The 115,343-nt window shown below is 63.4% G+C and carries 82 protein-coding genes and 5 pseudogenes (2 of these 87 cut by a window edge); 44 read left to right on the top strand and 43 right to left on the bottom strand.

The window, feature by feature from the left end; genetic code table 11:
• From METLW3_RS0123615 to METLW3_RS0123600, 4 genes are all read right to left on the bottom strand, one after another.
• Nucleotides 1–9,355 carry the 5' portion of a type I polyketide synthase gene (locus METLW3_RS0123615; RefSeq protein WP_024882191.1) on the bottom strand. It extends 1,721 nt beyond the left edge of the window, so only the first 9,355 of its 11,076 coding nucleotides appear in the window; the start codon lies at nucleotides 9,353–9,355; the stop codon falls past the left edge of the window.
• Complete coding sequence (locus tag METLW3_RS0123610) at nucleotides 9,352–11,496, bottom strand: AMP-binding protein (protein ID WP_198022889.1); 2,145 nt, start codon at nucleotides 11,494–11,496, stop codon at nucleotides 9,352–9,354. The genes METLW3_RS0123615 and METLW3_RS0123610 overlap by 4 nt, the downstream gene beginning before the upstream one ends.
• A 146-nt stretch (nucleotides 11,497–11,642) precedes the next feature.
• Nucleotides 11,643–11,969 carry an SCP2 sterol-binding domain-containing protein gene (locus tag METLW3_RS27215; protein WP_198022887.1) on the bottom strand — a complete coding sequence of 109 codons (327 nt, stop codon included), beginning with the start codon at nucleotides 11,967–11,969 and terminating at the stop codon, nucleotides 11,643–11,645.
• A gap of 99 nt (nucleotides 11,970–12,068) precedes the next feature.
• Nucleotides 12,069–13,223 (bottom strand): Rieske 2Fe-2S domain-containing protein, encoded by a 1,155-nt coding sequence (locus METLW3_RS0123600; protein WP_024882188.1) that lies wholly within the window; start codon nucleotides 13,221–13,223, stop codon nucleotides 12,069–12,071.
• Nucleotides 13,224–13,627: 404 nt separating this feature from the next.
• Between METLW3_RS0123600 and METLW3_RS0123595 the strand changes: the two genes are divergently transcribed.
• On the top strand, nucleotides 13,628–14,416 hold the full coding sequence (locus tag METLW3_RS0123595; RefSeq protein ID WP_024882187.1) for an alpha/beta fold hydrolase: 789 nt from the start codon (nucleotides 13,628–13,630) through the stop codon (nucleotides 14,414–14,416).
• 16 nt (nucleotides 14,417–14,432) lie between these two features.
• Nucleotides 14,433–21,962 carry a hybrid non-ribosomal peptide synthetase/type I polyketide synthase gene (locus METLW3_RS27935; protein ID WP_024882186.1) on the top strand — a complete coding sequence of 2,510 codons (7,530 nt, stop codon included), beginning with the start codon at nucleotides 14,433–14,435 and terminating at the stop codon, nucleotides 21,960–21,962.
• Nucleotides 21,963–22,023: 61 nt separating this feature from the next.
• On the opposite strand, the gene tssH is transcribed toward METLW3_RS27935, so the two are convergent.
• The 9 genes from tssH to METLW3_RS0123545 form a co-directional block, all read right to left on the bottom strand.
• On the bottom strand, nucleotides 22,024–24,648 hold the full coding sequence (gene tssH, locus METLW3_RS0123585; RefSeq protein WP_024882185.1) for a type VI secretion system ATPase TssH: 2,625 nt from the start codon (nucleotides 24,646–24,648) through the stop codon (nucleotides 22,024–22,026).
• A 19-nt stretch (nucleotides 24,649–24,667) separates the two neighbouring features.
• On the bottom strand, nucleotides 24,668–25,765 hold the full coding sequence (gene tssG / locus METLW3_RS0123580; protein WP_134188161.1) for a type VI secretion system baseplate subunit TssG: 1,098 nt from the start codon (nucleotides 25,763–25,765) through the stop codon (nucleotides 24,668–24,670).
• The gene (gene tssF, locus METLW3_RS0123575) at nucleotides 25,762–27,705 is read right to left on the bottom strand and encodes a type VI secretion system baseplate subunit TssF (protein ID WP_024882183.1); all 1,944 of its coding nucleotides are present in this window, start codon (nucleotides 27,703–27,705) and stop codon (nucleotides 25,762–25,764) included. Before tssF ends, tssG begins: the two co-directional genes overlap by 4 nt.
• Nucleotides 27,706–27,709: 4 nt before the next feature.
• On the bottom strand, nucleotides 27,710–28,249 hold the full coding sequence (locus tag METLW3_RS0123570; RefSeq protein ID WP_024882182.1) for a GPW/gp25 family protein: 540 nt from the start codon (nucleotides 28,247–28,249) through the stop codon (nucleotides 27,710–27,712).
• An 11-nt stretch (nucleotides 28,250–28,260) separates the two neighbouring features.
• A complete protein-coding gene (locus METLW3_RS0123565; protein WP_024882181.1) occupies nucleotides 28,261–28,743 on the bottom strand; it encodes a type VI secretion system tube protein Hcp in 483 nt (160 codons plus the stop codon).
• Between the two features lie 84 nt (nucleotides 28,744–28,827).
• Nucleotides 28,828–29,334: a type VI secretion system tube protein Hcp gene (locus METLW3_RS0123560; RefSeq protein WP_024882180.1), complete on the bottom strand. Its 507-nt coding sequence runs from the start codon at nucleotides 29,332–29,334 to the stop codon at nucleotides 28,828–28,830.
• 114 nt (nucleotides 29,335–29,448) lie between these two features.
• Nucleotides 29,449–30,942 carry a type VI secretion system contractile sheath large subunit gene (tssC, locus tag METLW3_RS0123555; protein ID WP_024882179.1) on the bottom strand — a complete coding sequence of 498 codons (1,494 nt, stop codon included), beginning with the start codon at nucleotides 30,940–30,942 and terminating at the stop codon, nucleotides 29,449–29,451.
• A gap of 55 nt (nucleotides 30,943–30,997) precedes the next feature.
• Nucleotides 30,998–31,501: a type VI secretion system contractile sheath small subunit gene (gene tssB / locus METLW3_RS0123550; protein ID WP_024882178.1), complete on the bottom strand. Its 504-nt coding sequence runs from the start codon at nucleotides 31,499–31,501 to the stop codon at nucleotides 30,998–31,000.
• Nucleotides 31,502–31,723: 222 nt separating this feature from the next.
• Nucleotides 31,724–33,142, bottom strand: coding sequence for a type VI secretion system ImpA family N-terminal domain-containing protein (locus METLW3_RS0123545; RefSeq protein WP_064033510.1), 1,419 nt, complete (start codon nucleotides 33,140–33,142; stop codon nucleotides 31,724–31,726).
• Between the two features lie 161 nt (nucleotides 33,143–33,303).
• Here METLW3_RS0123545 and tssI point away from each other — a divergent pair, with 161 nt between their 5' ends.
• From tssI to METLW3_RS0123510, 6 genes are all read left to right on the top strand, one after another.
• Nucleotides 33,304–35,292, top strand: coding sequence for a type VI secretion system tip protein TssI/VgrG (gene tssI / locus METLW3_RS0123540; RefSeq protein WP_024882176.1), 1,989 nt, complete (start codon nucleotides 33,304–33,306; stop codon nucleotides 35,290–35,292).
• A gap of 12 nt (nucleotides 35,293–35,304) precedes the next feature.
• Nucleotides 35,305–35,868 carry a hypothetical protein gene (locus METLW3_RS26505; protein ID WP_024882175.1) on the top strand — a complete coding sequence of 188 codons (564 nt, stop codon included), beginning with the start codon at nucleotides 35,305–35,307 and terminating at the stop codon, nucleotides 35,866–35,868.
• 196 nt (nucleotides 35,869–36,064) lie between these two features.
• Nucleotides 36,065–37,402, top strand: a complete 1,338-nt coding sequence (gene tssK / locus METLW3_RS0123530; RefSeq protein WP_024882174.1) for a type VI secretion system baseplate subunit TssK — start codon at nucleotides 36,065–36,067, stop codon at nucleotides 37,400–37,402.
• Between the two features lie 881 nt (nucleotides 37,403–38,283).
• A complete protein-coding gene (locus tag METLW3_RS0123520) occupies nucleotides 38,284–39,216 on the top strand; it encodes an acyl-CoA desaturase (protein ID WP_245267496.1) in 933 nt (310 codons plus the stop codon).
• 161 nt (nucleotides 39,217–39,377) lie between these two features.
• Nucleotides 39,378–39,905 (top strand): hypothetical protein, encoded by a 528-nt coding sequence (locus tag METLW3_RS0123515; protein ID WP_245267495.1) that lies wholly within the window; start codon nucleotides 39,378–39,380, stop codon nucleotides 39,903–39,905.
• 166 nt (nucleotides 39,906–40,071) lie between these two features.
• The gene (locus METLW3_RS0123510; protein ID WP_024882170.1) at nucleotides 40,072–40,377 is read left to right on the top strand and encodes a hypothetical protein; all 306 of its coding nucleotides are present in this window, start codon (nucleotides 40,072–40,074) and stop codon (nucleotides 40,375–40,377) included.
• 146 nt (nucleotides 40,378–40,523) lie between these two features.
• Here the strand turns inward: METLW3_RS0123510 and METLW3_RS0123505 are convergent, their stop codons facing one another.
• From METLW3_RS0123505 to METLW3_RS0123485, 5 genes are all read right to left on the bottom strand, one after another.
• The gene (locus METLW3_RS0123505) at nucleotides 40,524–41,600 is read right to left on the bottom strand and encodes a hypothetical protein (protein ID WP_024882169.1); all 1,077 of its coding nucleotides are present in this window, start codon (nucleotides 41,598–41,600) and stop codon (nucleotides 40,524–40,526) included.
• A 315-nt stretch (nucleotides 41,601–41,915) separates the two neighbouring features.
• The gene (locus METLW3_RS0123500) at nucleotides 41,916–45,068 is read right to left on the bottom strand and encodes a CusA/CzcA family heavy metal efflux RND transporter (RefSeq protein WP_024882168.1); all 3,153 of its coding nucleotides are present in this window, start codon (nucleotides 45,066–45,068) and stop codon (nucleotides 41,916–41,918) included.
• Complete coding sequence (locus METLW3_RS0123495) at nucleotides 45,065–46,663, bottom strand: efflux RND transporter periplasmic adaptor subunit (protein ID WP_245267494.1); 1,599 nt, start codon at nucleotides 46,661–46,663, stop codon at nucleotides 45,065–45,067. Before METLW3_RS0123495 ends, METLW3_RS0123500 begins: the two co-directional genes overlap by 4 nt.
• Nucleotides 46,664–46,705: 42 nt before the next feature.
• Complete coding sequence (locus tag METLW3_RS0123490; protein ID WP_024882166.1) at nucleotides 46,706–47,035, bottom strand: hypothetical protein; 330 nt, start codon at nucleotides 47,033–47,035, stop codon at nucleotides 46,706–46,708.
• A 214-nt stretch (nucleotides 47,036–47,249) separates the two neighbouring features.
• Complete coding sequence (locus METLW3_RS0123485; protein ID WP_198022886.1) at nucleotides 47,250–49,553, bottom strand: GLUG motif-containing protein; 2,304 nt, start codon at nucleotides 49,551–49,553, stop codon at nucleotides 47,250–47,252.
• 619 nt (nucleotides 49,554–50,172) lie between these two features.
• On the opposite strand from METLW3_RS0123485, the gene METLW3_RS29210 reads away from it, so the two are divergent.
• The 4 genes from METLW3_RS29210 to repC all read left to right on the top strand — a co-directional run bounded on the left by METLW3_RS29210 (nucleotide 50,173) and on the right by repC (nucleotide 54,175).
• The gene (locus tag METLW3_RS29210) at nucleotides 50,173–50,289 is read left to right on the top strand and encodes a hypothetical protein (protein WP_245267493.1); all 117 of its coding nucleotides are present in this window, start codon (nucleotides 50,173–50,175) and stop codon (nucleotides 50,287–50,289) included.
• Between the two features lie 237 nt (nucleotides 50,290–50,526).
• Complete coding sequence (repA, locus tag METLW3_RS0123475; protein WP_245267505.1) at nucleotides 50,527–51,654, top strand: plasmid partitioning protein RepA; 1,128 nt, start codon at nucleotides 50,527–50,529, stop codon at nucleotides 51,652–51,654.
• Nucleotides 51,651–52,667 (top strand): plasmid partitioning protein RepB, encoded by a 1,017-nt coding sequence (gene repB / locus METLW3_RS0123470; RefSeq protein WP_024882163.1) that lies wholly within the window; start codon nucleotides 51,651–51,653, stop codon nucleotides 52,665–52,667. The genes repA and repB overlap by 4 nt, the downstream gene beginning before the upstream one ends.
• Before the next feature lie 173 nt (nucleotides 52,668–52,840).
• Nucleotides 52,841–54,175: a plasmid replication protein RepC gene (gene repC, locus METLW3_RS0123465; protein WP_024882162.1), complete on the top strand. Its 1,335-nt coding sequence runs from the start codon at nucleotides 52,841–52,843 to the stop codon at nucleotides 54,173–54,175.
• Between the two features lie 42 nt (nucleotides 54,176–54,217).
• Here the strand turns inward: repC and METLW3_RS0123460 are convergent, their stop codons facing one another.
• From METLW3_RS0123460 to METLW3_RS28605, 3 genes are all read right to left on the bottom strand, one after another.
• Nucleotides 54,218–55,153, bottom strand: a complete 936-nt coding sequence (locus METLW3_RS0123460) for a recombinase family protein (RefSeq protein ID WP_024882161.1) — start codon at nucleotides 55,151–55,153, stop codon at nucleotides 54,218–54,220.
• Nucleotides 55,150–56,256: a Fic family protein gene (locus tag METLW3_RS0123455; protein WP_024882160.1), complete on the bottom strand. Its 1,107-nt coding sequence runs from the start codon at nucleotides 56,254–56,256 to the stop codon at nucleotides 55,150–55,152. Before METLW3_RS0123455 ends, METLW3_RS0123460 begins: the two co-directional genes overlap by 4 nt.
• Before the next feature lie 428 nt (nucleotides 56,257–56,684).
• A complete protein-coding gene (locus METLW3_RS28605; RefSeq protein WP_157096392.1) occupies nucleotides 56,685–57,044 on the bottom strand; it encodes a hypothetical protein in 360 nt (119 codons plus the stop codon).
• Between the two features lie 154 nt (nucleotides 57,045–57,198).
• Here METLW3_RS28605 and METLW3_RS0123450 point away from each other — a divergent pair, with 154 nt between their 5' ends.
• From METLW3_RS0123450 to METLW3_RS27925, 3 genes are read left to right on the top strand one after another with little or no spacing between them, the layout of a single operon-like run.
• Nucleotides 57,199–57,546 (top strand): metalloregulator ArsR/SmtB family transcription factor, encoded by a 348-nt coding sequence (locus METLW3_RS0123450; RefSeq protein WP_024882159.1) that lies wholly within the window; start codon nucleotides 57,199–57,201, stop codon nucleotides 57,544–57,546.
• A 40-nt stretch (nucleotides 57,547–57,586) separates the two neighbouring features.
• The gene (locus METLW3_RS0123445) at nucleotides 57,587–59,299 is read left to right on the top strand and encodes an MFS transporter (protein ID WP_245267492.1); all 1,713 of its coding nucleotides are present in this window, start codon (nucleotides 57,587–57,589) and stop codon (nucleotides 59,297–59,299) included.
• Nucleotides 59,296–60,450 carry an SRPBCC domain-containing protein gene (locus METLW3_RS27925; protein ID WP_083967426.1) on the top strand — a complete coding sequence of 385 codons (1,155 nt, stop codon included), beginning with the start codon at nucleotides 59,296–59,298 and terminating at the stop codon, nucleotides 60,448–60,450. The genes METLW3_RS0123445 and METLW3_RS27925 overlap by 4 nt, the downstream gene beginning before the upstream one ends.
• 132 nt (nucleotides 60,451–60,582) lie before the next feature.
• Here the strand turns inward: METLW3_RS27925 and gstA are convergent, their stop codons facing one another.
• Entirely contained in the window at nucleotides 60,583–61,200 is a 618-nt protein-coding gene (gstA, locus tag METLW3_RS0123435) for a glutathione transferase GstA (RefSeq protein ID WP_024882156.1), read from the bottom strand.
• Nucleotides 61,201–61,301: 101 nt separating this feature from the next.
• Between gstA and METLW3_RS0123430 the strand changes: the two genes are divergently transcribed.
• Entirely contained in the window at nucleotides 61,302–62,180 is an 879-nt protein-coding gene (locus tag METLW3_RS0123430) for a LysR family transcriptional regulator (RefSeq protein WP_024882155.1), read from the top strand.
• A 39-nt stretch (nucleotides 62,181–62,219) separates the two neighbouring features.
• Here the strand turns inward: METLW3_RS0123430 and METLW3_RS0123425 are convergent, their stop codons facing one another.
• Nucleotides 62,220–63,737, bottom strand: coding sequence for an MFS transporter (locus tag METLW3_RS0123425; protein WP_024882154.1), 1,518 nt, complete (start codon nucleotides 63,735–63,737; stop codon nucleotides 62,220–62,222).
• 189 nt (nucleotides 63,738–63,926) lie between these two features.
• Here METLW3_RS0123425 and METLW3_RS0123420 point away from each other — a divergent pair, with 189 nt between their 5' ends.
• The 4 genes from METLW3_RS0123420 to METLW3_RS0123405 all read left to right on the top strand — a co-directional run bounded on the left by METLW3_RS0123420 (nucleotide 63,927) and on the right by METLW3_RS0123405 (nucleotide 69,788).
• A complete protein-coding gene (locus METLW3_RS0123420; protein ID WP_024882153.1) occupies nucleotides 63,927–64,787 on the top strand; it encodes a LysR substrate-binding domain-containing protein in 861 nt (286 codons plus the stop codon).
• 692 nt (nucleotides 64,788–65,479) lie between these two features.
• Entirely contained in the window at nucleotides 65,480–67,069 is a 1,590-nt protein-coding gene (locus METLW3_RS0123415) for a hypothetical protein (RefSeq protein ID WP_245267491.1), read from the top strand.
• A gap of 23 nt (nucleotides 67,070–67,092) precedes the next feature.
• Nucleotides 67,093–68,385 carry an ABC transporter permease gene (locus METLW3_RS0123410; protein WP_024882151.1) on the top strand — a complete coding sequence of 431 codons (1,293 nt, stop codon included), beginning with the start codon at nucleotides 67,093–67,095 and terminating at the stop codon, nucleotides 68,383–68,385.
• On the top strand, nucleotides 68,382–69,788 hold the full coding sequence (locus METLW3_RS0123405) for an ABC transporter ATP-binding protein (RefSeq protein WP_024882150.1): 1,407 nt from the start codon (nucleotides 68,382–68,384) through the stop codon (nucleotides 69,786–69,788). The genes METLW3_RS0123410 and METLW3_RS0123405 overlap by 4 nt, the downstream gene beginning before the upstream one ends.
• Nucleotides 69,789–70,167: 379 nt before the next feature.
• Here the strand turns inward: METLW3_RS0123405 and METLW3_RS28600 are convergent.
• The 4 genes and pseudogenes from METLW3_RS28600 to METLW3_RS0123390 form a co-directional block, all read right to left on the bottom strand.
• Nucleotides 70,168–70,362, bottom strand: a pseudogene (locus tag METLW3_RS28600) (IS6 family transposase); the annotation flags it as partial.
• Between the two features lie 160 nt (nucleotides 70,363–70,522).
• Nucleotides 70,523–71,284, bottom strand: a complete 762-nt coding sequence (locus METLW3_RS0123400; RefSeq protein ID WP_024882149.1) for an ABC transporter ATP-binding protein — start codon at nucleotides 71,282–71,284, stop codon at nucleotides 70,523–70,525.
• Nucleotides 71,272–72,015: an ABC transporter permease subunit gene (locus tag METLW3_RS0123395; RefSeq protein ID WP_024882148.1), complete on the bottom strand. Its 744-nt coding sequence runs from the start codon at nucleotides 72,013–72,015 to the stop codon at nucleotides 71,272–71,274. Before METLW3_RS0123395 ends, METLW3_RS0123400 begins: the two co-directional genes overlap by 13 nt.
• A complete protein-coding gene (locus METLW3_RS0123390; protein ID WP_245267490.1) occupies nucleotides 72,012–74,342 on the bottom strand; it encodes a hypothetical protein in 2,331 nt (776 codons plus the stop codon). Before METLW3_RS0123390 ends, METLW3_RS0123395 begins: the two co-directional genes overlap by 4 nt.
• A gap of 179 nt (nucleotides 74,343–74,521) precedes the next feature.
• Here METLW3_RS0123390 and METLW3_RS0123385 point away from each other — a divergent pair, with 179 nt between their 5' ends.
• Entirely contained in the window at nucleotides 74,522–75,544 is a 1,023-nt protein-coding gene (locus METLW3_RS0123385; protein WP_036310352.1) for an ABC transporter substrate-binding protein, read from the top strand.
• 267 nt (nucleotides 75,545–75,811) lie between these two features.
• Here the strand turns inward: METLW3_RS0123385 and METLW3_RS0123375 are convergent, their stop codons facing one another.
• Nucleotides 75,812–77,932: an EAL domain-containing protein gene (locus tag METLW3_RS0123375; RefSeq protein ID WP_245267489.1), complete on the bottom strand. Its 2,121-nt coding sequence runs from the start codon at nucleotides 77,930–77,932 to the stop codon at nucleotides 75,812–75,814.
• 139 nt (nucleotides 77,933–78,071) lie between these two features.
• Nucleotides 78,072–78,506, bottom strand: a pseudogene (locus tag METLW3_RS27920) (transposase); the annotation flags it as partial.
• 125 nt (nucleotides 78,507–78,631) lie between these two features.
• Between METLW3_RS27920 and METLW3_RS26490 the strand changes: the two are divergent.
• Both METLW3_RS26490 and METLW3_RS29205 read left to right on the top strand, forming a co-directional pair.
• Nucleotides 78,632–79,030, top strand: coding sequence for a transposase family protein (locus METLW3_RS26490; protein ID WP_280949445.1), 399 nt, complete (start codon nucleotides 78,632–78,634; stop codon nucleotides 79,028–79,030).
• Between the two features lie 466 nt (nucleotides 79,031–79,496).
• Complete coding sequence (locus METLW3_RS29205) at nucleotides 79,497–79,616, top strand: DUF1612 domain-containing protein (RefSeq protein ID WP_245267488.1); 120 nt, start codon at nucleotides 79,497–79,499, stop codon at nucleotides 79,614–79,616.
• A 45-nt stretch (nucleotides 79,617–79,661) separates the two neighbouring features.
• Here the strand turns inward: METLW3_RS29205 and METLW3_RS0123355 are convergent, their stop codons facing one another.
• Nucleotides 79,662–80,861 (bottom strand): IS256 family transposase, encoded by a 1,200-nt coding sequence (locus METLW3_RS0123355; RefSeq protein WP_024882141.1) that lies wholly within the window; start codon nucleotides 80,859–80,861, stop codon nucleotides 79,662–79,664.
• 215 nt (nucleotides 80,862–81,076) lie between these two features.
• Here METLW3_RS0123355 and METLW3_RS29200 point away from each other — a divergent pair, with 215 nt between their 5' ends.
• Both METLW3_RS29200 and METLW3_RS29195 read left to right on the top strand, forming a co-directional pair.
• Entirely contained in the window at nucleotides 81,077–81,340 is a 264-nt protein-coding gene (locus METLW3_RS29200; RefSeq protein ID WP_245267487.1) for a DUF1612 domain-containing protein, read from the top strand.
• On the top strand, nucleotides 81,337–81,468 hold the full coding sequence (locus tag METLW3_RS29195; RefSeq protein WP_245267486.1) for a helix-turn-helix domain-containing protein: 132 nt from the start codon (nucleotides 81,337–81,339) through the stop codon (nucleotides 81,466–81,468). Before METLW3_RS29200 ends, METLW3_RS29195 begins: the two co-directional genes overlap by 4 nt.
• A gap of 249 nt (nucleotides 81,469–81,717) precedes the next feature.
• Here METLW3_RS29195 and METLW3_RS26485 read toward each other — a convergent pair whose 3' ends face one another.
• The 4 genes from METLW3_RS26485 to METLW3_RS0123335 form a co-directional block, all read right to left on the bottom strand.
• Nucleotides 81,718–82,704, bottom strand: a complete 987-nt coding sequence (locus tag METLW3_RS26485; RefSeq protein WP_026598314.1) for a glutathione S-transferase family protein — start codon at nucleotides 82,702–82,704, stop codon at nucleotides 81,718–81,720.
• Nucleotides 82,697–83,746 (bottom strand): Atu2307/SP_0267 family LLM class monooxygenase, encoded by a 1,050-nt coding sequence (locus METLW3_RS0123345; RefSeq protein ID WP_024881640.1) that lies wholly within the window; start codon nucleotides 83,744–83,746, stop codon nucleotides 82,697–82,699. Before METLW3_RS0123345 ends, METLW3_RS26485 begins: the two co-directional genes overlap by 8 nt.
• Nucleotides 83,747–83,861: 115 nt before the next feature.
• A complete protein-coding gene (locus METLW3_RS0123340) occupies nucleotides 83,862–84,254 on the bottom strand; it encodes a DoxX family protein (protein WP_036310345.1) in 393 nt (130 codons plus the stop codon).
• A 51-nt stretch (nucleotides 84,255–84,305) separates the two neighbouring features.
• A complete protein-coding gene (locus METLW3_RS0123335) occupies nucleotides 84,306–84,920 on the bottom strand; it encodes an NAD(P)H-dependent oxidoreductase (protein ID WP_024881638.1) in 615 nt (204 codons plus the stop codon).
• Between the two features lie 165 nt (nucleotides 84,921–85,085).
• Between METLW3_RS0123335 and METLW3_RS0123330 the strand changes: the two genes are divergently transcribed.
• Nucleotides 85,086–86,009 carry a LysR family transcriptional regulator gene (locus METLW3_RS0123330; protein ID WP_024882139.1) on the top strand — a complete coding sequence of 308 codons (924 nt, stop codon included), beginning with the start codon at nucleotides 85,086–85,088 and terminating at the stop codon, nucleotides 86,007–86,009.
• A gap of 149 nt (nucleotides 86,010–86,158) precedes the next feature.
• Here the strand turns inward: METLW3_RS0123330 and METLW3_RS28955 are convergent, their stop codons facing one another.
• On the bottom strand, nucleotides 86,159–86,302 hold the full coding sequence (locus METLW3_RS28955; protein ID WP_166671925.1) for a transposase domain-containing protein: 144 nt from the start codon (nucleotides 86,300–86,302) through the stop codon (nucleotides 86,159–86,161).
• 455 nt (nucleotides 86,303–86,757) lie between these two features.
• On the opposite strand from METLW3_RS28955, the pseudogene METLW3_RS27900 reads away from it, so the two are divergent.
• Both METLW3_RS27900 and METLW3_RS0123310 read left to right on the top strand, forming a co-directional pair.
• A pseudogene (locus METLW3_RS27900) lies at nucleotides 86,758–86,889 on the top strand (integrase core domain-containing protein); the annotation flags it as partial.
• Between the two features lie 149 nt (nucleotides 86,890–87,038).
• Nucleotides 87,039–88,595 carry an ISL3 family transposase gene (locus METLW3_RS0123310; protein ID WP_024882137.1) on the top strand — a complete coding sequence of 519 codons (1,557 nt, stop codon included), beginning with the start codon at nucleotides 87,039–87,041 and terminating at the stop codon, nucleotides 88,593–88,595.
• Between the two features lie 23 nt (nucleotides 88,596–88,618).
• Here the strand turns inward: METLW3_RS0123310 and METLW3_RS26470 are convergent, their stop codons facing one another.
• The 6 genes from METLW3_RS26470 to METLW3_RS26450 are packed head-to-tail and all read right to left on the bottom strand — an operon-like array spanning nucleotide 88,619 to nucleotide 94,753.
• On the bottom strand, nucleotides 88,619–90,448 hold the full coding sequence (locus METLW3_RS26470) for a hypothetical protein (protein WP_157516674.1): 1,830 nt from the start codon (nucleotides 90,446–90,448) through the stop codon (nucleotides 88,619–88,621).
• Nucleotides 90,449–90,486: 38 nt separating this feature from the next.
• Nucleotides 90,487–91,689 (bottom strand): glycosyltransferase family 4 protein, encoded by a 1,203-nt coding sequence (locus METLW3_RS0123300; protein ID WP_024882135.1) that lies wholly within the window; start codon nucleotides 91,687–91,689, stop codon nucleotides 90,487–90,489.
• Entirely contained in the window at nucleotides 91,674–92,324 is a 651-nt protein-coding gene (locus METLW3_RS27205) for a class I SAM-dependent methyltransferase (RefSeq protein WP_024882134.1), read from the bottom strand. Before METLW3_RS27205 ends, METLW3_RS0123300 begins: the two co-directional genes overlap by 16 nt.
• Nucleotides 92,325–92,328: 4 nt before the next feature.
• Nucleotides 92,329–92,727, bottom strand: coding sequence for a GtrA family protein (locus METLW3_RS0123290; RefSeq protein ID WP_024882133.1), 399 nt, complete (start codon nucleotides 92,725–92,727; stop codon nucleotides 92,329–92,331).
• Complete coding sequence (locus METLW3_RS27200; RefSeq protein WP_051465601.1) at nucleotides 92,724–93,428, bottom strand: class I SAM-dependent methyltransferase; 705 nt, start codon at nucleotides 93,426–93,428, stop codon at nucleotides 92,724–92,726. Before METLW3_RS27200 ends, METLW3_RS0123290 begins: the two co-directional genes overlap by 4 nt.
• A 2-nt stretch (nucleotides 93,429–93,430) precedes the next feature.
• Complete coding sequence (locus METLW3_RS26450) at nucleotides 93,431–94,753, bottom strand: glycosyltransferase family 2 protein (RefSeq protein WP_024882131.1); 1,323 nt, start codon at nucleotides 94,751–94,753, stop codon at nucleotides 93,431–93,433.
• Between the two features lie 748 nt (nucleotides 94,754–95,501).
• On the opposite strand from METLW3_RS26450, the gene METLW3_RS0123275 reads away from it, so the two are divergent.
• The 3 genes from METLW3_RS0123275 (at nucleotide 95,502) to METLW3_RS26445 (ending at nucleotide 97,358) form a co-directional block, all read left to right on the top strand.
• Entirely contained in the window at nucleotides 95,502–96,275 is a 774-nt protein-coding gene (locus METLW3_RS0123275; protein WP_024882130.1) for an IS5 family transposase, read from the top strand.
• An 86-nt stretch (nucleotides 96,276–96,361) separates the two neighbouring features.
• Nucleotides 96,362–96,655 carry an SDR family NAD(P)-dependent oxidoreductase gene (locus METLW3_RS27895; RefSeq protein ID WP_083967421.1) on the top strand — a complete coding sequence of 98 codons (294 nt, stop codon included), beginning with the start codon at nucleotides 96,362–96,364 and terminating at the stop codon, nucleotides 96,653–96,655.
• Nucleotides 96,656–96,682: 27 nt separating this feature from the next.
• A protein-coding gene (locus METLW3_RS26445; protein ID WP_245267485.1) for an IS6 family transposase occupies nucleotides 96,683–97,358 on the top strand; the annotation gives its coding sequence in 2 pieces (ribosomal slippage) (nucleotides 96,683–96,937 and nucleotides 96,939–97,358; 675 coding nt in all).
• Between the two features lie 400 nt (nucleotides 97,359–97,758).
• Here the strand turns inward: METLW3_RS26445 and METLW3_RS26440 are convergent.
• A pseudogene (locus METLW3_RS26440) lies at nucleotides 97,759–99,029 on the bottom strand (IS1380 family transposase).
• A 787-nt stretch (nucleotides 99,030–99,816) separates the two neighbouring features.
• A protein-coding gene (locus METLW3_RS26435; protein WP_245267484.1) for an IS6 family transposase occupies nucleotides 99,817–100,567 on the bottom strand; the annotation gives its coding sequence in 2 pieces (ribosomal slippage) (nucleotides 99,817–100,467 and nucleotides 100,469–100,567; 750 coding nt in all).
• A gap of 214 nt (nucleotides 100,568–100,781) precedes the next feature.
• Between METLW3_RS26435 and METLW3_RS0123250 the strand changes: the two genes are divergently transcribed.
• The 13 genes and pseudogenes from METLW3_RS0123250 to METLW3_RS0123185 form a co-directional block, all read left to right on the top strand.
• Nucleotides 100,782–101,240, top strand: coding sequence for a hypothetical protein (locus METLW3_RS0123250; RefSeq protein WP_024882129.1), 459 nt, complete (start codon nucleotides 100,782–100,784; stop codon nucleotides 101,238–101,240).
• A gap of 230 nt (nucleotides 101,241–101,470) precedes the next feature.
• A complete protein-coding gene (locus METLW3_RS0123245) occupies nucleotides 101,471–102,826 on the top strand; it encodes a nucleotide sugar dehydrogenase (RefSeq protein ID WP_026597738.1) in 1,356 nt (451 codons plus the stop codon).
• Between the two features lie 52 nt (nucleotides 102,827–102,878).
• Nucleotides 102,879–104,036, top strand: a complete 1,158-nt coding sequence (wecB, locus tag METLW3_RS0123240; protein WP_024882127.1) for a UDP-N-acetylglucosamine 2-epimerase (non-hydrolyzing) — start codon at nucleotides 102,879–102,881, stop codon at nucleotides 104,034–104,036.
• A gap of 18 nt (nucleotides 104,037–104,054) precedes the next feature.
• Nucleotides 104,055–105,329 (top strand): glycosyltransferase family 4 protein, encoded by a 1,275-nt coding sequence (locus METLW3_RS29325; RefSeq protein WP_024882126.1) that lies wholly within the window; start codon nucleotides 104,055–104,057, stop codon nucleotides 105,327–105,329.
• A 20-nt stretch (nucleotides 105,330–105,349) separates the two neighbouring features.
• Entirely contained in the window at nucleotides 105,350–107,017 is a 1,668-nt protein-coding gene (locus METLW3_RS0123230) for an alginate lyase family protein (protein ID WP_198022884.1), read from the top strand.
• 16 nt (nucleotides 107,018–107,033) lie between these two features.
• The gene (locus METLW3_RS0123225; protein ID WP_024882124.1) at nucleotides 107,034–109,169 is read left to right on the top strand and encodes a bi-domain-containing oxidoreductase; all 2,136 of its coding nucleotides are present in this window, start codon (nucleotides 107,034–107,036) and stop codon (nucleotides 109,167–109,169) included.
• A gap of 210 nt (nucleotides 109,170–109,379) precedes the next feature.
• Complete coding sequence (locus tag METLW3_RS0123220) at nucleotides 109,380–110,063, top strand: methyltransferase domain-containing protein (RefSeq protein ID WP_051465632.1); 684 nt, start codon at nucleotides 109,380–109,382, stop codon at nucleotides 110,061–110,063.
• Nucleotides 110,064–110,097: 34 nt separating this feature from the next.
• The gene (locus tag METLW3_RS0123215) at nucleotides 110,098–111,177 is read left to right on the top strand and encodes a glycosyltransferase (protein ID WP_166671917.1); all 1,080 of its coding nucleotides are present in this window, start codon (nucleotides 110,098–110,100) and stop codon (nucleotides 111,175–111,177) included.
• An 11-nt stretch (nucleotides 111,178–111,188) separates the two neighbouring features.
• Entirely contained in the window at nucleotides 111,189–112,001 is an 813-nt protein-coding gene (locus tag METLW3_RS0123210; RefSeq protein ID WP_024882121.1) for a methyltransferase domain-containing protein, read from the top strand.
• Nucleotides 112,002–112,265: 264 nt separating this feature from the next.
• Nucleotides 112,266–113,112: pseudogene (locus METLW3_RS26430) on the top strand (transposase).
• Between the two features lie 238 nt (nucleotides 113,113–113,350).
• Nucleotides 113,351–114,079, top strand: a complete 729-nt coding sequence (locus tag METLW3_RS0123195; protein WP_024882119.1) for a class I SAM-dependent methyltransferase — start codon at nucleotides 113,351–113,353, stop codon at nucleotides 114,077–114,079.
• Nucleotides 114,080–114,096: 17 nt separating this feature from the next.
• Entirely contained in the window at nucleotides 114,097–114,984 is an 888-nt protein-coding gene (locus tag METLW3_RS0123190; protein ID WP_083967418.1) for a methyltransferase domain-containing protein, read from the top strand.
• A gap of 40 nt (nucleotides 114,985–115,024) precedes the next feature.
• On the top strand, nucleotides 115,025–115,343 hold the beginning of the coding sequence (locus tag METLW3_RS0123185) for a class I SAM-dependent methyltransferase (RefSeq protein WP_134188299.1). Its footprint extends 416 nt past the window's final position; only the first 319 of its 735 coding nucleotides appear in the window; its start codon is at nucleotides 115,025–115,027; the stop codon falls past the right edge of the window.

The following is a 115,343-nucleotide window of genomic DNA, read 5'->3' as shown; positions in this document are numbered from 1 at the left end:
CCTTTTTCGGCAGCGCCCATTCATAGCCGAGCATGACGGTCAGCATGGCCGCCGGCAGCGTCGCCGCCTCCGCCGCGCCGACGCTCGCCGGCTGATGCGTCAGGAAAGGATAGGGCGTGTTCACCGCCGTCGCGAATGCGCCGCCCGGCGCGAAGCCGAACACGCGATCGCCGACCGCAAAGCCCTCGACGCCCTCGCCCACCGCCGTCACCACGCCGGCCAGCTCGCCGCCGATCTCGCCCGGATCGCCGGGATAGAGGCCGAGCACATTGAGCACGTCACGGAAGTTCAAGCCGCCCGCGAGCGGACGGACCTGAACATGTCCCGGCCCCGGCGGCGCGAAGCTCTCGGGCGCGAGGCGCAGATTGTCGATCGCGCCGCGCTCGCTCGGCTGCAGGCGATAATCCTGCGTCGGCGCCGCGAGCAATCCGCTGCGCGCCCAGGGCATCAGCCGCGGGGCCATGCATTTTTTCCGGCGCAGCGCGAATTCCGGCTCCGGCGCGCCGGAGAGCAGCGCGTCGGCAAGGGATTGGATCGCCTCGGCGCTCCCATCCGTGTCGATCAGCGCGCAATGGGCGTCGGATTGCTCGGCGAGAATGGTGCGGCCGAGGCCCCAGATCGCCGACTGGGCCGGATCGACATTCTCGCTCGGATCGGCGGCGACGGCGCGCTCGGTGACGAGCCACAGGCCCCGCGCCGGCCGCGTCGCCCCCGGGCCGACGAGATAGCGCGTCGCGCCGATGATTCCGTCGAGATCATTGGTGAGGCGGGCGAGGAGCGCATCGCTCGGCTCGGCCTCGATCGGGCCGGCGTTGCCGCTCGCCAGAAAGACGAGGGCGAAGGCGCTCTCGCCCGCTTCGGCGAGCGCGAGAAAAGCCTTGCGCCAATGTTCGGCGTCGCGCGGATCGAGCGTGAAGCCGTCGTCCCGCCGCTCATAGGCCGCGGCCGGGGCGACCGTGACGATGCGGCGTCCGCGCTCGGCGAGCGCGGCGCGCAGAGTCGGCAGCCTCGGATGATCGGGCGCGGCGACGATGAGCGCGATTTCTGACGGCGCCGCCTCGGCGGCCGGCGCCGCGACGAGCGGCCGCTCGCGCCAGCTCAAGAGATGCAGCAATCGGCCGGCGTCGACGCCGAGGCCGCGCAGCAGCGCCTGGCGCGGCGCGCGCTTCACGACGAAATCGTCTATGCCGCCGAGATAGCGTCCCTCGCCATCGACGAAGACGAGATCGAAAGCCTGTGTCTCGGAGCGCTCATCGGCGTCGGCGCGCCAGTGCGCATGGCAGTAGAAGCGGCGCGGCATTTTCTCGCGCAGAGTGACGCGCTCATAGCGCAGCGGCAGGAACAGGCTGCCGTCGTCCGCCGTGGCCTCGGGAGCCGCGGCGAGCAGAACGGCGCCGGCGACGCCGGTGCAGAGATCGAGCAGCACCGGATGGATGGGCTCGCTCGAAATATGCTCGGAAAGCTCCTCGCCGGCCTGCAGCTCGCCCACCGCCTCGGGGCCTTCCGCCCAGAGCGCGCGCAGCGAGCCGGACCAGTTCGGCCCCCAGCGCAGCTCATTTTCCGCGAAACCGTCGAAGAGCCGCTGCGGCGGCATGGGCGACAGCCTGCCGATGATCGTGTCGATGGCCTCGGGCGCTTCGTCGGTGACTGCGGTCTCGAGCTCCACGCTGCCGGAGGCGTTGAGCGACCAGCTCGCGTCGCGATCGTTGCGCGGGCGGCTGTGCACCTCGAATTTGCGCAGGCTCGGCGAGGCTTCCTCGCTGGCGCGCAGCGTCAATTGCACATCGCGCTGCTCCTCGCCGGTGAAGACGATCGGCTCGTAGAAGAACACCTCGCGCAGCTGCGCCGGCGCGCCGACGGCGGCGAGCGCCATGGAGGCGTAGGTGGCGCCGGGCACGACCATGGCGCCATAGATGACATGGTCCTCGAGCCAGGGCAGATGCTTCACGCTGAAGCAGGTCGCATAGAGCGTATCGCCCGAGGGGAGATCGCAGAGCGAGCCGAGCAGCGCGCCGGCGCCCGCTGCGCCGCCGCCCCGCGCGACAATGGCGCGCGGCCAATATTTCTTGCGCTGGAACGGATATTTCGGAATGTCGACCTTGCTGCGCTTCCACGGCGCGTCGATCGCCGCGAAATCCGGCCGCGCGCCCGCGACATAGAGCTGGCCCAAGGCCTCCTCTATCTGCCGCGCGTCGGAGGAATCCCGGCGCAGCGAGGCGACCGCTTGCGGCGCCTGCCGGCCCTCGGGCCAGGCGCGCAGCGACATGGCCGCGAGCACCGGCTGCGGGCCGATCTCCACCAGCACGCGGCAGCCCAGATCGGCGAGCGTCTGCACACTCTGCGCGAATTGCACCGGCTGGCGCGAATGACGACGCCAATATTGCGCGTCCAATCGCGTCTGCGCGTCCAGCGCCCGGCCGGTGCGATTGCAGATGAGCGTATGCGTCAGCGTCTCGAAAGGCGTTTCTCCGGCGAAGGCCTCGAAAGCGTCGAGCGCCGGCTCCAGCAGCTCGGAATGGAAGGCGTGCGAGGTCTCCAGCTCTTCCGTGCGGCGGCCTTCCCCGCGGAAGGCCTCGACCAGCGCTCGCACATCCGCCTGCGGGCCACTGATGACGATATTCGCGCCATTATAGGCGGCCACGGAAACGCGCGGATAGGACGAGAGCCGCGCCTCGACGACGCCGGCCTCGGCGAAGACCGCCGCCATCGAGCCGCCGGCCGGCAGATCGCCGAACAGACGTCCGCGCTCGGCGAGCAGACGTGCGCCCTGCTCCAGCGAAAAGGCGCCGGCGACGCAGGCGGCCGCATATTGGCCGACGCTATGGCCGAGCACGACGTCGGGAGTCATTCCCCAGCTGCGCCACAGGCGTGCGAGGCCCATCTCCAGCGCGAACAAGGCCGGCTGCGCGTAAGAGGTGTGATTGATCGCGCCGTCCTCGCCGAACATCACCTCCAGCAGCGGGCGCGGCAGAATATCGCCGATGGCCGCCGCGCATTGATCCAGCGTCTCTTTGAAGAGCGGCTGCGTCTCATAGAGCTCGCGGCCCATCCCGGAATATTGACTGCCCTGCCCCGTGAACAACCAGGCGGTCTTCGGCGGGTCCGCCGAAACGCCCGAGTGAAGTCCCGGCGCGGGACGCCCCTCGGCGAGCGCCGCCAGCAGCCGCGCGGCGTCGGCGCCATCCTGCGCGACGATTGCCGCCCTGTGCTCGAGATGGGAGCGCGCCACGCCGGCCGTGTGGCAGACATCGGCGAAGGCGGCGACCGAGGGCAGCGCCTCGACGCGCGCAACATAGGCCTGCGCCAGCGCCTGCAGCGCCGGAGCGCTGCGCGCCGAGAGTGGCAGCAAATGCCAAAGTCGCTCGGCCGGAGCGGCGTTCTCGCCGGCCGGCGCGACGACGGGAGCCGGCGCTTCCTCGAGGATCACATGGGCGTTGGTGCCCGAGAAGCCGAAAGAGCTGACGCCGGCGCGTCGCTTGCGATCGGAGCGCGGCCAGGGGCGCGCCTCCGAGACGATTTTCAGCGGCAGCTCCTTCCACGGAATATGCGGCGAAGGCGTCTTGAAATGCAGATGCTTGGGCAGCAGCCCATGTTCTAGCGACAGCACCACTTTGATGACGCCGGCGACGCCCGCCGCGGCTTCCAAATGGCCGATATTCGTCTTGGCGGAGCCGATGAGCAAAGGCCGATCGGCCGGCCGTCCGGCGCCGAGCGCCGCCGCGGCGGCCTGCGCCTCTATGGGGTCGCCGAGCGAGGTGCCGGTGCCATGGGCTTCGATATAATCGACATCCGCCGGGGCGAGGCCGGCCTGGTCCAGCGCCGCGCGAATGACGCGCTGCTGCGCGCGGCCGTTCGGAACGGTGAGGCCGCTGGAGGCGCCGTCCTGATTGACGGCGCTGCCGCGCAGCACGGCGCGGATGCGGTCGCCGTCGCGCTGCGCGTCCGACAAGCGTTTCAGCACCAGCACGCCGACGCCTTCGCCGCGCGCATAGCCGTCCGCCGAGGCGTCGAAGGTCTTGCAGCGGCCGTCCGGCGAGAGCATGCGCGCGCGGCAGGCGGCGATCATCGTCGCTGGGCTGAGCAGCACATTGACGCCCGCGGCGAGCGACATGTCGCATTCGCCCGCGCGCAGGGCCTGGGCGCCCTCGTGCAGCGCGACGAGAGACGAAGAGCAGGCGGTGTCGATCGCCATCGCCGGACCTTCGAGCCCGAGCGAGAAGGCGACGCGGCCGGCGATCACGTTGAGCGCATTGCCGGTGATGAAATAGGCCTGAATCTCCTCCGGCGAGCCGGCGAGGAGATGCGAATATTCATTGGCGCCGACGCCGACGAAGACGCCGGTTCGGCTGCGCGACAGCCCCGCCGGCCCGAGCCCTGCGTCCTCGAGCGCTTCCCATGCGGTCTCCAGCACGAGGCGCTGCTGCGGCTCCATCCACAGAGCTTCGCGCGGCGACACGCCGAACAGCTCGGAGTCGAAGAGATCGACCCCCTCCATATAGCCGCCGTTGCGCGTATAGACCTTGCCGGCCGCTTCGGGATCGGGATCATAGAGCTCGTCTATGTCGAAACGCTCGGACGGGGCCTCTCGGATGGCGTCGACGCCATGCGAAAGCAGATCCCAATAGGCGTCCGCGCCGCCGGCGCCGGGCAGGCGGCAGGCGAGGCCGACGATGGCGATCGGCTCGTCGGCGCGCAAAGTCTGGACGATGGGCGCGGCCTCCGCCTGCGCCTCATTCTGCAATCCGATGCGCGAGAGCAGGAAATCGGCCGCGTCGGTCAGCCGCGGATGGTCGATTGCCATCGTCGCCGGCAGCGTCTCGCCGAGGTCCTTCTCGAGACGCTTGCGCAGCTCGATCGCCATCAGCGAATCCATGCCGAGATCGAAGAAGCCGGCCTCCTCGCGAATCTGCGCCGGGTCGAGGCGCACCACCTCGGCCAGCACCTGCCGCATATGGTCGAGCAGCATGCGCTTGCGGCCCTCGGCCGGCGCCAGCAGCAGGCGCTGCGCCAGCGCGCCGCCGCCGATGATCTGCTCCTCGCCCTCGGGCGTCTCCTTCTCCAGCTCCTTCATGAAGGCGCGCCGCGCTTGCAGCTGGAACACGGGCAGGAAGCGCGCCCAGTCGACGCGCGCCACGACGCCGCGGCCATCGGCGGATTCGAGCACCGCCTTCATGCCGTTCAGCGCCAGCTCGGAGGAGAGCTCGAGCACGCCGCGCTTGGCCAATTGCTCGCGCGCCGCCTCATCCGCCATGCCGGCGGACCAGGGGCCGAAATTCACGCTGGCGCCCGGCATTCCCTGGCGGCGCTGCCAGGCGGCGAGCGAGTCGAGAAAGCCATTGGCGGCGGCATAGGCCGTCTGGCCGAAGCTGCCCCACACAGAGGCGATGGAGGAGAAGGAGATGAAAAAGTCGAGCGACGCGCCTTCGAGCGCGCGCGTCAGCCGATAGGCGCCCCAGACCTTGCCGGCGAAGACTTTCTCTATGTGCTTTTGCTCGAGCGCCGTGAGGCGCGTCGCGTCGATCTCGCCGGCGGCGTGAATGACGCCGGCGAGCGGCGGCATGGTTTCGCCGATGCGCTCCAGAATGCGCGCGACATCCGCCTCTGAGGAGACGTCTCCCGGAATGACGCGCAGCTCGCAGCCCTCATAGCGCTCGCGCAGCGCCTCGAGGCGCTGATGCGCGCGATCGTCTGGCGTGCGCCGGCTGGTGAGCGCGATGTGACGCGCGCCCTGCCCTGCGAGATAGGCGGCCGCCTCCAATCCCAGCGCGCCGAGGCCGCCGGTCACGAGATAGGTTTTTTCCGTCCCGATATCGAGCGGCCGCGCCGCCGCGATCGTCCGGCGGCGCAGGCGCACGATGAAGGTCTGTCCGCCGCGAATGGCGAATTGGTCCTCGTTCTCGCGCGTCTCCGCGCGCAGAATATTCGCGCAGGCGCGCCAGTCGGCGGCCGACGCTTCGGCAGCGGGAAGATCGACGAGGCCGCCCCAGAGATCCGGATGCTCGAGCGCCAGCACCTTGCCGAAGCCGAAGGCGCAGCCCTGCGTCGGATCGATAGCGTCACTCTCGGCGACCGGCTGCGCGCCGCTCGTGACGAGGAAGACGGGCGTCTTGGCGCCGGACGCCGCGAGAGCCTGCGAGAGGCCGCAAGCGCCGGCCATCACCATTTGCTCGAAGCGCTTCAGCGACGTTTCGCCGAAGCCCTCGGGCGCATCGATCGCGGTGAGAATGGCGACGCGCGTCGGCAGAGCGGCGGCGACGAGACGCGGGAAATCCGCGGCGGCGGCGAGATCGACGAAGCGCGCGGCATGGCCGGCGTTCGTCAGCTCGTCCATGAGTGGACGCGCCGACGCTTCGCTGCAAGCGGCGACGAGCCAGGAATGCGCGTTCGCCTGGGGCGCGAAATCGCGGCCGGCGCGCTTGCTCCAGGCGAGCTCATAGAGATTTTCGGCAGTGTTCTGCGAAAAGCGCTCGCGCTGATAATGATCGTAGAGCGCCTGCAGAACGCGCTGCGTCGCGCCTTTGTCGTCGGCAAGGCGCAGCCGGCCGCCGAGCTCCTCGAGCTGGCCATCCTCGATCATTTGCAGGATTTGCGAGTCGGCGCTCTTCTTGTCCTGCGCCGGCGCGCGCGTCTGCTTGAACCAGAAGCGCTTGCGCTGGAACGGATAGAGCGGAAGATCGATCTTGTTGCGCTTCCACGGCGCCTCGACGGCTTTGAAATCGATGCGCGCGCCGGCGACATAGAGCTGGCCCAAAGCCTCCTCTATCTGCCGCGCGTCGGAAGAATCTCGGCGCAGCGAGGCGACGGGCTGCGGCGCCGGAGTCGCCTCCGGCCAGGCGCGCAGCGCCATCGCCGCGAGCACCGGCTGCGGGCCGATCTCCAGCACGGCGCGGCAGCCGAGGCTCGCCAGAGTCTGCACGCTCTGTGCGAATTGCACGGGCTGGCGCGAGTGGCGCCGCCAATATTGCGCGTCGAGCCGCGTCTGCGCGCCGAGCGCCTTGCCGGTGCGATTGCAGACGAGCGTGCGCGTCAAATTCTCGAAGGGAATTTTCTCGGCGAAAGCTTCGAAAGCGTCGAGCGCCGGCTCCAGCAATTCCGAGTGGAAAGCATGCGAGGTCTCGAGCGCCTCGGCGCGTTTGCCTTCGCCGCGGAATTGCTCGGCCACCGCCAGAACATCCGCCTGCGGGCCGCTGATGACGATATGCGCGCCATTATAAGCGGCGACCGAAACATGCGGATAGGCGGAAAGACGCGCCTCGACGGCGGTCGCCTCGGCGAAGATCGCCGCCATGGAGCCGCCCGGCGGCAGAGCGCCGAACAGACGTCCGCGCTCGGCGAGGAGACGCGCGCCCTGCTCCAGCGAAAACGCGCCGGCGACGCAGGCCGCCGCATATTGGCCGACGCTGTGGCCGACCACCACATCCGGCGAGACGCCCCAGCTGCGCCACAGACGCGCGAGGCCCATTTCGAGCGCGAACAGCGCCGGCTGCGCGTAAGAGGTGTGGTTGATGGCGCCGTCCTCGGCGAACATCACTTCGAGCAGCGGACGCGGCAGAATGTCTCTGATCGCCGCCGCGCATTCGTCCAGCGTGTCGCGGAAGATCGGCTGCGTCTCATAGAGCTCGCGGCCCATCCCGGAATATTGGCTGCCTTGGCCGGTGAAGAGCCATGCGGTCTTCGGCGGATCGGCCGAGACGCCCATGTGAACGCCCGGCGACGGACGCTCTTCGGCGAGCGCCGTGAGCAGCCGCGCCGCGCTCGCCGGATCTTCCGCCACGATCGCCGCGCGATGCTCGAGATGCGAGCGGCCGACGCCCGCCGTATAGCAGATATCCGCGAAGGCCGCGACCGAAGGCAGCGCCTCGATGCGCTCGGCATAGGCCTGCGCCAGCGCCTTCAGCGCCGCAGCGTTGCGCGCCGAAAGCGGCAGCAGGCGCCAGGGACGCTCGGGGATGCGCGCGGTCTCCTGCTGCGGAGCGGCAGGCGCGGGCGCCTCCTCGAGAATCACATGGGCGTTGGTGCCGGAAAAGCCGAAGGAGCTGACGCCGGCGCGCCGCGCCCGCTCGGAACGCGGCCATTCGCGCGGCTCCGAGATCACCTTCAGCGGCAGCTGCTTCCACGGAATATGCGGCGAGGGCGTGCGGAAGTTGAGATGCTTGGGCAGCAGCTCATGCTCGAGCGAGAGGACCACTTTCAGCACGCCGGCGACGCCGGCCGCGGCCTCGAGATGGCCGATATTGGTCTTGGCCGAGCCGATGAGCAGCGGCCTGTCCGCCGGGCGGCCTGCGCCGAGCGCGGCGGCCGCGGCCTGGGCCTCTATAGGATCGCCGAGCGAGGTGCCGGTGCCATGCGCTTCGAGAAAGTCGATCTCGCCGGCGACGAGATTGGCCTGCTTCATCGCCTCGCGAATGACGCGCTGCTGCGCGCGGCCATTGGGGACGGTGAGACCGCCCGAGGCGCCGTCCTGATTGACGGCGCTGCCGCGGATCAGCGCGCGAATAGTGTCGCCGTCGCGCAAAGCGTCGGAGAGGCGCTTCAGCACGAGGATTCCGCAACCCTCGCCGCGCACATAGCCGTCGGCGGCGGCGTCGAAGGTCTTGCACTTCCCGTCCGGCGCGAGCATGCGCGCGCGGGAGAAGTTGATCATCGTGCCGACATTGTAGATGACGTTCACGCCGCCCGCGAGGGCGAGCTCGCATTCGCCGGCGCGCAGCGCCTGCGCGGCCTCGTGCAGCGTGACCAGCGAGGAGCTGCAGGCCGTGTCGATTGTGACGGCCGGCCCCTCGAAGCCGAAACGGAAGCTCACGCGCCCGGCGCAGGCGGCGGGCGAGGTGCCGGTGCCGAAATAGGCCTCGATGACCGCATAGCCCAGCTTGCCGGACAGCAGCGTCAGATAGTCGTGCGTGCTGAGGCCGACGAACATGCCGGTGCGGCTGCCCTCGAGATCGGCGGGAGCTATGCCCGCATGCTCGATCGCGTGCCAGCTCGTCTCCAGCATCAGACGATGCTGGGGGTCCAGAAATTCCGCCTCGCGCGGCGACACGCCGAAAAATTGCGCGTCGAAATTGGCGACGTCGTCGGCGAAGCCGGCGCGACGAGTCGTCACCTTGCCGGCGGCGTCTGGATCGGGATCATAGAAAGCATCGGCGTCCCAGCGGTCGGCGGGAATGGGAGCGATGCCGTCCCGCCCTTCGCTCAGCAGGCGCCAGAAGGCCTCGGCGTCGCGCGCGCCGGGGAGGCGCGCGGCATAGCCGATGATGGCGATGGGCTCGGCGCGGGCGTCCTCGAGCTCGCGCACGCGAGCGCGCAGCGTTTCGATGGCGAGGAGCGCCTTTTTCTTGAAGTCGGCCTCGCTCACGAGCGTCTATCCATTTTGAGAACCGCGTCTATGCTGCCCTCGAGCAGCGCGTCCAGAGCGGCGTCGTCGAGCAGGTCGATCTCCTGCTCGAGCGAGGCGCCTTCCCAGGCGATGGGCGGCGGAGGCCCCGGCTCCGGCTCGGCGGACTTCATCCCCAGCGCCTCCTCGCGAATGAGCCGGGCGAGCGCGTCCACTGTGGGATGCTCGATCATCAGCGTCACCGGGAAGGAATGCTGGAAGGCGGCGGACAGCGCATTGCCGAGCTCGACGCCTTTCAGCGAGTCGATGCCGAGATCCATCAATGGCGTCTTCCAGCTGATGTTCTCGACGCCGCATTCGCGCTGCAGCCAATCGACGAGCTGGCGCTCCAGCACGCCCGGCTGCGTGAGCGGCTCGCCAGTGAAGTCGATGGGCGCGACCTGCATGGTCGAGCGCCATTCGTGCAGCGCCGCGAGCGTTCCGTCCTCGAGCGCGGCGCGGCAGGCCGCGCGCTGGACCTTGCCGCTCGAGGTCTTGGGCAGGCCGAAGGATTTGAGCAGCACGATGCGATGCAGCGCGAGCTGATGCTCGCGGGCCGCCTCGCGCCGCATGGCCATGAACACCTCCGCGGCATCGACGGAGCGCCAGGCGCTGCGGCGCAGCTCCTGCACGGCGACGAGGCGCACCGCGTCGCCCTCCTCGACGCCGAAGACGGCGCAGGAGGCCGGCTGCAAGGCCGGATGGCTCGCCTCGATCGTCTGCTCGAGATCCTGCGGATAATAATTGACGCCACGAATGACGATCAGATCCTTGCGCCGCCCGGTGACGAAGAGCCGGCCCTCGCTCAGAAAGCCGAGATCGCCCGTGCGCATGAAGGGGCCTTCGCCCGCCGCCGTGCGCGCGCCGAATGTCGCCGCCGATTCCTCCGGCTTGTTCCAATAGCCTTGGCCGACGCTGCCGCCGCCCACCCATATCTCGCCGACCTGCGAAGCCGACGCCTCGACGAAGGAGTCCCGATCGACGATGCGGACATCGACGCCGAGCGCCGGCTCGCCGGAGCTCACCAGCGGCTTGCCGCGCGCATCCTCGGCGTCGCAGAAGGCGACGCTGTCACGGCGCAGCGCGGACTCGTCGACCGCGCGAACGAGCGGCCGGACGGGACCGCGCTTGCCGGTGACGAGCAGCGTCGCCTCCGCGAGGCCGAAGGCCGGCGTCAGCGCCTCCGCACGGAAGCCGGCGGGCGCGAAAGTCTTTGCGAAATCATCGATCGTCGAGGCGCGAACCGGCTCCGCGCCATTCCAGGCGATCGTCCAGGAGGAGAGGTCGAGCCCCGCGACTCCATGCGCGCGGGCGGCCTCGACGCAGGCCTGATAGGCGAAATTGGGGCCGCCGCCGATCGTGCCGCGATAGCGCGAGATGGCGCGCGGCCAGCGCAATGGGCTCTGCACGAAGCTCGCCGGGCTCATGAGATAGACGGGACATCCGGCCCATGTCGGGGCCAGCGCGCCGGCGATGAGCCCCATATCGTGGAACAGAGGCAGCCAGCTGACGAAGACCGACTCCGGCGTGGAGCCGAACCCGTCATGCAGCGCCATCAGATTGGCCGCCACATTGCCATGGCCGACCATCACGCCGGCCGGCGAGCGCGTCGAGCCGGATGTGTATTGAAGGAAGGCCAGATCGCCGGCGGCGCGCGGGACGTCGCGCCAGACGTCGCTCTCATCGGCGAGCCCGTCGACGGCGATGATCGGCGTCGCCGCCGCTTCGCCCTCGGCGAGGCGGCGTTGCAGCAGCTCGACATGCTTGGCGGTGGTGAGGACGAGCTTGGCGCCGCTGTCGGAGACGATGAGCTCGAGCCGCCGATCCTTGCCATGCGCGAGCGGCAGGGAGGCCGGCACGGCCGGCATGCCGGCGAGGAGACATCCATAGAAGGCCGCGAGAAAATCGAGGCAGGTCGGAAAGGCCAGCACCACGCGCTCGCCGGGCGCGGCGTGCTTTTGGAGAAAGGCCGCCATGGAGCGCGCGCGGCGATCGAGCTCGCCGAAGCTCCAGGATTGGCGGATCTCGAGATCGTCGTCGAGAAATGCCGCCGCCAGCCGGTCCGGATGCTCGACGGCGTGACGCCGCAGCCGCTCTGTCGCCAGCTCCTCGACTTCGCTCAATGAATTCGTCGCGCCCATTTCGTCGCCCCCAACGCGCACGCGTCCGATCACGCCGCAGCCGCGGCGTGGACGCAGTGTCGAACCTTGCTCGTCATAGCGGCTTCGCCCGTCGCCCCCGGGCCGACGAAGCCTGCTCGCCCCTCATCTCACGCCGAAGCGATCATCTTCTTCAGCTTCAACGCGAGCCCCATATCGCCATCGACCTTCAGCTTTCCGGCGAAGAACAGATCGCGGCTGTCCACATCTCCCTCGGCCATGCGGACGAAATCGGCGGCGGCGACGCGGATCGTGCAATCGGCCTCGCTCTCCCCTTCGCGCACGCCGGGATCATCCGCTGTGAGATTGAGCACGAAAGTGCAGGCGCCTTCGCCCTTCAGCACGAATTTGTAGCGGGCGCCCAGAGAGCTCGCCTTGTCTCTGTGCGTGTCGATCATCTGGGTGGCCCGATCCAATATGTCCCTCACCGTGGGCATGCGCTCTCCTCGAATTTGCGCGCGCGCAAAATTGCTGCTCAGAGTCATTTGAAAACGCGGGACTTCGAAAAGCCGACTCCCGCTTTTTCGAATTCCCGCTCACGCGGGCTCGGCCTGAAATTCATCGATCTGCGCGAGCAGCCGCTCGTCGGGTCCGGGAAAGGCCGACGGCTGCTCTCCCTTCTCGATTCGAGACATTTCCCGCGTATAGAGCTTCCTCAGCAAAATGATTGCCGCGTCGGAGGCGCCGAGCCGGTTCTTCGAGCGATCCGGAATAATGCCTTGGCCGACCAGAACGATTCCGTCCTCGATGAGCAGAAGATCCGGTCGCGATTCTATGTCTTCCCAGCGCTTCTCGCCGGAGAGCACGGATTGGATGACCTGCTCGACGGGCGGCAGGGACGAGGCGACATAGCGCATGCCCGAGCGCACTCCATCGGCGACGTCGCGGCCGTCCTCCGGCGACAAATGCGCCGCGACGAGGAGAAAGAACATTTTGTGGCTGACGTCGTCGACCGGCACATTCCACAAGAAGCTCTTGAATCCGCGCAGCATGCCGGCGCCGGAGGTGAAATAGAGCATGTTCGGCATGAAGAGCGCGAGCTTGCGCAGATAGCCGTTGGGAAAGGAGGTGTATTGCATCAGGCCGAATTCGGTCTCGAGCGCCGTCGCCGCGGGAATCTGCCCGGCGTTGGCGGCGTCCTGATAAATGCCCTCGGCGTGCACCCAGCGCTGGTGCACATCGTCGACCGTGTTCTCGAGATCGTGGAAATAGTTCCACTTGCGCAATTCGACGACGTGAAAATAGCCGCATTGCTCCAGCGAGGGCCAACGCGGCAGCGGCGGCGTCGGCGCGGGGCCGAGATAGACCCAGATCAGGCCGAAATATTCTTCGACCGGATAGCTGCGCACGCGCACCTTGGCGGCGAAGCTCTTGGGCTCGAAGGGCTGCTCGACGCATTGGCCGGTCGGGTCGATCTTCCAGCCGTGATAGCGGCAACGTATGCTGTCGCCTTCCACCTTGCCGACCGACATCACGAGCCCGCGATGCGGGCAGCGTCCGTCGATGATGCGCGCCACCTTGTCCTCTCCCCGATAGAGGGTGAGTTCCTCGCCCAGAATTTTCAGAGGCTTGGGATGCGCCACCGGAAGCTCTTCGGAGACGAAGGCGGGCTGCCAATAGCGCCGCAGCAATTCGCCCGCCGGGAGTCCGGGGCCGGTGTGCTCGAAGTCGACATGCGTCGATCCGTTCATTCTACTCGTTCCTAGAGATAGTTTGGACAAAAAAGCTCAGCGTCATTCGATGCAAAATAATCTCGTCGCGCATCCGCGCGCAAAACGGCAAGTAGACCATGCGACCTATCGGCCGTTCATGCGGTCGTTAACCGTAACAGCCGGCGAGTGGCGCGGTCCCGGCGCTGTCCGCGACGGATGGATGGCGTTGCATCCCTTTGGACTGTAGCGTAAAAAGCAAAGGTAGCCAAGCGCGCCGGCGTCGCGCTGCGATGCGAAATATTGCGCTTACAATCGAATGCGCAGGTGGTTTCATTGATCGACCTCTCGGAATCTATCCGGACTTCTTCGATATCTACTTCCATAGCAGGCGCCGCTGAAGCGTGGTGTGCGCTGCGACACATCGCGATCGCGCGTGGCGCCGCATGAACGAGCCGAACCCTGCCTCGCTCGATTGGCTGAAGCGTATGTCCGCAGACGATCACTCTTTAGTGACGATGATCTGCTTTCCGCCCGCGGGCGGCGGCATGACGGGATTTTGGCCCTGGATCGCGCCGCTGCGCGGCCGCGCCAATCTCTACGCCGCCTCGCTTCCGGGACGTGAGCAGCGGCTGCGTGAGGAGCCTGCGCGCAGGATGGACGCGCTCGCGGCGCCGCTCGCCGAGGCGGTCGCGGCGCTGGCCGATCGGCCGCTGCTGATTTTCGGGCACAGCTTCGGCGCTCTGCTCGCCTATGAGATCGTCCATCGCCTGCTCGCCGAGGGACGCGCGGCGCCGGAGCGCCTGCATTTCCTGGCCTCGGGCCGCGTCGCGCCGCATCTGCTCTCACGAGCGGAGCGCGTATCGCATCTTCCGCCGCGCGATGTCGTGTTCCGCGTCGCGAAGCTGCACGGCAATATTCCGGTCGCTCTGCTCGAGCAGAGCGATTATGTCGAGATGATCGGCCGCGCGCTGCAGGCCGATCTCTCCATCAACGAGACTTATGGCTGGACCGAGCGTCCGCCCCTCCCTTGCCCGCTGACGGCCGTGGGCGGCGACGGCGATCCGGTCGTGTCGGCGGCCGAGCTCGACGCCTGGGAAAAGCATGCGGGCGGCGGCTTCGAGCGGCGCCTCGTCGCGGGCGATCATTTCTACTTTCGTCCGGCGACCGGACAGCGGGCGCTGATGGAGATCGTCGCTCGCTGTTGCGAGACGCTCACCGCCACGACGCAATAAACGCGCGAGACCCGAAATGAGCGAGCTCGAATTCAAGAAAAAGGCGATCGTCGCTCTGGAGACCCTGCGCCGTCGCGTGGCCGAGCTCGAGGGCGCGACGCGCGAGCCCATCGCGATCATCGGCTATGAGGCGCGCTTTCCCGGCGGCGCGGACGCCGAAGCCTTTTGGGAGATGCTGCGGGACGGGCGCGAAGGCGTCGGCGAAGTGTCGCTCTCCCGCTGGGACGCCGAGGCTGTTTATAACGCCGATCCTGACGCGCCGGGAAAATCGCTGACGCGGCGCGCCGGACTCTTGGACAGCATCGATGATTTCGACGCGCAATTCTTCGGCGTGGCGCCGCGCGAGGCCTCCTACATGGATCCGCAGCATCGTCTGCTGCTGGAGACGAGCTGGCGCGCGCTGGAACATGCAGGCGTCGCCGCCTCGGAGCTGGAAGGCGCGCGCGCCGGCGTCTGGATAGGCGTCAGCACGCATGAATATCTCGGCCTGCTCGTCAACAATATGACGCCCGAGACCATCGACGCCTATTATGCGACGGGAACCTCGCCCGCGGCCGGCGCCGGACGCATCAGCTATCGACTCGGGCTCGAGGGGCCTGCGGTGACGGTCGACACGGCCTGCAGCTCCTCGCTCGTGGCGATCCATCAGGCCTGCCAGGCGCTGCGCTTACGCGAATGCGACCTCGCGCTGGCCGGCGGCGTCAACGCGATCCTCACGCCGGCTCTGATGATCAGCATGTCGCGCGCGCGCATGCTGGCGCCAGACGGCAAGTGCAAGACCTTCGACGCCGCCGCCGACGGCTATGTGCGCGGCGAAGGTTGCGGCGTCATCGTGCTGAAGCGGCTCTCCGACGCGCTGCGCGACGGCGACCGCATCCGCGCGGTGCTACGCGGCGGCGCCGTCAATCAGGACGGTTCCTCGGGCGGGCTCACTGTCCCGAGCGGCCGCGCGCAGCAGCGGGTCATTCGCGCGGCGCTGGATCAGGCCGGGCTCATGCCCCCCGATGTCGATTATCTCGAGGCCCATGGCACGGGCACGTCGCTCGGCGATCCGATCGAGGCGCAAGCCGCCGCCGCCGCGCTCGGCCCGGGACGCGCGCCCGACCGGCCGCTGCTCATCGGCTCGGTGAAGACCAATATCGGCCATCTCGAAGCAGCCGCGGGCGTCGCCGGCGTCATCAAGGTGACGCAGGCGCTGGAGAACGAGCTGCTGCCCGAGCATCTGCATTTCCGCACGCCCTCGCCGCATATTCCGTGGAAGCAATTGCCGCTGAAGGTCGTTTCGGAGGCGCGCCCCTGGCCGCGCGCCGAACGGGCGCGGCGCGCGGGCGTCAGCTCTTTCGGCTTTTCCGGCACCAATGCGCATGTGATCCTCGAGGAGGCGCCGGCGGCGCCCCAGGCCGAGACGAAGGACGCAGCTTCGTCATTTTCCGAACGTCCCTGGCATATGTTGCCGCTGTCGGCGCGGAGCGTTCCGGCGCTGAAGGCGTTGGCGCGGTCCTATATCCAGCGCGTCGAGACGCTGCCCTCGGCGAGCGCATTCGCCGATGTCTGCCATTCGGCGGGCGTCTGCCGTTCGCATCTCGAGCATCGCGCGGCGATCGTCGCCGAGGACGGCGCCGAGGCCGCGCGTCTGCTGGAGGCGTTCGTCGAGGGGCGCGACTCTGCGGGAGTCTACACCGGCTTCGCGGCCGATCCGCCGAAGACCGCCTGGCTCTTCACCGGACAGGGCGGCCAATATTCCGGCATGGGCCGCGAGCTCTATGAGACGCAACCGCTCTTCAAGGAGACGCTGGAGCAATGCGCGGCGGCGATCGCCAATATTCTGCCGCGCCCGCTGCTCGAAGTGATGTTCGCCGAGGACGGCGCCGTCAACCACACCTCTTACGCGCAGCCGGCGCTTTTCGCGCTGGAGATGGGCCTCACGCGGCTGTGGCGCAGCTGGGGCGTCACGCCGGATGTGGTTCTGGGCCACAGCGTCGGTCAATACGCCGCCGCCTGCGTGGCCGGAGTCTTCACGCTCGAGCAGGGCGCGCGTCTGCTCGCCGAGCGCGGGAGATTATTCGGCGCCTTGCCGGCGGGCGGCTTGATGGCGGCGATCTTCGCCGAGGCCGACGCTGTCGAGGCGCGGCTCGCCGCTTTCCCGCATGTCTCGATCGCGGCCTATAATGGCGCGCATATCGTCGTCAGCGGTCCGCAGCAGGATGTGCGCGCGCTGGCGGAGACATTTCGTGGCGAAGGTCGCCGCACGGAAGAGCTCGAGACCTCGCACGCCTTTCATTCCGAGCTGCTGGAGCCGGCGCTCGACGCCTTCGAGCGTTTCGCCGGAGAGACGCCTTTCGAAGCGCCGACGCGCACGCTGATCTGCAATCGCACGGGCAAGCCGCTCGCCGCGCAGACGCGATTGGATGCGCAATATTGGCGGCGCCATTCGCGCGAGCCGGTCCGCTTCGCGCAGAGCGCGCAGACACTCGCGGAATTAGGTTGTCGGGTCCTGCTCGAGGTCGGCCCGCAGCCCGTGCTCGCCGCAATGTCGCTGCGCGCCTGGCCGGAGGGACGGCCGACGCCGCAGGCGGTCGCCTCGCTGCGCCGCGACGTGTCCGACGCTCGGCAGATAGAGGAAGCGCTCGGCCAGCTCTATGCGGCCGGCGCGCGCATCGACTTCCGCGCCGTCGATGCGCCGTGGAAGCGCAGCAAGGTCGATCTTCCCAAATATCCGTTTCAGCGCAAGCGCTTCTGGTTCCAGGCCGTGCGGCGGGACGCGCATTCCTTCTCGGGGTCCGGCGAAGAGCGCGCGGCCGCGCTCGCCTCCGACGACTCTCTCGCTCTCCCGGCCGACACTCCCGCCGCCGCCGCGCCCGACTCCTGGCTTGCCGATGCGCCGCAGGAGGAGCGGCGCGGTCTCGTCGTCGAGCGTCTGAAGGCGGAGATCGGCTATGCGCTGCATATGAGCGCCGAGGATATCGATCCGCATACGGGCTTCGCCGCGCTCGGCATGGATTCGCTGACCGCGATGGAGCTGCGCAGCCGCTTGCAGGCGGCGCTCGGCGCGGCCATTCCAGTGGCGCTCTTCATCGAGAGCCCCGATGTCGCCACGCTCGCGACGCGCCTCCTCGATTGGTGGGAGGAGCAGCGCGGCGCCGCCGCAAAGCGCCAGCCGCCGATGACGCGCCGGCCGCGCGACGGTTCGCCTCTGCCGCTCTCCTTCAATCAGGAGGCGCTGTGGTTCCTTCATGAGCTGGCGCCGGGCTCCAGCGCCTATAATATCGCCGCCGCCGTGCGCATTCGCGGCGCGCTCGACGTTGCTGTGATGCAGCGCAGCCTCGACGCCATCGTCGCGCGGCACGAGTCGTTGCGCACATCGTTTCGCAGCGAGCGCGGCGTCGCGCAGCCGCAGATCTTCGGCTCGCTGCGCGTTCCGCTGCCCGTCGAGACCGTGCGCGACGAGGAGGAGGCAGCCGAATGGGCGCGGCGCGAGGCCGGAGCGCCATTCGATCTCGCACAGGCGCCCCTGTTTCGCACGCGCCTGCTGCGCTTCGATGAGACGCATCATATTCTGCTGGTGACGATGCATCATATCGTCACCGACGGCTGGTCCTTCGCCGTGCTGCTGCGCGAGCTCTCCGCCGTCTATCGCGCCTTTGCGACGGGCGAGGCCTGGCCGCTTCCCGAATTGCCGATTCAATACGCCGATTACGCCGCCTGGCAGCGCGACTGGCTCGCCGGCGAGATGCTGGGCGAGCTGCTCGAATTTTGGAAGGCGGAGCTTTCCGGCGCCGCGCCTTTGGCCCTGCCGACCGACCGGCCGCCGCCGCGCACGCCGAGCTTTCGCGGCCGCCGTCTGCGCTTCGCGCTCGGCGCCGAGCGCGCAAAGGCGCTGCGCGCATTGGCGCAGGCGGAGGGCGTGACCTTGTTCTCGCCGCTGCTCGCTGCGCTCGCCGCCGTGCTGCAACGTCACAGCGGCCAGGACGAATTCATCGTCGGCGCGATGAGCGCCAATCGCGGCCGGCTCGAGATCGAAGGATTGATCGGCCTCTTCGTCAATGCTCTGCCGGTGCGCGTCGCCCTCGACGGCGATCCCGACATGCGCGCGCTGATCGCCCGCCTCGGCGCGCGCGTGCAGGGCGCGATGGTGCATCAGGACGCGCCCTTCGATCATGTAGTCAACGCCGTCGAGCGCGAACGCGACGGCTCGCGCAATCCGCTCTATCGCGTGCAATTGCTGCTGCAGGGTGGGTTGCAGCCGCCCGCTGTGCCCGGCCTCGAGATCGACGTGCAGGAGATCGACACGCAGACGGCGAAGCGCGATCTCACCTTCACCATCTTCGACGACGCTGCGGTGGCCGGCCATGTCGAATATTCGACCGACCTCTTCGATGCGCCACGCATAGAGCGATTGCTACGGCATTTTCTCGCCGGGCTCGACGGAATTCTCGTAGATCCGTCGCGGCGCCTTTCCACGCTGCCGCTGCTGACGCCGGAAGAGCGCGCCGCGAGCCGCGCGCCCGTGGAGGCACCGTCGCCCGGCCCGCTCACTGTGGCGGAGCTGCTCGAATCCGTCGCCGTGACGCGCGCCGATCATATCGCCTGCGAGGATGACGAGCGCCGCCTCACTTACGCCGAGCTGCAATCGGCCGCGCGGCGTCTCGCGCGCTGGCTGCGCGCGAAGGGAATTCGCCCCGGCGACGCCGTCGCTATGCGCACGGGGCGCAAGGTCGATATGATCGTCGGAATGCTCGGCGTGATGAAGGCCGGCGCCGTCTATGTGCCGATCGACGAATCCTATCCGCGGGAACGTATCGCGCATATGCTCGCCGAGGCGAATGTCGCGCTCGACGTCTCCGCGCCTTTCGACGCCGATGTCGCGCGCCAGTCGGACGCGCCGCTCGAGGCGTTGGTCAGACCTTCGGACCCCGCCTATATCGTCTTCACCTCGGGCTCGACAGGTCGGCCGAAAGGCGTGGTGATCTCGCATGGCGCCGTCGCCGAATATGCGCAGACTCTTCGTGCGGAGCTCGGCGTCGTCGCCTCCGACGCCTTTCTGCATACGGCGTCGAGCGCCTTCTCTTCCTCCATGCGGCAGATATTGGCGCCGCTCGCCGCCGGCGCGCGTATCGTCATCGCCAGCGACGACGAGCGGCGCGATCCCTTCGCTCTGCTTGCGCGCATCCGCGCCGCCAAGGCGACGATCATCGATCTCGTGCCCTCCGTGCTGCGGCAGCTCGCCGATGCGCTCGCGAGCTTGCCGGAGACCGCGCGCGCAACACTGCTCGATAATGAGCTGCGTTTGCAGCTCACCGCGAGCGAGCCTTTGCGTCAGTCGCTCGTGCGCGATTGGCGCGCCCTCGTCGGCGACGAATTGCGCTGGGTGAATCAATATGGGCAGACCGAGACCTCCGGCATCGTCAGCCTGCATGTGGTAGGGCCGGGCGCGCTCGCCGATTCGCAGGCGATCGTGCCGATCGGACGGCCGCGCGCCAATGTGCGATTGGTCGTGCTCGACTCGCAGAAACGGATCGCGCCAATCGGCGTTCCCGGACAATTGCACATCGGCGGGCCATGCCTCGCGCTGCGCTATCTCGGCGATGCTGCGCTGACGCAAGAGCGCTTTTTCGCCTTCGACGATGGCGAGGCGACGCAGCGTCTCTATGCGACCGGCGACATTGTGCGGCGTGAGGAGGACGGCGTTCTCGCCTTCGTCGGCCGCGACGACCAGCAGGTGAAGATTCGCGGCGTCCGCATAGAACCCGGCGAGATCGAGCGCGCATTGCTCGACCATCCGCGCACGCGCGCGGCGGCGGTCGCGGCCTATGACATGGACGGCGAGGCCCGGCTCGCGGCCTATCTCACCTTCGACGGACCGGCGCCGAATGTGCATGCGCTGCGCAATCATCTGCGCCGCCTTCTGCCCGATCATATGATTCCGTCCGCCTTTGTGACGCTCGACGAAATGCCGCTGACGGCGAATGGCAAGCTCAATCGCGCCGCCTTGCCGGCGCCGCCGCGCGATGCGGTTCGTGACTCGGCCTTCGTCGCGCCGCGGACCGAGGACGAGGAGAGCCTCGCCGAGATCTGGCGTGATCTGCTGAAGCTCGAGCGTGTCGGCGCCGATGACAGCTTCTTTCTGCTCGGCGGTCATTCCATGCTGGCGGCGCAATTGCGCGCGCGCATTCATCAAAGCCTCGGCGTGGAGCTGCCGCTCGGCGCGATTTTCGAGGATCAGACTCTCGCCGCGCTCGCCGCCCGGCTCGACGGCGCGCGGCGCGGCGCGACCGTCGCCCTGCCGGAATTCGTCGCGGCGCCTGCAGGCGCTGTCGCGCCGGCCTCGATCGCCCAGCTCGGCGCCCTCGCGGCCGAGCAGGCGTCTCCCGGTGCGCCGGGTCAGTGGATCGACGTCGGCGTGCAAATTCTCGGCCCGCTCGACGAAGAGCGCCAGATCGAGAGCATAAGGGAAGCCTTCCGGCGCCACGCCATTCTGCGCACCATCCTCGAGCCCATGGCCGATGGCGGCGCGATGCAGCGGATCGTCGATGCGCCGCCCGAGGTGATGCTGCTCGGTCCCGAGGAAGCGCCCGATCCTCTAGAGCCGGTCCGCGCCGATGACGGGCGGCCCGCGATCCGCGTCTCGCTGCAGCGGATCGGCGATGGCGAGCGTCTGCTGCGGCTGCGCTGTCATCGCTCGATCGCCGATGGCGCGACAGTCCGCATGCTGCTCGGCGAGATCGGCGCGCTCTACGCCAATGGGCTCGAGGGCATGGAGCTGTTTCCGCTCCTCGATCGTTCGCTCTCCTACGCCGATTACGCTCTGTGGGAGCGGCAATGGCTGACGCCGGAGCTACGCAGCGGCCAGACGGCCTATTTCCGCCGGCTGTTCGAGAGCGGCCTGCCCGCGCCGATCCGGTGCGATCCGCCGCGCGGGGAAGGCGCCCTCGTCCCGGAGGGCGCCGTCTTCCGTTTCGATTTTCCGCAGGCGGCCGTCGACGCCGCCGAGGCGCTCGCGGCGAAAGAGCGGGCGACTCTCGCCATGACATTGACGGCGGCCTTCGCCGCCGCTCTCGCCGAGCGCGCCTCGGACGATGCGCTCGCTCTGACGATTCCGGTCTCGCTGCGGCATCATGCGGCGACGCATCGCATGCTCGGACCCTTCATGAACGCTCTGCCGCTGCGCATAGAGCGGCCCGGCGACGCGCTGGAGGAACTGCTGCCGCGCGTGCGCGAGGCGACGCTCGGGGCGCTCGCCAATCAGAATGCGCCTTGGCGCGACATCATGTCGGCGCTGCGCGAGGATCACGGCCCGGACGCCGAGCGGCTCGGCGACGTGGCGCTGGTGATCGAGGACGCTCCGCCGCAGAATGTGCAATTCTCAGGGCTGACGCTGTCGCGCGCTTCCGCCGACCGTGTCGCGGTGCGCCGCCCACTCACTCTCTCCGTCTCCTTGGACGATGGCGAGATCAAGGGCAGCCTCATCTATGCGACGAGCCTGTTCGAGCGCGACACGATCGAACGGCTCGCCGAGCGCGTCATTCGCGCGCTCGCGCCGGGCTGACGGGCGCGCTCCGTCAGCGCTTCGCTATCTCGATCAGCGACGAGACGGCCCGCCGGCCGGCTCATGCGCATGAATATTCGAACGCGCCATTTTGGACTCCCACGGCGACCCGCGCCAATTCCTGCTTGGCCAGCGCCTTTTTCAAGAACTCGCGGGATAGAGCCGGCAATAGCGTGTTGGTGACGATATTATCGATCATCCGGCCGCCCGAGTCGGGATCGCGGCATTGCTCGACGATGTGGTCCACCACCGTATCGTCATAGCTGAACGTCGCGCGATATCCATCCGTCACCCGCTTGCCGATGCGATCCAATTGCAGCCGCGTGATGCCGACGAGCATTTGCCGCGACAGCGGGAAGTAAGGCACGGTCACGATGCGGCCGAGAAGCGCCGGCGGAAATACGCGCAGCAGTTCCGGCTGCAGCGCCTGCGCGAGCGCTTCTGCATCATTCGCGACGGTGGGGTCGGCGCCGAGCCGCATCAGCAGATCGGTTCCGACATTGGATGTCAGAATGATCAGAGTGTTCCGAAAATCGATGCGCCTGCCTGCGCCATCCTCCATTTGGCCTTTGTCGAAGACTTGAAAGAAAATCTCGTGCACGTCGGGATGCGCCTTTTCGATCTCGTCGAGCAGAATGACGCTGTAAGGCTTGCGGCGCACCGCTTCGGTGAGGCGGCCGCCTTCGCCGAAGCCGACATAGCCGGGAGGCGCCCCTTTTAGCGTCGCCACACTATGCGGCTCCTGAAATTCCGACATATTGATCGTGATGACATTCTGCTCGCCGCCATAGAGCGCTTCCGCGAGCGCGAGCGCCGTTTCCGTCTTGCCGACGCCCGAGGGGCCGACCAGCATGAAGACGCCGATCGGCTTGTCGGGATTGTCCAATCGCGCCCGGCTCGTCTCAATGCGCTTTGCGATCGACCGCAGCCCGTGCGTCTGTCCGACGACGCGCTCGTTCAAAATCTCGGTCAAATGAAGGACCGTTTCGATCTCATCCGTCACCATGCGTCCGACCGGAACGCCGGTCCAATCCGAAACCACTGAGGCGATGCATTGCTCATCGACATGCGCGTAGATCATGCGCCGCTCCGGGCTCAGCGCTTCCAGCGCCTCGGATTTGGCGTCGAGCCGCTCGCGGATAGCCTGTCGATGCGCGGGCTCGGCGGAGGCCGCCTCCTCCCGCAATCGATGTATATCCTCGATGAGGCCGCGTTCCCGCGTCCAACGCGATTCGAGCTCGGCGAGCTTCTCCTGCGCGGACGATATCTCCACTTCCACGTCATGCAGGCGGCGCTCGTCCAGCTGCTCGAGATCGCTATTGCTCACGATCGCCGCACGCTCGCTCTCCAAGGCCGCGATCATGGCGCGCGCATCTTCTATGGGCGCAGGCGTCGCATTCTGTGAGATCGCCGCGCGCGCGCAGGCCGTGTCGAGAAGGCTGACCGCCTTGTCTGGAAGCTTGCGCGCGGGAATGTAGCGCTGCGACAGCTTCGTCGCCGACCTTATCGCCATCTCGGAAACGCGCACATTGTGGTGCCGTTCCATCGGCTTCACCATGGCGCGCAGCATCTCGACACAGCGCTCGACGGAAGGCTCGTCCACATCGACCGGCTGAAAGCGCCGCGATAGCGCGGGATCTTTTTCGATATGGCGTCGATACTCGGCGAAGGTCGTCGCTGCGAGCATGCGCAAGGCGCCGCGCGCGAGCGCCGGCTTCAGCAGATCGGCGGCGTCGCCGACGCCATTCTGTCCGCCGGCGCCGATCAGCGTATGGGCTTCGTCGATGAACAGGATCACCGGCGTCGGCGAAGACTGCGCCTCGTCGATGACCGACCGAAGCCGCTGCTCGAACTCGCCCTTCATCGAGGCGCCGGCCTGCAAAAGGCCGATGTCCAGCGACAGAAGACGAATGTCCCGCAAGGCCGCAGGCACGGCGCCGGCGACGATTCGCTGTGCAAATCCTTCCGCGATCGCCGTCTTGCCGACGCCCGCCTCGCCGATCAGAATTGGATTATTCTGCCTGCGTCGCATGAGCACATCGATGACCTGACGAATTTCATCGTCGCGCCCCAGCACCGGATCGAGCTCGCCGCTGCGCGCCCTTTCCGTGAGATCCTGAGCGAAGCGATCGAGCGCCGTATGTGCGCCCTTCGCCTCGCGCGCGCCTTTGGCGACAGGCCCGGCGCCGTCCAGCGGCCTCAGATTCTCTTCTTGTGATCCGGCCCAAATCCGATTGGCCTCCTGCGTCAGCGCCTCGTCTGCGATCTTGTCGAACTCGCGCGACAGCGAGCGCAGAGCGCGACGAAGCTCCGGCGTCTTCAGCAGCGCCGTCAGCAGATGGCCGCTCCGAATTTGAGTCTCGCCAAAGAGCAAAGTGGCGAAATGCCAGCCGCGATCCAGCGCGTCCACCACATTGTTGGCGACGCCGGGCATTTGTGTCTCATTGACGCGAAACGAGCCGATGACCTGTTCCAGATCGCGCGACAGCCTGGCCCTGTCGAGCGCGAAGCGATCGACCGTGAGATCGAGATCGCTCCCCTCGCTCTGCAGAAGATGCATCAGCCAATGTGCGAGTTCTACATTGCGATGCCCGGCCAGCTTCGCCTGCCGCAAGGCGCGCATAAAAGCGTCATAGCCGACGCGATTGAGCTTGCCGGTCACGGTCTCCAGGCTGATCTCAGTCATTTCTCCGCCCTCCTCAAATTCATTGCATCCGCTGCTTAGCGGCGCGCGCATATTTCGCCGGATCGAAGCGGGCGTCGCAGCGTCGCTCGCCGCTCGCGCGGTTCGGCGCCATCCAGCTGGTCCAGCCGAGCTCTCCCGTTCGCCCGAGCGAAATCGGAGTCGTCTGCGTCGCTGGAAGAGAGATTTCGACGTCCCATTCCATTTCTTCGCCGATATAAAAGAAAAGAAGGTCGTTCAGTCTGTGGCAATCCTCACCTGTCGGCAGGAAGTCGCGATAGCGCTTCATATCCTCGACGAAAATCCGAATGCGGAATTTGTGATCGAATCCGAAGGATGCCGCGCCCAGCATCAGATCGCCGCCCAAGCCGCAGTTCCTGCGTCCGAGCCTGTTGCGCTCGCCTTCCTCGATCGTGAGCCAGCCGCCGCCGAGCTGCTCGATCTCGACTTCCACCGCGAACAGTCCGCGAATAGCGCCCGCGAGGCGCTCGCCAGACTTCGTGCGTGAACCCAAAAGACCGGCATAGACGGAAATGCCTTTTGGCGTCGCGGCGAGCCCGCGATAGGGCGGCGTGCCGAGCCCGATGGTCGAGGTCACATAATCCTGGAAGCGATCACAGTCTGGACGATCATGCTGCACAATGGCGCGCGAATCCGCCCAGGCCCGGTAGAAGAGCTGCAGGAATCGATTGTTGAAAATATCCAAGAAATGCGGGAAAGACGGGTCCTGCTGCAGAGACCAGCCATGTGCCTCCTCGGTAACGGATAGAGGCAAAGCGCCCTGCGGGCCGAGCATCCCGAGGAATTTGAGCACGACGTGCAGCCGTTCGCTTTCCTCCGCCGAATCCGGCTCACCGTCCGCGCCCTTCGCGTGCTCACGCCATTCGACGCGCGCGACATTGGAGCCCGGAAAGCTCATCCAAGGATCCTGCCCGAAGGACAGCGCGACAGCCTTGCCGTCGATCTCGATCGTCTCGTCCTTGCGAGACGCGCTATCGCCGATCCGGGGCTTGGCCTTTGCTTCGTCGGATGCATGTCCGAGCGAACGCTCGAGCCGACGCATCATGTCGAAGAAATCGACGCGCCAGGGTTCGTCCGCCAAATGTTCGAGATAGGTCACATCAGCCTCCGCGAGCCAATTCGCGCCGGCCAACGCATGATCACGCCGCGCTCGCTGGTGCGCATCACCAGCTGCGTGAAGCTGTTCATCCCCGCATAGGCCGGGAAAAACCGATCCAGCACCGCGCCGAGCAGAAAAGCGCCTGATCCTTGGAACGCCTTGTCGTCGACTGTGACCGTGATCTCGACGCCGAGCGCCGTCCCGACGCCTCTTGCGCGACGTAAGCGGCGCACGATCTGGCGACTCTCCACCGATCTGATTCCGCGCAGCCGCTTCTCGACCGAGCTGTCAGCGGCGTCGGCGAATGTCGCCAGCATCTCTCGAAGCGCCAGCGCATTCTTGCCCCCGCCATGCTCGCTGAGGCCGAGATAGTTGAGGCTGAGCATGTTCAAAAGACGCCAGGCGACGACGCCGGAATGCGCCGATTCTGTGCGGCTCTTGATCTGGGAAACGACCGCATCGTGCGGCGCCGTCGGCCCTGCGGCGCAGACGACGTCGAGAGACATATCGTCCGTCAGCCGAAAATCGGCCTTGCCGGTCCCGACCGGCAGATGTTCGGGAAGATGCCGATTGGAACACAACGCTCGAACGCCGAGCTCGGCGATCTCGCTTTCCGTGGTCAGCGACGCCGGCTCGCTGATCGAGATGAAAACGTCGGAGCCCGTGTAATTGGAAGCGACGCCGCGCCGCCTTTCGTCCTCCGAGTGGCGACGTGGACATCTTCGAATCGTGTAGCTCAGATCGGACGATGACGCCTCGTCGGCCGTCGCTGTGTAGAGCGGACGCACGGGACGCTTTTCTCCGCCGCCCGACATATAGGCGAAGACATCGAGGACGCGATAGGGCTCGAAATCGAGCGGCTTGCTTCGGTCCGGCAGGATCTGATGCTCGTGCTGATTCTTGCGAATACGGATGCGATCGGTCGTCATCTCGAACAGATTGACCGCCGGGGCGCTGAAAAGCGAAAACATTTGCGGACGAACCGCGGCGGGGAGCTGCGAATTGATCTCATCGAAGCCGAAGATCACGCTGATCGAGCTCGCTGGCATTCGCGCCAGCGCGCGCCGCAGACCGCGGAGATCGAAGCCCAGGAACTTCTGTGGAAAGGTGAAATACTCGCGCAGCAGCTCAAAGCCGCGAAAAATTCGATCGTCCGACGGGATCAGCTCCTCGTCGTCGCCAAAGCCTATCTCGCCGATCGCCTCCCGTCCGAGCGAGATCACGATCGGTTCGCCCGTTTCATCGACGGAGCGCAGCCACACTCCGGTGCAATGCGCGAACAGCTGCTCATAGAGGCCGACCGATTCGGCTTCCGCGCCGCATAAATGAATCGGCAGATGTTCCACGGGGCAGGACGAAAAACTATCTTGCGCGGCTCCGTTGCTCTCCCGGTGTTCCGCCGCCGAGCGCATGCTCAGGGTCAGCTTCATTCCGGCGACCGTTTCCGGCCCCGGCTTCACCCCGAGCGCCACCAGTGGCGCCGCTGTCTGGCAATATTCCGCGGCGGCGATTTCGAATGGCCAGAGCTCGACGGGCGCTGTGAGCTTGTATCGGCAAGAGACTTCTCGGTCTCGCTCGACATAGGCCGCGTCCACATTTGTCCCGCGCGCGATCACGCGTCCTTCTTTCAGAGCGGGGTCGCCGAAAGGCGGACGAATCTGAGCCAGGAAAATGGAGGGGGTCGGCGCCAAAAAATTCGGGACGAGCTGTTCCAGGAGATTGTTGATGAACTCGGGAAACTCGTGCTTCAGTTTCAGCTGAACGCGCGCGGCGAGAAACGCCGACCCTTCGAACAGGCCCGAGATCGAGGGGTCCATAGAATCGCGCGCCAGGCCGCCGAGACGCGATGCGACGCCAGGATATTCTTCGGCGAACTCTCGTCCATGTTCGTACAGGAGATCGAGCTCACGATCATAGAGATCGAGGAATTCGCGGTTCATGGCGTCACCTCTGCTGAATTTGAATCTTTCCGGTCGTGACTTCGACGTCGGCTATGAATTCCATAGGAAGGGGAAGCGGCTTGCTCGCCAGCTCGGCACGGACGATGTAACGAATGGTGAGCTCGGCCGGGTCGATGCGTCGGTCCCGCGTCACCTGCAGCGTCGAGGCGATCAGCCTCGGCTCATAGCTGCGCAAGGTCCTCTCGATCTCGGACTCGAGTCCTGAACGCTCCAATTCGTCTATGGTGAGACGCGCAATGCTCGGGAAGCCGTAATTCAAGACCGAGCGTCGAGCCCGTGGAAACCGCTCGAGATCGATCGTCGAATCGACAGCGACGCAATTGAGCAGCGTTTCGACATGCTGGGCAACTTCCTCTTTGAGGGCCGATTCCGCAATTGCAACGCGCTGGCCTTCGCGCGAAATCGTCGCCGAACGCTGCGACGCGCCGGCAGTAAGCTTCGTTCGCGTATCCTTCGCCTTATGCGCTGCACGAAAGCAGTGCAGCAATGAAGACTCGACTCTGTTTCGCAGCGATTCCGCCATTTCCGCCTCCCTCAATCATTGGTCGCAATATCGTCGGCGAAGGAAACGGCGCCGTCTTTCAGTCCCTTGTCGTCTTGCGCCTCATATTCGACCTCGAGACGGCGGTAGCTGATCTCGAATTCCTCCTTCGGCAGAGCGGCGAATTCGTCGGCGGCGTCCTCGCCGCAAATCTTGTAGGACACAAAATACGCGTCCTTGAGAACGAGTGTGTAATAGACGAGCGGCTCGCCGCCGCCCTTTGTCAGGCTGAGAGTCGCCTTCCGTAACTTTGTATTCTGCGCGAGCATCTGCTGTATGGTGACGCTCGATCGATCGACGATCTTGCGGAAGCGCACATTCGAATAGCTGCGGCGCTTATGTCCCGGCTCGCCTTGGAAATGATTGGCGGTGGTCCCATATTCGAATCCGAGAATCTCGACGAGATCGTCCTTTCCACCGCGCCGCGCTTCGCCACGCACGCTGTCGATCTGCAATGTGTAATTGGTCGAACCCATAGAAATGCTCCTCGGCGATTCTCGCATTTCGTCGTCGCCGCTGCGCGACGATGGTCGCGCAGCGGCTCGTCGCAGCGTCCTCGCTCAGCTCGCCTTGCCCTGCAGCGCCTTGAGGTCCCAGGCGAACTGGCCGCCCTTGACTTTCTTTCCGTCTGCGTCCTGCTCGTTATACGAGAGGTCGAACTTCGCGAAGGAGAGGCCGATCGCCTCCATTCCTTCGCCGGTAGTGAGGCCCGAGGGAACGACGCTGGTAATGAAGCACTGCTCCATCACGATCGTGATATATTCTAGCGGTTCCTTGTCGCCGGAGGATTTGAAGAGCTTCACCTGCACCTTCGGAATGTGCTTGCCGACGGCGCAGAAATGCATGAGGCCCGGCGAGGATTTGTCGTAGCGCTTCACGAAGGAGATGGCGCCGAAGTCCGCCTTGCCGACGCCAGAGCCGCCGCCATAGCTGGAGCTCGAATGATTGTGAATGTTGAAGTTGACATCGAGGATATCGATCCACTCCGCCTTCGGGCTCAGCTCGGCGTATTCGGCTTTCGACTCGCCCTTGATGCCGGCGATGTGGAGAAAAGCATTAGAAGACATATCGAGTTCCTTTCAGTATTGCGTTGTTGGATCTCGTCGATCTCGACGATGGTTCTACAATGAAGAAGAAACGCTTCGGCGGATGTGGCGGAAGCCACATTGCGTGCTCGAGTCTCACTTGCCTGTCGGCAGGCGTGAAACGAGCCGCAGGCCTATGTCCATTCCTTCGAGCTGATAATGCGGACGCAGCTCGAATGTTGCGGAGTAATAGCCGGGGTTCTCCTCATTCGGCACGATCGAGATCGACGCGCCAGCGAGAGGACGCCGCGCCTTCACATCTTCGGTCGAATTGGTCGGATCGCCGTCCACATAGTCCTGGATCCAATTGTGCAGCCAGCGCTCGAGCTGCTCCTTCTCGCGATGGGAGCCGATCTTGTCGCGCACCATGCACTTCAGATAATGAGCGAAGCGGCTGACCGCGAACATATAGGGAAGGCGAGAGGCGAGGTTGCTGGACGCGGTGGCTTCCGGATCATTCTGATAGGCCTTCGGCTTGAACAAAGACTGTGCGCCGATGAAGGCCGCGCGATCGGTGTTCTTGCGATGGATCAACGGAATGAGGCCGGATTTCGCGAGCTCCGCCTCACGGCGATCGCTGATCGCGATTTCGGTCGGGCATTTCAGATCGACGCCGCCGTCGTCGGTGGGGAATGTATGGGTGGGGAGATTTTCGACTTCGCCACCCGATTCGACGCCGCGAATGCGCGTGCACCAGCCATATTCCTTGAAGGCGCGATTGATGTTCGACGCCATCGCATAGGCGGCGTTCATCCAAGCGTAGTTTTCACCCGCATGTCCGTCCGTATCCTCCTCGAAAGCGAATTGCGGCACAGGCTCGGACTTCGCGCCATAGGGCTCTCGCGCGAGCACGCGCGGCAGGCAGAGGCCGATGTATTTTGCGTCGTCCGAATCGCGCAAGCCCTTCCATGCCGCATATTCCGGCGTGTCGAAGACCTTGGAGAGATCGCGGGGGTTGGACAGCTCGGTCCAGCTGTCCATGCCCATCAGCGTCGGATCGGCGGCGGCGATGAAAGGCGCATGCGCGGAAGCAGCGATCTTCGAGAGATCACGGAGCAGCTGCACATCGGTCGCGCGCTGCGAGAAATAATAGTCGCCGATGAGGCAGCCGTAGGGTCGGCCGCCCAGCTGCCCATATTCCTCCTCATAGACTTTCTTGAAGAGCGGGCTCTGGTCCCATGCCGCGGCCGGATATTGGCGGAGATGGCGATAGAGCTCTTCTTTCGACGCATTGATCACGCGAATTTTGAGCGTTGCGTCGGTTTCGGAATTATAGACGAGGTGATGCAGGCCCCGCCAGGCCGATTCGAGCTTCTGAAAATCGGCGTCATGCAAGATCACATTGATTTGCGAAGTGAGCTTCTCGTCGATCGCGGCGATGATCGCCTCGATCGTCTCGACGACATCGTCCTTGATGACGGCCGTGTCGGCGAGCGCTTCCTTGATCAGCGTCGAGACGGCGTTCTGCACTTCGGTCTCGGCGCGCTCGGTGCGCGGCTTGAAGCTCTGCTTGAGCACCTCGGAAAATTCGTCGGCGATGACGATTTGGGAGGGTTCGGAGGGGTGAAGAATTTCCTGTTCCTGGGACATATGATCCTCGTTTCGTGTCGAAGGCGGGTTGCGGAAAGCTGGTTGGCGGAATGGTTCAGGCGCGGCTGTCGCGCAGATCGGCCATCAGCTTGTGATCTTTGAGGAGCTTGCGCAGCTGCTCCTCGGCGGCGGCCTTTCCGTCCATGTAGCGAAGCAGATTGGCCAACTGCGTGCGCACCTCGAGCAGCTTCTCCAGCGCCGGCGTCTGCGCGGCGATCGACGCCGGATTGAAATCGGCCATTGTCTCGAAGCGAAGATTGACGGCGAGCTTCTCGCCCGGCTCTTCGGCGAGCTTATTCTCCACGCGCAAAGCCAGGCCGGGCGCGACAGCGCCCATGCGCTGGTCGAAATTGTCCATGTCGAATTCGAGGAATTTGCGCTGCGTCATCTCCTCTTTCGGCGTGCTCGGCGCATTGCCGGAGAGATCGGCCATCACGCCCATCACGAAGGGGAGCTCGATTTTCTCTTCGGAATTGGTCGGATTGGCGTAGGTGATCTGGACGCGCGGCGGGCGGTTGCGGCTGATGAACTTCTGTCCGCTATTGCTTTGTCGGGTCATTTGTCTGTCCTCGCTTCGGTGCGATGGTCGTGGGTGCGAGCATCGGCCCGGGGATATCTCCGGGGCTTTCAGGACGTCGTGTTTCCGTCGTCGTGGCCGCGTCGTTGACTGTCGTGCGGGTCGGCGATTTGTCCTGGAGCGCAAATTGCTCGAAGTGATCGATTGTGGCGGTGACTAAAGTCACAAGGCGAGCGCCGGCGTTTCGCGTGATCGGCTCGAGCGTCATTCGGCGTTGCGATCGCTCAGCGCGCGCTCTTTCAGGAGCTCGCCGAGAAGGCTCAGGAAGTCTTTTTCGGCGAGCTTTTTTGCGCTGGCGATCAGCCAGGGGATCGGGCTCGACGGTTCCGCGATCTGGAAATAGCGCGATGTCTCGTCGAGCAGCTGCATCGCTTCGGCGCGCGTCGCGACGCGAAATATCGGTTCGGGCGGGATAGGAAACGCAGCCGCGAGTGGAAGATGGTCGACATAGGGTTCGTCGGTCGGCGCTTCATTCCATTCGTCATAATGAGGATCGCTTTGCTCTTCGGCGTCTTCGTGCGTCGGGGCGTGCGGCTCTGTTTCGATCTCGGCGCCCGAGTCTTCGCAATAGCCTTCTGCCGGCGGCGTGACCTGGGTCAAAAGATCGAGCGGCAGGGCGAAGAACTTTTGGTCGCCGATTTCATATTCGGCGTCGGAGGCATGCCGTGGCACGAGAGACTCGAGCACTTCGGCGAGCGACTTGCCTTGAATGTCGCGCGCCTTGGCCACCAGTGGCAGCACCGGACTGGAAGGCTCGTGTCGTCGGAAATAGTCCATCGTAGCGTCGAGAGCGCGGCGCGCATGGGCGGGGGCGTCGATGCGACTGTCGGCGTAATGTCGAGGTTCGGGCTTCCCGTTCGCGGCAGCGTCACCTTTCGGCTCGTCGCCGGCGGCTTCGGTGAGCAAGGCGCGCATTCCGGCCACGGTCGCGCGGATTTTGTCGAGGCGCGGCGTTTTGTCGAAACCGCACATTCGGCCGAAGCAGCTGTGGATGGTCTCGAGCGCCTCGGCCAGTCGGTCGATGAGGACCCGCTTCGTAACGAGTCGCTCTCTTTCGCAATCCCGAAAAGCCTGCGAAATGGACAGTGAGGAGAGAATGGGCTCGCCTTCCCTGGGCTTGGCTTCGCCGACCGCGCACATTTGGGCGCGATAATGGATAACGCCGAAGCGGCGATCCTCGCAGAGCGGCATGTATTGGAGCGGGAAGATGACGGTCGACTCGTTCAGCGGCCCGAGGGCTGCGGCGCGAAGCGCGAAGGAGCCGTTTTCGGCGCCGGGATGGGCCTCTTCCCAATTGGCGGTGAGCAATTCGGCGATGGCGTGGACGGCGCCGACGAATTGCTCATAGTCGCGACGCAGAATGGCGAAGCGCGCGACGAGACAGAACAGGCGTATGTCGCGCGTTCGTCGCATGAGAGCGCCGATCTGATCGAAATGTGCGAGCATTGCCGGTTGCGAGGCGTCGAAAGCTTCGCCGTCGCGAAAATATTCGGTCGGCAGCAATCCCTCGGCAACGGCGACGAAATTCAAGTAGTCGTCGTCTCCTTGCAGATCGAGGTCGGGACCACAGGGGTCGCGATCGGACAGTGGCGCGATCGCCGTAGTGAAGTCGATTTTGGTCATGATTTGCCTCACTCTATGGTTTGCGTTGGCTCCCGCCTCCTTTTCGTGCGCCGACGGCATGCGCGATGTGGCCTATGCCACAGCCCGCGATCCGTAGAGGCGAGTAGCTTGCGTCGAGGAAGCACGCTGGCGGTGACGCTGGCGGCAGGGAGTGAACCGCAATGGACAGTCGTCTCGATCAGCAGAAGCGGCTCGCCGCGTTCAAATCGCCTTTCGCGGACGAGCGTTTGGTCGTCGAGAGCTTCGAAGGGACGGAGGGGTTGAGCGAGCTTTTCGAGTTTCGCGTGCTGGCGCTTTCTCGCGAGGCGACGATCGATTTCGACCAGGCGCTCGGACGTTCGTGCAGCGTCGGCTTGCGTGGAAGCCATGGCGAAACGCGCCATTTCAGCGGAATTGCGGTGGAGGCCGAGGCGATCGGGCGGCGCGGCGATCTGTTCGCCTATCGCTTCGTGTTGCGGCCGTCGCTCTGGCTGCTAACACGTACGAGCAATTGCGCGATCTGGCATCGAAAGACCGCGATCGAGATCATCGAGGAGGTGCTACGCAAGCGTGAGATCGATTTTCGCAAGGCGCTGTCGGGCGACTTTCCGTGTCTCGATTATTGCGTGCAATATAGGGAGAGCGATTTTGCTTTCGTGTCGCGGCTCATGGAGCAGCATGGCGTCTATTATTTCTTCGAGCATAGTGAGGACGGCGCAAGGCTCGTGCTCGCCGATTCGGCGTCTTCTCATGGCGCGCTGCCGAACACGCCGACGATCGAATATGCGGGAAAGGAGTTCGGCTCCATTCATGCGCAGGCGCGACGTCTCTTTGGATGGTCCTCCAATCGCAAGCTGCAGACCGGCAAGGTAACGCTGCGTGATTACAATTTTACCGCGCCCAACGCCGACATGTCCGGTGAGGCGAGCGCCACAGAGCGTTATGACAAGTCGGCGCTCGAATATTACGACTATCCTGGCAAATATGAGCAGCGCGATATCGGCAAGCATTATGCGCGAATAAGGTTGGAGGCCGCGCAGGCGGGTGATTATCGTCGCTTCGTGGATGGCGACGCGGCGGACTTTTTCCCCGGCGGCCTCGTGAGCGTGACACGCCATCCGACCGATGAAGAAAACAAGCAATATTTGATCGCGCGCTGCACGCATCGTTTTGCGATGGAAGCCTATCGGTCGGGCGCGGGCGCGGACGCGCGGCCTTATCAGGGCGCCTACGAGCTGCATCCGAGCGATCGGCCTTTTCGTGCGCCCTTGGCGACGCCGAAGCCGATGATTCATGGTCCGCAAACCGCCAAGGTGGTGGCGCGCAAGGGCAAGGATAGCGAGGAGATCGACGTCGATGACGACGGCTACGGCCGCGTGATGGTGCGCTTCTATTGGGATCGCGACGATCTGCGTTCCTGCTGGGTGCGGGTCGCGCAAATGTGGGCGGGCGCAAAGTGGGGCGGGCAGTTTATACCGCGCGTCGGAATGGAGGTTGTCGTCGAATTTCTCGAGGGCGATCCTGATCGGCCATTGATCGTCGGAGCCGTCTACAACAAGGATAATGGGCTCCCATACTGCCTGCCCGCGAATAAGACGCAGTCGGGCGTGAAGTCGAACAGTTCGACCGGCGGGAATGGTTACAATGAGCTGATGTTCGAAGACGCGAAGTTGCAGGAGAAGATACGGCTTCATGCCGAACGCGATCTCGAATCGACGATCGAGCATGCTGAGACACGCGAGATCGGCGAGCGTTTCGAGACGCCGGTCGGACAATCGTCACGCAAGACGACGATCAAGATGGGCGATGACGAGCTCAATGTCATGAGCGGCGACCGCAAGGTCACGATCGCGAGCGAGGACAAGCTCACAGTCGGCATGAGCCGCGAGGCGACGATCGCCATGAGCGACAAAACGACAGTGGGCGCCAATCAGAATGTGACGGTCGGCGGCGAGCAGACGACGCAGGCGGGGGGCGCGATCACGATCCAGGCGGGCGGCGAGGTGACGATCATGGCGGGGGCGACAATCACGCTCGTCGCGGGCGTGTCGATCGTGCTTCAAGCCGGCGGCGCGACCTTCACCGTCGGGCCGGGCGTGATCAACGCCGTCGGTCCCATGATGGTCCCTGGGCCTTTGAAGGCGGTCGGCGTCGTGGCTCCGGTTCCTTGATGGAGGCGCGTGATGATCCGCGAGAGATTTTCGACCGCAGATGATCTGTTCGCGGCTTTCCCTGCCGCGGCGCGTGAGATCGGTGTCGCGCCGACGAGGGAGACGCCGCTCGAATTCGTGGCGAAGCTGCGAGCCTCTCGACGAATTGCGGAAGCCGTCGGCTTTTGCGCCTATTGGCTCGAGCGTCGTAGAGCGGTCTGGTGGGCCTGTCAGAATTTGCGCGCCTTGCAGCCGACGGCGGCCGATCTCGATCGTCACGCGCTCGATGCGGCGGAGGCCTGGGTTCGCCAGCCGGAGGAGCGGTTGCGCGCGCAGGCGTTCGAGGTCGCGCGCTGCGCCGCGCGGCCGACGCCTGCGACGAGCGTCGCTTACGCGGCCGCCTATTGCGGTCCGAGCGTCTGGCTGCGCTCGAGCGGCCAGGCGGAAGCGGTCGCATTCGTCGTCGATCCGGGACTGGCGCCCGGCTGCGTGCGCGGCGCCTTGATGCTCGCGGCCGGCCGGCTCACGCCGTCGGCGCGGGAGGACGCTTTTCGTCTTTGGCTGGACGAGGCTCTGCGCCTCGCGCAGATCGCGTGATGGGAATGCGCGCGACGGAAGGAACGAAAGTTCTTTGCGCCGTTCACAGCGCTGTGGGTTTTCTCACCGAGGGTGCGCTTCTGCGCGGGTAGAACGGTCGTCGAGAAAGAACAGCGGGTCTTTCCGGCGTGCTCACATGCGATATCTCACAATGCGACGAGATGGAGCGACCCGCGCATCCGAGGGGACGAGAACAATGTCGTGGCGCAGCAAAGTCGTGTGGCGGGAAGGTTTGTTCTTGCGGCCGCACCATCTCCAGCAAAATGATCGCTATCTCGAGCGCATCATCGAGAGCCGCACCCGGCATGCCAGTCCCTACCCCTGGGGGTTCGCGCAGCTCGAGATCGATTCCGATCTCGCGCAGCAGAGCAAGATCGCGCTGCGCAAGGCGGCGGGCGTAATGCCGGACGGCACGCCTTTCGATATTCCGGGCGAAGGTCCGGCGCCGGCCTCCATCGAGGCGCCGGCGAAGGCGGCGGGCCTCACCGTCTGGCTGACATTGCCCAACGCCTCGCCCAATTCGCGCGAGGTCGATTATCGCGCGAAAGATGTGGCGAGCCGTTTCACCGAAGGCGTGGAGACGATCATCGACTCGGTCGCGGAGATGCGCGACGAAGAGGAGATCGACGTCGCGCATCTGCGTCTCGAGCTCGAGATCGGCCGTCGGCCGAAGCCGGGATATGATTGCCTCGCCATCGCGCGCATTTTGGAGATACGCGACAAGGTCATCATCTTCGATCCGAATTTCGCGCCGCCGCTGCTCGTCTGCGCGGCGCATAGCGTCGTGACCGGATGGATCGACCGTGTGATCGGCTGGGTCGATAACAAGCTCGAGGAGCTGGCGCGCTATGCCGCCGATCCGTCCTCTGGCGGCGGAATGCAGAGCGCGGACTATCTGCTGCTGCAGACGCTCAATCGCGCCGCGCCCTTGCTGCGCCATCTGCGCCAGTCGGGCTATACGCATCCGGAGCGGCTCTACACATCGCTCGCCTCGCTCGCCGGCGAGCTCGCGACATTCGGCTCGCAGCAGCGTCGCAGCCGCATTTATCCGGCTTATGATCACGACGATCTGGAGAATGTCTTCGAGCCGATCCTGCGTGATCTGCAAGAGTTTCTCAGCGCCCGGACGAGCCGGCGCGCGCGTCGGATGGAGCTGGTTCAGCGGGCGCCCAATGTCTATATCTCGCCCATCCGCGACCGTGCGCTGCTCGGCAATGCGACGCTGGTGCTGGAAGTGGCGAGCGATCGGCCGCCGTCGGAGATTCAGCAGCTCTTGCCGCAGCTGCTGAAGGTCGGGCCGAATAATCGCATGAACGATATCGTCTACGCCAATCTGCCGGGAATCCCGCTCGTGCATATGCCGACGCCGCCCGGCCAAATTCGCACGATCTCGCATCATGTCTATTTCTATCTCGATCGTCATTCGCCGCTGTGGCGGGAGTTCTCCGTCGCCGCCTCGATCGGGCTGCATTTTTCCGGCGACTGGCCGGAGCTCGAGCTCGAGCTCTGGGCGATCGCGGAGGAGGCGCTCTAAATTCCAGGGTGCGAATGCGGTTGGATCGAACGATTCCGTTCGATCATTTCAATTTCGAGGGGTCCCCCATTCACACCGGGTTTCTCATCGTTGGCCGGAGATTGGACGCGGATCGATGTTGGCGCCGGCGTCTCCGCAGCGCCGTCGGAGCGTGCGCTCGGCGATCGCGTCAGGCAATGGCCTGACTTCGTGGAAGTCCGGTCCCGCCCATTTGGGCGCAATCGTCATCGCTCCGGTCTCTGCCGGATATCCGCGAATGTCAGCATTGGAAATTTTGTAAAAACGGGAAAGTCGCGGGCGACGGATGCGGACCTTTTCCGTGAGCGCGACTATAGATCGGGCGTCCGAGAAAATCCAAGTCGCCGCGCCTCGGCGGGCGAGGCTCGAGGCGGACGCCCAGGACTGACGCATGAGAACAAGCCGCGGAATTGTCACGGACGTCCAACGCTGCCGGCGAGCGAGTCCAGAAGCAGGGACTTGGCTGCTCTCGTCGCCATGGGACAGGCGAAAGCTGCACAATGCCGGCGTCCCCGCGACAAAAATTCTCGACACAGCGGTTTTTCTTGGGCCAACCGGCCTAGCGGCCCCGATTTTCGAGCCGGATCGATGCCGATCGACCCCTTCTTCCGTGAAAGAAATTTGACAAAAGCCCCGTCTTCGCCCGATAGGCAGAGGCTGCGGCCTCAGACAGTAGCCGAGCGTGCTACCCGGGTATTCCATTGAACCAACAACATGCAAGTTCGGCCACCCTCGATGCTCCAGACGGCGCCCCGGACGCAAAAGGCCTGGCCCAGCGTATCGCTGCGTTGAGGAGCTGGGCGCATGAGCAGGGCTATTACAGCGTGCCCTTTTGGGAACAGGCGCTTCGCTGCCTGGAGCTTGTGGCGGCCCCCGCCCTCGCTTTCACGCTGCTCGCACAGGGCGGCGTCGCTGCGGCGGTCGGACTGCTCGTTCTCGGCCTGCATTATCCGCGGACGGCCTATCTCGGTCATGACGTCGCGCATAGCCAGTGGGGTCCCCGCGGCGAGACGAAGGCGCGTCTGAAGCTGCGGCTGATCGCGCTCGCCCAGGGATTCGGCTCCACCTGGTGGGTCGAGAAGCACGAGCTTCACCACGCTTTCCCGAACGCTTGCCGCGTCGAGGAGGATGGCAGCCTCACGCCGATCGACGGCGATATCGACTCCCCCCCTTGGCTGGTCTGGGACAAGTCGCTCGCGGAATACAACGCCAAGTCGCGGCGCGCCGGGCTGGGGCGCGCGCTGTCCTTCTTTCTGCCCCGCTTTCAGGTTCCGCTGTTCTTCCCGATCCTCTCGGTCGCGCGCTTCAACTGGAGCTGGCAGAGCATAGAGGTCGCGGCCAAGAACAAGCAATGGTGGGAAGCGTCGCTCTGCGTCGCCCATTGGGTGTCGGGCTTCGCGCTCGCGGGAATGCTGACGCCGGGGCCGGCCTGGACCGGCTGGCTCTGGTTCCTCGGCGCCCAGCTCGTCGGCGGCTTCATCCTCGCCTTCGTCTTCGTGCTCAACCACACGGGCATGGAAGTCTATGACGCCAAGGAGTCGAAGGGATTCTACGACCGGCAGGCGCGCGCGACGCGCAACACGCCGAGCTCGCCCTTTCTCGATTGGCTGACCGGCGGCCTCAACAGCCAGATCGAGCATCATATGTTCCCGAGCCTGTCGCGTCGCCGCCTGGCGAAAATGCGCGAGGCGACGAGAGCAGCGATGGAAGAATGTGGCTACGCCTATGTCACGCTGAGCAATCGCGAGGCGATGCGCGCGGTTCTGTCCACGCTCGGCGAGGCGGCTTGGGCCTGACGCGCTAGGCGTTTTCGGAAGAAAAACAGGGCGTTGTCCGATCCAGACGGATCGGGCGGCGCCCTTTTCGTTTTTTGCGGGCGACGAGGCGCCATTCCGAGGCAGTGAGCGGCAGGCCGCTGATCCAAAAGCGGCGTCTCGGCGTTTGGCGCGCAAAATGCGTGGCGCGCGGCGTGGACCCCGGTTTTGTCGGGTCCAACGTCGAAAACCACAAGGAGCCGACCTTGCCCGTACTGCAAGAAACCCGCACCGTCGTGACGCTGGCGCCCGCCAAGCCCACAGGATTGGCCGATCTTGGCGTCCCGCTGGACGACGCCAGTCAGGTCAAGAAGGGGCGCGCGCATGAATTTCAGCAACTTCTGACGGATGGCGCGATCGGTCGCCGTTTCCAGGATCTCCGCGTCATCGGGATCAAAACCTCGGAGGGCGGCGTTACGTCCGCCAAATTCGTGGTCCAGTTCGAAATATTCGGCGACAATACTGTCGGGCCGACCAATGGCGTCGGAGTGGAGGTCGTTCTCTTCGCCGGGACCGAGCCTCTGGCCAGCCTATCGTTCGGCAATCTGTTCCTGCCCTACGCCAATTTCTGGTATCCGAACCGCTTCCTGCTCGAGGCGGCGGCGGCGGATTTCGATCGTGCCGACCGCCTGGAATTCATCGTGAAGCCGGAGGAGGTTCGCGCCGTCTAGGCGAGGAGCCGAGCCCGAGCCCTCGTGGCATGGGCATTGCTCGAAAAAGCAGCCATCGCCGCGTTTCTCTGCGGAGACGACGACGGTGGCTCTCCACGCCTATCCCGGAGCCGGGAAGCGCGACCGTCCTGGCTTCAGCCGAATAGCCTCACCCGAGCAGAGACGTATGAGCTATCCCCTCGTCAAGCGCGTGTCGAACCGGCTGTTCGGCGACATGCTGCGGATGATGTTGAGCGAGCGGGTATATTTCGACCTGACCCTCGAGGAAGGCCGAACATTGTCGCGCAATTTTACCGCTCTGGCCTATGACTGGCGCCGGGCCGACATCGTCTATCTGAGCCCGGTCGGCGGCGACGTCGAATTCTCGGCGACTGTCGGGCAGGATGGCGTTCTCGTGGAAACGGCGGAGGGACGCCACCTTTTGACCTGGGACGATGTGTCCGAGCTCGCCGAGCGGCTGGCGGTGGAGTGAGGCCGCGCGCATTGTCCCGTAAGGCGGCGAGACGCGGCTATCGGCTCGCGCCGAGGGGCGCGATAAGTCCTCTCGCCTTTCGAGCAGCCGGCGCTTCGGCAGCCGAGCCGCGTCGCGCCGATCGGGCGAGCATTTGGCGCGGTTGCCTAGACCTTCGCGTCGAGAGCATCCTCCACCATCTTCGACGCCTGCGCCAGATCGCCGTAACGCAGCTCATAGGCTGGAGTGGACAGGATGAAGCGGCAAATCTCGGCGATCTTCGCTTCGGTGACGGGAGCCTCGATATCCATCGCCGATTCGAGCAATCGCGTGATCGTCTGCAGAGGCGTGAGCTTCGCGAGCGTCGCGGGCTCTTCGGGCGTGTAAGACGGAAAGAGAATGATCGCCGGCGCGCAGGAAGAGCGCTCTCTCGCGCGCGGCGCCACATAGCGCACGTCGCGCCCTTGGCGGCATAGGGTCGGACGGTCGGACCGCTCGGGAAAGAGCCCTTCCAATATGTTCCAGGATTCGGATTTCAGCGAGAGGAGCGTCGGCAAAGGCCGTAGAGACCAGTCATGCGCCGACAGGGCGACGAGGTCGTCGCCGAGATAGGAAAATCCGTGGCCGCAAAGATAGCCGACGAGCGTCGAATTGCCGGCGCCGCTCGCGCCCGGAAGAAGGACGGCGCGCGCGTTGCGGCTCACCGCCGCCGCGTGAAAATAAGCGAGAAGCTCCACATCGGGATGCTCCCATCCGAGGAAGAGCTCGTTAAGTCGCGCGATCAGCTCCGGCAATGTGTCGCCGATCCATCTGCTCTCGCCCTCCAGCGTCAGCCGATAGCCGTCGCCGGCGGTCGATAATCGCAGCTGCGCGGCCTTTGCGCTCGGCGGCGCGATCTCATGCGCGAAGCGCGCGAAATAATCTCGGGTCAGCTCCGGCACGCTCGACACGATGTGGACGGCCTGTTCGCCGAAGCGCCATTCGCCGCAGTCGATTTCGTCGCCTTCGATGGAAGGAGAAGCCGATGCGTCGCATGCAACATCGCTCGCGGCGTCATCCAGCGGCAGGTCGAAATGCTCTGTGAAAGCGCCTGCGATCTCCTCACGCGTCACGCCTGCCCGCAGCAGGTCCAGCACGAGCTTCGCAGTCGCGTTGATGATGACGAGGCGATCCGTGGCGGGCGGGTGGAGACCCCAGCCGTCGCCCAATGGAAGCGAGAGGTTTGTTTCGATTTCCACTTTCATCGCTTCGCGATTCGAGATTCGACGCCAGTCGTGGCCAGACTCGTCATTGACGCGCCGATAATTGTTTTGATCGCCGTCATTCGAGCCCCCCCCGCGACTAGGTCGCGAACTGCTCGCGACACGAGGCGGATGACGAGAATCCGTTTATCGACGCTTCCGCAGAGTCGCCATTCGGGTGTTCACTTATCCTCGCCGGCGATCACGATTCGCTAAAAGCCATTGGCGATGGCGGAGTGGGCGCGCGCGATGACAAGCCGTGAGCTCGGCTTCCGGCGACGGCGCGAAAGCTTTGCGGGGTATGGCGCGCCCACGCTTTTAGGACGCCTCCGTTGCGTCGCGCGTATGAGCGACATCGGCGCGTGGCAGACGAGCGCCCATGACGAGCGCATAGATCGCCGGAATGACGATGAGCGTCAGCGCCGTCGAGGAGACCATGCCGCCGATCATGGGCGCCGCTATGCGCTGCATGACCTCCGAGCCGGCGCCGGAGCTCCAGAGGATCGGCAGCAGGCCGGCGATGATGGCCGTCACCGTCATCATCTTCGGGCGCACGCGCTCGACGGCGCCGAGCATGATCGCCTCATGAAGATCGGCGCGCGTGAGCGCGCAGCCCTGCGCGGCGCGTGCGGCGGCGATCTCACGTAGCGCCTGATCGAGATAGATCAGCATGACGACGCCGGTCTCGGCGGCGACGCCGGCGAGCGCGATGAAGCCGACCGCCGCGGCGACCGACATGTCGAAGCTCATGAGCCACATCGCCCATACGCCGCCGACCAGCGCGAAAGGCAGCGACGCCATCACGATCAATGTATCGGTCAAGCGGCGGAAGTTGAGATAGAGCAGCAGAAAGATGATCGCGAGCGTCAGCGGCACGACGATCCGCATCCGCGCCTCGGCGCGCTGCATATATTCGAACTGCCCGCTCCAGGTGAGATAGGAGCCGGCGGGCAGAGCGATCGATTGCGCGACGGTCTTCTGCGCCTCGGCGACATAGGAGGCGAGATCGCGATCACGCACATCGACGAAGACATAGACGGCGAGCTGGCCATTCTCGGTGCGGATCGACGTCGGCCCGCGCGTCAGCTCGATCGTGGCCACCTCTCCCAGCGGCGCGGCGCCGCCGCGCGGCAGCGGCACGAGCACTTCCCTGCCGATCGTCTGCGGATCGGAGCGGAACTCGCGCGGATAGCGAATATTGACGCCATAGCGCTCGCGCCCTTCCACTGTCGTCGTCACTGTCTCGCCGCCGAGCGCGGTGGCGATCACCTCCTGCACATCGCCGATCATCAGATTATAGCGCGCGAGCGCCGGATGATCGGGAATGATATCGAGAAAATAGCCGCCATTGACGCGCTCGGCATAGGCGCTCGCCGTGCCGGGCACGCGCTTCAGCGCCGCCTCCACCTGACGCGCGAGGCCTTCCATCTGCGCGAGATCGCGGCCGAAGATTTTCACGCCGATCGGCGTGCGTATGCCCGTCGCCAGCATGTCGACGCGCGCCTTGATCGGCATGGTCCAGGCGTTGGAGACGCCGGGAAATTGCAGCGCCGCGTCGAGCTCGGCGATGAGCTTGCTCGTCGTCAGCCCCGCGCGCCATTGCGCCTTCGGCTTCAGCGCGATGATGGTCTCGAACATTTCGAGCGGCGCCGGATCGGTCGCCGTCGCCGCGCGGCCCGCCTTGCCATAGACGGATGCGACCTCGGGAAAGCTCTTGATGATGCGATCCTGCGTCTGCAGCAATTCGGCGGCCTTGGTGACGGAGAGGCCGGGCAGCGTCGTCGGCATGTAGAGCAAGGCGCCCTCATCCAGCGTCGGCATGAATTCGCCGCCGAGCCGGCCCGCCGGGACGATCGTCACGAGGATCGCGACGATGGCGAGAAGGATCGTCGCCGTCTTCGCTCTCAGGACGCGCGCGATGATCGGACGATAGAGAAAGATCAGCGCGCGATTGATCGGATTCTTCGCTTCCGGCACGATCTTTCCGCGCACGAAGACGACCATCAGCGCCGGAACCAGCGTCACCGAGAGCAGCGCCGCCGCCGCCATGGCGAAGGTCTTGGTATAGGCGAGCGGCGCAAACAGCCGTCCCTCTTGCGCCTCGAGCGTGAAGATCGGCAGGAAGGAGACGGTGATGACGAGCAGGCTGACGAATAGCGCCGGCCCTACTTCGCTCGCCGCCTCGATCAATATGTCGAGGCGCGGCTTCTGCGGCGGCGCGCGCTCCAAATGCTTATGCGCATTCTCGATCATGACGATCGCCGCATCGACCATCGCGCCAATGGCGATGGCGACGCCGCCGAGACTCATGATGTTGGAGCCGACGCCGATCGCCTTCATCGCTGCAAAGGCGATGAGCACGCCGATCGGCAGCATGACGATCGCGACGATTGCGCTGCGCATATGCATCAGAAAGGCGGCGCAGACGATCGCGACGATCAGGCTCTCCTCGACGAGCGCCTTGCGCAATGTCTCGATCGCCGCGTGAATGAGCGGCGAGCGATCATAGACGGTCGTGATCTCGACGCCTTTCGGCAGTCCGGGCATGAGCCGCGCGAGCGCCGCCTTCACATTCTCGACGACGCTCAGCGCATTGACGCCGTAACGTTGCAGCGCGATTCCGCTGGCGACCTCGCCTTCGCCGTCGAGCTCGGCGACGCCGCGGCGCTCGTCTGGCCCCAGCTCGACGCGCGCGACATCGCGCAGCAGCAGAGGCGTGCCATTCTCCGCGCGCAAGCCGATATGCTCTATGTCGGCGGCGCTCTTCAGATAGCCGCGGCCACGCACGATGAACTCGAATTCCGAGAGCTCCACCGTGCGTCCGCCGACATCCGTGTTGCTGGCGCGGATCGCCTCGCGTAGCTGCTTCAGCGAAACGCCCAGCGCGCGCAGCCGGTTGGGATCGACGACGACATTATATTGCTTGACGAAACCGCCGACGCTGGCGATCTCGGCGACGCCCTCCGCCTTGGAGAGGCCGTAGCGCAGCGTCCAATCCTGCAGCGAGCGCAGCTCGGCGAGCGTCATCTCCTTGGCGATGAGCGCATATTGATAGACCCAGCCGACGCCGGTGGCGTCCGGGCCGAGCGTCGGCGTCACGCCTTGCGGCAGCTTCTTGCCCGCGGCGCTCAAATATTCCAGCACGCGCGAGCGCGCCCAATAGAGATCGACGCCATCCTCGAAGATCACATAGACGAAGGAGACGCCGAAGAAGGAGAAGCCGCGCACCACTTTCGAGCGCGGCACGGTCAGCATGGCGCTGGTCAGCGGATAAGTGACCTGATCCTCCACCACTTGCGGCGCCTGCCCCGGATATTCCGTGTAGACGATCGCCTGCACGTCGGAGAGATCGGGAAGCGCGTCGAGCGGCAAAGTGCGCAGCGCATAGAGTCCCGCCGCCGCGGCGAAGGCGGCTCCGATGAAAACGAGAATGAGATTGCGCGCCGACCAGGCGATCAGCCGGCCGATCATCGCGCTGTCTCCGCGCCGGCGAGAGTCTGCAGCGCCGCGCGCAGATTGCTCTCCGAATCGATGAGAAAATTGGCCGCCGTCACCACGCGGTCGGTTTCGGCGAGCCCGCTCCTCACCTCGACATAGCCTTCGCCACGCCGGCCGAGCGTCACCGCGCGCGGCTCGAAACGGCCATCGCCCTTGTCGAGCAGAACGAGCGCGCGCTTGCCGGTCTCGATCACCGCGCTTTCCGGCGCGGCGATGACGGCGTCGTGATCGCCGGAGCCGATCTGCGCCTCCACATACATGTCGGGCCGCAAGGTCAGATCGGGATTTGGCAGCTCTATGCGCACGCGCGCCGTGCGCGTCTCGCGATTGATCTGCGGATAAATGGCCGTCACATGGCCGGAGAAGATGCGATCGGGAAGGCCGCGCGCTCTGATCTCGACCGGCTGGCCGAGGCGCAGCCGCGCATAATCATGCTCGGAGACATCCACCAGCGCCCAGACGACAGAGAGATCGGCGATGCGGAACAGCACCTGGCCGGCCTCGGCCTTCATCCCTTCGACGGCGTTGCGCTCGAGAATGAGTCCGTCGCGCGGCGCGGGCCAGGAGACGCTCGCCGGCACGCGCCGGCTCCTGGCGATCTCGGCGATGAATTCCGCTGGCGCGTTCAGCGTCTCGAGCTTGCGGCGCACGCCCTCGAGCAGGCTGGGATCGCCGCTGTTGCGCGCGCCGGAGAAGGCGAGATAATCGGCAGCCGCCGCCGCAATGGCCGGCGAATAGAGCCGCGCCAACGGCTGGCCCTTGGCGACGCGCGCGCCGGTCGTCGCCTCGAAGACCTTCTCGATGAAGGCTTCCGAGCGCGTCGCGACGACGGCGACGCGGCGCTCGTCGACCTGCACGGCGCCGGGCGCGCGAATCTCGGTGACGATCGGCTGACGGCGCACCAGCTCCGAGCGCACGCCGGCGCGCTGGATTTTCCCAGGTGCGATGCGTAGCGCGCCATCGGCCTCGACATCGTCGCCCTCATAGACGGGCGTGTAATCCATGCCCATCGAATCCTTCTTCGGAACGGCCGACACATCCGGCAGCCCCATCGGATTGCGGTAGTAGAGGATGCGTTTCCTGCGCGGCGCGGCGGCGAGCTTCGTCAGTATGGCGCGCAGATCGGCGGGACGGACCGGCAGAAAGTCCATCCCCATGCCGTCCTTGCGCGGCGTGGCGGAAATCGCGTCACCGCCCATGGGATCGCGGTAGAAGAGCGGCTCCTCGCTCGCGGCGACTGGCGGCTCGGGGAGCTTTGCGACGAAGGGCGCGAGCTGCGAGCGGCGCACGGGCAGGAAATCCATTCCCATCTCGTCCTTGCGCGGCTGGCGCGCGATCTCCGTCCCACCCATCGGATCGCGATAGAACAAGATGGGATCATCGAGCGCGGCGGCCCGCGCCGAAAGTTCGGACCCCGCGGCGTTGCTATGGGTGGCGTCGGAATGGGAGGCGTGAAGCACGGATGCGGTCACGCTCGCGGCGAGCGCGAGCGCGCCGAAAATAGGCGCGTAAGGAGGCATGATCTCGATCTCCGGCCGCTGCTGCGGCGGATGGCGTTGAAGCGACATGGCCGTTCCGTCGCGCGAGCAGCGGAGCCGGCGATTGCGGCTTCAGGCGATCGGAGGTCGAAGCTCTGGAGAGCCGGTCAGTGAGGCGAAATCGGCGTCGCTCGCTGCGATGGCCCTCCCCTTCGCCGTTACGGCGGGGATGAGGAAGGAGCATTCATTCGGCGTGGCGACGGGCGAAATCTGCGCGCAGGACACAGCCGCGCAATCATCCGCCGCGACCGAGCCGCGATCCCCCGCCGCCTTATGGCAATCCTCCATGGCGGCGGCGCTCATGCCCTCGCATCCGTGACCGGCGCGCGCCAGCGGCGCGGCTCCGAGGAGCAGCGAAGCCAATGCCAGCATGGGGATGAGCGCGCGGAACAAACGGATCATAAGTCATTCTATCATCGACAGACAAAGCGGTAAACCCGGCCCCCACGCGCGCATCGCGGACGATCGATCGTCGAGGCCCTCGTCGGTCTCGGCTGCATCGTCCGAGACCGACGAGCACGGCGTCGAGGGTCAGTTCGCTGTCTTTGGGCGAAGGCCTGCGGCGCGGCCGAGCAGGAGAAGAAGAACACGGATCTCCGTTCGAGGATCGACCTCATTATTGGGCATTTGGCGTGGGAGCCGAGTTCCTGCCGCCGTTGTCAAGATCGAAATGCTGGCCGTCGACTTCGATGCTGCGAATGCGCGCGCGATAATGAGCGCCCGGCGAGGAGACGTGGACCTTGTGAGGCCCGCTCGTCGTCGTCGAAGCATGCTGCGTATGCGTGCGGACCGCCGGCAGAGGCGTCTGCGTGGGCTCGCAGCCCTGTATGAGGGCGTCGACATCGGCCGAGGACACGGCCTCCACCGCCGCTCTGCCCGCCGTGGCGAGCAACCCGTTGGGAACAGTGGTCGGCGCCGTCGCCCGATTGGAGATCACATTGCCGGCGCCGCTCGCCGCATGTTGCGTCTGGGCCAGACGCGCGGCGGCGGCCGAGGCGGCTGCGGCGGCTTCTGCCGCTGCCGCGCGCGCGGCGAACACTTGGTTGATCGTGCCATTGATATAGAAGGGCGCGTCCTTGATTTGGGCGCTCGTCAAACCGCCGCCGCCAGTCACCTTGCCGGCGACGAGTTGACTTGCGAGGCCTGACGGAAAATTGGTCGCCGGCAAGCTGGGGTTGACCTCGGAGTTGTAATAGCTGTTGTTGATGACGCCGGTCGTCGTGTTGTTGGGATTGCCGCTATTGTTGAAATTCACGCCGGCGATCCCGCCCGTGTAGCCGCTCTGGCCCGTCACGGCGCCGGTGGCGTAGGAATTGGAGATTAGTCCAAAATTGGTTCCGACCAACCCGCCGGCGGAAGCCAGCGTGGCGTTGGTCGTCGTGCCGAGAGCGGTCACCGATCCGGTCGCGTGTGAGCCGGTGATCGTCCCGCCGGCGTTGGTTCCCACGAGGCCGCCGGCTTGCACATTGGCGACGACATTGCCCGTAGCGTAGGAATTGGTGATGGTCGCGCTGCTGGAGCCCGCGAGGCCGCCGGCGTTGTTGCCCCCGGTCACATTGCCGGTCGCATAGGAGTTGGTGATGTTGGTCGAGCCGCCTGTGCCAATAAGGCCGCCCCTGCCGGAGACGCCTGTGACATTGCCGGTGGCGTAAGAATTGGCGATGAGCCCGTTACCCTGCGTATAGCCGACGAGGCCGCCGGCCCCCGTGCCGAAGGCCCCCGTATAGGTCACATTGCCCGTGGCGTGAGAATTCGTGATCGTCACGATGTTGGAGCCAAAGCTGCTGGCCGCGCCGATCAGGCCGCCGATGCCGGGGGGCTGGCTGACATCTGTGTTCTGATAGCTGGTCACATTGCCCGTGGCGTAGCTATTCTCCAGGGTGAAGTTGGCAATCGACGATGAGACAGTGCCGACCAACCCTCCGAGATCGTAGAAACCCGTCGCATTGCCGGTGGCGAAGGAGTTCCTGATGAGGATCGGAGCGGAGCCGCTCGGCACATTTCCGATGAGGCCTCCGAGACCAACGCCGATCGTGCCGCCGAGGACATCACCGGTTGCGTAAGAATCGTAAACATTCGTATTGCTTGCGTAGCCGATCAATCCTCCGCTGTTTCCTCCGAGTGAAGAGTCGACGGTTCCGCTGGCGTGGGAACGATAGATCTTGAGATATTCGCTTCGGCCGATCAGTCCACCGACCGTTGCACCGGTCACATTCACTGTCGAGAAGCTGTCCGAGATGGTGTTGAACACGCCGGGTTGTGGGAAAATGCCGTTATAGCCGATCAGACCGCCGGAATTGCCTCCAACGACGGTTCCTGTGCTGTAGGCTTTGCTGATATTGGCCAAATTCGAGCCGACCAGCGCACCGAGGAAGTTGCCGTAAACTGTCTGCGGTCCGGACGAAAAGACAACTGTGGCCGAGGAGCTTATATTGGCGTTGACGACTCCGATATCGCGAACGAGGCCGCCAGCGGTCGTCTGGCCGATCAGAGCGAGATTGGAAACGGGATTATTGTTCACTAACGCCGTGGAGGTGATCGTCAGATTGCCGACCGTATGGTCGAGGCCGGCCGGCATTCCGGAAAATTTCTCGATCAACGCATCGGTGTAGGTCGTCCCTGACGCATCGATATTCTGCCCCAGCGCATAATTGCCGGAGACGCTCGCCGCCGTGGTTCCCGGCAGGACGGTGGCGTCATGGCTGTCGAGCGCGTCGAGCTGCGCGACAGTCTGGATGAGCGTGTAATTGGTTCCGTTGATCTTCAGGCCGGCGTTTGCGCCGCTCAGCGTCACGCTCGCGTATTGCGTGCTGGCGGGCGCCAGAAGCGGGATCGGGTAGCCATTGTGTGGTCTGCGCCGATGAATGCTGTCCAAATGACGATAATATAATGGTCGATATTCTGCTTCTGGATACGCCACTCCGCCTCCCGTTGAGCGCGAAATACTTTTCGATGTGCCGGCCATCGGCTCCAGGTATTAGACAAAAATGGGGTTATTCCATCTTGCTATCGTTCAGATTGGCGTGTGCTTTCCGTTACGATATGTAAATGATATAAAATAATATGGCATAGCTTTGTATTCGTCTGGCGCAAAGGAGTTCGCGGAATGCAGAGGGAATGTCTGTCGACAAGGTCGATTTTGCCGTGCTCTGGCTCTTTGTCACGCTCAGCATCATGGTGGAGCCGGGGCAGGGGCTGGTCCCATAGCGGCGTAGATTGAGGCAGTTTTCCTCACGCGTGAAGCGATAGATCGCCGCTCGCCCGCGGAACAAATATAAGCGTCTTGCTCCGGGGCCGAATTGCTTAAATAAAAAGCGCGGGGCGTGTTGCGCCGTTGAACGCCCAGAATTCGGAGAACGCCAGGCTCGGTCGCTACGTGGGAGCGACTGTCGGCGGCCTCCCTTGCCGCCGATCAGGGTATTGACCTGCCGCCCCTTCTCGGTCGCGTCAGCGCCGCTGAGAAGGCGGCTAGGTCGTCTCAGCGGCGCCTGCTGCCGCGGCAGGAGCTTTTTCGCTATACGTATGTCCGCACGGGAGCGGTGCGCTCATCGCGATTCGAGGGGACACAGTCGACGCTCGTCTGTCTCCTTCGGTTCGAGACCGCGGGCCGTGCCAATGCGGGTTGCGCGTTCATCGGCCGAGAGCCGAATCATTGAGGCGCTATGGGCGATGCATGCCTTTGCGCGGACTGCGGCCGGTGGGCCGTTAGGACACCATTAACTCAATACGGCTTGCAACGAATCGAGAATCGGCCTCTAGTCACAGACGGAAATTGGCCGTTTAACGCTTAGGAACCGTTTTCTGTGACGAGCAACTTGGACGCCCTGCCCTATACGGCGCCGGAGAGCGCGCTGCAGCGAATGACCCGCCATGCGAAAGTCTTGTCGGGGCAGATGCAGGCGTTGAGCGCCACGCTGTTTCCGCCGGCGGCTCGAAAAACCCTTCGCTCTTTCTCGTCGGGCGAGGTCGCGCGATTCCTCGGCGTGTCCGACGGATATCTTCGGCAATTGTCGCTCGACGGGCTCGGCCCGACGCCCGCGGTGGCGGGCGGTGGACGGCGATCCTACACGCCGGCCCAGATCGGTGAGCTGCGCGTCTACCTCGCGGGCGCGCGTCCAAAGGAGGCGCTCGGATTCTTGCCGCATCGGCGCCCCGGCGACAAATTGCAGGTGATCGCGGTCGCCAATTTCAAGGGCGGGTCGGCCAAGACCACGACGTCGCTCTATCTCGCGCAGTTTCTCGCGCTCGAAGGTTATCGGGTGCTGGCCATAGACCTCGATCCGCAGGCCTCGCTTTCGGCCATGTTCGGCTATCAGCCGGAGTTCGATATTGGCGAGGGCGAAACCCTCTATGGCGCGATTCGCTATGACGAGGCGCGCCGGCCGATGCGGGACGTGGTGCGATCCACCTATTTCGCCGGGGTCTCGCTCGTCCCCGGCAATCTCGAGCTCATGGAATTCGAGCATCACACTCCGCGCGCCATGGCGGAGCGGTCACTGCGCGGCGGCGATTTGTTTTTTCGGCGGGTCGGTAGCGCGATCGCCGAGATCGCGGACGATTTCGACGTCGTCGTGATCGATTGCCCGCCCCAGCTCGGCTATCTCACCATGGGCGCGCTGAATGCGGCGACGGCCATGCTCGTGACCATTCATCCGCAGATGGTGGATGTGGCCTCGATGAATCAATTTCTGCTCATGACGTCGGACGTCATGACGGTCATCGAGGAGGCAGGCGGCCGGCTGGATTATGATTTCATCCGATATGTCGTGACACGGCACGATCCCAATGACGTGCCGGAAACGCAGATTGTCGCTCTTCTGCGCAATCTCTTCGGCCAGGATGTGCTGGGCGCGACGGTATGGAAGTCGACGGCCATCGCCAATGCCGGGCTCACCAAGCAATCGCTCTACGAACTCGAAAGGGGCTCGGTCGGCCGCGCCGCTTTCGAGCGCGGGCTCGAATCGGTCAATGGCGTCAATCGGGAAATCCTCAGCCTCATGGAAAAGGTCTGGCGGCGATGAGCAAGCGCACGGATACGATCCGCTCCCTCTTCGCGCAGCCCCCCGCCCCGATGTTGTCTGCTGACAACAATCCGGAGCCGCGCCGCGTCGCGGCCGGGGCGGTGCGCTCGATGAAGGAGACCTTCTCCGACATAGAGCGGGAAAACGAAATGCTGCGGGCACGCATCGCCGCGGGCGAGCAGGTGGTCGACATCGACCCGGGGTTGGTCGACCCCTCCCCTTTCGCCGATCGGTTCCCGCAGGAGGAGGACGCCTCCTTCGAGGCGCTGAAACAATCGATCGGCGATCGTGGGCAGGAAGTTCCCGTCCTGCTGCGCGTCAACCCTGCCCTGCCCGGTCGCTATCAGACGGCCTTCGGCCATCGCCGCATTCGCGCCGCGCTCCAACTCGGCCGTCCGGTGAAAGCGATCATTCGCGCGCTCGGCGATGATGATCTCATCATCGCGCAGGGCGTCGAAAATTCAGCGCGTGAGGATTTGAGCTTCATCGAACGCGCGGTCTTCGCTTGGCGGTTGGAGAGCGCCGGGCGCAGTCGCTCGGTCATTCAGCAGGCGCTCGCCATCGACAGGGCCGAGGCCTCCAAGCTCATATCGGTCGCCAAGGCGGTGCCGGAGGATGTCGTTCGAGCGATCGGAAGGGCGCCGAGGATCGGCCGCGGCCGCTGGCAGGAATTCGCCGAGTTGTTGCGTGACGCTCCGGCGCTGAGGCGGGCGAGGGCGGCGGCCGCCCTTCCCGCCTTCTCATCGCTCGATGGCGACACGCGTTTTGCACGGACGCTCGCCGCGGCGAAGCGGGCCGAGGCGGAGCCGCGCCCTGCCCGCCCGATCATAGAGATCAGGAACTCCGCGGGCCAATCGATCGCGGAAATTCGCGCCTCCGAGCGCGATGTCAGAGTGACGCTGGCAAAAGCGGATGGAAGCGCATTTGCGCAGTTTCTCGCCGCTCGCCTGCCCGAGTTGCTCGAGGAGTATCGTTCTTTCGACGCCGGCGACGGCGCATCGAAAGGCGCGTGAGAGGCGGCGAGAGGAGAACCCAGCAAAAGAAAAAGGCCCCCGAAACGATCACGCCCCGGAAGCCCTTCTCAATGTGTAGCAACTGAGAGAATCACACTTCCGCAAATCGCTGTCAAGCATTTTGGCACCGTTTCGGTGAGCGGATTTCTTTTGCCTGAATGAGGCAAAGGAACATGCAGACACGTCCAACGACGCCCTTCGGGCGGCGGCCGCTGTCGCTTGCCATGGTGGCGAGCCAGATCGCGACCGAGAGTTTCGCTGCTAAGCCGGGCGCATCCGAAACCGTCGTCCACAAATGGCGATTGTTTCGGGCGCTCACCGAAGCCAAAGAGCCGCTCGGAGTCACTGAGCGCGCGCTATCGGTGTTGCACGCACTGCTGAGCTTTCACCAGGAGACAGCGCTCAGTCTGCCGGAGACCAATGCAAAGGCGGCGGAAGCCGGCTCAGTTGCCGGCGGCATCGTCGTGTTCCCGTCGAACAGGGAGCTTTCGATCCGCGCGCATGGCATGGCGCCGGCGACGCTGCGCAGGCATCTCGCCTGTCTCGTCGATGCAGGGCTGATCATCCGCCGTGATTCCCCGAATGGCAAACGCTTCGCCCGAAAAGGGCAGGGGGGAGCCATAGAGGACGCATTTGGCTTCGATCTCGCGCCGCTCGTGGCGCGCTCGAGCGAAATCGAGAACCTCGCCGAGGAGGTGCGGGCCGAGAACCGTGCGATCGCGCTGCTCAGGGAAAAGATCACGCTCACCAGACGCGACATCGTCAAGATGATCGAGACCGGACTGGAGGAGGGCGTAGCGGGCGACTGGGACGGCGCGCATCAGCGCTATGCGGCGCTCTCGGGGCGCTACGGACGTGGGCTTTCCCGTGTCGATCTGGAGGCTTTGGCGGAGGAACTTGCCACGTTGGCGGCTGAAATCCACAAGGCGTTGGAAATACACATAAAAGCTCAAAATATGAGCGGCAATGAGTCTCAAACCGAGCGTCACATACAGAATCAAACCACAAACTCTTCTGATCTTGAACCTAGCCTTCAAAAAGGCAGGGCCGATCCGTCCGAGCCAAATGTCGAAGAGGACAGGGGACCAATTCAGCGAGGCCCTGGAACTTCTTCAGATCGTTCTCGGACTGTCGACCCAAAGCCGCCGCTTCGAGCCTATCCTCTCGGCATGGTGCTGGACGCTTGTCCAGACATCGTCGATTATGGCAGGGGCGGGGAGATTTCATCGTGGCGAGACTTGGCTGCTGCGGCGGCGACAGTGCGCTCGGCGCTCGGCGTTTCGCCAGACGCCTGGTCGCAAGCCTTGGACGTCTTGGGCGAGCATGACGCCGCGATCGTCATCGCCGCGATCCTGCAACGCGGCGATGAAATCAAAAGCGCTGGCGGTTATCTCCGCGTCCTGACCGAAAAGGCGAGGGCAGGGGAATTCTCGCTCGGGCCGGTGCTGATGGCCCTGTTGCGAGGAAAGGCAGCGAAGGCGGCGAGAGATCGCAAGAGGGCGGGGTGATGTCGGAATGGATTTCCGAACGAGCCTCGGCAGTCCGCTCGATCACAGTGTTTCGGCGCCGAGCAACCGAAGTTTTTCCGCGCGGTCGAGCAGGCTTTTGACGGAGGAGGGCGCCCAGCGGGCTCCGCCGCGCGGCGTGCGCTCATACATGGCCTCGAGCTGCGCGCCGATTTGTGCGAGCGTCAGATCGGGATTGGCCCGTTTGATCCCGGCGACGAGCGTGACGAGGCGTTCGCTGCTGACTTTTCGGCTAGCGGTTTGATGAAGGAGGCGGGGCTCGATCAAACCCTCGGCGACGAAGCATTTGACCGCGCGCTTCAGGCGCTCGACGGTCCATTGGGGCAGGGGAGCGCCGCTGGAGCTATCGCGCTTGGCGTTGAGCACGCGCACGACATCCTGCCAGCGGTGATCCGGGCGCATTTGCCGGACGACCGGCAGCCAATGTTCGGCTGTGCGATTGACGCGCTCGAAATAGTTCGCCGCCTTCGCGTCTACGATGCGCTGGATGGCGTCGCGGTCGCCGGCGCGGAGTTTTGGATTGCCGCCGATGCGGCCGCGCTTTTTGGCGGCGCGCAAGCCGTCTTTGGTGCGCTCCTGGATCAGCGCGCGCTCCAACTCGGCCACGGCGCCGAGAACCTGCAGGGCGAAACGGCCCTGCGGGGTAGTGGTGTCGATGGGATCGGCGAGTGATTTGAAATGCGCGCCCTTGGCGTCGAGCTCGGCGATCACGGCGAGGAGATGCGACAGTGAGCGGGCCAATCGGTCGAGCCGCGCGACGACCAGCACGTCGCCGCGGCGCACCCGCGCCAGCGCCTTGGCCAGCTCCGGCCGCGAGGCCTTGGCGCCCGACATATGCTCGCGAAAAATCTCGACGCAGCCGGCCGCCTTCAGCACATCGGTCTGCGCGTCCGTGACCTGNTCCTCGGTCGAGACGCGGGCGTAGCCGATCAGCCGTCCCTTGATGTTCGAATCCGTCATCGGGAGGCGACTTCCGATCCGCCGCGGTCGGAGAGAAGCGACAGCAGGGCAGGGTTCGTGTAAATTTTCTCCCTGCCTGCCTCAATTTCCTGGAGGAGCCCGAGGGACACGAGGGCTTTCAGATAAACGGAAGCGGATTGGCGCTTGGCGATGCCCGCGCCGACCAGATCGGCGATTCGGCAATAGGGATTGACGAATATGATCTCGGCCAATTCGCGAGAATAGATCTTTGGCAAGTCGCGCCGAATTCGTTCGGCGGTCCCGTCGAGCAGGTTACGGATCGCCCATATTTTTGCGGTCGACCATGTCGCGGTTTCGCGTATGGCGGCGAGCATGAACAAGATCCATGGCTCCCACGCGTCGCCCGTCGTGACGGCGAGCAGTCCATCGTAGTAGGACTTTTTATTATCAATGATATAGCGGCTCAAATACAGGACGGGAATATCGAGCAGCCCTTGTTCGACGAGGAACAGCAGATTGAGAACTCGGCCCGTGCGACCATTGCCGTCTGTGAACGGATGGATCGCTTCGAACTGGTAATGCACGATGGCGAGCCGGATCAGCGGATCGACGCCGTCATCCGTGTGGATGTAGCGCTCCCAATTGGCGAGTTTGTCGCGCAGCAGTCCGGCTCCTTCGGGCGGAGTGTAGACCACTCGGCCGCTCGCCTCGTTCAGCAGCGCCGTGCCCGGGGTTGCGCGGATATCGAGGTCCACTCCTTTGATGGTCCGACATATCTCGATGGCGCTGCGCGTCGAAAGCGGGCGGTCCTTCAGACTCTCGAAGCCCTGATAAAGCGCCGTGCGATAGCGGAGCGCCTCCTTGGTCGCAGGGTCGACGCCGGTTTCCGGCCGGTTGGCGAAGCGGAAGAGCCTGTCCGTGGTCGTGACGATGTTTTCGATCTCGGAGCTTGCTTGCGCTTCGAGGAGCGGAATCGAATTGATCAGAACCGACGGGTTGGGGATTAGCTGGCCCGAGATCTTGAGTTCCGCCAGCGCCGCGCGGCCCCCGACGCAGGCCTTGAGAATGGCCTTGGTCTCGACGTCGTGGCGCGGCGGCAGAGCCGGAAGGTCATTGTAAGGGCGGGCAGGGTCGAACAACATGTCGAAGAAGCCTCTGTCGATCGACAGATTGCTCCCGACATGTCGATGAGATCGACAAATGCCGGAAACGTGTCGATGATTCGAGTTTCTATCGACATGCAAGCTCCAGCGCAATACGCAAATACATAATTGTATGTGACAACAAATCGGTCGTTTGAAACCGCATCCGAGGGCCGAAGTTCGCCGCCGCGACATAGTGGTGAGCAGAAGAAAGGCCCGAAAAACAGCCCATTTCGCCGATCTGCGGGCCGAAAGCTCGCCTCTGGAGCCGTTCCGAGGCTTGCTTTCTGCGGCCGCGGCGACGCATTTCGATCCGGCCGACGAAAGAGAAAAAGGATCTTCTATCGCTCAAGTTAAATTCGATATAACTTGATATGTGTCTTGATTTACACGGAATTAAAATGAGATTTTATCTCCCAGGCTCTGTTTCATTCGAGCGCCTGCAAGCCCTTCGCTAGTCTGCGGGGCGCGTGTCGCGACCTCACGGCATTCTCCTCACGGCGACTGCTGCTGGCGCGGGCGCCCTCGAGGACGAAGACGCGGCGGTGGATGAGCTCGAGACCGTGGAGCGATCCTCGTCGGGGAGTTCGACGAAATCGACGAACTACTGGCGCGAACGTCGCGTTTGGCAGAGTGCAGTCACGCTGCCAAACGCGACCGCTGGTCGTGCCAGTCTGGATTTCGTCGCGGACCAGACTCGACGATCCGGTCGAGAAACGCTTCGACGTGCCTTTAATGCTGGCGATTTCGCGCGAATAGGCGAGCGCGTCGCATTCGGCGTTGTCCATGAAGGCGGCGAGCCTTGGGAGCGTCGGCCGGAGATGATCGGCGGCCTTGCGCCAATGCGTCTTGGTGGCGCCTTCGTTCTTCCGCAGAGGCGTGGGCCTTTATGTCCGCACTCCATCTTGACAACCGACGTCGCGGGCGATGATATTTAATGAAATGATTAAATATTCTGAGGCGACGCTCGACACGGTCTTTCACGCTCTGGCCGACCCGCACCGCAGGGCGATCCTGCGTATGCTGACCGAACACGAGCGCAGCATTGGAGAAATCGTTCCCTCGTTTCCGATCTCCTTCGTCGCTGTCTCCAACCACTTGAAGGTGTTGGAACAGGCGGGTCTCGTCATCCGACGCAAGCAGGGCCGTCATCAGATGTGCAGCCTCGACCGCCGTGGTCTCGACGCCGCCCGGAACTGGCTCGATGCGCATGAACGCTTCTGGAGCGAGCGGCTCGACGCCCTGGACGCCGTGGTCGCTCAGATGAAGGCGGAGGACACGGGCCGTTAGAGTCCGGCGCCTACCGGTAGAAACAAGATGGAGGAAGCGCTTGACCCAGAATGCCCTCTCGAGCGAACGGGCTACAACGTCCGTGCCCACGCCCGCCGCCGACCAGGCGGCCGATCCCGGCGGCCTGCGCCGGGTGGTGGTGGCCTCCTCTCTCGGAGCCATCTTCGAAGCTTATGACCTCGTGCTCTACGGGCCGATGGCCGCGATCGTCGCCGCCGAGTTCTTCTCCGGGCTCGATCCCGCCTATGCCTATATCTTCACCTTGCTCTCCGCCGCCGTGACCTATGTCGCCCGCCCATTCGGCGGGCTGGTGTTCGGCCCCCTCGGCGACCGCGCCGGGCGCAAATTCACCTTTCTGCTCACCATCCTGATCATGGGCCTGTCGACCGTGCTCATCGGCTTGCTGCCGAGCTACGCGGCCATAGGGGTCGCCTCTCCGCTGCTGTTCATGGCGCTGCGCATCCTGCAGGGCCTCGCCTATGGCGGCGAGTTCGGCGGCGCAGTCACCTTTATCGCCGAATATGCCCCCGCCCACCGGCGCGGCTTCGCCACCAGCGCGATCGCTGTCACCGCGGCGAGCGGCCTGGCTCTGGCGATCCTGGTCGTGCTCGCCTGCGAGCTGGCGCTCGGAAAGACGGCGTTCGAGGCCTGGGGCTGGCGCATTCCATTCCTACTTTCCGCCGTGCTCATGCTGGTCTCGGTCTATATCCGGTTGCGCCTACAGGAATCTCCGGTGTTCCTGGCCATGAAGCGGTCGGGCGGCGGCTCGCGGACGCCGCTACGCGAGGCGTTCGGCCGCTGGGACCATCTGCGCGTGGCGCTGCTCGTCCTGTTCGGCGCCGCCGCTGGCCAGTCGGTCGCGATCGCGACCGGCTCCTATCCGATCTACCTCCTGGCGTTGAACCTGAAGATCGATCCCTTCCTGCTGCACTACACCATCCTCGGCTACAGCGTGGTCTTCATCGGCGCAATGATCCTGGCGGGCTGGCTTTCGGACCGAGTCGGCCGCAAGCCGGTAGTGCTCGCCGGCTTCATCGGTACGGCGCTCGCCGCCTATCCGGTGTTCCTCGGCGTCACCCACTATGCGCATCCGCGCCTCGCGGCGGCGATGACCACGCATCCGGTGACGGTGGCGGCCGATCCGGCGACGTGCAGCCGCCAGTTCGATCCGTTCGGCCTCGCCGAGTTCCGCAGCCCCTGCGACATCGCCCGGCGCGCCGTCGCCAAGCTCGGCGTGCCCTACGCCAATCGCGCCGCGTCACCGGGCCGCGTCGCAGAGGTGGAGATCGGCGCCGCGGTGGTTCCCGCCTTCGAGGGCGTCGGGCTCGACCGGGCGGTCTTCACGCAGCAGGCCAAGGCCTTCGACGTCGCCCTCGCGGCTGCATTGGCCGATGCGGGATATCCTGCCCGCGCCGCGCCGGAGTTGACCAATGTGTCGATGCTGATCGCGCTCATGGCCGCCCTCAGCGTCTTCGTCGCGATGGCGTCCGCCCCGCTCTCGGCCTGGATGGTGGAGATGTTCCCGACCCGCATCCGCACCACGGCCTTCGCGATGTCCTACAATATCGGCGGCTGGTTCGGCGGCTTCCTCCCGGCGATCTCATTCGCCGCCTTCACCGCCACGGGCGATCTCTATGCGGGTCTGTGGTACGCAGCCGGCGTCCTGCTGGTCGCGCTCGTTGTCGGAGGACTGTTCCTGCCCGAGACGCGCGGCCGCGCCCTGGACCGCGTGACGTTGGAGCGCGTGCCATGACCAGCGCCGCGGGTCGTTCGGTCTCGCTCGTCCTGGTCCGCCGCATCAACGCGCCGGCGAGACAGATATTTACCGCCTGGACGGACCCGAAATGGCTGGTCCGCTGGCTGATTCCGGGAGCCGGGGCGCTGCGGGAGGCGGTCATAGACCCGCGTCCGGGCGGCGTCTACCGGCTGGAGGGCCTCGATCCAGATGGAACGCGCTATCGACTCTGCGGCCGTTACATCGACGTCGCGCCAGAGCGGCGGATCTCCTCGAGCTGGGAATATGAGGGGGCCGCAGCCGGCCTTTGCGGGCCGCCGACGCGGGTCGACGTCGATCTGCGCCCTCTGGGCGCCGACGCTTGCGAGCTGACGCTCACCCACGGCGAGCTCCGGGGGGAGGAAGCAGCCGCGACGCACCGCATATTGTGGACGATCTGCCTCGACCGGCTCGTCTGGTCGCTCGTTCCGCCGCCGGACGAGCCCGCCTTTCGCCCGTCGCTCGGGGCGATCGCCGAGCTCTATGGCGAGTCGCACCGCTTGCTGCAGGACGCCTTCGACAGCCGGCCGTTGGCCAACACCTTGCGCAAGATGATGGTGACGAGCACGCTGACGACCGAGCACAAGGCCTTCATCGCCGGGCGGGACATGGTGTTCCTCGCCACCGTCGACCATCGCGGCTTTCCGACCTGTTCCTACAAGGGCGGGGCGCCGGGCTTCGTGCGCGTGCTCGACGACCAGACCCTCGCATTGCCGAGCTACGATGGCAACGGCATGTATCTCTCCGCGGGCAATGTCGCCGCCAATGCGAAGGTCGGACTGCTGTTCATCGATTTCGAGCAGCCGCACCGGCTGCGCATCCACGGCGCCGCGCGCCTCGTGCGCGACGAGGCGGAGCTCGCAGCATTTCCCGGCGCGGAGCTTTTGCTGGTGGTGAAGGTCTATGAGGCCTTCGTGAACTGCCCGCGCTATGTGCATCGCTATCAGCGCGCGGAAACATCCCCCTTCGTGCCGGGCGAGCCGCGCGGGGACGAAATGGCGCCCTGGAAGAATCTGGACGTCCTCCGTGACGCCCTCCCGGGCCGGGATCGGGTTCGGCGCGAGGAGGCGGGATCAAGGTCCATGACGCGCGAGGAGTATCTGGCGCGCCTGAAGCGCGGGGAGACTTGAGAGTTTGCCTGTGAATCGGCTCGACACCGCGCCGGGAAAGTAACGACGCGATGACGCTCCCTCAAGCTTCTCTGTTGCGCGTCGCGTCAGCCGATTGGCTTCCTATCAACGGGTCGAAGTCGAACTTGCGCGTCATTCGACCGGAGGAATCTCTGCCTCCCTTGCCAAAGCAGCGCGGACGGACGCCCGCGCGTCGATCCGCTGCATGTAGAGCGCAATCGCCGGCCAACGGTCGAGATCGATCGAAAACCCCTTCATCCAGCCGAGCACGGTGAAGAGATAGGCGTCGGCGACCGTGAAGCCGTCGCCCACCAGATAATCCCGAGGTGCGAGGTTCACCTCGATGAAGTCGAGGCGCCGGAACAGCCGGTCCCGGAAGATCACCAGCGCCTCCTCCGGCAAGGCTCGATTGAACAGCGGGCTCGATCCGGCATGGACCTCGCTGGTGATGAAGTTGAGCCATTCCTGGAGCCGAACCCGCGCCAGTGTACCGGCGGCTGGAGCCAATCCCGCCTCCGGTTTCAGGTCGGCCAAATACTGAACGATGGCCGGTCCTTCGGTCAAAACCTCGCCGGTATCGAGTTCGAGTGCCGCGACATAGCCTTTCGGATTGATGGCGAGAAAGTCCTCTCCCGTGGATGTGCGTTTCGTCCGGTTGTTCACGCGGACGAGTTGGTAGGGCAGTCCGAGTTCCTGAAGCACGATGTGCGGCGAGAGCGAACAGGTGTCGGGGGCGAAATAGAGCTTCATCGTCGGGGCCTCGCGGAGGGGATAGATCGCCGCCCACATTGGCAGGCCTTGTAATATAATAAAAATTACTGGCACATTTTCTTGGTATAAGTTCACCTACTATGAACCTGACCCAACTCCAGAGCCTGATCGCCGTCGCCGAGGCCGGCGGCTTCACCGCAGCCGCGGACAAGCTCGGCGTCACCCAATCGGGGATGAGCCAAGCCTTAGCCGCGCTCGAAGAGAGCCTGGGAGTGAAACTGCTCGTCCGCCAGCCACGGGGCGTCGCGTTGACCGCCTTCGGAGAGCGCGCGCTCGACCATGCGCGAACAGCCTTTTCGCATCTGGAGGCAATCGAAAGGGAGGCAATGGCGCTGATCGGCGAGGAGACCGGGGCCATCCGCCTGGCGGGGTTCCCGAGCGTCTTCGCCACGGTCCTTCCGCCCTTGCTTCGGCGTTTTCGCACGCTCCATCCGGGCATCGACCTCGTGCCGCTCGAAACCGACGACATGGAAGTGGAGGCCTGGCTCGCGGCGGGATCAATCGACCTCGGGGTCGTCCTCAACCCATCTCCGGCCAGAAATGCCGTTCCGCTCGGACGAGATGCCTGGGTTCCGATCCTGCCGGCGGCGCATCCCCTGTCACGGCGTAATTCGGTCTCGTTGGCCGAACTGGCAGCCGCGCCCTTCGTTCTCGCCACCGGCGGGTGCCATACGAACGCCCGCTCGCTTGCCGACGCGGAAGGATTGACGCTCCAGAACGTGCAGATTGAGGTGCGCGACTGGTCGAGCGCGATTGCCCTGGTGCGGGAGGGCGCGGGTGTCAGCCTTGTGCCGGAATCCACCCTGCCGGAACAGCAACGCGGCTTCCGGGTTTCGAAACTCACTTCACCGCTGCATCGCGAGTTCGGGCTCGTCGCTTCGTCCGCGCGCCCGTTGTCGCGGGCCGGAAACCTGTTCGTCGAGGTCGCTCGTCGCTCGACCGCGCCGACATTGGCATAGCGCAGGACGCAAGGACCGGCGGGCTGACGGGCTCCGACCTCATGACGCGCCATCGACATCTCTCCTCCTCCCGAAGGTGAAGAAGCTGAGTGCGGCCAGCACCCAGACGCCGATGGCGCCGTAGAGCATCACGTCTCCAAAGCCGCCGGCCAGTGCGGCAGGACCGATCACCTTCGACGCTCCCAGGGCGGCTTGATCTAGAGCGGAGACATTTCCGGCCGCGATCTGTTCGGCGACGTGCCGGAGTTGCGTGGCGTCGAACGATCCTGAAGCCGCACTCAGGCGCGTCTGGACGCCCCCGAGCAAGACGAAGCCCATCAGCGCGATGTTGATGGCGAGCGAGATCATCCGGGCGCTCATGTCGATGCCGGACGCCATGCCGGCTCTGTCGCTCGACACGGATCCGGTCGTGGTGTTGGTGACCGGCGTATTGGTCGCCCCGAGGCCAATCCCGGCCAGCAACGCGCCGACCAATGTCGTCGCCAAGGCCAGCGAACCACCGCCTGCTCCGATCTTCATGATGAAAAAGCCGAGACCGATCACGAACAGTCCCGCCGGGATGACGACGCCAGAGCCAAGGCGCAGCGAAAGGCGTTCGGCGAATGGCGGCACAACGAGCGTCGGCAGGGTGTAGGTGAGCAGCGCCAAGCCGGCGGTCAGCCCATCGAGTCCGAGCCCCGCCTGAAACCAGATCGGCAGATAGATCATGAACGGCCAGAAGCTAAAATTCATGCCTATCGAGCCGAACAGCGCTCCGGAAAAGGGTCGGATTCGAAACACCGAGAAATCGAACATCGGGTGCGGCGTGATCTGCTCGACAATGACGAAAGCGATGAGGCTGAGGGCGGCTGTAGCCACTATCGCCAGCGCGATCGGGCTGGTGAAACCGAGCTCGCTGCCCTGAGTGATGACGTAGGCGACGCAAAAGACGGCCAGTGACAGGGTCGCGATGCCGCCGAGATCCAGGCGCCGAGCGGCTGGATCCTTCGATTCCCGAACACCGCGCCAAGCCAGGATGACGGTCAGCACGGCGATGAAACCGTGGACCAGAAACACCCAGGCCCAGCCCATCAAGGCTGCGATCCCGCTGCCGATCACCGGACCGAAGCCGAGACCGAACCCGGTAACGATGCCCCACCAGCCGAAAGCCCGGGCGCGATCGGCTGCCGTGCTGAACTGATGCGAGAGCACTGCGATCCCACAAATCAGCATGGCGCCGCCGCTCGCGCCTTGGAGCGCGCGCCCGACGATGAGGATTGTCATGTCGGGGGCAAGGCCGCACAGGAGGGACGTGCCGCCGAACGCAACAATGGCGACGATGAGGAGACGCTTGCGCCCGAAGCGATCCGCCAGTGTGCCCGCAGCCATGAGAACCGTCGCCACGGCGATGGTGTAGGCATTCATCGTCCACTGGAGCTGCTGGAAGTCGGCGTGAAGAACTTTCTCCAGCGTCGGCAGGATCGCCGGAACGCTTGATATTTCGAAGCCGAACATCAAAGCCGACAAGCAGATGGCGGCCAAGGCAAGGTTGCCTTGCCGCGAGGAAGTAAAAGACATGATCAGGCCTTTCAAGCGCGAGATCGCTCGGCGTCCCGCGCGCGGCCGTTCACCCACAGCGGCTAAGGCCGGGGCGCCACGGCAGTCCTGCGAGCGACTGTTGTTGATGAACCTGATCGTAGGCGAAACTTGACGATATAAGAATGGTATGACTGAGTATTTTAGAGACAACAAATCTGGATGATTGAAATGGCATCCCTCGATGTCGAGTCGGTACAGGCTTTCGTGGCCGTCGCTGACCTGCAAAGTTTCACGCGAGCAGCCGAGGCCCTCGGCTCCACGCAAGGCGCGATCAGCGTCAAGCTGCGTCGCCTGGAAGAGCGGATTGGCCAAAGGCTGATCGAGCGCACGCCGCGCCACGTCCGGCTCTCCGCGCATGGCGCCCTCTTTCTCGACCGGGCTCGCGACTTTCTTGCCGCGCACGAAGCCGCGCTGTCGGCGCTCGCGTCCACGACCCCGCGCCGCTTCGGGCTCGGCATCGCCGCACATGTGGCCGGACCGGAGCTTCCGACCCTTCTGGCGCAACTCAACGCGCATGATCCGGGCCTGCGCATCGAAGTCCGCCTGGAGAATTCGCGCACGCTGCTCGACGCCTTCGATCGCGGAGAACTGGACGCCTGTATCATTCGTCGCGAAGACGACCGGCGTGATGGCGAGGTCCTCGGCCCCGAACATTTCGGATGGTTCGCCGCGCCGAATTTCGAGTATCGGCAGGGCGAACCTCTGCGATTGGCGGCTTTGTCGCCTTCCTGTGGCGTGCGCGATATTGCGACCCGCGCCCTCGACGAGGCTGGCATCGCCTGGACGGAAGTGTTCCTCGGTGGCGGCTCGTCGGCAGTGGCGGCGGCCGTCTCCGCCGGATTCGCAATGGCCATCTTTTCCTGTCGCCTAGCTCCGCCCGGCGCCATCGAAATTGGCGAACGCCTCAGGCTGCCGCGCCTGCCTTCGTCGGAGATCGTGCTGCACTCGACGCTCACCGATCCCAAATCGCGTGCCGCGCTTCGGACATTGGCTGCGGCCTTTCGGGAGCACCGCGCGATGGCCGGATAGCGGGCGTGGGACAAACGCCCGCAGCCGGCTACGTATGTCGGACGGTGTCGTCGGCTCCCTCATGACGTCGCTGAGGCCTGTTCTGGCGCGAGCTGATCGACGACGGTGAAGGTCAGGCCCGTCCAATACTCGCCCCGCGTCGGCGGTCGCGATGGATCGTTCCGCCTCCTCGATCACGGCGTAGCCGTCGGACAGCAGGGAACTTTAGACGTGCGGTTGCGGTGCAAGTTTTGCGGATGGCCACGCGAAGGGCTGGCGTTTCATGAAGGTCAGGCAGTCAGCACTGCGCTCCAGATTTCGGGTGCAGTTTGCCTGCTCGCACCCCAGAACCAGCCCACGCACATCACTTCTCGTCCACGCGAATCCTAAGCTGAGCCTGCGCTCGATAATCGGATGTGGTCATGCGCTTTTGAACCGAAAAAAGTGCGACGCTCCTTGACGACTGGCCCGAGGGCAGCATGTTCGGCTCTAACCGCCCGAATTGAATGCGCGATCATCGGCAGCTCCCTTGGCTGGAGCTGAGCCATGACACGCGTCTCACCCGCGGATTCCGAAATCGAGCAAAAAGCTGCGGCAGCGCGCTTCTCTACCATATGGCGAAGGAGGGTACGATGTCGGCTGACGAAGAAGATTGCTCCCGCATTCATGCTTCTTCCGGCTCGAACGCCCCTCATGTGAGGCGGATCGGTGATGTGGCCCACATAGACCGTCGCAATCTATTGCGCGCGGCGACCACTGGCATTGTCGGAACCATTCTCGGCGCACGCTCCGCCGATGCGGCTGGACTTCTTTCTAAACTCCTGGGAGGCGCCGATCCTCTCGTTCCTTCCGCCGCGGCAGCAGAAGCCAATGCTTCACGCCTCGCCACCCTGGGGGATTATGTGTGGCTCACGCCGACAAAGCTCGGCGGCGGCGCTCAAGCTCAGGATCTCGCCAGCGGCAAGACGATGGCGTGGATCGAATATTGGAATTATGGCGACAGCTGTCCAATCGCGCATCATCTCGCGGCCTTTCCTTCGGCGGACCCACGAAAGGGTTTCGAATTCATCAATTCGACGCAGGGCGGCCAAAACGTGCTGATCTACGGCATTCCCACGCAGATTCGCGAACATGGCATGCTCGATCCGTTGTGGGGGCAGGGCAATCAGATCTACCGTGTCGGCTTCGACGGCCGGCAGATGAATTTGCTCGAGAACATCGCCGAAACCACGGGCGTCGGCCTCGGCGTGCATACGGTGATTTTCCCGGACGCCACAGGCTTCTCCGTATCTGACGGCCAGAAGGACGTCGTCGCTTTCTTCAAGCGCGCCACCGGAAACGGCAAGACCGAGGTGATCGATGCATTTCGATTCGACTGGATCGGCAACGAACCCAACGGTCTTCTGGAGGATAATTGGTTCAAGGGCGGCAAGATTCGTATTTTCCGCCTCGTCAAGGCGCCGGAGACAGGTCTCTATGATTGCCGGGGCACGAAAGGCAACAAGCTCGATTGGGAAATGGTGCCGATGGGCGAATATCTCGCCTACACCGGCCAGCTTCCCGGGGACGGTGTGAAGTCTCTGACCGGCGCCGACAATTGCGTCCACCACCCGATCCATCCGCTGTCACTGGTCACGTTACGCATGTTCGCCGTCGGCGTCGTTTTCGACCGCACGACAATGGAGCCTCTCGCCTGCATTTCCTCGCCAGAGGGAACGACGAAGGACGCGATCGCGGTGACGAAGATCGCCGACGGCATTTGGGAGATCACGCTCGATCATGTTGTCACATCCGGCCATGAGTGCGGCTTCGGTCCGCAAGGCAAATGGTTCACCCTGACCAACAACACGCGGCAGAACAGCATGGGCGTGTTCGATTGCGAAGATCGCGACCCACGTAAATGGAAGCGTATCGGAGACTTCAAGGATCCGCATTGGATTGGTTCGACGCCGAGCCCGTTCCATATCACCTATTCGATGGACGGATCGAAGATGTTCGTATCCGAGCTGCACCAGAAGCCGGCGAAAAGCGCCATCGTCGTCGTCGACACCAATAGCTGGACCACGATCAAGCGCTTCGAAAATGTCGGCGTCGACACGCAAACGATGCATGTCACCTATGACGGCAAATATGTGCTGGCGATCTTCAGCGGCTTCCAGCGGCTCGAAGGCGGCACGTTCATCTTTACGCAAGATACATTGGAGCCGGTCGGCTATATTCCGAATTTCGGCGGACACCATGATTGCGTGATCGTTCCACGCAACAATCGAGAGCTGATCCACAGCCGCTGCACCACGGTCTGACTAGCGACGTTCGCGAGTGTGCAATGTCCTTTCTATCCAGCGTGCATCTGCTGCTTCGGCTTGCCGCGCAAAATGTCGGACGGCGGCTGCTCCGAAGCCTTTTTCTTGGTCTCGCGATCATGATCGCGGTCGGGGTCGGCTTCGCTGGGGCGGTGCTCGGCTGGTCACTGCACAATGGCGTTCTAACGAGCTTCTCCCGCATGGGCGCCGATCTGGTCATTGTGCCGCACGGTGCGCTGATCAATCTCACCAGCACACTCCTCACCGTTCAGCCAACAGAGCTGGAGCTCGACGAATCGCTCGGAGAAGCCCTCCGCCGCGCTCCCGGGGTCGTCGTTGCAGCGCCGCAGCGTCTGGTGCGCGCCGGCGTGGAGGGCAGGTCGATCAGCCTCATCGCTTATGATCCGCGCCGCGATTTCACGATCGAGCCATGGCTTCCACAGGGCCTCCGGAGCTCGCTCGGCGCCGAAGAATTGCTGGTCGGCGAACGGGTTCCACAAAAGCCCGGCGAAACGATTTCGATCTGTGGCCGAACGCTTACCGTCGTCGGCAGATTGCGCCACACAGGCGTCGGGCCTGTCGACGAGTCCTATTTTTTGACTTTTGCCGGATTGGATGGGCTGATCGCAGCTGCGCCCCGAGCCGCGGTCGCGCGAGCTCCCGACGCCGAAGAGCTTCATCATCGCGAGCCCCTTCACGCTCATCACTCGGCGTCTCCAGCCACATGCCTTCCCGATCTCGCGCCGGACAAAATGTCCGCCTATCTGCTACAGCTCTCTGCGGGAGCGTCGCTGGAGCAGGCGCGCTTTGCGATCGGACAAATTCCCGGGATCAAGGTCGTTTCCGGCAATCCGATTTTCACGACTGCTCGGCAGTCGCTCGGCAGCCTGCTTTGGGGCGTCGGCGCCTTCGCCGCGCTACTGATCTTGGCGCTGCTCTTTGTCGTCACACTGCTCTTCTCGGCGATCGTGCAAGAGCGCTACCGCGAAATCGGAATGTTGCGCGCCATGGGCGCGCGTCCGGGCCAAATCATCGCCATCACGCTACTCGAATCCGTTCTCATCACGGGAGCAGGCGGCGTCGCGGGCGTCGCCTTCGGGGCCTTGCTGATCTTCTTCGCCGCGCGATCGATGGGCTTTTATTTCGAGTCGCTCGGCGTTCCTCTCGATGGACCTCCGGACGAATTCTTCGTCGTAGCCGGCGTTGTCTGCCTTGTCTTCGGGCTCGCGCTGGGCGTCGTCGGCGCGCTTTTCCCAGGACGACGGGCGATACGCCTCGAGCCCGCGCAGATGATCCAAATGGACGGCGCCCAATGATTCTCCGCGCCACTCATCTGAACAAATCCTACCAGGATGGCGACCGATGCATAGACGCCGTATCGGACGTTGATCTAATGGTTCGGGCGGGTGAGCTCATTTCGATCGTTGGTCGGTCGGGATCTGGAAAGTCGACCTTGCTCGCTATGATCGGCGCGCTTACGAAGCCGACGAGCGGCGACATAGCCATCGCCGGGGAGCGCGTTTGGGAGCTTTCTGAGAAGAGGCTCGCAGACATTCGCCGCAAAGAGATCGGCTTCATCTTCCAATTCTCGAGCATGCTCTCTAATCTTCGCGCAGTCGATAATGTCGCGCTTCCGGCTTTGCTCGGCGGCGAAAGCGCGCCGGAAGAGATTTACGCGCGGGCGCATGATTTGCTGACGCGTATCGGCTTGGCGCGACGCGCCTCCGCTTTTCCCTGTCAAATGTCCGGCGGCGAGCAGCGGCGCGTCGCCATAGCGCGCGCGCTCGTCAACGCGCCGCGACTGCTTCTCGCGGATGAGCCGACGAGTGATCTCGACGAAGAGACGGAAGAGGAGATCATCGCGCTGCTCGAGGCGCTCAGGGCCGAAGAAGGCTTCGGCATGGTAATGGTCACGCACAATCGGGATCTCGCGGCGCTGGCGGACCGCACCCTGGAAATGCGGCAGGGCGTTCTTGCGCCCATCGATGCACGGTGCGCGGAGGCTCCACGTCCTATTCGCCCGATCATTCTGCCTGCGCCAGCGAAACACGAGCCGCCGGCGACCGCGGTCTTCGAAGGCGCGCGGGCCTTGCAACGTCTCGGCGCAAATCTCTGGAGGATGGTTGGACGCGGGGGCCTCGTCGCCGCCCTATTCTTCGGAGTCGCTCTCCTCTCGAATGCAGGCATTGCGCGATATCAGCAATTCGAGATCGAGGCGCACCGCACGCGTCTCGCGGCGCTCGAAGAATTGGCGACGTCGACCTTGAGAAGCGATATCGCCTCGATCGCCAGCCTCGGCGGCGATCGCTTTGAAGTGACGGTCTATCTGGAGAACATAAAGCGGGAGCCGCCGATCTATGTCATGTCGCCGAGCGTGCGCGCGTTCATTCAGGTGGGAACGGGATGGCAGGAGACGACGCTCTCGCCGGTCGCCGATGCGACGGCAGCGGTTTTGAAGGTAACGGGCCGGCAGCTCTATCGTTTCATGCTGGAAACGCGCGTCGAGACGTTCACCGAGCTATTGCCGCATTACATGCATGTCCGCTTCACCAACGACATGCTCGTCAGCCCGGAAAGCACGCCGAAGGACGAGCTGTTTCAACGAAGCGATAATTATTTCGTCTATCTCAAGCCGAAGGATGTCGCGGATGAGACAATTCTCCGCGACGTTCGCTTTCCAGGCGCTCCGCCCTTGTGGATCTGGATGCCGCCGCATTGAGCGCGGTAACGCCCTGGCCCGTCAGCGGCGGCCGGAAGTGTCCTTTCCATGTGACATGGATCTCGTCGCGGAGCTTCAGCAGCAGGTCGAGCTGCTCAATGAAAAGGGCGTCATAGTCCTGCCATGGCGAGGCCGAAGAGAGGATAGGCTTCGCCGAAGGGTTGCGGTGCAATTTTTTGCCGCTCGCCGTGCGATGGGGGCCGACATTCGTTGGGATTAGGCCGCGAGCGCCGCACGCCATATTTCGGGCGCGGTTGTCCCAACCACTCCAAATTTTGCTCAGCGCAAATTGACCCTTCCTGATGCGATGCACGAGTTGGACGCCAGCGATGACGATCGCGGCCCACGATCCGCCGACCCGGCGCGCGAAGCGGTTCCACCGCTTATCGAATTCGGGAACGTAACGCTGAACCCAGCGCATGATGGTCGTGTGAGCCAAAGACAAGCCGCGTTCGGCCATTATTTCCACGAGATCGCGAAAGCTGAGCTTGTATCGCAGATATCAGCGCACGCACAGAACGATGATCTCGCGGTCGAAATGGCGGCCTTTGAAAAGTTCGTCCGCACTCAGCATCAACCATTACCCCAGCGTCCGGTTCCGCTCTCACGGATTATGTCCCGCTCACGCCGTTTGCACCAGAACCCAGCGCTGCCGTTCTATGCCCTCGCAGCGTGAGCCGCGTCACTCTCACACGCCTGCGTCACCTCCGCAGATAAAATTTGCGACACAACCGTCAATCGCTGCGCAGCTTCGACTCGACGAGCGAGGCGATGTCGCGAAGGCGCGTATCACCGCGTCGTCGCGGACGCGCGACGTCGATCGTGACGGAGGCTCGAACCTCGCCCGGCTTCCCGCCGAGCGCGATCACGCGATCGGCGAGATAGACGGCTTCGTCTATGTCGTGCGTCACGAAGAGGATCGTCTTGCCGGTCTCACGCCAGAGCATGAGCAGATCATCCTGCAGGCGTTGCCGCGTCGGCGTGTCGAGCGCGGAGAAAGGCTCGTCCATCAGCAGCACGTCCGGCCGCACCGCGAGCGCACGCGCCAGGGCGACGCGCTGCCTCTGTCCGCCGGAGAGCTGATGCGGAAAGCGCTCGCCAAAACCCTCGAGACCGACGCCGCGCAATGCTTCCACCGCGCGGACGCGGCGTTGCTCTTTGGAGAGCTTCGTCTTCTCGAGGCCGAGCGCCACATTGGCCTCGACGCGCCGCCAGGGAAGCAATCGCGCATCCTGGAACACCAGCGCCATCGCGCAATCGGATCGCGAGTCGAAACGCAGCACGCCGGCTGAAGGCGCCGCGAGGCCGATGAGAACGCGCAGCAAGGTCGATTTGCCAACGCCAGAGGCGCCGAGAATCGCGATGAATTCCCCACGCGCGATGGAAAGATCGAGCCGTTCCAGCACAGCGACATGAGCGCCGTCGTGCTCATAGCCGAGCGCCAGCTCCTCGATCTCGATGAGCGGCGGCGACGGCGGCGGCGTTACGCCTTCCATGTGAGAAGCCTCGATTGCGCGAAGATGAAGGCCATGTCGATCAGGCCATAGAGCGCCGCCATGGTCAGCATGTAGACGACGACGATATCGGTGGCGAGCAGGCTGGAGGCCTGATTCATGCGCTGCCCGAGGCCGGCGACCCCGAACAATTCGGCCGCGACCACGGCCATCCAGGCCTGGCCGAGCGAGGTGCGCACGCCGACGAGAATGCCGGGCAGGCTCGCCGGAAACTGCACCTTCACCAGCTTTTCCCAGCTGGTTCTGAAGCCGAATGCGGCCGCCACCTCGATGAGATCGCGATCGACATTGCGAATGGCGCCATGAGCCGAGAAATAGACGATCCAGAACACGCCGACGGCGATGATGAACATCGCCGCCTTCTCCTCGACGCCGAACCAGAGAATGGCGAAAGGAATCCAGGCGAGTCCGGGGATGGGACGAAGAATGCGCGTAATCCATGCCGTCGCCCATTCGAGCGGCGGATGCGCGCCGGCCGCCACGCCCGCCGCGACGCCGAGCGTCACGCCGACGAGCAGCCCAGCGAGATAATGCGAGAGGCTCGCGCCGACGCAGGCGAGCCAGACGCCATTCTGCAGCTCGCGCCAGAAGGCGCCGGGCAATTGGCTGGGCACGGGCAGAAGCGCGCGCGCTCCCGGCGTGAACAGCGGAACCAGCTCCCAGGCGCCGAGGAATAGCGCGAGGCCCAGCACGGAGGCGAGGCGCCGTCTCACTTCGCCTCTCCTGCGTTCGGCGCGTCGCCGAAGGCGATGAATAGCGCCGACGACCACACTTTCGCGTCGTCGCGCTGACGGCCGAACAGATAGATCGGGCGGAATCCGAACGGGCCGTTGCGCGGGTCGAGCGTGAAGCGTCCCGCGATGTCGCGTGGAAGCGGCGCGTCGGCGAGACGCTCGAAAGCAAGGAACAGCTCGGCCCCGCCGAGTTCCCATCGCAGTTCGCCCTTCTCGAGCAACTCCCGGCCCGTCGCCTCGAAGCGAAACTCCGGCGCATGAACGAAAGGCGCCGGAAAGCGGGGATCGCCGACCTTCACGAAGCCGCCGATCGTTCCCTCGACGAGAAAGCGCGCGGCGGAAAGCTCATCGAGTTCGAGCTCCAGCGCGTCGGAGTCGCCATAGGTCTCCGAGCGAAAAGCGATGTCTGTCGCCCCGGAGCGCCAGGCGCTCTCCTCGTCATGTTCGAAGCCGACGCTCGCGAAGCCGCGCACGACGGCGCCCTGCACGCGCAGACGGCCGTTCCAGCTCGCCCAGCGATAGCGATCCTTTATTCGCGCGCCGCCCCAGCGCAGCCGCACACGCTTGCGCGAGAAGCCCAGCTCGGTATGGAGATTTCGGCGCCAGAGCAGCCCCTCATGGTCGAAGGCGGCGATCTCGTCGAAGCCGGCGTCGCCGAGGAAGCGATAGTCGATCTCGGCCGGCCCTTGATGCTCGAAGGCGTCGCCTTGGAGGCGATCGCCGCACCGGACGATGAGCGCGAGATGTTCGCCGGTCGTCGCGAAACTATGACGCGCGCGCAAGGCGCGGCCGATCGTGACGCGGTCGAGGCTTTCGGCGAAAACGCCGGTCAGCCCGCCGCGCACGCCGAACACTTGTACGCCGGGCGCGCCGCCACCCGGCCGGCCGCGATGCTCGTCGCTGTTCGCGCAGACTCCGAGCCGATAGCCGCGGGCGATCACGTCCTGATAGAGCCAGGGGAAATGCCCCCAGGCCGAAGCGATCTCGACGAGCCGCTCGAGCTCGGGGTGGTGCCAATCGGCGATATAGCGCCGCCCGCCGACATGCGGCACGACGAGATGGGTCTCCGGCGAATGGCCATAAGCGTCCCACAGCTCGTTCACCGGCCAGCGGCCGAGCTCGACCTTCGGAGACTTCATGTCCTCATTCCAGGACAGGGTGCGATTGTGCCGCCCTTGCGCGTCATACGGAAAATCTGGCTCGTCCTCGCCGAGGAAGATCACCTTGTGATCGCCTCCCGCCGTCGAGCTTCCACACCATTCCTGCACCGGATAGGTCACGAAGCGCCCGGGCGCGTCGAGCGCGTTCACGGCGGCGACGCCGTCATGCCAATTGGCGTCGGTGATCTGAAAATCATTGGCCGTGTAGCCGAACACGTCGACGCCGCCGACATTGCGCGCGAAGGCGGCGTTATAGGAGGGGCTGTTGGTGCCGACCGTGTCATGTGCATGAACATGCAGATCGGCGTAGAAGCCGCGCGGCGCCGGCGCGTCCGCGAAGACCGAGAGATAGGCCCGAGCCGTGGGAATCGCGTGCGCCTCCGGCTCGGCGGCCAGCGTCACATCTCCGCGATCGGTCGGAACATCCTCTATTGCGACGCTCGCCCAGCCCTTTTCTGGAAAGACGAGCGCGCGGGAGGCGATCGTGTCGGCGCCCGCGAGAATCGAAAGACGAATGCGGCCGGGAAAATCGCTGACGATATTCCCCCAGCGATCGAGCGCCGAGAGCCGGAATGCCGCGCGAGCGCCCGGACGCGCGAAACGCGGGCCGACCAACGACAACCGCGCCGGCGCGCCGGCGACGATGCGCAGCGAGACGTCGCCCGGCACGGCGACATAACGCGACGTGCCGAGCGGGTCGACATAGGCGCGAAAGCGAAAATCATCATCGACGAAGGTCTGGACCCGCGTGCCGGGTCCGCCGGCCCGGCGATCGCCCAGTCGGATGACGATATGGTCGCCCATGTTGAGATAGCCGTCGATCACATCAACGATCACGGCCTTCTGATAAGGCCGCTCATGTCCTTTTTGATCGAAGCGGACCGAAAGATGCTGCACGCTCGCCGGCGATTGTCCGGGCGCCAGCGGGCCGGCCTGATATTCGACGCTGAGATAATCGGCGCCTTTCGGATCGACCGTCTGAAACAGCGCCCAGTCCGAATAAAATTTGAACGTGACCTTGAAGGTCGCGCCATCGGCGACGCCGCTCGCGCCCACTTCATAGTCCAGAAGGATTTCCCGCCAGGATCCGGCCTCCGCCTCATCGAAACTGCAAGCGAGCCGGCCGGCGAACGGCGCTCGCTTCATCTTCTCATGGAGCCCTTCCGGCGCGACCGGCGCCGAGGGTCGCGATCCCGATGGCTGGGTCCGCACCCGATCCTTCTCATCAGACAATCCGACGCTCCTTTTGTTCTGTATCGACCATAGACTAAATCATCATACTGACGCAAACTCACGCCGTCACAATTCGAGACGGAGGAAAATCAGTGTCGAAGAAGCTCGTCGCGATGGCCATCGCCCTCGCCTTCCATGCCAGTTGCACCGCGGCCGAAACGGTGACCGCGCGCGTCGGGGTCATCCCCGTCATCGGCGCGGCCCCCCTGTTCGTGGCGGAGAAGGAAGGCTGGCTCCGCGAGAGCGGACTCGATCTGCAGACCAAGGTCTTCGAGAGCGGCCCCAATATCGTTCAGGCGGCGGCGAGCGGCGGCATCGACATTTATATCGGAGGCGTCGCGCCTGCCGCCGCGGGACGAGCGAAAGGCATCGACCTGCGCGTCGTGGCGGCCCTCGCCGTCGATGAGAATGTGCTCGTCGGCGGCCCCAAGCTCAAAACGTTCTTCAAAAAAGGCGTCGCGCCGGCGGCGGCTTTCAAGGCATTCCGCGCCGCCAATGGCCGCCCGGCCAGAATCGCCACCCAGCCGCCCGGCTCGGTGCCGGCGGCCAATCTCCAATATTGGCTCCGCGAGGCGACGCATACCGATCCCTCGGACGTCGAGATCATCTCCATCGGCATAGACGCGACGCAACAAGCGCTGCTCGCGAACGCCGTGGAGGCCGCGACGGTCCGCGAGCCGACGCTCACGATCGTGCAGAAAGCCAATCCAGAGATCGCGCTGATCGCCGGAGGCTCGGAGCTGTTTCCGGGTCAACCGGGCACGGTGGCGGCGGTCTCGAAGGATTTTCTCGAGAAGCACCCGCAGCAGACGCAAGCGCTGGTCGACGGGCTCGTCCGCGCTGTGGAGGAACTGCAGAAAAATCCCGATCGCGCCGCGCCCCATGTCGAAGCGGCGCTGTCCAAGGGCATCGTCGACGGCGCGACCATTCGAAAATCGCTATCCTCGCCAGCCGTTCATTTCGTGGTCGATCCGAAATCGATCATAGAATCGACCGAAGCGCTTCTCGCCTATCAGGTGAAGCTGGGCGTGGCGGACAAGGCGCCGAGCGTCGACGGCCTCTTCGATTCGAGCTTCTTCGACAAGACCACGAGCGAGAAATCGTTGAAGAAGTGAGCCGAAGTCCCATCGCGAACGATCGGACTCCGTTTCCGCGCCTGCGCATCGATTCGGCGCACATCACGCTCGATATCGATGACACCTTCGGCGCCGTCCGCGGCGGCCAGCCGTTGCGCCTCTTCAAAACGTGGCCGGATCGAAGCCTGTTCCGGCGACCGCGTTACGTCTGGCCTTGGGGAGCAAATTTTGGGGATGGCCGCACGAAGGGAACTGGCAATTCCTGAGGATCAGGTAGCGAACTCCCTCCGAAGGATTATGTCCCGCTCATGCCGTTTGTACCAGAACCATTTCGGCGTGGTTCGACGCTCGATCTTCGGGAGAGATGACGCCTCGTCGCAACAGTTCCGTAACCTCCTCGGCAGGCACAGGACGACTGAAGTAGAAACCTTGAACGCTCTGACATCCCGCCTGAACCAGGAAATCCAGTTGCCCGACGGTTTCGACGCCCTCGGCGAGCATTTCACATCCGAACTCTTGCACGAGGCCGATCGTGGCGCGAACGATGGTCGCGCTGCCCGGATCGTGCGGCAGTCCGCGCACAAATTGCTGTGCGATCTTGATTCGGTTCACGCGATAGGTGAGCAGATATTCGAGCGAAGAGTACCCGGTGCCGAAATCGTCGATCGCGATGCGAACGCCCAAGGCGCGAATTCGATCGATTGCCGTCGTCTCTCCGCGGGAGGATTGCATGAGAACCGATTCTGTCAGCTCGATCTCGATCGAGCTCGGATCGAGATCACACATGTCGAGCTCACGTGCGAGATCGGACTCAAATCGCGACGCAGTGAAGAGCTGGGCGGCCGAGACATTGACGCCGACGATCGGCGGACAGATTCCGAGATCGCGCCAGAGTCGGGCCTGGCGACAAACATTCGCGAGCGCCCATGCGCCGATCGGCGTGATGAGGCCCGTCCGTTCGGCGAGCGGTATGAAAGCTCCCGGTCCCAGCAGCCCGCGACTGGGATGATTCCATCTGAGCAGCGCCTCAACGCCGATGATCCGTCCGGACGGCCACTCGACCTCCGGCTGATAATGGAGTTCGAACTCCTCCCTTTCGAGCGCCGAGTTGAGCTCCTCGAACAGGGTCACGCGCTCACGCACAGCGCGGTCGTGCGCCTCCGAATAGAAGCGGCGCTGATTATATCCCGCAGACTTTGCTTCATAGAGCGCGAGATCGGCGCGCCTCAGCAATTCTTCTGGCGCGACGATAGTCGCTCCGAATATCGAAACACCGATGCTCACTGAGACGTGGACTTGCTTTCCCATTATCGTGAACGGCGCCGCCACAGAACGGATTATTTTTTCCGCGACCTCATCGACCGCCTCTCGCCGCGCGGCGTCCTTCATGAAAATCCCGAATTCGTCTCCGCCGATGCGCGCGATCGAGGCTGTATTACGTATAGCCTGGCCGATTCGCTCCGCGGCGGCCCGTAGCAACTCGTCTCCGAACGAATGACCGAGCGTCTCGTTCACTTCCTTGAAGCGATCCAGATCGAGATACAGAACAGCGAATGACGCGCCGTCTTTTTCGCCTCCACGAAACGCTTCCGTCACCCATTCCTTGAAGGTCTCGCGATTGGGCAGGCCCGATAGGAGATCGGTGCGCATCGCGCGCGCCATTTCCTGCTCGGCCTTTTCACGAACCTCGATCTGCTTTTCGAGGTCGGCGGCGAGCGCGGCCTGCGCCAGCTCGCGTCGCGCCAACGATACTATCCAACGATTGGCGCGCACGCCCAATAGCAGAAGCGCCATGACAAAAGCCGCGGACATGAGGCCCATCGTGCCGGACGTCGGCTCCGGCCGGGCGAAAAAAGCCAAAATGGCCGGCATGGCCGTCGGCGCCCCAAAGCCGAGCATAGCCGGCAGAAACGCTGCGTCGATCGTCACGGAGCCCGCGATCATGCCGCCCAGCACGAAGGCGATGAAGACGTGAAAAGATGGATCGTCGGTGAGCAGGAGGATTGATGCGGACAGCCCCCATAGGCAACCCGTCGCCGTAGCCCCGGCAGTGAAGCGCAGCGCCCAGCGGCGCGCGGCGTCGTCCGGCTGCGGCTCGCTCTTGTAGAGCCATGAATTGTAGAGCCGCAAGGAGACGATGACGGTCAGCGAACCCACCCAGAGAAGCAAAACCCATCTCGGATACAAACTCTGCGCTACCCAGGCGGTGAGGACGGCATTGAGCAGATTGACGGGCAATACCGCCGTGCTTCCATAAAGGACCCGAACCTGTTCGCTCAGGACCGCCGGATCGAGCGCTCTGGGATCGGCGACCTGCGCCCGCTCTTCGTACGTCATTCGTCCTCCGCCAATTCGACCGCCCCCTTCCAAAACCGTCATTTGTCCGGCGAATCCTCGTGGCGGAATCGAAAGGCGCTCGTCGAGCACACGTTACTTATCTTTCATGGAAACAACAACTCCGTCACACGACGACGGCGCTAGAGTATATCTATAGTTGTAGGCGATAAACTACTATCGCCGCTCGGAGGCTCTTCGCTGCGCGGCGATGACAAGAATTGGGTCATCCTCACTTTCCGTGCTCGGCGATTGACGAAAGCGGCGACATCCGCGCGCGCAGGAGTTCGGCGCCTGCGCGGCCATACATCGAGCGCTTGAGAGTTTTCAGCCGATTGATTTGTCCCTCTGTTTGTCCGTTGCTCCAGGTTTCTGTCACTCCATTCTTGACGGTTTCGATGTCGCGTCGCAACGTGCGGACGAAACGCTGGATTGCGAATAGGCCGCAGCGCTGCGCGTCGTTCAGCCAAGTTTCGAGCCCCTTGACGTTCTTGCTGCGAAGAATGCCGCGAAAGCGCATGGCAAGTCCGCGCATAATCACGAAGTCCGGTGAAGCGTCTTTCAGAGCTGCCGCCTTCGTTGTCTGAGCCGGCGTCAGCTGACCACGCGGCTTCATGCGGAGCGCCGCCGCGACAATCGGGGAGATCAGCCACCCGGTCGCGGGATCAACAGCACGAGGCGTCGCTGGCGTTTCGGCAAGGACGTCCCCTGTTGTCGTTGGCTCCGTTTTCGCGAGCTTTGGCGCGAGCACAGAAGATGACGACCGTGCGCCACGTTTCGTGAGTCCCAATCGTGCGAGAACGCGCTGCATATTGGTCGCGAGGACCCACTTTTTCGGAAGTCGGCGCATGTCCTGGCTGCAACATGCGGTCGACGCGCCGGCATAGCCGATATATCCGGAGCCTTCTGGATTTGCCGGTCCAAGGATCTTTGGTCACCGTAAAGCTCCATACGAGCCGTTGGCGCTGCCTGAACGACGAGTGTGACCGCCAAACATTCTCAGAGCAGCTATCCGATATTGCGAGGCCTTACGCGCGTCAGACCGAGAGGGTCGTCGAGCTCATCCGGCTGTTCGGACACGGCGTCCGCGGCCGGCCGGCCGAACGGTTGATGAAGCGCCTCGGCCTTCCAACGAGTGACGACACGATCCTGAGACCGGCCGCCCCAGCAAGTCGGCAGCACGGAAAGTGAGGATGACCCCGTTAAAGGCAATTCAGTTGCTCCTAACGCAGGATTCGCGGAGTTAAAGGCAACGCGACAGCCGCTCTGTGGCGCGCGGGCGAATTCGTTCCGCTCGAGGATCTCATCCTTCATGACGCCGGGACGGACGCGCATACTCCGACATACCGGCTCGTGCGGGCTCATGCCGTTCTGCTCGTGCGCCGCATCGCCGATCGCGAACCGGGTTGGCCGCTGACGATCGAGGGACTTGCTAGTCTGCGTGGCGTGTCGCGACCACACGGTATTCTCCTCGAGGCGACCGCGGCCGGGTCGCGCGCCCAGACGCGGCGGAGCATGAGCTCGAGACCGTGGAGCGATCCTCGACAGGGGAATTCGACGAGATCGACGAACTATTGGCGCGAACGTCGCGTTTGGCAGAGCGCATCGAGCCGGCCCAGCGGAAACGGGACGACTCTGGTTTGGTTTACGATGAGGATTGGGACGAGGAGGCCGCCTCGCCGAGTGGCGCGAGCGCCTCGGCACGGCGAGCAATCTTCCGCCCTTGATGGCCGCAGGCGTGGCGCTCGACGCGATCGTGCCCCTGGAGATGGTGTAGCTCAGGTCGGTCCCGTTCGAGGGACTCCGGCATCAGTCGGTTTGATCAGGCGGCCACGGCGGGCAGCTTGACGATGGGATCATCGCTCAAAGCGGCGATTGTTTCCAGGGTCATATAGCGGCCACGCTGCACGGCCCATTCGTCATTCTGTTCCAACAAGATCGCGCCGACGAGGCGCTTGATCGCCTTCTCGTTCGGGAAGATGCCGACGACCTCGGTGCGGCGCTTGATCTCGCCATTGAGGCGCTCGATGCCGTTGGTGGACTGGATTTTCGGCCAGTGATCCTTGGGAAAGCTCGCATAGGCGAGCACGTCGCATTCGGCGTCGTCCATGAAGGCGGCGAGCTTTGGGAGCGTCGGCCGGAGCTGATCGGCGACCTTGCGCCATTGCGCCTTGGCGGCGCTCTCGTCCTCTTGCGCGAAAGCGGTGGCGATCAGCGCCGAGACGACGCGCCTTCCGCTCTTACCGGCGTGGGCGAGCGCGTTGCGCATGAAATGCACGCGGCAGCGCTGCCAGGAAGCGTTCATCACCTTGGCGACGGCGGCCTTCAGCCCCTCATGCGCGTCGGAGATGACGAGCTTGACGCCGCGCAGTCCTCGCCGGCGCAGGCCGCGCAGGAACTCGGTCCAGAAGGTCTCGGCTTCGGAGGGGCCGGTATCCATTCCGAGAACTTCACGTCGTCCGTCGGCGTTGACGCCGACGGCGACGATCGTCGCCACCGAGACGATGCGGCCGTTCTGGCGCGCCTTCACATAGGTGGCGTCGATCCAAAGATAGGGCCAGTCGCCCTCGAGCGGGCGCTCGAGGAAGGCGTCGACCTTCTCGTCGATCTCCTCGCAGAGCCGGCTGACCTGGCTCTTGGAGACGCCGGAGCCGCCCATGGCTTTGACGAGATCGTCGACGGAGCGTGTCGAGACGCCATGCACATAGGCTTCCTGAATGACCGCTGCGAGCGCCTTCTCGGCCATGCGGCGCGGCTCGAGGAAGCAAGGGAAGTAGGAGCCTTTTCTCAGCTTGGGGATGCGCAGCTCGACGGTCCCGGCGCGCGTCTCCCAATCGCGATCACGATAGCCGTTGCGCTGGACACGGCGGTCCGCCGAACGCTCGCCGTGGGCGGCGCCGGTCAGGGCGCCGACTTCGAGCTCCATCAGCCGCTCGGCGGCGAAGCCGATCATCTCACGCAGGAAATCCGCGTCCGGGGACTTTTCCAGCAGGGCGCGAAGGTTCATCATATCGTCGGTCATCGGTGTTTCCTCGGTTGCGTTCGAATCGCAAACCGATGCTACCGGAGAACCGCCGATGACCGCCCAGCGGCGCTCGGACGCGCTGCGCGTCGGCCTACGGCCTACGGCCTCCGCTCCGCGCGCCCGAGCGCCGCTGCTACACCTCTCCAAGGGGCACGATCCTCGACGCTTGGGAAGAGATCGAGCCTTTACAGCACAGCGCATGGCTCTGGCCCTTGCTCGCCGCAGCCTTGCTACAGCGCCGGGGAAAAACGCGGCATCATCTCTCAGCGCTGCATGCGGGATTTCGTAACGCCAAATTTCGGACGAGCCGGCAAAGTGATTATGGATCGCGACTCATGGTGTTCACACACGCGGTCGAACTCATGGCAAAGGCGGATTCGTCGCGCGCGAGCTTCTACTCAGAAAATGCAAAGACCGCAGAACGAATTCGAGGCTGCCGCGGTTTGTCGACCTGTGTCTGGAGTCGCCGGTCGTGACCGTCCCTTTCGTCGCCAAAGAACTCCGAATGTCGCAGCAAGCCGCGACCACGATGATCGGCGAACTCTCGTCGAACCTTCGCGAGTTGACTGGACGAAGGCGATACAGGGCTTGGGCTGTTATATGAAAGTGTGAAGGGATGGCCATCATCAGGAGTCATGTGTGATGGTTGGCATGTATGAATCGCCGATGGGATTCGACGTTGATTGGCGTTCTAAACCGTTGAATTTTTGCGCTCCGCGGGGGCAAAACCGGGTGTTTGTTCAAGCCAGATCCCGCACGGTGGGCGAAGAGCCGACTTCCGATTTTATGATCGCGCGACGAACCGAGCGAACGGAGTATCTCGAAACGTTGGAGAGAGAGGCGTCGAGGCCGGTTACGAGACTACTTCCTGATGATGATGGCGAGGCTCGACCGGAGCATCGAAATCGCGTCGTGGGCCGATTGGAACAACCCCACTCGGATTCAGCCAGGGATGGCTGCCGTAGTAATGACCCTTGATGTGACCGAAATCGACGGTCGGGCGGATTGCCGGGTGCTGGTAGAGCGCCCTCGTGTAGCGCCAGAGAGCGGGATAATCGACGAGCGCCCGCAAATTGCACTTGAAGTGACCGTAATAGACCACATCGAATCGCACCAGTGTCGTAAACAGCCGGATATCGGCTCCGGTCAATTGTTCGCCGACCAGGAAGCTGCGGGTCTCGAGGCGCTGCTCGAGCCAGTCCAGCGTCTCGAAGACATCCGCGACGGCGGCCTCATAGGCTTCCTGCGTCGCGGCGAAGCCGGCGCGGTAGACGCCGTTGTTGAGGCCGGCGTAAACGCGCTCGTTGACGGCGTCGATCTCGCTGCGCAGCTCGGCGGGATAATAGTCGCCTTCCGCCGCGCCTATGCGATCGAAGGCGCTGTTGAACATCCGCAGAATCTCTGCCGATTCGTTGGAAACGACTTTGCGGCTGTCCTTGTCCCAGAGCACCGGAACGGTTACGCGCGAGCTGCAGTCCGGCTCGGACAATGTGTAGAGCTGATGCAGCCATTGCACGCCATTCACAGTGTCGGGAATGACGCCCGGGCCTGGCTGGAACGACCAGCCGTCCTCGCCCATCAGCCAATGCGCGACCGAAAGGCCGACGAGCTCTTCCAGTCCTTTCAGCCGGCGCATGATGAGCGTGCGATGCGCCCAGGGGCAGGCGAGCGAGACATAGAGATGATACCGGCCCGCTTCGGCCGGAAAGGCGGGCGCTTTGTCGGTTTCCGTCAGGCCGATCCAATTGCGGAATACGGCGGGTGGGCGCCGCAGCCGGCCGTCCTCGAGGAGCTTCTCGACGCCGCCGCGCCGCCACTGGCCCGCGATCAACTCACCCATGGAGCTTCTCCTTCGTCGCAGCGCGGATCATAGGCGCGACCTTTGCTCCGAGAAGCTCGATCGAGCGGCTCATCGCATCGGTGTCCAGCATCGCCGCGCTCATTTGAAAGGTGAGCCGCGAAACGCCGCCCAGAGCCTCGCTCGCTGCGAGCGCACGCCGGGCGACGGTCTCCGGGTCGCCGATCAGAAACGCGCCATGGGGCGAGCACATCGCCTCGAAGCCGGCGCGCGTGACGGGCGACCAACCTCGTTCACGGCCGATCTGCGTGAACATATAGGCCCACCCTGGGAAGAAAGCGTCCTTGGCGGCTTGGTCGGTGTCGCCGACGAAGCCCATTGCGTGAACGCCGACCTGGAGCGTCTCCTCCGCATGGCCGGCGCGGCGGCCCGCCTGCCGATAGAGATCGACGAGCGGGCGGAAGCGCCGGAAGTCGCCGCCGATGATCGCGACCATGAGTGGCAGGCCCAGCGCGCCGGCGCGGATGAAGGATTGCGACGTGCCGCCGACGCCGAGCCAGATCGGCAGGCGGGCCTGATGCGGTCTGGGGAAGACGCCCTGGCCGGTCAGCGGCGGCCGGAAGCGTCCTTGCCATGTGACATGAATCTCGTCGCGGAGCTTTAGGAGCAGGTCGAGCTTCTCGGCGAAAAGGGCGTCATAGTCCTGCATGGCGAGGCCGAACAGCGGATAGGCCTCGCCGAAGGATCCGCGCCCGACGACGATCTCGGCGCGTCCTTTCGCGATGAGGTCGAGCGTCGCGAACTCCTGAAAGACGCGGACCGGATCGGCGGCGCTGAGCACGGTGACGGCGCTGGTCAGGCGGATTCGCCGCGTCCGCGCAGCGGCGGCGGCCAGGATAACAGCGGGCGCCGCGTCGAGAAATTCCTCGCGATGATGTTCGCCGACGCCGAACACATCGAGCCCGACGCGGTCGGCGATCTCCACTTCGTCGAGCAGACGCTCCATCCGCTCGGCGGCCGATATGATTTTCCCCGTCGCAGGATCGGGGATGATCGCCGCGAAGCTGTCGACGCCGATTTCCATGCAGCTTCCTCGAGAATTAGGCGGGAGAGCGCGTCACGTGCTCGCGGCGCCCTTCGACAAAAGGCCGTCGACGGCGTCGAGTAGGAGAGAAGCCTTCTCGACGCCGAGCGCATGATCAGGCTCGGAGGCGGCGGCCGTCCAGGCTGAACGAGCCGGCGCCGAAGGCGGCGATCTGAAGAAGGCCGCCGACGATCGCGACGTTCTTCAGAAAGTGGATCATCTGGTTTTGATCGGCGAAGTTCCTGTGGAAGAGCACAGCCAAAATAAGCGTGAAGGCCGCCAGGACCAGGCTGACGAGTCGCGCTCTATATCCGACGAGCAGAAGGAGGCCGCCGCCGGCCTCGACGATGACCGCGACTCCCAGACCGAGAAGCGGGGCCGGCAATCCGACCGAGGCGATATAGCCTTGCGTGGCCTCGGGGGCCGCGAGCTTGCCGAGACCGCCAAGGATGAAGAGCGCGGCGATCAGCAGGCGGCCGACAAAGGCGAAGGCGTTGGTCTGATTCATGTCGATAGAGCTCCAGAGGTTCGGTGATAGCGGGAGGGCGTCGCCGCCGGGTCAGGCGGCGAGCGAAGCGATTTGGGCTTTCGCCCCGGCGATGGCGGCCGCCTTCGGCTCTTCGCCGAGATTGAGGCCTTCGGCGCGGATGATGGTGACGTCGGTCAGGCCGATGAAGCCGAGAACGCCGCGCAGATAGCTCTCGTGATGTTCGAGCGCGGCGGCCGGGCTGTCGCCGGTGTAGACGCCGCCCCGCGTCGAGGCGATGACGACCTTCTTGCCCTCGGGCAGCAACCCTTGCGGGCCATTGGGGCCGTATTGGAAGGTGCGGCCGGCGACGCAGACACGGTCGATCCAGCCCTTGAGCTGCGAGGGGACCGAGAAATTATACATGGGCGCGCCGATCACGATGATGTCGGCGGCGAAGAGATCGTCGATATAGGCGCCGCCGAGCGCGAGATCCTGACCAAGAGCCGCACTCGTCACCTCGCCGCCCTGGAAGACTGCAATATGCGCATCCGAGAGGTGGAGCGCGGGCTCGGCGACGAGGTCGCGGCGGATCACCCGCGCGCCCGGATGAAGGACCAGCGCTTTCGCCACAACCTCCGCGGTGAGCGCGCGGCTGACCGAATATCCGCCGAGGATGCTGGAATCGATGTGCAGGATCGTCGTCATTGGGAACTCCTCCGAGCCGCCTGCGTGAGGCGTCATAGCTTTGCGAGCGAAGAGGTTTTTCAGAGCGCGAAACATCGAGTGAGTAAGTCGCATGGTTGTGCGAACAGGAGAAGCCGGCATATCTTTATACTTACCATCGGAGAATCCGATGTATTGGAGACAGCTATGCTGGACGGGGTCTCTCTGGATCAATTGCGCGCTTTCCTCGCCGCTGTGGACGAGGGCAGCTTTTCCGCCGCGGGGCGGCGGCTGTCGCGCACACAATCGGCCATCAGCGAAGCGATCGGCAGCTTGGAGACGCGTCTAGGTGTCTCTTTGTTCGATCGCAGCGGGCGCTATCCCCGGCTGACGAGTGAAGGCGCTGTCCTCGTCGCCGATGCGCGGCAGATCCTATCCGGCGTCGATGGCCTGAAGGCGCGCGCCAAAGGCATGGCCGCCGGGCTCGAGGCCGAGCTGGCGATCGCGGTCGACGTCTTCTTTCCGATCGAGGCTCTGGCCGGGGCGGCGACCCAATTCCGCGAGCAGTTTCCCCGCACGCCGCTACGGCTCTATGTCGAGGCGCTCGGGGCGTCGGTGGAGCCGGTGATCGACGGACGCGCGAGCTTCGGCATCGCGGGACCCTTGCCGATGCTGCCCGGCGGGCTCGTCGCCGAGCGCCTGACCCACGTGCGCTTGTTGATGGTCGCGGCAGCGAACCACCCGTTGGCCACTTGGAAGGGCGTCATTCCGAAGGAGGAACTGGCCCGGCACGTCCAGCTGGTCCTGACCGATCGCTCCGCCTTGACGGCCGGGCGTGAGTTCGGAGTCATGGCGCCGACCACTTGGCGCCTCGCCGATCTCTTCGCGAAGCACGCCTTTCTTTTGAACGGACTGGGCTGGGGCGGAATGCCTCGTCATACCGTCCAATCCGATCTCGACGCCGGCCGGCTGGTCGAACTCGCGATCGAGGACATACCTTCTGGCGGGCTCGCCTTACCCATGTCCGTCGTCTATCGGGCGTCCGACCCGCCGGGACCGGCGGGCCGCTGGATGATCGAGCGTCTCGCGATGTGTCCAAAGCAGATGGGCGACGAGGACGTGATCGCCTGATTTTCGATTCGCGACTTGAAAAACCGATCTGCGGCGGCGGCCTTCTCATCCGGCTATAAGGCTGTGGTGCAAATTTCACGAATGGCATGAATTTGGGTTCGGGCGTTCTTTGGTTCAGGCGGCAAGCACCGAGGTCTAGATCTCCGGCGCTATCTTGCCGGCCGTGCGGCTGGCGTCGGCGACGAGGATTTGACGGCCCAGGGCATCAGCTCGTCGATGCGCGACTGCGGATGGCCATCGGTGATTGCCTCGAGCGTCGCCTTCATCCAGGCATAGGGATCGACGCTGTTCAACTTGCATGCCGCAAGAAGCGAAGCGAGACGTGTCCAGGAACGCCTACCTTCATCGGAGCCGGGATCATAGTGCTGGGTTTCTGACATTCGAAGCGGAGGTCAAATATCCGTTTCACCCGCTGGTTGGTCAGAGTGTCGTGGTCGTCGGAGACCTCGTGCATGACGGTGTTCGTTATTTCCTGATTCGTCAGGCCCATGGCAGCACCTATCAAATTCCCGAATGGATGTTCGCTCAGGAGGCTAGCGCTCTTGCGATCGTAGCCATTCCGCGGCTTCCCGTCGGCCAACTGATCCTCTTGCGCCGCTTCGCCGATCAGCTCATGGCTAATTTCCCGGGATCGAAGATTCCGGAGGGGTCGGCCATGAAAAGGTTGTCGTACACGCAACTGGACTTGTTCGTCATATCGGTCGAACCAGTGGCATTGACCGACGCGGAGCGGCAGATGGCGGGAGATGAGGAGGTCTATCTGAAAGTCTACGACAGCGTGTCCGAAGCGCGCGCTTCGATCGGCCGGTATCTGGCCGTCTACAACGAGGGGTGCCCCCATTCGTCGCTTGACGGGCATACGCCCGACGAGGCCGACTTCGACGAAAAGGAAACAGCGATGGCCGCACCAACGTCGCCGTCGATTTTGTCGCAGCTCTGGTCTGTCAATCGGCATCGAAAATTGGCTCTGACTCACTTCTGATGCACTTGCGGCGCCGGGTGGCGCTGGTTTCACAGGGAATCAGCGCCATGACGACTGCTCTGCGTCCTTCGGCAATCATTCCGTCAGGGTTCCGCGTCGACCGCGTTTCGATTGAGGGTGAGATGACGACGATCGAGGCGCGCGCCATCGCCGCGACGAGGACATGTCCGGACTGTGGTTCGATTTCCAGGCGCGTTCACAGCCACTACTCGAGACGGCTTTCGGATCTGCCGCTCGCGGGGCGCGTGGGTCGCATCTCCCTGACGGCGCGGCGCTTCCGTTGCATGACGCCGACATGTCGCCGATCCATTTTCACCGAGCGGTTCGGTGATGACATTATCGCGGCCCGCGCCCGACGAACCGCCCGCCTCGAAAACGTCGTCCATCATCTGGCCCTCGCGCTCGGCGGCCGATCGGCTGCGGGTCGAGCCCGGCGCCTCATGATGCCGGTCAGTAACGATACGCTGCTCCGGGTCGTGCGCCGCGGGGGTCGGCCGTCGCCGCCGCCGCCGACCGTAATCGGCATCGACGACTGGGCGTGGAAACGCAATCGGCGCTATGGGGCGATCATTTGCGATCTCGGGCGCCATCGTCCGATCAAGCTGTTACCCGATCGGGAGCCGGCAACAGCGCAGGCATGGCTCGCCGGACAGCCGCAAATAGCCATTGTCGCGCGAGATCGCGGTGGCGGCTTTGCGCTCGCCGCCAGCAGGGCGCTTCCCGGCGCTCTTCAGGTCGCCGACCGCTGGCATCTGATGGAAAACGCCAGCGCCGCCTTCCTCGGCGCCGTGCGCAAATCGATGCGCTGCATACGATCCGCGCTCGGAGCGACGTTCGTCGACCCGGCACTGCTCACCGCCGCGGAGAAGCTTCAATACGAGGGCTATCTGCGCCGCGAAGAAGTCAACGCCGCTATTTTTGCGCGGGCCGAGCGTGGCGCGTCGATCAAAGAGATCGTGCGGGAGACGGGCAATAGTCGCGGGCTCGTTCGAAAGATTCTGCGCGGCCAGCGCTCGGAAATTTTCCGTACGCGGGAGAGTTCACTCGAGCCGCATCTTCCATGGCTCGACGCGCAATGGGCCGCCGGCTGTCACAATGGCGCTGAACTGTGGCGACGTCTCCAAGCTGCCGGCTTTCGTGGATCCTTGCGCGTCGTCTCCGAATGGGCGGGCCGGCGCCGCCGCTCGGAAAAGATGGACGCGGCTGGCTTGCATCGAACGCCCTCGGCGAGGACCATTGCGCGCCTGATGACGAGTGGCCGGGACGCGCTGTCGACGACGGAGACGCTCACAATCGCAGCAATTGAGGACAGCGTTCCTGCTCTTGTCGAAGCGCGCGCCGCCGTCGCCGCGTTTCAAGCCACGATCCGCAAGAAAGCCGGCGACGACCTCGACGGCTGGATCGACCGTGCAAAAACCGGCCTCCTGGCTTCCTTCGCGAGCGGCGTCACAAAGGACCGCGCCGCCGTCGTGGCGGCGATCACGAACGTTTGGTCGAACGGCCAGACTGAAGGCCAGATCACCCGGCTGAAGTTGATCAAGCGCCAAATGTATGGGCGCGCAAAACTCGATCTCCTCGAAGCCCGGCTTCTCGGAGCGGACTGACGAAAAACTGCACCAGAATTGCGTCAGAGCCAACGCGCCACGCCGACTGACATTCGCGGGCTGATTTCGGCGCCGCAGCCTAGATCCGCCATGAGCTTTCGCTTCTTTTTGCGAACGTCATCGTCGACTTTCGTCGCCTCATCGTGGCGCGAAATCCCGAGCGATGTTGCATCTGCGCTTTCGAACAGAGCAACCTTGCTCTTCGCGCAGATAAGGTGAATCTGCTCATCCGCGAGGTAAGTAAGATCGAGAATTTTCGGCCTGTTTCCCAGGAACGGATCATTGCGAACGAGGTCTTCGACGAAAAGAAGTCCAGATTTGTCGACAATCACGAAATCCGCATCAGTGCGGCTGATCACCTCGGCGGCCCTTGCATAGGGTTGGACGAAGCGCTCGGCTTGAATGACGTGGACCGGAAGCAGAATGATCGCGCCGATAGCGCAACCGATTGCGAGCATTGCTCCGGCCTCCGGCTTTGCGCGGCCGCTTGTGCGCGTAGAGAGATCGATCCATCCGTAGGCCGCGAGCAGCGAAAAATTCCCGAGCAGCCCATGCATATAGCGATATCCCCAGCCATGACCCTGATAGGGAAGGACGACGAACATGGCGATGAGCGTGAGGCAAATGCCTGCAGCCAGCTCCCAGGCGATTCCGGAGCGGTCGCGTATTTGCTTGTAGGAGAGAAGGACCAAGGGAAGAAGAACCGGGTTCTGCCAAATGACGAATCGCAAAATGTTCTTCGCCATAAGGTCGGCGCCCGACCATTGAAAACTCGTCAGAAGAGCTACAACTCGGGCAATAAAATAAACAAAGCCGACTTCGTCCGAGGCGTCCATAGAGACGCCGCCCCATAGGGCGAGCAATTGCCAATAGCTGATCCAAAAAAGGAGAACGATCGCATAGCTGACGATATACGCCGTCGCCATCGTTCGTCGCTTCGATCTCCAGAGACGCAGAATGAAGGGCGCCGCAAAGAGCGGGTGGAAGATCGCTTGATGCAAACCGATCGCGAGCGCTCCGACGATGATCGCAGCCGCGTGTCCGGCTTCGTCGTCGCGGACAAATAGCCAGAGCCAGAGCATATCGAGGGCGAGATGGGCGGTCATCGCGTAACTCGTCATCGAACCGACGAGAAGCTGCGAGGATGTGGCCGTTATCGCGGCGGCGACGAGCGCTGGAGCCGCATCTGAAGGCCAAAGGCGCCGCGCGACAGCAAAGACTGCGATGACTGCGAAGGCGGCGAGAAGCGGATTGGTCGAGGCCGGATCGACAAAGCCGCCCACCGCTCGCAACGCCGCGTTCACCGGCAGATATGCGGAAACGAAGCCATCAACCCGGTCGATAGGGACCATGAATGCCGGCGCGAGCGCAGACGCAAAGGGCCGATGTTCTGGAGCGATGGACGCGATCAGATGGCCGGAGCGGAAAATCGTTGCGTCGAAGTCCGCCAAGATCTCGTCACGTGACAGATGATAGTCGTGGAACACCAAATGAGTTCCTACGACGCCGCAGATCAGGACGAAGAGCGCGAGCAGCGTCACGGCCATGTTGCGTCGAGATCGATCGTCGAGATCGATGAAGCTCCGGTGCAACTTCGGCCGTGCAATAGCTACAATTGCGAGAAGAATGGCAACGCCGACAAGCCATAGCGCGTCCTGGCTGCGGAAAAAATATGTCGTCAACCATACAAATTTCGGCTGCTTCGCTGTGGCGATTAGAACAGGTTCCGTCATAGACGAGATGATTACCCCGAAAAAAATGATCGCGATCGAAATGATCGTCACGCCCTTCAAAGTGAGGAAAAATGACGAGTTGCGGCCTTCTGTATCGGAAGCAGTATCGAGATCAAACATAATTTTACCTCTATTATCGGTGCTTCGGCTTTGACGGTCTATGGCTTCGGAAACGCGACCAAACCACGCAAAAGCGTCGCGTAGTGCTCTGCAGAAGCGCGCCAGGAATAGCGCGAGCGACAAAATTCGGCGCGCGCGACGCGCGATTGCCTTCCATTCTCCCCAGACTTGAGCAGGCGAGAGGTCGCCGCCCCGAGCGCCGCCGCGGTTGCTTTCGGCGTCTCGACGTCGATAGCTATCGTAGTCAGGAATGGTTCGGCCTCTTTGTCCGCGGCAGCGGTGTCGGCGCCGCAGACGATAGGCAGACCGCAGGCGAGCGCTTCCTGTATTACAAGCGGAAAGCCTTCACCGACACTCGGCAACAACAACACATCGGCCGCACGATAGAGCAATGCGAGAGACGGGCCGACCAACTCTCGAAACACGCGTATGTTCGGCAGCGTCCATTGCGAAGGATCAATGTCTCCCCAACCAGCGAAGACGAACAAGACGTCGTCGCGTTCGCGCGCCAGATGTTCGAGGTGAAGCAAGCCCTTTTTTTCTACGAAGCGCCCGACGAAGAGTGCGATAGGCGCGAAGGGGGGCAGACCAAGATCGGCGCGCGCCGTCGCCTTGTCTGCTTCACATTCAGGAGGGAAGAAAATCTCGGTGTCGACGCCGTTGAAGATGAGTTGAGGCGTGCGCGGACAGTGAAGCGTCTCGAAATAGCGCCGCGTCAAATCGCTGATGAAGACGATCTGGTCGGCTCGGTTCAGAACAGGTACAGCGATGACTCGATTGGCCACCGCCATGAGCGATCGGAGAATGAGATTGCGATACGGGACGATCCCGATGTGTTGCACGACGAGGAAAGGCTTGCGATAAAATCGAGAGGCGAAGAGTGCGGCGACGCTGGTCAGATAGAGCGCGTCATGAACGAGAACGACATCGGCGTTGCGCACTTCGGCAAAAATCGAACGAATAGCGCTCGGAAAAGGAAGCGGATAGGGAATTTTGGCAGTGAGTTCGACGATGTTCGAGGCCGGTAGCCCGCGCCGCTCCGGGTTCGATGTCTCGTCACGAAAAGCCTTTTTGTCGGTCGCGAGCCAGACGATTTCAAAACCCAGCGGCGACAAGGCTCTCGCCAATGCGCCCGCGACGATTTCGACTCCGCCGCGATGCTCTTCGAAGTAATGCGACAGCATTGCGACCCGGATGACCGGACGGCACATCTCGTGGCCAGTCGTCAAATCGGTCGCCATTTCATGCTCGTTTCGAGGCGATTGGGAAAGATGACTCGCTCGACGCCGTGACGATATTCACCGTCGGAGACGATTTCGCACGCATAGCCCGCACCACTCGTGAGCGTACGCCAGTCGTCGGCACGCAGATAGCAGGCGCTCACCATTCCATTGAAGGGAAGATTGCCGATGAGATCGAGCGCCGCGAGCCGAGCATCGTCGAACAGGCCCTCAGAAAGATGGTCCTTGATGTAGAGAGGACCTGTCCCGGCGACGCGTCGACATTCGCGCAGCAATGGAAGGCGAAGCGGAGTTGGAACATGATGCAAAACATTGAAGAGAATGACGCAATCGAAGGATTTGTCCGGAAACGGAAGCGTGCAGCCGTCATAAACGGCCGTTTCGATGTCGAGCGACGGTAGGTATCGGTTCTCGACGTCTATGGAGACGATGTGATCCAGCCCGAACAGCGATTTGATCGTATAGGCGAGAAGCCCGGTTCCTCCGCCGACATCGAGCGCACGTCGATGCGATTTATCCCATGCGCGATGGAGATTGGTTAGCGCCACATATTGATAGGCTGGCTTACGCCAGGAATAGATAGGCGCATGCGGCGCCATGCAGCGTGTCAAATCGTCGAGCGTAAAGCATTCCATGAAATTACCCCCGATTCGCGGAACGCGTTTCATGGAAGGGCGTGACGGCTCGTGACAACGCCCATCTCGTGCATAAAAAATTCCAGAGCGTTATGAAAATTGTGGCGACGGGTGCGGAGATCGCTGTGGGAAGATTGCCGAAATCGCCGAGGAGATAGAGAGAGGCGAACCAGAGCGGATAGTTGGCGAGCATCGCCGCAGCGTAGCGCGCCAAGGAAGCCCAGGACGCCGGCGCGTCGAATGTGATGGAACAGTGCAATCTGTACCCGATGATGAGTATGGGTCCAAATGCAAGAAGTGTCGCCCAGACATAATGGATGCCGACCAAACTGAAGGCGACAACCGACAGGTTGTTGAGAAGCGCGCAGAATCCGCCGACGAGCATGAAACGCGGCAATCTCATGGCGAGATCCGGGTCGGGCGACACAGCATCAGATAGACGCATGCATTGTCGCGCGTGACCCATTCCGGGGTTATCGCCTCTTCAATCAAGGCGCGTAGATTGAGCGCGATAGCGAGGGTTCGAGCGAAGAAGCGGCCGAGGACTGGCAGTTTTACGATGGCGTGGTAGCCGCAGGTCAGTCTGAGCAACGTCGTCCAGGCGGGTAGCCCGAGCAGAGGCACACATTCGATGGTTTCAAACCCGTGCTCGGCGAGTTCGGTCAGGAGTCCGAGTCGCGTCCAGCGCCGGTAGTCCTCAGGATGAGGATGATAGAACCAATTGCCATGGGTCGACAAGACTAGCCGACCATCAGATCGCAGGAGCCTGCGCGCTTCATGAAGATAGGAGCCGACGGTGGGAACATGCTCCAGAACTTGAAACGAGACGACGAGATCAGCGCTCGCGTCGGGCGCGTCGACGCGGCCGTTCTTATCGATCGTGATTTCCGCATCGGCGAAATCCGCTCCGAGATACGATGCGCCGAGAGCCTCGAAGATCGGCTGATACGGTTTGGAGCCGCATCCGAAATCCACGGCAATCGCGCCGGGCTTCACGATTTGCGCGGCGACCTTCTCGATACTGACGCGCATCGCTCGGAGCAGCAGCCAGTCCGTGTCGAAGATGCGGGGACGAAGACGGCGCTGGGCGCTTTCGGCGATCATCTTCACCTGCCTCCATTTGCAGCTCGATCGGAGGCGGTTTCGTCGCAATTGCGGCCGGCTGCGTTCAGAGTGGCGATAGGCGCGCGAGTGGAATGTCGCTGTGCATCGGACCAGTTCTTGGCTTCTGTTCGGTCGACGAAATTCGCTTCGTGACCATTGACGATCGCGAGCAGGAAGCCAGCGAGCGCATTTTGAGCGCCGATGACGATCAACGTCGTACCGACGACAGCGGGTAGAACCGTGCCGATGGGCTCGAAATTGCGACTCGACCAATAGCCGAAAACAGAGAGGAGAATAGTGAGACCGAGCGTGAAAAAGAGGCTCCCAGCGACGAGCATGGTCTCCAATGAGAACCAATCGACGACCTTGTCCTCCCACCAAGCAGGGGGACGAAAGCCTTGGCGGCGGCCATAGAAATGCGTCGCTGCGGCGAGAACTGTGCCGGTGTGTCCGAGGCCGAGCAGCGAGCCGGCGAGAATGATCCAGTAATTGCCAAAAGGCGACTTATTTTCCGCGAGGGCCGCGACGCCGGTCAGCGCCCATATCCCCAAGGAAAGCGCTATGGCCAAAATGGCCGGCACAGCGAAGGCCCAGGCGGGGCTGAACATGAGAAGATAACGCAGATGCCGCCATCCGTCGCGCCACGGCCGCAAATGCGAGGGACGATCGCGCCGATCGCGATGGAGCGTCACGGGCACTTCGAAGATTCGCTGCTGTTTGAGCGCCGCCTTAATAATCATCTCGCTGGCGAACTCCATTCCACGGCCGGTGAGATCGAGTCGTTCGAAGCAGGGGCTCGTTATGGCGCGCAGACCACAATGGGCGTCGGTGACGCCTGCGCGGAAAAACAGATTCAAGACGAAGGTGAGCGCGGGATTTCCGATATGGCGATTTTTCCAGGGCATCGCTCCCGGTTCTATACGCCCTTTGAAGCGCGAGCCGATGCAAAGATCAGCGCCCGCGTCGAGGCGGCGCACCATATCGACGGATTCGCGAAAATCATATGAGCCGTCCGCGTCTCCCATCACGAGATAGGCGCCATTGGCGGAGCGTAGTCCTCCGATGAGCGCAGCGCCATATCCCGGCTGCTCGACGTCGACGACCCGCGCGCCGAGAGCGCGCGCGATCAACTGACTGCCGTCTCGGCTTCCATTGTCGGCGATCACGATCTCGCCGGATAATCCGAGCTCGTGACTCATCGTCTCGAGCGCGTCCCGAGCATTGGCAATGCAGACGGGCAGGCAGCGAGCCTCGTCGAGACACGGCATCACGATCGATACGTCGATCTTGGTGGACGCGCTCCCTAGAACATCGACCTGCGTCATGATCAGAAGTCTCTGACAGCCATGCTCACGTTATGCTGAGAGATTGGTTAGTATTTCGTTAAAAACGGCGACAACCCGTCCGACCACGAGTTGGCTCGATGGAAATCGCTGGAAGCCGTAAGTCACTTCAAGACGACGCGCGCGACGCTTTCATGGGTTGAAATCGACGACGAACGATCGCCTCCGACGCCCGACTGATGTGGAATTTGTCGCAAGGGACACGAACGAGGCGGAGCGGCAACCTCGGGAAACAGAGAGGCGGACGATGGGCTGTAGGTCGAAGCGCGGGACAAGGCGCGCGCCTCCACCAGACGCTGGAGATTGGCAGCCCTCAGTCGGGGTCCCTCCGCAGAGGGACGACCAGCGCTCGGCGCACAGGTCATCGACATCGAAATCCACGCGCTGGAACAGGAAATCTCTCGGCCGGTCCGAGAATTATTTTGAGGTCGCGCGGACGCGAATGGACGATCCGACATCCGACGGCGCCGTTCGTGTCACTCTGCCGGTCTGGTGGGTCGGCGCGGGCGAAGGGCGCCGCGCCGACGCGCGAGGCCGCCATCGACGGGATGGCGCCCGATTGGCAGGGGTGGCGGAGGCCATCGCGCAGATTCTGTGTCGGGCGCCCGGGCGGCCCGAGATTTCGTCGAACGGACGTTATGGAACCCTTAGTGTCGGTCCGAAGACAAGTTGAATCGGATGAATCGCTTGTGATTCAATAGAGGCGGCCTGATTCTCGCGGAGACCGCCGATGTGGACGAATGAAAATCGCACGCGCTACGATCGTAGCAAATTGCGCTACCCGAGCGACGTGACGGACGCGGAATGGGCGCTCGTCGGACCGCTGATCCCACCGGCGAAACGGGGCGGCGGGAAGCGCACGGTCGAGATGCGCGCGGTCGTGAACGGCTTGATGTATGTGCTCTCGACCGGTTGCCAATGGCGCGCGATCCCCAAGGATTTGCCGCCCAAGAGCACGGTCCATGGCTATTTCTATCTTTGGACATACGACGGAACGCTCGATCGCATCCATCATGCTCTCTACGTGAAGTGTCGCGAAGCGGCAGCGCGATCCAACGCGTCACCGCGCCCTTCCTCGACTCTACAGATCAAGGGCAAGAAGCGGCACATTCTCGTCGATACGATAGGCTTGCTGCTTCACGCGCTCGTTCATCCGGCCGACATTCAGGATCGCGATGGCGGCGTTCTGGTCCTGCGCACGATGTTTGGAAAATTCCCGTTTCTGCAAAAGCTGTTTGCCGACGGCGGCTATCAAGGCCCGCCTTTCCGCGACGCACAGAAGAAGGCCTTGCCGTTTGTCGACACCGAGATCGTCAAGCGCTCCGATGCGGCCAAAGGTTTCAAAGTGCTGCCTCGCCGATGGGTCGTCGAAAGAACCTTTTCTTGGCTCGGTCGCTGCCGAAGGCTGGCCAAGGACTTCGAAAACCTCAATCGCAAGGCGCTGGCGTTTCTTCACCTCGCCTCCATCCGCCTCATGCTCAGAAGGCTTTGTAATCAGGTATGAAGTTCACGGACAGACTCTTATATTCCTCGCGCTCGTAGGTGGCGGATCATTCGACCACATTTGCCGTCTAGCAAGGAGGCACCCGAATGGATCTTCGGATACCGGACAGAACCGCTATCGTCTGCGGCGCCTCTCGTGGGCCAGGGATGGCCTGCGCCTGGGCGCTCGCCAATGAGGGCGTCCATGTCACACTCGTCGCTCGTCGCGCCGAAGCCTTGCAGATAGCTGCCGAACGAATTGCTGAGGCGACGGGAAAACAGCCGGGCTTCGTGGTCGCAGATGTCGGCACGGCGCAGGGGCGCTGCGGTCCAGGCGTTGAATACAGAGCCCGACATCCGGCTCTGTCGCGAATTTTTCTCACGGGCCGGTTGGGGCTATGATCGCGGGGCCGGGGCAGGCGGAATAGAGTGAGGATCGATTTCAATGGCAGCCATTTTGAACGCGACGTGATCCTGTGGGGCGTCCGGTGGTATGTGGCGTATCCGATGAGCTATCGTCAACTCGAGGAAATGATGGAAGAGCGAGGCGTCGAGGTCGACCATTCCACGCTCAACCGCTGGGTCGTCAAATATGCGCCTTTGCTGGAGAAGCAGTTCCGCGCTCGCAAGCGCGCGATCGGATCCAGCTGGCGTCTCGATGAGACCTACGTGAACGTCAAAGGCTGCTGTGAAATATCTGTATCGGGCCGTCGACAACGCAGGCGCGACAGTCGATTTTCTGTTGACCGCCAAGAGGGATCGCAAAGCCGCGTTGCGTTTCCTGCGTAAGGCGATCGGCCAACATGGCGGGCCGGAGAAGATCACGATCGACAAGAGCGGCGCCAACACGGCGGCGATCGAAAGCTACAATGCGGAGCATGAAGCGGACATCGAAATCCGGCGCATCAAATATCTCAATAATATTGTCGAGCAGGGCCATCGAGCGATGAAGCGAGTGACGCGGCCGACGTTGGGCTTCAAATCATTTCGATCGGCTGCCGCGACACTCTCGGGGATCGAGCTCATGCATATGATCCGAAAGGACCAGTTGCAGACCAGGGACGAATTGCGTCCAGCCCAGCAGTTCTATGCGCTCGCGGCGTGAGCCGCGTCACTCTCACGCGTTCATCGCGTCCATAAACAAAATTTGCGGCAAAGCCAAAATTCGCGACAGAGCCGGTTCATTCAACAAATTTCGGCCGATTCGGGAATCCCTCGACGTGAGACAGTCTCTCAGAGGGTTCGTATTAGGTAATGCTGCGGAAAGAATTCCACCAAAAAGCATGATAGGTTTTTAGAATGCTAGTCATTTGGCGGAACTGTGAATGACCGCACTTTGGGTGAAGCGATTCACCCAAAGTGCGGTAGCCGTGGGACCGACAAGGCTCTAGCCGATCTTATTCATGACGGGGCCAGTTTTTGGATTGTTGGGCCGTTCGGCTCACGAGCCGTGCGAGGTCGTTCCGCTTTTTCACCGCTTCGAGAACCGCGCCTTCAAGAACGCGTTAGAGGGATAGGAAAGATGTGAGGGGCGCGCTGCCCCGTCGTTCATGGGCCGCCAGGCAGGAGCAGCGGGGCCAGCAGGGAGCAGAAGATATCGGCTTCGGGACTGGCGGCGGTGAAGGGGCGAGGCGCACGCGGCTCGCGGTCTCAATCACGCGGCCGGCGGCCTTCAGCAGGCGTAGCGTCGAGAACTTCACTTTCGCCAGATCGCAAGGTGCCGGAATGGCGTCGCGGACGCGGAGCACCTGCCAATAGGCGGCGGTATGCGAGACGAGGCGAAGCTGATTGGCGAGCGCCGAACGGCATGAGGTTCGATCGGAGGATAGCTGCGTCTTGTGCAGCTTGATGAGGTTCTCCGCCTGTCCGCGCGCGCAGTAGAGACTGTCGTAGAGCCATTGCGGCGCGCCATATGGGAGATTGGTGACGACAAAGCGGATATCGAGGCCGAGCCGCGTCGCTTCGATGCGGGCGATCGCGCACCGCCCCCTGTCCCAGGACTTGGCGCAATGGCGCGTCTCGGCATAGCCGAGCACGCCGTCCGGGTCGTCGATGGCGCACTCGACGCAGACAGCGTCTGCCATCCCGTCGACTTTCTTGGACAGCGGCTTGGTCCCGGGTAGGCCGAAGACATAATCGACGCCGTGATCGTCGCACAAGGCCATCGCCTCGGGCCACGCATAATGTCCCTCGCCGCGAAACAGGATGCGGCTCGCCGGCCAAGATTTGCGGATAGATCGCGTCAGCGGGTGCAGATGCGCTCTCACCTCGCCGCGGGACGGCGTCTTGCCCGTGCGTAGGATCCCGGCGACGAGGCGGCTCTTCTCGGTGTCGTAGACATGGATCGGCAGAAAGCAGCGCTCGTCGTAATGGGCGTTGAACAGCGACAATTGCTGATGGCCATGCGGGATGTTGCACGTGTCGTGGATATCGAGCGTGACGGAGGACGACGGCTCGTCGTAGGAGGCCATCCATTGGTCGACGAGCGCATAGGTCAGGTGGTCACATCGCGCAGAGCTGGCGCGTTGTCGAGTCGCGACAGCGTCGGCTGCGAGGCGAGATCGCGGCCCGTGTCGGGCAGACGCCCGCAGGCGCGCTTGAACGCCCGGTCGGAGCGCAGAAAGTCGAGATCGTCGGCGTCCTCATAACCGCAGCTGATCGCGTAGATGCGGGCGCGGATCATATCGGCGAAGATGTGGGTGATGCCCGAGGGATCGCGGTGATCGAGAAAGTAGCGCGCCAGCCGCTGGGCCACGCCGAGCCGGCGCTCCGCCATGGCGAGCAGAATGACGCGCCGTCCGAGGAGATGCGTCCGCCTTCGAACGAGGATCGAGCTCTTGCATATGATCCGAAAGGATTAGTTGAAGACCAGAGGCGAATTGCGTCCTGCGCAGCAGTTCCACGCCCTCACCGCGTGAGCCACGTCACTCTCACACGTTCCTCGAGCGCATAAAGAAAATTTGCGACAAAGCCAACACAGCGATCCGAGAAATAAAGATCCCAGACGCACATGCCGAATGATAAGAAAAGCAGCGGGAAAGATCGCTCTATAACAAGAGGCGCACTTTCGGGGGTACGAGCAACCGGGCAATCCCTCGCCTTCGCGGTGTTTCTCCTCGTCTTACTGCCGGTCATACTCATGCTTGCACTGGCCGCTGCAGCGTTCGAGACCGACGATCTACGCGAACTGTAAAATTGACGGCAGTGGTACGAACGCCTCAACAGCCGTTTTGAAATCCTCCAGAATAACCTCGGCATCCCTGGAATGCGGGTCATCTGGCCGCGTCCTGTCGCGAGGACACGACAGTGGATAAGCAATCAACAACGCTGGAAGGCGTCGAAAACTGCATGGACGAAAGCACACGATACTTTGGAACGCGACTTGCGGAGCGGCTCCGCGCCTAGGACGCGACGATCGTTTTCATCGGGCTGGGCTATGTAGGCCTGCCGATTTGCCTTGCGGCAGCCCGTTCAGGCCTGAACGTGGTCGGCTCGACATTGAGCCCGTCAAGCCCGCGATACTTCTCAAAGGCGAAAGTTATCTGCATGGTTGCGGTGCAATTTCATGCACCTCGCCGTGCGATGAGGGCCGACATTCGTTGGGATTGGGCCGCGAGCACCGCACGCCAGATTTCGGGCGCAGTTGTCCCAGCGGCACCAAATTTGCTCAGTGCAAATTGACCATTCCTGATGCGATGCATGATTTCGACACCGGCGATGGTGATCGCCGCATGTCGGAATCGCTTGAACCCGAGCATAGGACCCAAGCGAAGCTTGATAGATCGGTGATCCTGTTCAATCAGATTATTCAGGTATTTCGAAGATCGAATTCGAGTCCGTGCGCTGCCTCGATGCTGCGCGAGAAGCTCGCGCGCCGCCCGATGTGACGCCTGATATCCGTCGAGCGTGATTTTGCGCGGGGGCCGTCCGTGGCTCGCGAACGCACGACGGAAAAACGCTTTGGCGGCGGCGACCTCCCGCTTGGCGCGCAGCAAAAAGTCCACTGTCTTTCCCGCCTTGTCGACGGCGCGATAGAGATAAACCCAGCAGCCCTTGATCTTGACGTAAGTTTCGTCGACGCGCCACGATCCGCCGACCCTGCACGCGAAGCGGTTCCACCGCTTTTCGAACTCCGGAACGTAGCGCTGAACCCAGCGCATGATGGTCGTGTGAGCCAAAGCCAAGGCGCGTTCGGACATCATTTCCACGAGATCGTCGAAAGCTGAGCTTGTATCGCAGATACCAGCGCACGCAGAGAACGATGATCTCGCGGTCGAAATGGCGGCCTTTGAAAAGTTTGTCCGCACTCAGCATCACCCATTACCCCAGCGTCCGGTTCTGCCCTCACGGATTATGTCCGCTCATACCGTTTGCACCAGAGCCTGGTAATTTACCCAACGAGCACCAATGCCGATTGTGCACTATAATCGGCTCCAGAATAGACGCTGCTTGAACCATTCGCTCCGCGAGCTAGCCTCGCACAACATTTCGTCCACGCGCATTTAAATTTAGATTCGAGGCGGCATTGATGCGTCAATCTCGTTCGCTGTTCACCGAACTTGCTCTCGTCGCCATCGCCATCGAGGCGATTGCTATCTCGAAAGACAATTTCGGAATCGCAAAAGCGAAATTGGCATATGCTGTTCGAGCGCGTTCTATCATCCATTCCCGCGAGCTCACGCCGCGAACGCGAAGCATTTTGTCGAAGCGCCACACGTCCGCTGTCTCCTTCAGCGACGCCGTACCTTCCGATCTGAGGCTACATTTCTGGATCGAACGCCCGGTCGATTTCGTCGGTTCGCACATCTTTCCGGCGATCGTCGCTTCGTTCGAAATTTTCGCTACGACATTGACTGTAATCGGACTTCCGATGGCCGGCGACGCTCCGGCGGCTGCTGATCGCCGAACAGCTCGAATTCATCTCGTTGCTCCACGCGACGCGAGAGCAGCGCGCGACTCGACGCCATGGGCTTTCTCTACCCTGTGAAGGGTCGCATGGCCTCACGTTGCGCGAGACGGTAAGCGCCACTGCGCCTTCGTGCGGCGGCGTGACGACAAAATCGGGCTTCGGGTGAAGCGATTCACCCGAAGTGCGGTAGCGTCGGGCGAACGAACGTCTCTTATCACATCCTACGCCGTGTTCGAGCCTCGCTCGAAATTTCACAATGGCTAAAAGCTTTTTCACGACCTCACTTCTAACCGACGATGGACGGCACGATGCTAACCTCGAAATTGCAACAGCGCGCGCCTATCGATGCTCTCGAAGAACGTCTGACGCGCAGGCACGCGCTGATCGGCGTGATCGGACTCGGCTATGTCGGTCTGCCGATCTGCATCACCGCCGCCGAAGTCGGATCGCATGTGCTGGGGTTCGACGTCGATCCCATGAAGCCCGAGGCCCTGGCGAAGGGAAAAAGCTACCTCAAGCATATTTCGGACAATCGAATTCGCCCGCTCGTGAAACAGAATCTGATCGAGGCGACGACCAATTTCGATCGCCTTTCCGAAGCGGACGCCCTGCTGATCTGTGTGCCGACCCCGCTCGACGCTCATCTCGGCCCGGATCTCTCCTTCGTCATCGCGACGGGAGAGCAGATCGCGTCCCGTTTGAGACCCGGTCAATTGATTATATTGGAGTCCACAACCTATCCCGGAACGACCTATGAAGTGTTGCGCCCCATCCTGGAAACCAGCGGACTCTCGTGCGACAAAGACTTTTATCTCGCCTTCTCGCCCGAGCGAGAGGACCCGGGCAATCTGGAATTTTCGACGTCGCGCATCCCGAAGGTCGTCGGCGCCGACAGCGCCGACGCACGCAGATTGGCCGTCGCGCTCTATAACCAATTCGTCCCGAGGACCGTCGAGGTCTCCTCGAGCGCAACTGCCGAGGCGGTCAAGCTGACCGAAAACATCTTCCGCGCGGTCAACATCGCGCTCGTCAACGAGCTGAAACTGGTCTATGGCGCGATGGGCATCGACGTGTGGGAAGTGATCGAGGCCGCGAAATCGAAGCCTTTCGGATATATGCCATTCTATCCCGGGCCAGGGCTGGGTGGACACTGCATTCCTATAGATCCTTTCTATCTCACCTGGAAAGCGCGCGAATATGGCGTCGTGACGCGCTTTATCGAGCTGGCCGGAGAGATCAATTCCAGCATGCCGCAGCATGTCGTCAATGAGCTGGCGCGGGCTCTCGACGCCACTCGCGGGCGCGGCCTGAACAAGTCGCGCATTTTGGTGCTCGGCGTCGCCTATAAGAAGAACGTCGACGACATCCGAGAAAGCCCGTCGCTGCGACTCATCGAATTGCTCGAAGCGCGTGGAGCGGAGGTGCGTTTCTATGATCCTTACGTCAACATGATCCCGGAGACGCGCGAGCACAAATCTTTGGCCGGGCGTCGGTCCGAAGTCTGGGATCCTGCGCAAATCGGCGGCTATGACGCGGTCCTGATCGCGACCGATCACGACGATGTCGATTACGCCGTTCTCGCCTCTCATGCAAAATTGATCGTCGATACGCGAAACGCATGTCGGCACCGGGGCGTGACGAGCGCCAATGTCGTCCTGGCGTGATGCGGACAGCATTCGCATCTGAGCGTCGCGCCGATTCAGAGATGGAATAGCCATGTTGGAACTCGAGCCGCGAACGATCGCCTGCGTTGTCGGCGCGCGCCCCAATTTCGTGAAGATCGCGCCGATCATGCGCGCCATCTCGGCGCGCAAGGGCCTCGTAGCGCGACTCATCCATACTGGGCAACATTACGATGTCGCCATGAACGCCGTGTTTTTCGACGAACTCAGCATTCCATCGCCGGATGTAAATCTCGAAGTGGGGTCCGGAACCGGCACAGAGCAGACGGCCCGCATCATGTTGGGAATGGAGTCCGAGCTGTCGAAAAAAACGCCAGATCTCCTGCTCGTAGTCGGCGACGTCAACTCGACGGTCGCCTCCGCGCTCGTCGCCGCTAAGCTGCGCATTCCGATCGCTCATGTCGAAGCCGGGCTGCGCAGCAAGGACCGCTCTATGCCGGAGGAGATCAATCGCCTCGTGACAGATCGGCTCTCCGATCTCCTTTTCACGACCGAACATTCCGCCGTCGATAATCTGATCGGAGAGGGCGTTTCTCCGGAACGCATCGTCTTCGTCGGAAATGTGATGATCGATACATTGCATGCGTGCCTACATCGCGCGGCCCCCGCGCGCGAGACACTCACGGAAATCGGCGTGACACCCGCGATCGGCGAAGATGTGGTAAGCCGCGGCTTCGCGCTGGTCACACTGCATCGTCCCTCCAATGTCGACGATCGGGACAAGCTCGCATTGCTTCTTGAAGCTCTGGCCGGGATCGCGCAAAAAATTCCGCTCGTGTTTCCTCTGCATCCGCGCACGGGTTCGATGATCGAGAGCGCTGATCTCGGCGGATTTCTACGCTCCTCCCCCATCATCGTCGCCCCGCCGCTCAGCTATCTGCGCGCGATCGGGCTCATGCGCGAAGCGCGCTTCGTCGTCACCGACAGCGGCGGTGTGCAGGAGGAGACGACTGCTCTCGGGACGCCATGTCTAACGGTTCGAAATAGCACCGAGCGCCCGATCACCATCGAGCAGGGCACAAATCAACTCGTCGCCACGCTCGATGAGCTGAATGCTGCGGTCGACGATATCCTCGACAATGGCGGCAAGAAAGGTCGCATCCCACCCTTGTGGGACGGGCGCGCGGCCGAACGCATCGCAGAGGAGATCGACGCGTTTCTCGCTCACGAGCGCTTGCCTCTACCCGCTTGACGAGGAAATTAGCTGATCGTGCGGATCGTCTTTTTTACGCACTACTACCCGCCCGAGGTGAATGCGCCAGCCTCCAGAACCGCAGAGCACGCCCGCGTTTGGGCGCGCGCTGGGCATGAGGTCGTCGTCGTTACCTGCGTGCCGAACCATCCGCGCGGCAAGGTTTATCCCGGCTATGTCAATCGGCTCTATCAGACGGAGACAATCGACGGCGTGCGCGTGGTGCGCGTGTTCACGCTCATCGCCGCCAATGAAGGTTTCCTGCGTCGGGCGTTGAACTACCTCTCTTACGCACTGTCGGCGAGCATGGCGTTCGTCTGGCTCCAGCGCCCGGATGTCGTCATATCGACTTCACCGCAATTTTTTTGCGGCCTCGTCGGGCTCGTCGCTCGCGCGTTGAAGCGGACCCCATGGGTTCTCGAGATACGCGACCTGTGGCCGGAGAGCATTGTGACAGTCGGCGCGATGCGCAATGGATTCCTCATTCGCTGTCTCGAGCAGCTCGAGGCCCTGGCCTACCGTCGGGCCGATAGGATCGTCTCCGTGACGGACTCATTCATGCCTCACATCGCCGCGCGCGGCGGCGCGCCGGAAAAGACAACAGTGATCAAGAATGGCGCGGACCTCGATCGTTTCAACGCGAGCGACGACACACACGCGGCGAAAGAGCGGCTCGACTTGCAAAGCAAATTCGTCGCGGCCTATGTCGGAACGCACGGCATGGCGCACGGTCTCGACACGATTCTGGAGGCGGCCGAGTTGCTGCGAGGGGCGACGGACATTATTTTCCTACTCGTCGGCGAAGGCGCGGAACGACCACGACTTCTCCGCCTGAAGGAAGAGAGGCGGCTCGACAATGTCCTGATGCTCGAACAGCAGCCGAAGGAGGCCATGCCGGGCATATGGGCCGCGACGGATGTCAGCCTCATACTCCTGCGCCGAGACGAACTATTCAAAACAGTGCTGCCTTCCAAAATGTTCGAAGCCATGGCTATGCGCCGTCCAATTGTTCTCGGGGTGGACGGAGAAGCGCGTAAATTGCTTGAGGAGGCCCGAGCGGGAATTGCGATCACCCCGCAGAGCGCGAATGAGCTCGCCGCTGCAATCTTGCGGCTCGCCAATGACCGCAATCTCGTTGCTCGGCTCGGCGCCTCAGGCTGCGCGCATGTGCGCGAGCATTACGATCGGGCAGTGCTCGCGGCGCGCTATTTAGATGTTCTGTCGGCAGCGATCGGCGCTGAACCGGCGAAGCGTCCAGTCGCCGTGCAACTCGAGACGCTGGCCCGCCGATGAAAGAAGGAGCATTGCGCAAGATGGCGCGGGCGATCGCCTTCGGGCGGAACGTGCCGCTGGCCAAATTGGCGCGCCGCTTGGAGCTCGATTTGATACGACGCGTCGCCCATGTCGGACTGTCCGCGCCGCTCCCGGCCACAGCGCCGCCGCTCGCCGATAGGCCGCCGACGCCTCTTTTCGAACCGCGGCGAGGAATGATCGCACGGATCGGTCGATCCTTGCGCTTCACCTTTCTTCGCCAGTCGCATGCGTCCCCTGCCATCGTCGACTGGCGGATGCGTCGTGGCGATCGAGGCGGGCAGCTCTGGCGAATGAATCTCCACTACATGGAGTATCTGGAGGACGTCGACGATGAGATGTTCTTCGAACTCGTCAGCCAGTGGACGAACGCCAACCCTCCCTATGCGCGGGACTATTGGAAGGACACCTGGAACAGCTATGCGCTTTCGTTGCGTGTCGTCGTCTGGATGCAGCAAGCAGCCACCCGCGGCGCGCGTCTGACCGTCGACGAGAGCGCGATGATGATCGCTTCGCTCGCCAGACAATTGCGATTTCTGGAAGCCAATCTCGAGACTGACATCGGTGGAAATCACCTCATAAAGAACCTCAAAGCGCTGATCTGGGCGTCCGCTTTCTTCACGGGTCGCGACGCGGATCGCTGGCGCGCGTGCGGCTTGCGTTTGCTACGGCGGGAATTACGTGCCCAAATCCTGCCGGATGGGATGCATTATGAGCGTTCCCCGTCCTACCACTGCCAGGTATTTGCCGATCTGCTCGAGTGTCGCCATGCGCTCGGCTGCGATCCATTGAACGGCGAACTCGACGATGCTCTACACCACATGGCGCAAGTCGTCGCCGATCTTACACATCCGGACGGCTCGGTCGCATTGTTCAACGACTCGGGCCTGTCGATGGCCTATGCGCCGGGCGAATGCTTGGCTGTCTACGAAAAGCTGTTCGGTGGACGGCCGTCGTCCCGCGATGTCTTTGCTTTTCGAGACGCCGGCTACTTCGGGTTACGCAGCGAGGAAAGCTATTTTCTCGCCGATTGCGGCCGCATCGGGCCAGACGATTTGCCTGCACATGCGCATGGCGACGTAGCGAGCTTCGAATGGTCGGTCGGCGGCGCGCGTATCGTCGTCGATCAGGGTGTGTTCGAATATGTCGCCGGCGAGCGGCGCGAACTTTGTCGGACGGCGGCGAGCCACAACACATTGTGTTTCGACGGCGCGGATCAGGCCGAATTTTTTGGTTCGTTCCGTTGCGGACGACGGCCTGAGGTCGCCATCCTCTCCTACAGCCGGACTGACGATGGCTTCATGCTCACGGGAGAGCACGACGGTTTTGCACGATTGGCGCAGGCGCCCATCCACATTCGCGGGTTCGCCGTCGAACCGAGTCGAATAACGATCACGGACCGAATCGAAGGTCACACGAAGCGAGTGGCGAGCATTGGTTTCCTGTTGCATCCGGACGCGCAGGTCGAAATCGCCGGCGCCGTCGCGTCGATAACGCGCGGTGCGGTGGCGATCCGAATGAGCTGTTCCAGGCCGATCGAAATCGAGCCTGCGGTCTGGTGGCCGGATATGGGTCTGGAGTTCGACACGACGCGATTGCGCGTCAAACTCGATGGCGAAGACGGAGTCACGACGGAGTTGAGCGTCGTTTCGTATTCGGCTGACGAGTAGAAGCAGCGGAGATCTCGTGAAGCAGGTCGAGCAGAACTACCGAACTGGCGAATTGCGGGTCGCCGAAGTTCCAGCGCCGAAGGCGATCGATGGTGGCGTGCTCGTCGCGACCAGAGTGTCGCTGATCAGTTCCGGCACGGAAAAGCAGTTGATCGATCTCGCCAAGGCGTCGCTTGTCGGCAAGGCGATCGCGCGTCCGGACCTCGTGCGTCGCGTGTTGCACAATGTCGGACGCGACGGCCTACGGCCGACGATCGAGAAAGTGTTCGCCAAACTGGATACTCCGATTCCCTTGGGATACAGCCTCGCCGGCGAGGTCGTCGACATCGGACGACGCGGAGGCGCCTATGTGGTCGGTGATCGCATTGCATGCGCGGGCGCGGGACAAGCCAATCACGCCGAGTTCAATGCTGTGCCGATGCATCTCACCGCGGCCATTCCGGCAGGCGTCGACGATGAGGACGCGAGCTTCGTCACGCTCGGCTCGATCGCACTGCAAGGTGTGCGCCTCGCTTCGCCGACGCTCGGCGAACGAGTAGTGGTCATGGGCCTTGGCCTTCTCGGGCTGCTCACGGTTCAATTGCTCAAAGCGAACGGCTGTCGCGTTATGGGCTTCGATCCCAATCCGGCGCGCGCGAAACTAGCAGTGGAGCTAGGTGCGGACGCTGCCGTCAGCGACGACCTGATCGAAGCGACGGCCGGATTCACCAATGAATATGGCGCCGATGCGGTGATCGTCACGGCGTCCAGCAAGTCCAATGAACCGATCAATCTCGCCGCCGAGATCAGCCGACTGAAAGGCCGTATCGTCATTGTCGGAATGATCGGTATGACCATCGATCGTGAGCCCTTCTACAAGCGCGAATTGGAACTGAAGCTATCGCTTTCCTACGGTCCGGGCCGGCATGACCCAGCCTATGAGCAGAACGGGTTGGACTATCCTCTGCCCTATGTGCGCTGGACCGAACAGCGCAATATGGAGGCGTTTCTCTCACTCGTCGCCGATGGGAAAGTGACGCCGAAGCGGCTCGTCACGCATCGCTTCCCGATCGCGCAGGCGGAGAAGGCGTATGAGCTGCTCGAGAGCGACGAGCCTCATCTCGCCATTCTGATCACATATCCAGAAGCGGCAGGGCGAGCGATCGAAAGAAGTCTGCGTCTCGCTCCACCGGCGCTCCGCGCCAGCGGCGGAAACGGCGTCGCTTTCCTCGGCTTCGGAAATTATGCCCAAGGCGTGCTGCTGCCGGCGCTGCGCAAGGCTGGCGGCGCGACGCTGACCACGGTGGTGACCGCCACGGGCGTCAGCGCGAGGCACGCCGCCGAGAAGCATGGATTTGCTGTCTCGGCGACCGAGCCGGCCGCTGCCTTGGAGGACAATGATACCGACACTGTGTTCATCGCGACGCGACACGACACGCATGCGCGCTTTGCGCGCGACGCCTTGCGATCTGGAAAGCACGTGTTTTGTGAAAAACCACTGGCGATCGACAGCTCCGGCCTGACCGAGGTCCTAGGCGCGGCTGAAATCGGGCCGGGCGTGCTCACCGTCGGATTTAATCGACGCTTCGCGCCGCTGCTGCAAAAGGCCAAAGCTGCGCTCGAGCCGCGAACGGGAGCGCTCGTGATGCTATATCGCATCAACGCGGGCGCTATCCCGGCCGATAGTTGGATACAGCGCGAGGAAGGAGCTGGCCGCGTGATCGGCGAAGTATGCCATTTCGTGGATGCTTTGACCTTCCTATCCGGAAGCCTGCCGATCGAGGCGCAAGCGATCGCCACGCGCGATCATGCCGATGCGGTCTCGATCCTCGTCCGCTTCGCCGACGGCTCCAGCGGCACGATCGTCTATTCGTCGGTCGGCGACGCGGGCGTGCCGAAGGAATATATCGAAGTCTTTGCCGGGGGGCGCGTGATCCAACTCGACGACTTTCGTTGCCTCACCGTGACGCGGAGTGGCAAGCGCAAGACGACGAAAAGCGCGCAGAACAAGGGCCAGCACGGCCTCGTCTCGGCGTTTCTCGAGGCGACGCGGGGCAAGCGCGAGGCGCCCATTCCGCTCGCTCAACTCGTCGCCGTCACAGAAGCGACATTCGCGATCGAGGAATCGCTACGCATCTGCGCGCCGGTCGCGATTCCGGCGAGTCGAGAATGAAAGCGGCAATCCATTTCTTGGTCCGGTCGTGGACTGAGGTCGCCGACAGAGGTGTTTTCGATGTCTGCACAAAATAGGCTCGTCCATCACGCCTCGAAAAATCGGGCGAGGCGTCTTCAAATCCGTGCTCGAACTCGAAGCCGAGATCGCCCGCTACATTGGCCGAAATTCCTGCAACCTCTGTCTGAATCGGTGCGCTCGGAGGCGATCTTGAACCAGCGCTATGTTCAATATGGCTGCGGCCTCAGCGCCCCGGAAGGGTGGATCAGTTTCGACGCCTCCCCGCGTCTTCGCCTGGAACGGCTGCCAGGAGTTGGCTTCGTAGCCGACACTCTGAACCTCCGCCTGTTTCCATCCAATGTCGCCTATGGAGATATCGTTGCCGGCTTGCCCGTGCCCGACGGCTCTGTGGAGGCGATATACGCCAGTCATGTGCTGGAGCACCTTGCACGGGAAGACGTGTCGCGGGCGATCGCTAACACGTATAAGGCGCTGCGTCCGGGCGGCGTGTTCCGCATGATCGTGCCCGATCTCGCTTCGCGGGCCGAACGCTATCTGCGTGATCGGCGTGAAGGCCGAGGCGAGGCCGCGGACGCTTTCATCGGGGCATGTCACATCGGCTTGTTGCAGCGTCGACGCGGCCTAGTCGGAACTCTTCGATCTTTCTTCGGCTATAGCGGCCATCGCTGGATGTATGATCGGGAACTGATGAGCAGTCTTCTTCGGGAGGCGGGCTTTGTCGAAATTCGTCCCTGCGAGTTTCATGACAGCAACGATCCCATGTTCGATCTGGTCGAGGATCGCGGGCGTTTCGTCGACGATGGCCATACCGAGGTCGCCCTTCAGGCCCGACGCCCGGACGAGCCCTGTGTCGCCATCCGTATGTCAGCATGAGAGTCGCTCGCAGGCTCGAGCGGATATGTCGCGCGTGACGCAGATCGCATTTTCATGGATGGGCTTGCCACAATACGCAGCGCGGCTCATTCGCGGCGCTGTGGATCGCTTGGGCCAAGATTGTATCGTCGTCGGCTCGCCGCCGGAAGTGCCGATCACGGGCATGGAAGAGGCGCTGAATTGCCCGATCTCGTGGGTCGACGCCATGCAACCAGTGACCTGGCGCGATCTCGGATTCGCCATCCCTGAAATCTTCGTGCAGTCCGGTTGGGCCTATCCGGCGTTCGTAGCGCTCGGCCGCGAGGTGAAGGCCCGCGGCGGCCGCGTGATCGGTCTCAGCGACGCTAACTGGCGTGGAGATTTCCGGCAGTTTGCTCTCGGCGCCATCGCCTTTCGTATCTTTCACAGACGCCATTTTGACGCCATGATTGTCCCGGGTCGCCAAGGCGAAAGGCTGATGCGCTGGTTCGGGATGCCGGCCGATCTGGTGCGCAGCGGCATGTATGGCGCGGACCAAACTCTGTTCCATGGCGGGGGCGATCTCGCGTCGCGGCCCAAAACCTTTCTTTTCGTTGGCCAGTTCATCGCTCGCAAAGACGTGCTTGGTCTCGCTAACGCCTTTATCCGCTTTTCCCGTTCACGCCCCGATTGGAGGTTACGCCTGTGTGGTAACGGCGAACTGAAGCATCTCATTCCCCAACATGATAACATCGTGACCGAGGATTTCGTGCAACCCGAGCAATTGGCCGAAAGGTTCCGAATGGCGAGAGTCTTCGTATTGCCCTCGCTCGCCGAGGCGTGGGGGCTGGTCGTGCATGAAGCAACCTCATGCGGCTGCAGCCTTTTGTTGAGCGATCGCGTCGGCAGCGCGGACGATCTTGCAGGCGCGCGCAACGCGGTGCGCTTTGTCGCGGGAAACGAGGATGAGCTTTTGCGAGCCTTGCACGAGGCGGCCGACTTCGATGATGCGCGGCTGGTTGAGGCCGAAGCGGAGTCGAGACAACTCGCCGGAGCATTCGGCCCCGGGCGATTCGGTCGTGAAGTTGAAGGGCTGATCAGCGAATTTTTGCATGATGCACGGGACCAAGCGCGTCAGCGCCCGGAATTCCTGTAAGGAAACACGAAATGTTCAATTCTCTCCTCGTGCGATTATTCGGGTTCCAGGCCACGCTGCATCATGGCGACGCACTCGTCTGGGATCGCATGCGATGGATCACGCGGCGGCTGCGCGTCACTCGCAACGCCGATCGCTTGCTGGATGTCGGCTGCGGCTCGGGCGCCTTCACCATCGGCACGGCCAGACGGGGATACAGGAGCCTCGGATTGAGCTGGGATGAGCGGAATCAGAGGGTAGCGCAAAAACGCGCGGCGCTTTGCAACGTCCAGAGCGCGACATTCGAGATCTGCGACGTCCGCAAGCTGCACGAGCGAACCGATTTTATTGGCGCCTTCGACGTCGTGTTGTGTTGCGAGAATATCGAGCACATCCTCGACGACCTGGCGCTCATGAAATCCATGGTCAACTGCCTGAAACCCGGCGGACGGCTGTTGCTGACGACGCCTCATCTCCATAGGATTCCGCAAACTTTCATGGATTACGGTCCATTTCCGGACGTCGAGGACGGGCGCCATGTGCGCGCCGGCTACAACCGGGCGATGCTATCGGAACTCTGCGCTCTATCGGGTCTGACGATCGAAGAGTTCAGCTTCATCTCCGGCCCGATCAGCCAGTCGAGCGCCTGGCTCATGTGGCAGATCGGACGCATTCATCCGCTCTTCGGCTGGGCCGTAGCACTGCCGCTGCGTCCGCTACCGCCCTTGTTCGACAAGCTGCTGATGCGGCGTTTCGGCTTCGCCCCGTTCTGTATCGGGCTGGAGGCGTATAAGCCGCGCTTTTCCATCGCATCGGCGTCGAAGCCTGCGGCCTCCGCGTCCTGACGAGGGCGATGTCGCTCTAGCTTTCTTTCGTCGAAGCGAATTCTGATCGATCGAACGATTCCGTTTGATCGGAAAGCACTTATCTTATGACTTTTCCTGCCGCTGAGGCAGAAAGGAACCGCTCTCGTCACCGGCGAGGGATGAATCGGGAAACCGCGGACCGTTTGACGGTTAGAGCTAGAGTATGATCGCCCTCGTCTTTTCCTTTGGCCTGATCGGATACTCGGGCTTTTGGCCCGAATGACAAGCAGAGGCATGGAAAAGATGAACCCTTCTACCATTGGCGTCGACGTTTCAAAAGCTTGGCTCGACGCGCATCGCCTCGTGGACGGAGCCGCGCGCCGTTTCGCCAATGACAAGACCGGCCGAAAGGCCTTGATCAAATGGATGGGCGCCGCGCCGGTGAAGCGTGTCGTGTTCGAGCCCACCGGCCCTTACCATCGCGCGCGTGAACGCGCGCTCGACATAGCCGGTCTGCCGATAGCCAAAGTCAATTCGGGCCACGCGCGCCGCTTCGCCGAGGCCGCCGGCAAGCTCGTCAAAACCGATCGCGCCGACGCCGCCATGCTGGCGCGCATGGGAGAGGCTCTCGACCTCGAGCCTCGCCCTTGCGTCAGCCAGACCATCGCCGAGCTGAAAGAATTGCATCTGGCGAGAGCCGCGCTCATCAAAGACCGCACCGCCGCCACGAACCGCGCGAAGGCGATCACGCTTTCGCTGCTCGAAAGGCGGAACAAAAAGCGCATCGCCGAAATCGACGCGAAAATCGTGGAGATAGACGCCGCAGTCGAACAGCGCATCGAAGGCGATCCGCTCCTCACTCGCCGGTTCGAAATTCTCCTCTCCGTCCCCGGAGTCTCGAAATTCACGGCTTTCGCCCTGCTCATCGAAATGCCAGAACTCGGCCGCCTCGAAGGAGGACAGGCGTCGAGCCTCGCTGGCCTCGCGGCTGTCCGACGACAGTCCGCAGATGAAGGCCGGCTTTGCCAGGCTCCTCAAGGGGAAGCCAGGCAAGGTCGCCATCACCGCCCTTATGCGCAGAATGATCGTCCTCGCCAGCGCCTTGTTGCGCGATGATCGCACTTGGGCTGAAAAAGCCCCTTGTCCATAACGGATACTCTAGCGGCCCCCGACATCGATTTTGGCGGCGCTTTTCGAATTTCGATCGCTGCGCAACAGCAAGCGAGGCGAGGCGTGACCGGGCAAGAGATTGCTTTCGAGAATTACGTTGCGCGGCTGAGCATGGACCAGCGCGAATTGTCTACGACAGCGCTTATCGCGCGAGCCGCGTCGCAGGCCGCGAGTGGATCGCCCAGGCAGGCTCGGCCGGCCCATTCAGGAGCGACGACATGACCGACCCCGTCGCCGGCGCGAAGCAGGCGCTGGCCGAATATTACGCCGCCGCCGCCGCCGATTACGATGCGCTTCACATCGATCCGAGAGACGAGCACGCCAAGGCTCTCGGTTGGCTCGCCGCGATGATCGGCCAATATGCTTTCACGAGTGTGCTGGATGTCGGCTCGGGAACGGGCCGCGCGCTGTTCTATCTGAAAGATCGGCCCGGTCTCGAATTGAAGGGCGTCGAGCCGTCTCAGGCGCTTCGCGAAATCGCCTATGCAAAGGGACTGGCGGAGACCCAGCTCGTCGCGGGCGATGCGTTGGCGTTGGAGTTCGTTGATAATTCCATCGACGTCGTTTGCGCTTTCGGGATACTCCATCATATCGAAGATCATCGGCGCGCGGTCGCCGAAATGTGCAGGGTGGCGCGTAGAGCCGTATTTATCTCCGACGCAAATAATTTCGGGCAGGGCAGTTTCAAAAGTCGGGCGATGAAACAGATTTTGAATGCGCTCGGCCTCTGGAGGATTTGTGACTATATTCGTACCGGCTTCCGGGGGTATCATTTCAGCGAAGGAGATGGGGTGTATTACTCCTATTCCATCCATGACGATGTTCTGAGCTTACGCTCGAAATTTCCTGACGTCTATTATATGAGCACGAGGCCGAGCGGGCCCGACCTCTACCGGGCGGCGCAAACACTGGCGGTGTTCGCGACCCGCGAAGACAAACACGGATAGAGCATCGTCTGTCGGCCATGATCAAACGGCTGCAACGGAGCGCCAAAGGGTTTCAAATGAGCCGACTGCAATATCTTCTGCGAAGCGCGTTACGCTTTGCTGATCCGGCGGGATGGATCTGTCCCAACTGCGGTTCTGCGGCCGCGCAAGAAATAGACAGGAAGTTCTTAGTGACGCGGCTCATGCGCTGCGACGAGTGTCGTCTCCAGTTTCGCGGCCCGACGGACACGGAAGAGTTCAACAAGATATTTTACAATTTCCATTACCAGGAAGGGACTGCCATGATTTGTCCCTCCGACACGGAAATCGCAGCGTTGACCGCCGCGAACTTCGCCGGCTCGGAGCGGGATTTTTCCCGCTATGTCGGACTTTTGAAGCGACACGGCGTCGCGGAAGGCGACAAGGTTTTCGACTTCGGCTGTTCCTGGGGCTACGGCAGCTATCAATTCGCCCGCGCTGGATATGACGTCGAGTCCTATGAAATCGCCGAGGATCGCCGCAATTACGGCATCGCGAAGCTAGGCGTTCGCCACGTCGACGACCCCTTTGCGATCGACGAAGAGCATCCGCTGTACAACAGCTTCGACTGTTTTTTTTCGGCCCATGTCCTCGAACATGTTCCGGCGCCGTCGAAGGTCTTCGATCTGGCATGGAAATGCCTGCGGCTGGGCGGTGTATTCATTGCTGTGGCGCCGAACGGCTCCGCACGCCATCGAGAGCGATTTCCGCAGTCGTGGCGCACGATGTGGGGCGGCGTCCACCCGAATTTTCTCGACGATGTGTTTTATGACGCCCAATTTTCCAGATCGCGGCGCCGCTATGAATCTCCGAGCGGCGGCGATCCATGGGAAAATTATGAACTAGGCTTTATCGCCTTCAAAGGCCCAGATCAGGACCGATTTTGATTGCGGGACAGGTTGACCACAATGCAGTCCGCGCAGTCGCGTGGAGGCGGAATCATGGAACAGTAAGCGAGCACATTCAATGAGCGAACCAGCAACGGCGCGTCCGACAGTATCAGCGCATTACGATGCAGCCTATTTCGAGTGGCAGAAGGATGGAGGGCAATTTGGCGGATGGGCCAATATCGACAAATTTCGCAAATCGATCGAGCCTGCATCGAGGGTGCTGGATTTGGGTTGCGGCGGGGGATTCCTGCTCGCCAATCTCGAATGCGCCGAGCGATTCGCCATCGAACCCAACGCCACGGCGCGCGAGACCGCAGTGAGCAATGGCGTGCGGGCTTTCGCCAACGCGGCAGAAG

This window comes from Methylosinus sp. LW3, assembly GCF_000527115.1.
Classification (GTDB): Bacteria; Pseudomonadota; Alphaproteobacteria; order Rhizobiales; family Beijerinckiaceae; genus Methylosinus.
Note: the sequence above shows the minus strand (reverse complement) of the source record. Positions and strands in the feature narration are given on the sequence as shown.

Coding starts and splice junctions, on each gene's coding strand:
- METLW3_RS27215 (WP_198022887.1), bottom strand. CDS start 11,969: ATGCCCACGGTGAGGGACATATTGGATCGGGCCACCCAGATGATCGAC.
- METLW3_RS0123600 (WP_024882188.1), bottom strand. CDS start 13,223: ATGAACGGATCGACGCATGTCGACTTCGAGCACACCGGCCCCGGACTC.
- METLW3_RS0123595 (WP_024882187.1), top strand. CDS start 13,628: ATGAACGAGCCGAACCCTGCCTCGCTCGATTGGCTGAAGCGTATGTCC.
- METLW3_RS27935 (WP_024882186.1), top strand. CDS start 14,433: ATGAGCGAGCTCGAATTCAAGAAAAAGGCGATCGTCGCTCTGGAGACC.
- tssH (WP_024882185.1), bottom strand. CDS start 24,648: ATGACTGAGATCAGCCTGGAGACCGTGACCGGCAAGCTCAATCGCGTC.
- tssF (WP_024882183.1), bottom strand. CDS start 27,705: ATGAACCGCGAATTCCTCGATCTCTATGATCGTGAGCTCGATCTCCTG.
- METLW3_RS0123570 (WP_024882182.1), bottom strand. CDS start 28,249: ATGGCGGAATCGCTGCGAAACAGAGTCGAGTCTTCATTGCTGCACTGC.
- METLW3_RS0123565 (WP_024882181.1), bottom strand. CDS start 28,743: ATGGGTTCGACCAATTACACATTGCAGATCGACAGCGTGCGTGGCGAA.
- METLW3_RS0123560 (WP_024882180.1), bottom strand. CDS start 29,334: ATGTCTTCTAATGCTTTTCTCCACATCGCCGGCATCAAGGGCGAGTCG.
- tssC (WP_024882179.1), bottom strand. CDS start 30,942: ATGTCCCAGGAACAGGAAATTCTTCACCCCTCCGAACCCTCCCAAATC.
- tssB (WP_024882178.1), bottom strand. CDS start 31,501: ATGACCCGACAAAGCAATAGCGGACAGAAGTTCATCAGCCGCAACCGC.
- METLW3_RS0123545 (WP_064033510.1), bottom strand. CDS start 33,142: ATGACCAAAATCGACTTCACTACGGCGATCGCGCCACTGTCCGATCGC.
- tssI (WP_024882176.1), top strand. CDS start 33,304: ATGGACAGTCGTCTCGATCAGCAGAAGCGGCTCGCCGCGTTCAAATCG.
- METLW3_RS26505 (WP_024882175.1), top strand. CDS start 35,305: ATGATCCGCGAGAGATTTTCGACCGCAGATGATCTGTTCGCGGCTTTC.
- tssK (WP_024882174.1), top strand. CDS start 36,065: ATGTCGTGGCGCAGCAAAGTCGTGTGGCGGGAAGGTTTGTTCTTGCGG.
- METLW3_RS0123510 (WP_024882170.1), top strand. CDS start 40,072: ATGAGCTATCCCCTCGTCAAGCGCGTGTCGAACCGGCTGTTCGGCGAC.
- METLW3_RS0123505 (WP_024882169.1), bottom strand. CDS start 41,600: ATGAAAGTGGAAATCGAAACAAACCTCTCGCTTCCATTGGGCGACGGC.
- METLW3_RS0123500 (WP_024882168.1), bottom strand. CDS start 45,068: ATGATCGGCCGGCTGATCGCCTGGTCGGCGCGCAATCTCATTCTCGTT.
- METLW3_RS0123495 (WP_245267494.1), bottom strand. CDS start 46,663: ATGTCGCTTCAACGCCATCCGCCGCAGCAGCGGCCGGAGATCGAGATC.
- METLW3_RS0123490 (WP_024882166.1), bottom strand. CDS start 47,035: ATGATCCGTTTGTTCCGCGCGCTCATCCCCATGCTGGCATTGGCTTCG.
- repA (WP_245267505.1), top strand. CDS start 50,527: ATGCAGGCGTTGAGCGCCACGCTGTTTCCGCCGGCGGCTCGAAAAACC.
- repB (WP_024882163.1), top strand. CDS start 51,651: ATGAGCAAGCGCACGGATACGATCCGCTCCCTCTTCGCGCAGCCCCCC.
- repC (WP_024882162.1), top strand. CDS start 52,841: ATGCAGACACGTCCAACGACGCCCTTCGGGCGGCGGCCGCTGTCGCTT.
- METLW3_RS0123455 (WP_024882160.1), bottom strand. CDS start 56,256: ATGTTGTTCGACCCTGCCCGCCCTTACAATGACCTTCCGGCTCTGCCG.
- METLW3_RS28605 (WP_157096392.1), bottom strand. CDS start 57,044: ATGGACAACGCCGAATGCGACGCGCTCGCCTATTCGCGCGAAATCGCC.
- METLW3_RS0123450 (WP_024882159.1), top strand. CDS start 57,199: ATGATTAAATATTCTGAGGCGACGCTCGACACGGTCTTTCACGCTCTG.
- METLW3_RS27925 (WP_083967426.1), top strand. CDS start 59,296: ATGACCAGCGCCGCGGGTCGTTCGGTCTCGCTCGTCCTGGTCCGCCGC.
- gstA (WP_024882156.1), bottom strand. CDS start 61,200: ATGAAGCTCTATTTCGCCCCCGACACCTGTTCGCTCTCGCCGCACATC.
- METLW3_RS0123430 (WP_024882155.1), top strand. CDS start 61,302: ATGAACCTGACCCAACTCCAGAGCCTGATCGCCGTCGCCGAGGCCGGC.
- METLW3_RS0123425 (WP_024882154.1), bottom strand. CDS start 63,737: ATGTCTTTTACTTCCTCGCGGCAAGGCAACCTTGCCTTGGCCGCCATC.
- METLW3_RS0123420 (WP_024882153.1), top strand. CDS start 63,927: ATGGCATCCCTCGATGTCGAGTCGGTACAGGCTTTCGTGGCCGTCGCT.
- METLW3_RS0123410 (WP_024882151.1), top strand. CDS start 67,093: ATGTCCTTTCTATCCAGCGTGCATCTGCTGCTTCGGCTTGCCGCGCAA.
- METLW3_RS0123405 (WP_024882150.1), top strand. CDS start 68,382: ATGATTCTCCGCGCCACTCATCTGAACAAATCCTACCAGGATGGCGAC.
- METLW3_RS0123400 (WP_024882149.1), bottom strand. CDS start 71,284: ATGGAAGGCGTAACGCCGCCGCCGTCGCCGCCGCTCATCGAGATCGAG.
- METLW3_RS0123390 (WP_245267490.1), bottom strand. CDS start 74,342: ATGAAGCGAGCGCCGTTCGCCGGCCGGCTCGCTTGCAGTTTCGATGAG.
- METLW3_RS0123355 (WP_024882141.1), bottom strand. CDS start 80,861: ATGACCGACGATATGATGAACCTTCGCGCCCTGCTGGAAAAGTCCCCG.
- METLW3_RS26485 (WP_026598314.1), bottom strand. CDS start 82,704: ATGGGTGAGTTGATCGCGGGCCAGTGGCGGCGCGGCGGCGTCGAGAAG.
- METLW3_RS0123345 (WP_024881640.1), bottom strand. CDS start 83,746: ATGGAAATCGGCGTCGACAGCTTCGCGGCGATCATCCCCGATCCTGCG.
- METLW3_RS0123340 (WP_036310345.1), bottom strand. CDS start 84,254: ATGAATCAGACCAACGCCTTCGCCTTTGTCGGCCGCCTGCTGATCGCC.
- METLW3_RS0123335 (WP_024881638.1), bottom strand. CDS start 84,920: ATGACGACGATCCTGCACATCGATTCCAGCATCCTCGGCGGATATTCG.
- METLW3_RS0123330 (WP_024882139.1), top strand. CDS start 85,086: ATGCTGGACGGGGTCTCTCTGGATCAATTGCGCGCTTTCCTCGCCGCT.
- METLW3_RS0123310 (WP_024882137.1), top strand. CDS start 87,039: ATGACGACTGCTCTGCGTCCTTCGGCAATCATTCCGTCAGGGTTCCGC.
- METLW3_RS26470 (WP_157516674.1), bottom strand. CDS start 90,448: ATGTTTGATCTCGATACTGCTTCCGATACAGAAGGCCGCAACTCGTCA.
- METLW3_RS0123300 (WP_024882135.1), bottom strand. CDS start 91,689: ATGGCGACCGATTTGACGACTGGCCACGAGATGTGCCGTCCGGTCATC.
- METLW3_RS27205 (WP_024882134.1), bottom strand. CDS start 92,324: ATGGAATGCTTTACGCTCGACGATTTGACACGCTGCATGGCGCCGCAT.
- METLW3_RS0123290 (WP_024882133.1), bottom strand. CDS start 92,727: ATGAGATTGCCGCGTTTCATGCTCGTCGGCGGATTCTGCGCGCTTCTC.
- METLW3_RS27200 (WP_051465601.1), bottom strand. CDS start 93,428: ATGATCGCCGAAAGCGCCCAGCGCCGTCTTCGTCCCCGCATCTTCGAC.
- METLW3_RS26450 (WP_024882131.1), bottom strand. CDS start 94,753: ATGACGCAGGTCGATGTTCTAGGGAGCGCGTCCACCAAGATCGACGTA.
- METLW3_RS0123275 (WP_024882130.1), top strand. CDS start 95,502: ATGTGGACGAATGAAAATCGCACGCGCTACGATCGTAGCAAATTGCGC.
- METLW3_RS27895 (WP_083967421.1), top strand. CDS start 96,362: ATGGATCTTCGGATACCGGACAGAACCGCTATCGTCTGCGGCGCCTCT.
- METLW3_RS0123250 (WP_024882129.1), top strand. CDS start 100,782: ATGCGTCAATCTCGTTCGCTGTTCACCGAACTTGCTCTCGTCGCCATC.
- METLW3_RS0123245 (WP_026597738.1), top strand. CDS start 101,471: ATGCTAACCTCGAAATTGCAACAGCGCGCGCCTATCGATGCTCTCGAA.
- wecB (WP_024882127.1), top strand. CDS start 102,879: ATGTTGGAACTCGAGCCGCGAACGATCGCCTGCGTTGTCGGCGCGCGC.
- METLW3_RS0123230 (WP_198022884.1), top strand. CDS start 105,350: ATGGCGCGGGCGATCGCCTTCGGGCGGAACGTGCCGCTGGCCAAATTG.
- METLW3_RS0123210 (WP_024882121.1), top strand. CDS start 111,189: ATGTTCAATTCTCTCCTCGTGCGATTATTCGGGTTCCAGGCCACGCTG.
- METLW3_RS0123195 (WP_024882119.1), top strand. CDS start 113,351: ATGACCGACCCCGTCGCCGGCGCGAAGCAGGCGCTGGCCGAATATTAC.
- METLW3_RS0123190 (WP_083967418.1), top strand. CDS start 114,097: ATGATCAAACGGCTGCAACGGAGCGCCAAAGGGTTTCAAATGAGCCGA.